The organism is Streptomyces sp. DI166 (genome assembly GCF_900091315.1).
GTDB lineage: Bacteria > Actinomycetota > Actinomycetes > Streptomycetales > Streptomycetaceae > Streptomyces > Streptomyces fuscus.
Map to the genome: position 1 here is coordinate 1 of NZ_FLSP01000005.1, position 115,343 is coordinate 115,343.

Consider the following 115,343-nt stretch of genomic DNA (forward strand, 5'->3'; position numbering starts at 1 on the left):
GGCCGTCGCCTGGCTGGTCGGCGGCGCGGCGGGAGTGGGTCTGCGCATCACCGCTGGCCCGCCGGTGTGGACCGGCGCGCCGCTGCTGGTGCTGGCGCTGCTGGCGACGGCCCTGTCGGCTCGCTCGCTCTGGGTCGCGGCCGTACGGCAGTGGCGGTCCGACGCCTGCCTGGCGGAGGCCGCCGAGGCCGTGGAACGGCTCGGTGACGTCCTCGACCAGGGCGTCCTGCAGCACTGGCTGCTGGCGGACGCCCGGGCCGGGGCGTCCGACCAGGCCAAGGCGCTGGCCCATCTGGTGCAGTCGGTCTGCGACACCCTGGCGGAGTTCGCCGAGCAGCTCGGCCGCCGGGCCCGCCCGGCCTGGGACTCCGCCCAGCGCGGCAGCGGCCGTACCGGGCCCTCCGGCGGGCGCGGCGGCAGTACGTTCGCCGTGGAGTACGTCGGCCAGGCCGGGGAGGCGCTGCGGACGACCCTCGCCGCAGACATCACCGATCTGGTGGCCGAGGTGCTCGCCCCGTACTGGGAGGTCGTGCTGCGCGATCCGTCCAGCGCCGCGGCGCTGCCCGTGGTCTCCCGCACCGACGAGCTGATGAACGAGTACCAGCGGCAGCCGGCGCAGATGGGCACCACCCCTCCGCCCCCGTTTGCGTCGGCGTCGGCCGACCGGCCCGATCCGGCCACCCTCGTCGGGGTGGACCTGCGCCGGATCGTCGACGTCCTGCTGCCCGACAGCCGCAACGAGGCGCTGCAGTTGTGCTCCCCCGACCAGCTGCGCATGCTCGACCGCGCACCGGGCGCCGCGCGCAGCTTCGGTTTCGTACCGCACGCCATGCAGGGGGCCTTCTGGAAGGCCGTGGTGAGTTCCTCGGGCGCGGACAAGGGCACCGGCGGCCGGGGTGACGGCGGCTCCGAGGCCCCGGGCAGCCCCCGCTGGGCGGCGCGGGGCAGCTCACCGGACGGAGCGGGGATGCCGGAGATCGTCTGGACCGCCTCGGGCCGGTTCGCCGGGCTGCTGCGTCTGGTGCCCCTGTCGACGGGGGCGGTACGGCCCGTGTGGCCGGGCCCGGACGTGGACGGTGCCCCCGCCGGGGACCACTCGTCCTTCCCGTCGGCCTCGCACGCGTCGGGCGAGACAGGGTGACGGGGAAGGACGCGGCACGATTGGTACGCGAGGAAGCCCGGAGCGTGACGGGATGAACGAGAGCCTGTCCTTCGTCGACTCCTCCGGTATGCCCGAACGGGTCCGGGTGCTCGACTACGGCGTCGACGAACAGCCCGCCCCCGCCTCCGGTTTCCGTACCCGGACCATCCGGCTGGAGGACGGGCGGCTGTTTCTGCAGCGGCGGCTGCTGCCCGCGTACACCACCCGCGCGGAGAGTGTGGACGCGCTGGAGGCCGAGATCCGTGCCGGACTCACCCTGGTCCGCACCTTCATGGAGGTCAGCTATCCGCCCGAGTTCACCCGGCTGGCCGGGTACGGCATCGAGGTGGAGCAGCCGTTCCTGCTGCTCGACCTCCCGCGCGACGGGCGGACCCTGGCCGAACGGGCCGGTGCTCTGATGCTGTCGGCCGAGCAGAAGAAGTTCGAGTCCAGTCTGTTCCGTGCCCTGCGGCTGCTGCAGTGGGCGGGGCTGGTGCACCGGTCGATCAGCCCGGCGACGGTGCGCTGGGACGGCTCCCGGGTGCAGCTGACCAGTTTCGGCAGCGCCGACCGGGAGGGCCGTCCGCGGCAGCGGATGGGGTCCCTGCCGTGGGCGCCGCCCGAGCAGCGCGAGGGAGTCGGCACGAACGACCACCGCGACGACATCTGGAGCGCCGGTCAGCTCGTGTACTTCGTCGCCCACGCCCGGGAACCGAGCGGCACCCGGATGCCACCAGTCGCCGGGCCCGTACGGGACGAACTGCTCAAGGACGTGTTCGCCGAACGGGCCGAGCAGCGGCCGGACGCGCGGACGATGCTGCGCCGCATCGCCGCCCCGGACCCCTGGGATGACCTCGGCCGCCCCTCGGACCCTCTGTCGACGGGACGGGCCCGGTTCGCCGAACTCCTCGCCGACAAGGGGCCGTCGGCGTGGCCGGTGGCACCGGCGGGGGTGTGGGGCGAACCGGAACAGCCGGACCACGCGGCGCCCGAGCCGGATGTCCGGCCGGACGAACGGGGCGGCCCGTACGAGCAGTTGGGCAGTGGCTGGCCACGGCGCCGGGGGCGATCCGGGCCGGGGCGCAGGGGATTCGGTGGCCGTAGGGCGGGAGAAGGCGGATAGTGGATCAGGACATCCCCCAAGGGCAGCCGCAGCAGCCGGTGCACTGTCCCAGTTGCCTCCAGGAACTGCATCTGGACGAACGGCAGTTGTTCCTCTCCGATCCCGAGACGAACAACATGGTGCCGTGGGACCCGGGTTCGGAGCCCAACCAGATGCGGCGCCAGGACCAGCTGAACCGCGCCTTCCTCAAGTGCCCCAACGACCAGCCGGACCGGCACTTCCTGCCGGTGCCGTACCTGATGTTCGGCAAGCCGATGACCATTGCCTTCGTCGGCCAGTCCGGCACCGGCAAGACCCATCTGCTGGCGGCGATCATGGCGGAGATCGGCCGGGGCGGCCTGGACTCCCTGGGGATCCGCTGCCGCTCGGTCAACACCTCCCAGCACCACGAGTTCCTGGCCCGTGCGGTCAACCAGCTGGAGGCGGGCCGGGTCCTGCCGGCCACCCGGCCCACGGACTTCGTGGAGTTCACCGACGCCCTGCTGATCACGGTCAACGGCCAGACCAGGCCGGTGGCCTTCTTCGACATCGCCGGGGAGTCGCTCCATCTGCCGGGCAAGGCCACCGAGTTCCTGCTCGGCGTGGACGCGCTGGTGTTCGTCGTCGACGCGCTCAGGGCGCTGCGGCTGAAGCAGCTGTCACTGGCCCGCGAGGTCGCCGGGGTGCAGCCGCACACGGCGGGCCTGGCCGACCCCACCTTCTCGGCCGTACTGGACCGGCTGCCGCGCGACGGCGGGCTGTGCGACGTACCGACGGTGATCGTGCTGAACAAGTGCGACGTGCTGCGCTTCGAACCGCCGATCGACCAGTGGCTGCGCGAGGACGGCCGCCCCAAGAGCGCCCCGGACCCGAATGAGGTGTACCGGGAGAGCCAGGACGTCTTCGCGTTTCTGACGCACCATCAGGCCACGCCTTGGCTGCGGCCTTTCATGGAGTGCCGCCGCTGCACCCTGCACTTCGTGTCGGCGACCGGCATGTCCCCGGCGGTGGCGCCCGCGGTCAACGGCGGCTCCCCGGCGTCCGGTTCCCCCACCGCCTTCGTCGGCGGGATCCGGCCCCGCCGGGTGCTGGGGCCGCTGCTGTCCGTGTTCCAGATGTGGGGTCTGCTGGACACACCGGTGTCCGCGCCGCGGCTGCGGGAGGTGTGACGACGTGACCGTCTCGAACGCCGGGATTCACCAGGTGGTGTGCGCCTACCAACCCGACAATCCCTCCCACAACAAGGGGTTCGGCCCGGTGGCGTCGTCCCTGGCCATGGCGCAGGAAGTGAGCCTCTTCCAGCTCGCGAGTGCCGTTCTGCGTCCTCCCGGCGACGCCGTCGGGAACTCGATCGCCTACGATCGGCTCTCCTCCCGGCAGGACGTCATCGTGCGGCGGGTCATGACGATCGACCACCTGCAGCGGGAGAACCTCCTCAGCCACGCCCTCGTCGCCGAGCCCGGCCGGTTCACCGCGGAATGGGCCTTGGGCCTGGAGGAGTCCGACTGGCCGCTCGGGGACGACTTCGCTCGTGTCGAACTGGGCCAGCGTCTTGACCGGCCCGACCCGACCGAGCTGGAACGCCGGTGCCGGGAGGGCGCGGACCGGCTCCGGGAGACCGGTCGAGGGTCGGCCCTCACCGAGGGGCTGTGCTATCTGACGACGTGGCTGCTGTCCCGTCCCAGGGGCAGGTTCTCCATCGACTCGTCCCTCGTCGCCGGGGCACCACGCGCCGCACTGCTCGCCCTCGTGGACATGCTCTCCCCGGTGCTGCCCGGCCGTTGGACGTTCTCCACCTTGGAATCCGTCGAATCCGATGCCTACCGCCTGATCGTGATGCCCAAGTGGCCCCTCCCCGGCAGTCGCGAGTACGGCCGACTGCGCCTCGGGGGCCGGCTCGCGCCCGACGGTCCGGCGCACGAAGCCGCGTCGCTGCTGGTGATGCGCTACCAGACCCATGGGTTGCCGGGGCTGGACCTCCTGCGCGCCCAGCCGGGCTGGGACGGGATGACCGCGGCAGGCCGTGCCGAGAGGCTGCGCGACCTCCTGGCCCGCCACGCCGGAACCGCACCCCACCGCGCACTGCCCGCGGGGCCGGCCCCGGATCCATCGGAGACGACGGAGGACACGCGCGAAACGCAAGAGACGCAAGAGACGCCGCAAGCAGCGGAAGAGGGCTCCGAGGAGCATGACGAACACCCCGCACCCGCCGAGCAGGAGAGGGACCCGGACTTCGAGCGTGCGGAAGAGCCGGACCCCGTGGAGCCACATCGCTCGGCGGCGCTCGATCCGCCACCGGCGGAATTCGTACTCTCCCCGAGCGGCGAGGATTTCTTCGCCGACGCGGACGCCGAGCGGCGCGACCGGGAGGCCGCAGCGCTCGTCGAGAGGCTGCTCCGGGCGCACAGCGACGAGGAGGGGATGGAACTGCTGCGAGAGGTGTCGAGCCGGGCCCCGCTGTGGAACGGGTCGCAGACTGTGATCGCGTGTCTTACCGCGATCCGCTACCGGCTCGGACTGCGCGGAACCGGGCGCCGCCCGGAGTTCCGGTACAACCCGCAGCACCTGTTCGACCTGCTGATCCGCCCCGCCCTGCGCCAGGAGAAGGCGGCTCGCGACTGGGCCTGGTTCGTCCGTCAGCAGCACACCGTCTTCTCCACCGACCCGCTGCGTTCGGTAATGCGGCAGATGCTCGACCAGGCGGAGCGTGGGGAACTCGACGTTCACCACTCCTTCTTCGACGTGCTGGGTCCCTGGGCCGCTCGCATCGCCCTGCGCCTGGGGCCTTTGACGAAGGTGCCTCCCCTTCCCGACAGACCGCCGGAGATCCCTCCTCGACCCAGGCCCGGGTTGCTGCGCGGCAGGCGGGACAGGAAGGCTCAACGGCCCCGTCATGCGGGGGGGCCGGCACCGGCGGAGTCGAAGGGGAACACCGATGACTTCGTGCTCCTCGGCAAGATTCTGGTCTTCTTCGTCTGCTTCGTGCTCGCGGTCGTGATCTCCGGCGCGTTGCTGGACGTCCTGCCCTGACCGTCCCGCCGAGCGGGCCGGTCAGGGCAGGCCGGTGGGGGCGGGCCGTTCCCGTAAGGCGTCAGAGCACCCCGATGCCGAAGGTCTCGTCCTCGGGGATGTGGGTCAGCAGCCGGATGCGCGGCACCCGCCACCCCCCGTCCCCCGGACGCGTGGCGAAGTTCTGCAGCCGCTCGGCGATCTGGTGTGCGGTTCGGCCGAAGGCGACGGCATGGTCGAGAGCCGCACGGCGCCAACTGCCGTCCGGATCGGAGTCGACGGGCCCGGCGGCGAGCACGGCCGGAACATAGCCGAGCAGGTGCAACTGGAAGGCGAACAGGTCACGCAATTGCGCGTCCGAGCCCTCCGAGGTGTCCTGCGGCAGCGCGTCCAGCACCACCAGGGGAGGCGGCTGCCTCCGTTCGGCGCACAGCATCCGTACGGCGCGGTCCACGTCCTCCGGGCGGATGGACCGGGCGCTGCCCGGCAGGCGCAGCGCCGCCCCCTGGTCGAACGGGCGCATCTCGCCGTGCAGGAGGAGCACGTCCACGGGCCTGTCGTCCGCGATGTCGAGGGGCTCCCGGGAGAGCAGGAAGTCCTCCGTCGCCCGCCACACCAGGGCACCACCGGTCTCGTCCGAACGGGGTGCCGAGGGCTCGGGACCAGGACCGGGCGGGCTGCCCACGGCGTTGCCCCGGACGTCCACCTCGATCTGGGTGACCGGGCGTTCCTCGGCCGCGGCCCGTACCGCCCGCCGCAGCCGGGCGGGTACTTCTCCGCGGGCCTCGCGTTGGTAGGCCGCCCACGCCCTGCGCCAGGACTCGTCCATCTTGCCGGTGGGCGGGTCCTGTCCCTCGTACCGGCCGAGCCGGCGCAGCGCGAACTGCAGGTTGCGGCAGCGGGCCTCCTCCAGCAGGGGGGTCTCCAGCAGTTCCGCCAGTGCGTCGGCCGGGACGCCGACATCGCCGCCGTCGCGGGCGGCGAGCAGGTGCCATACGGTGGGCACGTCGCTCTCCCTGGTGAGGCGGAGGAGTTCGGCGGCCTCCTCCACCGCCCTGCGCCGCTGACGGCCCCTGGTGTGCCTGCCCCGGGCGATCAGGTCGGCCGCGCGCAGCGTCAGCCGCTGCGAGGGTTCGTGGGCCTCCGCCACGGGCAGGGGGTCCGGCGTCACCTCCGCCGGCAGCAGGCGGTGCAGGCGCAGCCAGGTTGCGTGCACCTGCCGGTTGTCCTTGCCGAGCCGGGCGGCGGCGGTGCGCATCGCGGTGATCGCCTGGGGGCTGCCGCCGAGCAGGAGTGTGCGCAGTTCCGCCGTCCACAGGGCGTGCAGGCCGACCGCCCGGTCGGTCTCGCCGGGTTCGGTCCGGCGCTGGTGCAACAGTCGTTGGACAGCGGCGACGCGGGTCCTGTCCGTGAGCACGGGCTGCTCGGCGACGGTCGCGTACAGCCTCACCTGCTCCGCGAGCAGCATCAGACGCCGGTTCGTGCCGGGGACGGACCGCCCCGCCGTGGTGATGGTCGCGACGTGGTCCCTGATCTCGTGCACGGGGGCGCACACGAGCGCGTGTAGGCCGTAGCACAGCCATTCGGCCGCGGTGGGCGGGGTGCCGAGACGTCCTGGTGCGTCGCGCCGCGAGCGCAACTGGTCCGACCAGCGGCGCAGTACCTCCTCGGCCTCCTCGCGGCGGCCCCGGCGGTACAGCAGCGCGCACTCGGCGCCGTTCATGTACGAGCCGGCCGGACCGCGCGCATCCTCCCGCAGCGGCCGGGAGCGCGAGATCCACTGGTGCGCCCGTCCCAGGTCGCCGGCGGCGGACAGCGCCGTGGTGACGCGGAGCACCATCACCGACAGGCGCTGTTCGTCGTCGCAGGCCCGGCCCATGGCCATACCGGCGTTGGTCTCGGCCTGTTCGAGTTCGAGCATCTGGGCGCAGGCGCGGGCCAGCACCATCAAGGTCTCGAAGGCCAGCTCGGGCTCCATCTGTCCCGACACCGCGGGCAGGGTGACCTCGCGCAGTAGCTGCTCGGCCTCCTCCGCCTCGCCGACGAGCAGTTGTGACCTCGCCTGGAGCAGATCCGCCCGTAGCGCGTCCCGGCCGAAACCGGAACGGGTGGGCAGTTGAGCCGTCACCGGGAGCCCGGAGCGCAGCTCCGCCTCGGCCGCCATCAGACGCGTCCAGTCCTCCGCGGGGCCTGACGTCGTCTCCAGCCGACGCCGCCAGGCCCGTACCAGATCGGGCCGGTCCACCAGGTCCCAGTCCTGCATGGCGTAGCGGGCCACGAGCCCGGCCTGGGGGGCCTCGCGCGCGACGGCGGCTTCGAATACGTCGGTGAAGGCGCGGTCGGCCGCCGCATGGCTGTCGTGGGCGTGCTCCTTGGTGCGGCCGATCCTGACCCGGCAACTCGCCATCAGCAGCCGGGCGTCGGCGGTCCACAGGTGTTCCAGGGGGCCGACGGGACGGTCCGGGTCACGGTGCTGTGCACTGTCCAGCACGGCTTGAAGCAGGCCCTCGGCCTCATGCACCGGGGCCGGGCCCTCACGCAGTCCGGCGTGCAGTCGCAGGGCGGCGGTGATGATGTCCGCCCGTAGCTGGTCCGTGACAGGCCGCCGGTTCCCGTCGGTCATCCCGGCGCGGAGCCGCACCAGCTTCAGACAGCGCTCCACGTCGAACCAGCCGGGCCTGCCCCCGTACAGCACGGCGTGCAGTTCGCCGTAGGCGCGTTCCAACGCGATGTCGTACCAGAGCTGCAACGGCATCACGCGCGGATCGGGCCGGCCCCGGCGCCCGCGGTCGTTGTCGGGGCACTCCAGGTCGGCGCTGAGCAGCCGGTCGGCGAGATCGATCACGGTCGCGAAGTCGCCTCGCTGCCAGGCCAGTGTGACCTGGCGGTGCCAGGTCCGCGCGACCTCTTCGAGGAAGTCCTCACGGTCGTCCCGCCGGTCCACGGCGGAGTGCAGCTGGTGGTAGACCTGCTCGGCGACCCACCCCGCCGTCTCCTTGGGGCTTCCCGCCCGACGGGCGAGACCGGCACAGCTCCGGGACGCGGACCGGTGGAACTCGCGCCAGGCGGGCTCCTCCTCGGAGCGCAGCCGCCGGGCCAGTTCCCGTCGCACGTTGATGTGGACGTCGAGCCGGGTGTCCGTGGCCCTGATCCACGCCGAGCGCTTGGCGTAGCCGATCAGCTGGTCCCACAGGGTTCTGGGATCCTCCAGCCCGCCCTCCCCGGCCTGCTCGCTGTGCGCGGACAGCAGGGGCACCAGCACGTTCAGGAAGTACTCGTAGGTGGGATGGCGGGCGACCGCGCAGTACTTGAGGGCGTGGCGGGCGACCTTGTCGTTGATGTAGTTCAGCTCGCGGTCGACGACGAACAGATAGAGCGACTTGCCCTCCGTCGGCAGCTCGTCGTCCGGGGAGCTGGCGAACAGGGCCAGGACGAGCGGGTTGAAGCCCGGGGAGCCCTCGATGTCCTGCTCGCAGGCCTCGACTATCGCCTGTGCCCGCCCGTCGGCCACACCGCGCAGCTTGAGGTAGCTGCGCGCCTCGTCGGCGGTGAAGGGCTGGAGGGCGAGCGCCCGCCACGGTACGCCCGAGAAGGCCTTGCGGAAGACGTCCAGTTCGGTGACGTCCGCCCGGCCGGAGAGCACCACCCGCAGCCAGGGCACCTCGCGGACCAGCTTGCTCAACATCTCCAGCAGGGGCGCCAGTTCCTCTTCCGGGGCCTGGAGGAGTTCGTCGGTGGCGTCCAGACAGAACAGGATCGGGGCGTCCGGGGCGATGTCGTTCAGAGCGTCGGCGAAGTCCTGGACCAGGGAAGCGGGCAGGGCAACGCCGTTCCACCGCCGCAAGGGGGTGTTGCCCGGCGGTTCGAACTCGCGGTCCAGTTCCCGTCGGCGGTGCCGGTGCCGGTTGAGGAACAGGCGCATGCGTCGGCACCGGCCCTCCCGGTCGAGTACCTCCGCCTGCTCCAGGAACCGCTCGGCGGCCTTGACCAGCAGGAGTCCCGGTAAGCCGAGCAGGCGCTCGGACACCATGGGCTGCGCGTCGAGGACGGCGGAGAGTACCGGCGGGGACTGCTGGACACCGAACCGGGCGACCAGCCAGGCGAGTTGCGTGCTCTTTCCCATGCCACCACTTGCGTGCAGGTGGATGACACGGGGCGGCCCAGGAGGGATTCCGTCCGCACCGGGCTGCGGTGGTGGCGTGCCCAGGACCGCCGATTCCAGCAGGCCCTCCACCTCGCGGCGCGCGACGTAGTACCGGGTCTGTGCGAAGTACCCGTGCAGGCCTCGGCTCATCTCCAGTCGGTGTTCCGCCCGTTCACGGCGCTCCACCAGACCGGAGTGGAGCGCGTCCGCGGCGAAACTGCGCAGGTCGTCCGGCGCGACGGCCTGCGCGAGTTTGCGGCACACCTCGAAATCGGCGACGTTCTCGAACGCCGGATACCACTTGTCGAACACCTCGCCGGCTTCCCGGTGCCTGCCCGCGAGTACCAGGAGCCGCAGCCGCTCGACCATGGCGGTGTTTCCGTCGGCACCGGTCAGATGGGACGCCAGCCGGTCCGCCGTCTCGGTCATCGCGGCGGGCAGTCCCGCTTCCGTGGAGGACGCGCCGTCGTCCTTCCACCAGGCCGCCCAGGCGCCCTTGCGGATCATGCCGTTGAGCTGGTACCACCCGGTCTCGGCGGGATACGCGGCAAGGACCCGCCGCAGGTCCTCGAACGAGTACTCCAGCCCGTCGGTGGCGACGGCGAAGGCGGGCTCGCTCAGGCAAGTCATCAGGCTGCACCGCTTGAGCGCCTCGTAACGCACCGGTTTGCTGTCCCGCGAGTCGCGGAAGTGTCGGAACGCCGTCTCGTATTCGTCGTCCCCGGCGGCGGTCACCCGTCCAGTCCGTTCCATGCGCCCTCCCCCCTGATTCCCCGGTTCAGCCGATCCTGGCGAGCGCGGTGTCGCACACGTCCTGCAGGAGTTGCGGGCCGAAGTCTTCCCCAAGCGTGTCGAGTTTCTCTCGCACCAGTGCGCGCCACTCCGGCGAGTCATGCCAGTCGTAACCCATTCGTGTACCCAATTCCCGCAAGAGCGGCCCACCGTGGTGCGCCGGCCATCGCTGCAGCGTGATGTGATGACGTTCGGCGAAGAACCCCGCCAGCCGGTCCTCGGTCCGGTCGTGGTGGGGGTGTTTGGCGGTCGCCATGACGGTGATGGCGCCGTGGCTGTGCAGTGCGGCCTTGAACAGATGACTCACCAGGTACCTGGCCTCGTCGTCGCTCAGCTTGTCGCTCTCCACGAAGTGGTCGAGAGCCAGTACGAGGTGGGTGCCCGGCGGAGCGGCCTTGACGATCAGTTCGACCGCGGCCTCGACCAGTTCGTCCCGAATCGGACTGACCCCCATGTGAATGCCGCCGTCGCGCGGCTCGCGGGCGACCAGCTCCTCGACGGCGGCGAGTTCGCCGTCCAGGTCCCAGCCACCGTGGCGGCCGCTGTGCGTGCGTACGCTCTCGGCGATCCTGGCGACCGTGTCCAGCAGGAAGTCGTCGGGCTTGGGCATCTCGTCGGCCACCCTGAGGGGTTTGGTGCTGGGGCGGCTGGCGAAGTCCAGGTAGAGGGCGCGGGCGCCCGGCCGTTCCTCCCAGACGCGTAACGTCGACAGCAGGAACCAGGTGGTGCCGATCCTGTCGTCCGGCTCACCACCGGTCAGCACGATCAACTGCCGGACACCGGCGCCCTCCTCCAGTTGTTCCAGGGCCGTTCTGCGCTGCCCCACGCGGTCGGTGGCGCGCTCCAGGTTCCCGTACAGCGCGGGGAGCGACGGGCGCGCAGGCGCCGAAGGCTTCGGCAGTACGAGGTCGGGCCGGCAGTTGACCGTCAGGGCCGCGGAGCACTCGACCTTGGCCTCCGCCTCCGCGTCGGCCGACAGGTCGGCGGCGGTGGCGGACCGGACTGCCGCGTCGAGGCTCTCTCCGGCGATCAGCGCGCGGTAGAACGCGGTCAGCGACGCGCACAGATCATGGTGGGCGTCCGGTTCCGGTCCGGGCGTCAGGGACACCACGGCGCGGACCGGCATGACGGCGTCCGCTTGTGCAAAGGGTTGCAGCAGTTCGTGTGCCTCGACCTGGGCCCCGTCGCTGCTGGAGACCACCAGCCGGACGGAGGAGAGGTTGACACCGCCGGGCACCCCCTGGTCGAAGAGGGTACGCGCGGTGTCTCCCGCCAGATGGAGCACGTGCGGCTTGCTGGCCTTCACGGTCCGGGCGAGCGCACCGTGACTCACTGGGCCTGGGAGCACCTCGACCTCCCAACGATCGGCGTGCGCGTGCACCGCGGCATGAACCGCGACGTCCTCGTGCCACGGAGGATCGTCAACCGTTCCTCGTTCCAGGTGCGAATCCACCCCCACGACCAATACCCGTACCGGGAGATCCCCGAACGGCAGCCGCTCGTCCGGTTGGAACGCGCGGGGGCCGACAGCGGTGCGCACCACGCTGGGCGCCGTCCGGCCCTCCCCGAGCGCCGTCTGTCGCGCCATCCCCTCCCAGTCCAACCGGCGCAGCTCCGGTTCGTGGAGCCGCAGCACCAACAGTCCTGCCTCGTCCTCGACCAGTCCCCGCACCTGTTCCCACAAGGCCTGAGGACCACCCGGGTCGGTCAGCGCCAGTGGCGGTTCAATCTCCACCGGCGTCCTGTGTTCCACACCGCTCTCCCGGATCAACGCCGTCTCGACGGCATAGGCCGCCCCGGACGGCATTCCGGCAGCCTTGATCCTCAGGTGGACGACGTGCGTCATTCACCCACCCCCCATAGTTCGTGCACTGTGTCGGCGGAGCCTACGAATCCCCCCGCAGGTCCCCGAACCCCCGCTCCACCTCGCTGTCAGCGGCGAGTTTGCGCAGCAGGCCCCGTGGGTCCAGCGCCCCGGGCACCGGCGCCCCTCCTCTCCCCGAAAGGTCTTCCTGGACGCGTCCGCACAGCTCGTCCACGGTCGCCGGGAGCACCCCCCGCTCCGAACGGCTCCGCTGCCACCGCGCACGGTCCGAGTCACGCTCCGCCAGGATGTGCGCTCCGGTGAGCCGGCCCACCAGGGTCGCGTACATGTGGTGTGCGTGCGTACTGCGCAGCAAACTCTCGTGCTCGCAGGCGAGTTGGTCGTCGCCGATACGCCGGTGGCAGGCACCGATGTCCATCGGTGTGCCCTGGGCGTAGAGCAGTCTCAGTGCTTTCAGTTCGTAGTCCCTCGCTGTCTTCATGGCGCCGTGTCCCGCCAGGCGGCCGTTCGCCTCGGTCAGTTGGGTGGCCTGCTGCCGTTTGATGCGGGCGCGGGCCACATCGGTCATGGCTTGGACGATGACGTCCCCGGAGTGTTCGACCGCGCTGAGGCAGCCGACCAGTTCGCCGTCGCACTCCTCCAGCACGTGCCAGTTGCCGTTCTCCAGGCGTGGGTCCAGTCCGAGCAGACAGCCCTCCACGGCGTGCAGATGGCCCTCGATCGGGTCGGGGCCCACCAAGTCCAGGTACTGCCCCAGCCGTTCGTGGTCCGCCCGGGCCAGCTCCAGATGGCGGGCGCGGTCGGCGGAGCCCTTGGGCGCGGCGTCGGCGAGGAGGACGTGGGTGTCGCGTCTTATGGTGAACAGCTTGCGGCGGAGTATCTCCCCGCCGGCCCAGCGGTGGTGGACCGCGTCGCGGAAGCGGACATCGGCGAGTGTCTCGAAGGCGGTCTCCATGCGGTGCAGCGCGTCGGGCAGCTCGCCCCTGTCGACCATCACTCGCAGCAGTTCCACCTCGACCGCGTCGGCCACCAGGGGGGTCGTGCCGTCCGCGTCGCAGAACCGCAGGTAGTCCTCGGCCACTTCCCGGGCGTCGGTCAGTCTTCCGGTGTCCCTGAGTCCGCTGAGGATTCCGGCGCTCATGGCCATGGCCAGCGGCGAGTTGTCCACGACGGGGTCGCCCGGCCCCTTTCCGAGGAGGGCGGACAGGCCGGGTCGTCTGTTCTCGTCGATGGCCTTGAACACACTGCTGAGGCGTTGGGCCATCTTGAACTGGTCGGAGTTCTTGTCCCTTATGTCGACGGTCACTCTCTCCAGTTTGCGCAGGGTGTCGCCGAGGCCGTCGCGGCCCCGGCGCGAGCGGGTCATCCGGACGGCGACGAAGTGCAGCCATGTCTCCCAGTCACTGGCGCGCTCCAGATAGGGCATCGCCTCGGGTATGAGCCGGTGGGCGTCCGCCGTTCTGCCGTGCGTCCGGTGCCGCAGGGCCGTCTTGACCCGGCCGGCCGTGTGGCGGATCGCGATCCGGTCCACCTCGGCGCGGAGCGAGCCGTCCAGGTCGAGCCAGGCCGCCTGGACGCGCCGTACCGCCTCGGCGACCGCGGGATGCATCCGTATCCTCATGTGCGTGCCGTTCGCGGGCAGGTCGATCAGGCAGAGACCGGCCAAGGACTCCAGCAGGAAGCGGAGTTCGTCCTCCTCCCCACGCGTCGACGCAACCTTGTCCGTGCCGCGCTCCGGGTGCGGTGACGGGCCGGCGAAGCTCTTGCAGCGGATGCGCAGCCCCGCCCATACCTCCGCCAGCAGGCCCGGCGCGAAGACATCGTCCGGGTGCAGCACCCGGTGCCGGGGGCTGAGCAAGGACAGTGCGAAAAGCAGCAGTTGGCGTGCATCGGTGCGGGGAACGCAGTTCAGCGCCTCCGCGGTCCACTCCTCGATCAGCCGCCAGTCCTCCGGAATGGGCTCGGTGTGGTCCTGCCCCAACTGGTCGCCGTCCACGGTCGCGAGATGCTGCAACCGCCGGGTTCCGTCCGGCTCCGCCGCCACGCCGTCGGCGAAGCGCAGCAGTCCGGGGTGCCCGTCGGCGCGTGCGAGCACGTTGTGCACCAGCCTGCGCTGCTCCTCCCCGGCCATGTCGCGGGCGGCGGTGGTGATGATCCGCCCGAGGTGCGGAAGGCTCTGGGCGTGCAGGAACGCCTCGGCGGGTGCCAGGAGGGGGACCTGGATGTCCGGCAGCCGACGCTGGTCGAGGTGGAGCGGCAGCGGGCTGGTGATCAGCAGCCGGAAGCCGGGCGCGGGGCTCTGTGTCATCGCGTCGATCAAGCGTGCCCAGCGCGGATCGAGCCAGGGGCCGGGCGACTGGGGACCGTGGCCGTCGGTGTCCGCCGTCCTCGCATCCCGGGGGCTGCGCGCGATCAGGTGTCCCACGTCGCGCAGGAAGACCAGGAAGTACTCGGTGTCGCTGTTGGTCAGGCGTTCCTCGACGTCGTTGCAGAACCGCTCGAAGGCGGTGTCGTCGGCCAGGAAGTCGTCCAGTTGCTCCTGGGCCGGCACGGGCTCCCCGCGGATCTCGAACGCCTGGCGGATCGCGGACTGCTCCAGCAGCAGGGCGACGAAGCCACGCAGGGCACCCCATGGGGTGGGCTCCGCCGGTCTGCCCTTGAGCGGGTACCACACGACATGCCGGTAGCGGTGGGCGCCGTACTGGCTGATCAGCTCGCGTGCGCAGGCCTCCTTGCCGACGCCCGTCATGCCGTGCAGGACGGCGCCGTTGGCCTCGCCGCCGGTGAGCCGGGCGAAGATCTCGCTGGCCCGCCACATCGGGTCATGGTGGCCGATGAGGCTGGACGGCCGGTGACCCATGGTCGGCGGATCGGGCCTGAGGAGCGGCGGAGGCTCCACAACCAGACCGCAGGCGTCGGCGCCGTAGAGAACGGGTGCGGCGAGATCGAGTGTCTTCGGTGTCAGGCACTCCCTGAGTGCCGCGCCCACCGCCCGGGGCAGCGTCCAGCCCTGCGCGAGCAGGTTCTCGTACACCTTGGTGAGGAAGGCGACCGCGGCCTGGTCGCCGATCCGGTGCCGGAAGGCGAGCACGGGGCAGCCCAGGTGCCGGGCCAGTTCGACTGCGAGCCCGTCGCCGGTCGGGGCGGGTGTCGTCGTCGGGGATTCCGGCGTGCGGTGCGAGGGGATGCGGAACATCTCCAACTGGTCCGCGATGGAGGGGCTGCTGGCCGGTCTCGTGGTGATGACGGTGAGCCGAAGACGCTGGTCGTTGTCGCCGGTCGCCAGCATCCCCACCAGTTCGTCCGCGGTCAGGGGTGGCTTCGCGGTGGCGTCCCCTGTCTCGGAGGCCGACGACCATGCGCCGGGTGCTCCGCGGTCGGCCAGGTGCAGGATCATCTGCCAGCGGCCCGCGTCCCGCCGGTTGCCGGAGCGCTTGGCGCTCTGTACCTGCTCCTTCAGCTGATCGTGTGTCACGTGGTAGGAGAGCGTGCGTGTCGTGATGTCCAGGCCACCCCCGTCGGCGGCGATGTGGCGCACCTTGGCGAACACCTGTAACTGTTCGGCGTGCAGGTCCAGCGGTTCACCGGCCTTGGTGCGGTTGAAGACCCCCACGAGATGCAGCGGGAGGCCGGCCCCTGCCCGGCGGGCGCGGCCGTCCTGGGCCGGGTGTCCCGCCTCCACGTCGTGGACGAAGGTGAGTTCGCGTGCCGCGAGGGTGATGCCCTGCTCGTCCGCCGCGAGGAGCAGGGGGTAGCGGAGCACTTCGCGTTCCGGGCCGTCCGGGTTCAGCCGGATCAGCACGGTCGATGGGCGGTTCAGGGGCAGCCTGTCCCAGACCTCCTGGGTGAGCACCGAGGTGCGCAGCCACTGTCCCAGCCGACGCAGCTGGTTGGCCTCCCCGACCTCGTCCAGCCTGGTACGGCGGATGAATCCGTGCGGGTCCGTGAGGAAGCCGTAGGTGCCGGACTGACTGTCCGCGCTCGCTCCAGCGGCCGGATCGACCGGGAACTCACCGGGCGCCCCCGCCCCGTCCCCACTGCTGATCCGCCACCGCCAGCTCGGACCGCCCCTGCCCCTGCTGAAGTCCAGAATCTCCAGTAGGGCGTCGTAATCCCCCGACACGTTCTCAGTCCCCCTAAGAACCCCACGCATATGCCAGTGCAGAGCAGAGTAGACCCATGCCGCCGCACGCGCCCTGTATCGGCGGAGAATTTCCCTCCCTTTTGACGACGTTCTTTCGAAGACGATCGCAGGGCACAACCGATCGAATAAGAATGCGAATTCTTTTTATCAGTGTTCGCGGATCCAGTTCTCCAACTCCCGGACCGTCCCGGCATTGCTCTCCGCGTCCATCAGCAGGCCCGGCCGGCCGTGCGTACGGCGCAGCACCTTGTCCATCAGCACCCTGTTGCGCCGAGACCGCGCCAGCGCCCCGAGCCGGGGCAGGGTGTGGATGATCTGCGTCAGATCACGGACGTCCAGCGCCCGCAACTCCATGCGGGGCAGCGCGGCGGCGACGCCGGGCAACTCCGACCGGGAGGTCAGCAGAATTCTGCTCGGACCGTCCGCTCCGGCGAATTGCTCGATCAAGTCGGCAAAACGGGGTTCCAGGCCGATCGCGCGGTCTGCGGCGTCGAGCACGAGGAGGAGGCGGAGACGGTGCCTCATCGATTTGTCGATCAATTCCTTCCAATGCGGCAGCGGAGACGGGACGCCGATCCCGGGCATCTGAACGGTCAAATTCGTCAGCAGATCTTCGAAGGGGTCCGCCCCAGGCCGACCGGCGGCCTCGCGCGGGGTGGGCCTCGGATGCCAGAGGATGACGTCGAACGCCTCGCGGTGATCGTGCGCGAGCAGCGACGCGCAGGTGGTCGCCCCCATGCCCTCCGGCCCATGCACCACCGCGCCGGTCAGTCCGCTCCCCGGGGCGAGCGCCGCGCTCGCCGCGGTCATTTCCCGCAGCCGCCCGACGAACGAACGCGGCCGTTCCGGAAGCCCGCCGACGGCGCGTACGGGCACACCTCGCAGGGGACCACGCGTCATCGGGCGACCGGGCAACCGAAGGGTCCGGGCGGCGGCACCGAAGAGCATGGGGGTCGCCGCGGCGAACAGGGGTGTCCGGCGTTCGGCGAGCCGGGCATCGGTGACCGAGTCGACCACGGCGTTGTTCAGGGCCTGCGGGAGTTCGTGGCCGAGGCGCAGCAGGTACCTGTACATGCGTACGGCTACGGCGCGGGCGAAGTCAGTGCTGACCGGGAACCGCATGGCGACAACGGCGCAGCCGAGACGTTCGGCGACGGAGGCGGCGAGGGAGGTGAGGGCGGCGTCCTGCCCCGACGTGTCGCCGTTGTCCTCGTCGGCCACCCGGCTCCCCGACCAGCAGGCGGAGAGGAACAGCAGCCGGGTACGCCCCCGTGCCGGGGCCAGCAGGCGGAGAAGGTCGCGCGTGCCGACCTCGTCGGCCGTACCGTCGGCGTGTTCCAGGGCCAGGCTGCCCGGTAGGCCGTGCGCCACGACATGGATGACGTCCCAGCCGCCCGGCTCCCGCAGCATGCCGCTCAGAGTCCCGCGGCTCACCCCGAACTGCCTCGTGCGCAGTTCCATCGGGACGGAGCCCTCGCGTCCGCCGGCGGCCAGATCGAGCAACTCGGCGCGCAGGACGGTCCGGTGCGCGCCGAGGTCCACCGGTCGCTTGGTCCGCGGCAGGCTGAAGAGGGCGAGCACACGCAGGTGCGGCGGCGGGGGCGCCTCGTCGGCCCGCGAGGCATCCAGCCGCACACCCCGGACGAACACCACCTGGTGCAAGGACAGCGGAAGACCGTCGACAAGCCCCAACTCCCACGGAAACATTTCTAAGTCACGTAATTCATCGGGCAGTTGAAACTCCACTACCACCGGCGCCAGCACTTGGAGGCGGTGCGCGATCCCGCGCAGGCCGGTTCGGGTGATCCAGTCGGCACAGGCGCGGACCGTCTCCTCCAGGGCCGCGCTGTCGGCCCCCGTCCGGCGTAACTCAGCGATCCGGGCAGGCAACTCGTACAGCGGCGTCAGCTCACCCGACGTGGCCGGCCGCACCTCGAAGAATTCGGCGCCCAAGCCCTCCGGGGGCGTCAGTGACCAGACCCAGTAGTCCGGACGGCCGTTCGCCGGGGCGAGATGGTAGTGCCGGATGGCGAGCACGGCGGATCGTTTCATACCTGAACATGTTCCCTTTCATGCGAATCCGGTCTCTTTCAACTCACTTATGAATAAGTACCATTGATTCAGTGTCAATCCGCATACGTTAGGGCATCCGCTCTTCGGAGGCGGTACCGCAGTGGAGGGGGACCACGATGTCCGACAGCCGATACCAGAAGTACATCGAGCACGTCCGGGGCGATCTGGCCATGGAGCCCTCATGGCCGCCGTCCGCCGTGCGGGAACTCGGTGATGTGGGGGTCTTCCGGAAGGGGCACTTCGAACGCAAGGGCACGCTCAAGACGCTGTTCGGCCTGACCGTCAAACCCCGGCCGGTCCGGCGGAGCACCACGGTCTTCCACGGCGATTCCAAGGGCACGGTGCGCGTCCACCACAACTCGGCCATCGGCGCCGGGGCCGCGCTGGTCACCGCCGAGGGCTCGCTCGTCCTGGAGTTCGGCAAGGCGGACTCGGTGCTGTTCCACGCGACGGGATGCCGGACCAGGGAGATCGACGGGATCGAGGACGTCGAGCGGCTGATGATGGAACTGCACGACAGGGGCGAATGGCCGCGCCGGCAGGTCGTGATCACCGAGGTCACGCATGCCGAGCGAACCACCGCCGTCATGAGCAGCAAGCGCAATGACCGCATGGCGCTGCGCGCCGCGGCGGATCCCATGGTCACCGGCCTCGATCTGCTCACCGCGTCCGGTGGTCTGCAGTGGGCGGGCGGCTCGGCGGCCAGCCTCCAGGTCCTGTCGGAGGGCCGGCTCACGCCTCTCTACCGGGCACGCGGTGTGGTCCGGCATCTGTTCCGGGCCGACGAAGTCGGTTACCTGGACGACGGGGACGAGGGCGAGCCCGGGGGCGACGAGGCGGAGTGCTACGTGGACGAGGTGAGCTGTCTGGACTTCGACGACCTCGACGACCTTCCCTGAGCGGCGGGGCCCGGTCTCAGGCCTCAGGCGTTCTCGGGAAGCTCGTACGTGCCGTACTCCGGCTTCCCCGCGAGGTCGTACGACTGGATGGAGACGCCCTTGGAGGTGATGCTGCCCCAGGTGTGACGGAAGGCGGTCGGGGTGCTGCCCTCGGGGAAGAGCCGGAAGCCCGTGCCCACGACGACCGGGAAGCTCAGGATGTGCAGGGTGTCCAGCAGGCCGGTGCCCAGGAGGGAGTGGACCAGGGCGCCGCTGCCGTGAATCTGGAGCTCGCCGTCGGTACGGGCCTTGAGGGACCGGACCTCCTCGGTCAGGTCGCCGCCGAGGACCGTCGTGCCCGCCCACTCCGGGTCGGTGAGGGTGGTGGAGGCGACGTACTTCGGCTTGCTGTTCAGGGGACCGGCCACCGGGTCGTTCGGGTCGGTGACCTTCGGCCAGTAGGAGCTGAAGATGTCGTAGGTGCGGCGGCCGAGCAGGAACGCGCCGACGCGGCCGAAGACACCGGTGATGAACTCGCCGAAGTCGTCGTCGGCGTACGGGAAGCTCCAGCCGCCGTGCGCGAAGCCGTTGCGGGTGTCCTCCTCGCGGCCGCCGGGGGCCTGGTAGACGCCGTCGAGGGTGACGAAGATCGTGGAGACGAGCTTGCCCATGACGGGCCGTCCTTTCGGAGTGCGGTGCCGGTGATCTCCATCGTCACGTTGGTGTCCGTTGGCCGCCAGCGTGCGGGGGCGCCGGGCGCTGTGATGGACGCATGACTTCTTACGCAACTTCTGACGTGACTTCTGGCAGTGGAACTCTCGACGGCAAGGTCGCACTGGTGACCGGGGGCAGTCGGGGTATCGGTGCGGCGACCGCTGTGCGGCTGGCCCGGGCCGGGGCGGATGTGGCGGTGACCTACCTCAACGGCAAGGACGCGGCCGAGGACGTGGTGCGGGCGGTCACCGCGCTGGGGCGGCGGGCTGTCGCGCTGCGCGCGGACGCCGCGGACGCCGGGGAGGCGGTGGGGGCCGTCACTCGTACGGTGGAGGCGTTGGGCCGGCTGGATGTGCTGGTCAACAACGTGGGGGTGGGGGTGCTCGGGCCGCTCGCCTCGCTGTCGCCGGGGGATGTCGACCGGGTGCTCGCCGTGAATGTGCGGGGGGTGTTTCTGGCGTCTCAGGCGGCGGCCGCGGTGATGCCGGACGGGGGTGGGCGCATCGTCACCATCGGGTCGTGCATGACGCAGCGGGTGCCGGGGGGTGGGGGGACGCTGTACACCATGAGCAAGTCGGCGCTGGTCGGGCTGACGAAGGCGTTGGCTCGGGAGTTGGGGGGTCGGGGTATTACGGCGAATGTGGTGCATCCCGGGCCGATCGATACGGATATGAATCCGGCGGATGGGCCGTATGCGGCGGGGCAGGCGGCTGGGACTGCGTTGGGGCGGTTCGGGGCGGTGGGGGAGGTGGCGGAGACCGTGGTGCATTTGGCGGGGGCGGCGTATGTGACGGGGGCGGAGTTCTCGGTGGACGGGGGGCATGCGGCGTAGCCGTCCCCGTCCGTCGGGGGTTTCCTCGCCCCCGCCGCCCCTACCCGTCCCATCCTCCAGGGGCTCCGCCCCTTCGACCCCGGTGGCCTGTTTTTCGGCTGCGGGTGGGTGGGGGCTGGTCGCGCAGTTCCCCGCGCCCCTGAAATGCGGGGGCTGCGCCCCTCGCATTTCAGCCCGTCCGGCGTTTGAGGACGAGGCCCGGTTAGGGCCGACAGCGGGGGGCTAGGGGCGGTAGCCCCCAGGGGACGGTGGGGCCCCCTCTGGGGGAGGGTAGGGGCGGCGGGGGCGGGATCCCCCTGGGGGGTGGTTAGGCGCCGAGTTCCTGGTGGCGGGAGTCCAGGGACCTCGACCCCGCCTCCGTCAGTGAACCGAACAGGCGGAGGCGGGAGATGCCGCCGTCGGGGTAGATGTCCACCCGCGCGTGCGTGCCCACCGCCGGGGACGGCAGGAGGAAGCGGTGGTTCGTGTCGGGCTGGAGGCGGGTGCGGGGAAGGACCTCCCGCCAGTCCGAGGACTCGCCGTCCCTCACCGACACCGACGCCCACCCCGCGCTGTTCCCCTTCAGATACGCCGTGTCGATCTCGATCGCGCGGATCTGGGACTGCGAGACCAGCCGGTACTCGATCCAGTCGTTCCCCCGGTCCCGGCGCCGGCGCGTCTCCCAGCCGTCGTCCATCTTGCGGGACCGCCCGGGCTGGATGGTGTTGGTCGCCGGGGAGTAGAAGAGGTTGGAGGCGTCGAGCACGCTGCCGCCGTTCTCCAGCGCCACCACGTCGAAGGTGCCCAGCGCGGAGAGCCACGCGGGATCGGGCACGACCTCGCCGTAGACGCGCAGGCGCGCGATGCCGCCGTCGGGGTGCTGGTTGACGCGCAGGTGTGTGAAGCGCTGTTCGACGGCGACGGCGAAGCCGTTGGCGGCGTGGCCGCCGACCGGCGTCCGGGGCACGAGCGTCGTCCACTTCACGTCGTCCGACAGCAGCTCCTCCGGCGACGGCGACCCCGCCACCGACGTGGCCTCGACCGACACCGCCTGCGGGTAGTTGCCCCGGAAGTGCGCGGTGTCGACGACGATGCCCCGGATCACGCCCGGCGCGCCGAGGCGTACCAGCGCCCAGTCGTGGTCCTCGGGCGTCGGCCACGGGTGGTCGGCGGACGCGCCGCGCCGGCGCCGCGTCTCCCAGCCGTCCATGATCTTGCCCTTGTGCCCGAAGTGCTCGGGGTCGAACTCGGCCCGCTCCGGCACGAGCAGGTTCTCGCGCTGGGCGAAGAACTCGTCGTTGGCGGCGATGACTCCGGCCCCCAGCTGCCGGTCGGCGAGGTTGGCGTACTGGGTGAAGGGGAACTCGGCGGTGCGGTAGTCCGCGTAGGGGTCACCGCCCCCGTACGGGTTCGCGTCGCCGGTGAAACTCACAATCGCCGTCACTGCTCATGCCTTTCGGTGGTCTGGGCGGGGGTGGAAGGAGGCGCGCTCACTGCGGTCGGGCCAGCAGCGCCCCCCTCGGCTCGGTGAACGCCCCGTCCGCCACCACGCGTTCGCCCCTCAGCCAGGTGGACCGGACCACGCCGTACAGGGTCCTGCCCGCGTACGCCGTCACACGGTTGCGGTGCTGGAGGGCCGCCGGGTCCACGGTGAACGTCTCGTCGGGTGCGAGGACCGTGAAGTCGGCGTCGCGGCCCGCCTCGATGGCGCCCTTGCGGTCGGACAGGCCGACCAACTCGGCCGTGCGGGAGGACATCCAGCGCACCACGTCCTCCAGGGTGTGGCCGCGCCTGCGGGCCTCGGTCCAGACCGCGGAGAGGCTGAGCTGGAGGCCGGAGATACCGCCCCAGGCGGTGGCGAAGTCGTCGGTCTTCAGGTCGGCCGTGGACGGGGAGTGGTCGGTGACCACGCAGTCGATCGTGCCGTCGGCGAGGGCCTGCCAGAGCAGGTCCTGGTTGGCGGACTCGCGGATCGGCGGGCAGCACTTGAACTCGCTGGCCCCGTCGGGGACTTCCTCGGCCGTGAGGGTGAGGTAGTGCGGGCAGGTCTCGACCGTCACGCGCACTCCGTCCGCCTTGGCTGCCGCGATCAGCGGGAGCGCGTCGGAGGAGGACAGGTGCAGTACGTGCACGCGCGCGTCCAGCCGCTTGGCCTGCGCGATGAGTTGGGCGATCGCGGTGTCCTCGGCGTCACGCGGGCGCGAGGCGAGGAAGTCGGCGTACTTGGGTCCACCCTGCTGGGGCGCCGCCTCCAGGTGCCGCGGGTCCTCGGCGTGCACGATCAGCAGGCCGTCGAAGGAGGCGATCTCGGCCAGCGAGCGGGCGAGTTGGTCCTGGTCGAGGTGCGGGAACTCGTCCACGCCGGACGGGGAGAGGAACGCCTTGAAGCCGAAGACCCCGGCCTCGTGCAGCGGGCGCAGGTCCTTGACGTTGTCGGGCAGCGCGCCGCCCCAGAAGCCGACGTCGATGTGTGCCTTGTCGGCGGCCACCTGCTGCTTGATCCGCAGGTGCTCGACCGTGGTGGTCGGAGGGAGGGAGTTCAGCGGCATGTCGACGAGCGTGGTGATGCCACCGGCCGCCGCGGCGCGGGTGGCGGTCCAGAAGCCCTCCCACTCGGTGCGGCCGGGGTCGTTGACGTGGACGTGGGTGTCGACCAGGCCGGGCAGCAGGACGTCGTCGCCGAGGTCCTCGACGCGGCCGGCGGCGACGGGTGCGTCGTACGGCAGTACGGCGGTGATCTTCCCGGCGGTGACGGCGACCGCTGCGGGCCGGGTCCCCTCCGGGGTGACGACGCGCGTCGAGCGCAGCACCAGTTCTACGTCGGCCACCCGAACCCCTCTCTCCGCGCCTCTCCGAGCACGGAATTCAACGTTCTGTTGAAGGAGTCTTCACTCCCGCCCCGACGCCGTCAAGGGCACACTGCTGCTCTACGCCTTTTACGGCGACACTCTGGACGTTTCCACAAAGCGGAAATAGAATTCCAGTACGCAGAACGTAGCTATGCACAAGCGTGGAGTCAACTGCCTGCCGGGTAGGCTGCTGCCCTTCCCGCCAGTCCCGAAAGGAACGCGCCGTGCCGACGTCCAGCGCCAGCACCACCGACTCCGCCAAGTCCGCCAGCGGTGGCGTCCAGTCCCTTGAGCGCGCCTTCGACCTGCTGGAGCGGATGGCGGACGCCGGCGGCGAGGTGGGTCTGAGCGAGCTGTCCGCGAGCAGCGGGCTGCCGCTGCCGACCATCCACCGTCTGATGCGCACCCTGGTGGCCTGCGGGTACGTCCGTCAGCAGCCCAACCGGCGGTACGCGCTGGGCCCCCGCCTGATCCGGCTCGGCGAGTCCGCCTCCCGGCTGCTCGGCACCTGGGCGCGCCCCTACCTCGCCCGCCTGGTCGAGGAGACCGGCGAGACGGCGAACATGGCCCTGCTGGACGGCGACGAGATCGTCTACGTCGCCCAGGTGCCCTCCAAGCACTCGATGCGCATGTTCACCGAGGTGGGCCGGCGCGTCCTGCCGCACTCCACCGGCGTCGGCAAGGCCCTGCTGGCCAACACCCCGGACGCCGAGGTGCGTGCGCTCCTGACCCGTACGGGCATGCCGGCCGCGACGGAGAAGACGATCACCACCCCGGAGGGCTTCCTCGCGGCCCTGGAGGACGTACGCCGCGCCGGGTACGCCGTGGACGACAACGAGCAGGAGATCGGGGTCCGCTGCCTCGCGGTGTCGGTGCCGGACTCCCCCACCGCCGCCGCCATCTCCATCTCGGGCCCCGCGGGGCGCGTCACGGAGGAGGCCACCGAGCGGATCGTGCCGGTCCTCCAGCAGATCGCCCAGGAACTCTCCGAGGCCCTGACGACCGCCCAGAACCCCGCATGACCGGCTTAACGCGGTGGCCCGGCCGGTACACCGACCGGCACGGCTCGCAGGAGATCGTCTTCGAGTCGGACGGCCGCGAACTGATCCGTACGACGATCAGGGGCGTCCGCTTCGAGGGCGACGCCATGGACGGGCTCGGCGCGGTGGGCGGGGAGCCGCCCGAGCCGATGCTGGTACTGCGCGACGGGGACCTGTGGTCGTGTCTGCTGGAGTGGGAGCTGCCCCTGCCCGTGGATGTCGCCGGGCGGGGCGAGCGGACGGCGTCCCTGCACTGCGCCCTGAACCTCTGGTACCCCGAGGAGTCGGAGCATCTGACCCTCACCCTGCGCCTCGGCGGACACGAACTGAGCGCCACCCACCCCGACTTCGAGACCGCGCTGCGCGAGATCGCGGCCGCGCTGCCGGACGGCACCCGCCTCAGGGCGTGCGTCTCGTGCGCCTGGTCCGACTACCACCCGGCAGGCAACGGCATGATGGCGGGGCTGGCCTGCTTCCGCGATGTGAAGGACCTCTACCGGCGGTGCGACGGCAAACACGGGCGGCACGGCATCTTCACGTACTGGCCCCTGCGCACCGGGTTCGTCCAGGAGACCCACCTGTGCGACGAGTTCGAGCACCGCGCCCCGGACCACGGCTACCGCGGCGGGTTCCCCTGACCCCGCTGGTCCCCGAACAGTTCCACCGCGTTGCGTACGTCGCTCAGCCCCCGCGACAGAGCGCTCACCGAGCCGATCGCGCCCGCGATCAGCAGTAACGAGCGTTGCAGGCGCGGGATTTCGGGCGCTCCGGTGACCGTCATCGCGGCCAGGCTGGCGAGTTCGTCCTCCGCGATCGCCTTGTCCGGGAACTCGGCCGGGAGCGCGGCGAGTTGGCGGCGCAGCCGGGACACCGCGGTCCGCAGTTCCGCCACTCTCGGATCCTCACCGCTGCCGGTCACCGGCCTCTGCCCCAAGCTCCGCAACACCGCTCTCCCCCCGCGCACGCCGTTGTGCGCGTCCACGTAGTGGCCCGCCCGAGCGCCCCCTGGGCACCACCGAGCGCCCGTGGGACGCGGGTCAGTAAACGCCACCGGCGCGCGGCGCGCCACCGCGCGGACCGAAATTCAGCCCTCGGAAACCGGGCCTTGTTCGCGGTGTACCGGTATGCAGGAGACATGACGGACAACGAACAGCAGGTCGCCGGGCTGATCCTCGCCGCGGGCGGGGGCCGGCGTCTGGGCGGGCGCCCCAAAGCCCTGCTCGAACATCACGGACATCCACTCGTCGAACACGCGGTCGGAGTGCTGCGCGCGGCGGGTTGTACGCGGGTCCATGTGGTGCTGGGGGCGAGCGCCGCCGCCGTACGGGAGCGGGCGCGGCTCGACGACTGCGTACTGGTGGACAACCCGGAGTGGGAGCAGGGGATGGGGACCTCGCTGCGGGCGGGGCTCGGTTCGCTGGCCGGGACTGGGGTGCGGGCCGCGCTGGTGTCGCTCGTCGACCAGCCGGGGATCGGGGCGGAGGCGGTGGCCCGGGTGCTGGGCGCGTACGACGGGGAGTCGGCGCTGGTCTCGGCCGCCTACGACGGCGTACGGGGGCATCCGGTGCTGTTCGGGGCCGCGCACTGGGCGGGGATCGCCGAGACCGCGACCGGGGATCAAGGGGCGCGTGGGTACCTGAAGGAGCACGCGTCCGCGGTGCGGCTCGTGGAGTGCGGGGACGTGGCCCGGCCGTACGACATCGACACCGAGGCGGACCTGGTCCACCTTGAGTGAGCGGGGTGGCACTGGGCGACACCTTGCCTCGACCCGGAGAATCTCGACATCAACAAACCATTGAAGTTCCACGATAAGGAAACTACTATCCACTGCTCAGAAGCACCCGACCGCACAGAGGGCGCTCCTCGACCCCTGCGTGCCGCTGGCACCCGGTGCCACCGCTGAAGGAAGTGACAGCTCATGTCCGCACCAGCGCCGTCCCCGCTGGCCATCGTCGACGCCGAGCCCCTGCCCCGGCAGGAGGAGGTCCTCACCGACGCGGCCCTGGCCTTCGTGGCCGAGCTGCACCGTCGGTTCACGCCCCGCCGTGATGAACTCCTCGCCCGCCGGGCCGAGCGCCGCGCCGAGATCGCCCGCACCTCCGCCCTCGACTTCCTCCCCGAGACGGCCGCGATCCGCGCGGACGACTCCTGGCGCGTCGCCGAGTGCCCGCCCGCCCTCCTGGACCGCCGGGTCGAGATCACCGGCCCCACCGACCGCAAGATGACCATCAACGCCCTCAACTCGGGCGCCAGGGTCTGGCTCGCGGACTTCGAGGACGCCTCCGCACCGACCTGGGAGAACGTCGTCCTCGGTCAGCTCAACCTGATCGACGCCTACACCCGGAACATCGACTTCACCGACCCCAGGTCCGGCAAGTCCTACGCCCTGAAGGCCCCGGAGGAGCTGGCCACGGTCGTGATGCGCCCGCGCGGCTGGCACCTCAACGAGCGGCACATCGAGGTCGACGGCCAGAAGGTGCCCGGCGCCTTCGTCGACTTCGGGCTGTACTTCTTCCACAACGCCCAGCGCCTGCTGGACCTCGGCAAGGGCCCGTACTTCTACCTGCCGAAGACCGAGTCGCACCTGGAGGCCCGCCTCTGGAACGACGTGTTCGTCTTCGCGCAGGACTACGTCGGCATCCCGCAGGGCACCGTCCGCGCCACCGTCCTCATCGAGACCATCACGGCCGCGTACGAGATGGAGGAGATCCTCTACGAACTGCGCGACCACGCCTCCGGGTTGAACGCGGGCCGCTGGGACTACCTGTTCTCCATCGTCAAGAACTTCCGTGACGGCGGACCGAAGTTCGTGCTGCCGGACCGCAACGCGGTCACCATGACCGCCCCGTTCATGCGCGCGTACACCGAACTGCTCGTCCGCACCTGCCACAAGCGCGGCGCGCACGCCATCGGCGGTATGGCCGCGTTCATCCCGTCCCGCCGGGACGAGGAGGTCAACAAGGTCGCCTTCGAGAAGGTCAAGGCCGACAAGGACCGCGAGGCCAACGACGGTTTCGACGGCTCCTGGGTCGCCCACCCGGACCTGGTGCCGATCGCCATGGAGTCCTTCGACAAGGTGCTCGGTGACAAGCCCAACCAGAAGGACCGGCTGCGCGAGGACGTCCACGTCAAGGCCGAGGACCTGATCGCCGTCGACTCCCTCGACGCCAAGCCGACGTACGCGGGGCTGGTCAACGCCGTGCAGGTGGGCATCCGTTACATCGAGGCCTGGCTGCGCGGGCTGGGCGCGGTCGCCATCTTCAACCTGATGGAGGACGCGGCCACCGCCGAGATCTCCCGCTCGCAGATCTGGCAGTGGATCAACGCGGGCGTCGAGTTCGAGAACGGCGAGAAGGCCACCCCCGAGCTGGCCCGCAAGGTCGCCGCCGAGGAACTGGTGAACATCCGGGCCGAACTCGGCGACGAGGCCTTCGCGGCGGGCCACTGGCAGCAGGCGCACGACCTGCTGCTGGAGGTGGCGCTGGACGAGGACTACGCGGACTTCCTGACCCTGCCCGCGTACGAACAGCTCAAGGGCTGACGCGCCGCGCGTCAGGTCGCGGACTTCTCCGAGTGGCCCAGGGACTTCCCCGGGGCCACTCGGTCGCGTACGGCCTGCTTGACCGCCGTGGGCTCCGGGAACCCTTGCTCACGCCGGTCCCAGACCACCTCGTCGTCGACGCTGACGACGAAGACACCGCCGGTTCCCGGCTTCAGGGCCAGTTCGGACAGCTCCGTCTCGAAGGTGGTGAGCAGCTCCTGCGCCAGCCAGGCCGCGCGGGGCAGCCAGCGGCACTGGGTGCAGTACTCGATCCGGACCACATGACTCATCCCAGGTGCACCGACCAATCCTGTTCCGCCGTCGGCTTGCCGTGCAGGTCGGGGACCCGCTTGAGCCAGTCCGGACGGCCCTGCTGTGTGCGTGCCGCGCGACGGGCGTCCTCGGCGGCGATCTCCTCCCGGGTGGGGAAGTCGGAGGGCAGCCAGGACGCCGAGGCCCGCACGCGCGCGTGCAGATAGCCCACGTACGCCTCGCGGGCCTGCTCGGCGGTGGCGAAGCCGGGCTCGTCCAGCAGCCAGGCGTCCGGCACCTCGGCGGTGATCTCCCGCAGCAGTTCCTCGGTGACCTTCGGCGCCAGTTCGGCGTCGGCGGCGCGGGTGTCCGGGGCGGAGTGGCCGAGGGCGTGGTGGCGGAAGTCGTACGCCTTCGCGGGGTCGGAGGTGTCCCAGCGGTGGTGGAAGACCAGGGCGGCGCCGTGGTCGATCAGCCACAGGCGCGGGGGCGCGGTGCCGAAGGTCGGCCAGACCATCAGGTTGGAGCTGTGCACCGTGCGGTCGACGTTGACGGTGAGGGCGTCCAGCCACACGATCCGCCCCGCCTCCAGCGGATCGACGGTGAGGTGCCGGGCGATCTCCGGCGTGAAGTCCTTCGCGCCCGGCAGGTAGTCCATGCCGAGGTTGATCCCCGCGCTGGCGCTGTGCAGCTCCCGCACCTCCTGGTGCGGCTCGCCGTCCGCGATCGCCGGGTCGAAGTCCACGAGCACCAGTTCGGGGAAGCGCAGCCCGAGCGCCCGCGCCAGCTCCCCCACGATCACCTCGGCGACCAGCGCCTTGCGCCCCTGCGCCGAGCCCGTGAACTTCACGACGTAGGTCCCCAGGTCGTCCGCCTCGACGACCGCGGGCACGGAGCCGCCCGACCTCAGGGGGGTGACGTATCGGACGGCATTGACTTGGCGCAGCACACGGCCAGCCTAGATCAGCACAGCGGGTTGGGCAGTTGCTTATAGCGGGCGGACGCCCCGTCCGCCTCCGTCCAGCGCAGGAGGAGGTTGGTCTTGCCCGGGAGGGTGGGGGTGGTGAGGAGGGTGGGGATCTCGGGGAGGTCGTGGGCGGCGAGGGCCCGGCGCACGGCCGGCCAGGGGTTCAGCCCGGCGTGGCGTTCGGACAGGGCGGCGCCCACCTCCCAGAGGTGGTTGACCAGGAGGCAGTAGACCAGGCGCTCCCAGCCCGCCGCGCGGTCCACGTCGGTCAGGAGCTTCACGCCCTCGGCGTCGCGGAACAGGGCCTGGACGGGCAGGCCGGAGGCGTCGAAGGCGACCAGGGTGTTCTGGACATGGGCTTCGAGGACCACGCCGTGGTCCGCGAAGGCGGTGAGGACCGGGGGGACGACGGCAGCCAGATACGCCTCCCACCACGCCTCCGGGGTTTCGGTGCTGTCCAGAGGACTGCCCGGGAAACCCTCCGCCAGGGCGGCCGCGAGCAGCGGGGTCGCGCCGGGGCGGACGCGGTCGTGGAATCCGTCGCGGACCAGGACCGCCAGTTCCTCGAAGGCGAAGTCGGCGGTGCGGTAGCCGCGGTCGCTGAGCCAGGCGCCGGGGCCCGTGGCGAAGGCGCGGCACACGGCCTCGTCGGTGCGGCGCAGCTTCAGCAGGTCGTGACGCCACAGGCGGCGGATGTCGTTGGTGATGCGCACGTCCAGGCTGAACTTCAGGAACAGGTCCCGGTCGGAGGCGTAGACGGTGCGGATCGCGGCCGTGGGCCAGGCGTCGAAGCCCGTGGTGCCCAGGTGGATCAACCGGCCGTCGGTGAAGGCAGGGCGGAGGTCCAGCAGGTCGAGCTGCCAGGGGTGGGCGGGCAGCAGCCGGTAGCCGGGCGGGGCCGCGCCGAGGGCGTCCAGGGCGCCGGTGTCGCCCTCCTCCACCATCGCGTCCTCGCGCAGCCCGAGCAGCGCCAGCGGGAAGCGGGCGTACGCCTCGGGCGCGTACGGCAGCCAGGCGGCGGCCGGTGCGCCGCCGCGCGCCTTGGGCGCCGGGTGGTGCGGGTGCCCGGTCACCAGGGACTGCTCGGAGCGCAGGTACGGGTCGGCGGGCGGGGTCGCCGCGGCCCGGGCGGTGAGCAGCGCGGCGACCGCGTCCCGGCTGTCGACCATCTCGGCGGGCAGTTCGTGATTGTCCCGGCCGGTGTGGCGGCGCAGTTCCTCGGCGACGAGTTTCACCAGGTCGGCGTGGCGCACGGGGAGCCAGCGGTCACCCACCCGTACTTCGGGCGCGGCCGGGCGGCGCGCGCCGCGTACCCGCAGCAGTCTGCCGCTGGGCAGGCGGTGCGCGTACGGCTCCCCGGTCCCGGCGATCGGCTCGGCCACCTCCCGCAGCAGGCAGTTGAGCAGGGGCACCGCCGCGAGGGCGTCGGCGCGGTCCGCGACGTCGGCGCGCCGGGCGGCTGCGTCGGCGTCGGCGGGCGGGGGCATGAGTGTCACGCGCTTCACTCGTTCTCTACGGTCCGTTCGGGCGGTGAAGATCAGTATGTCTGCAAGTCACCGCCCGATCTGCCGCCCTACTCGTACCCGAGGAGCCCGCCTGTGCACCGTCCCCCCACCGCCGAGGCCGAGGTGGCGGCCGAGTTGGCCGACATCCGACCGGCCCTGGTCCCCCGTTACACGACCGAGCTTCCGGGCGCCCGCGCGGCCGTTCTGACCCGGCTGTGGCGGGCGCTGGCCCATGAGCCGCTGCCGTGGGTGACGGCCCGGGAGAGCAGCGGGGACGGCCTCGTCCTGCGCCTTTCCGACGGCCGCCGGCTCGCCGGGCCGAGTGCGGACCCGTACGCCACCGCCGCGTACGTCACCGAGGTGCGGCTGGAGGAGACGGGGTACGACGATCCGGCGCTGTTGATGACCGATCTGGGCGCAGCCCGGGGTACGCCCTTCGTGGGTGAACTCGCGCACAGCGTGGCCTCGTTGGCGCTGTCGAGGGCCGGTCGGCCGGGTCCCTCGAAAGAGTGGCCGGTGCACGACTGGGAGTGGGAGCAAAGGGTGGTCGACGGGCATCCGTACCACCCCAACTGCCGTTCCCGGCCCGGGTTCTCGGTGGCCGAGCAGCTCGCCTACGGTCCCGAGCACCGGCCGGTGGTGGAGCTGGGGCTGTGGCCGGTACCCGCGGAGGAGTGTCTGCTGTCCGGGGTCTGGCCGGACGAACTGCGCGATGGGGAGCACCTGTTGATCCCGGTGCATCCCTGGCAGGCGGCGCATGTGCTCAAGCGGCCCTGCGAGCGGTCGATCGCGGGCGCGCGTCCGCTGATGTCGCTGCGCACGCTGGCGCTGCCGGACGGGCCGCATGTGAAGACCGCGCTGAGCGCCCGGCTGACCTCGTCGGTGCGGGACATCTCCGGGTACTCCATCGCGCTGTCGGCGACCCTGTCCGCGTTCGCGGAGTCCTTGGCCGAACGGACCGACGGGCTGCTGCACTTCACCCGCACCCTGGGCGCGGCCACCGCCGACTCCCCCGATCTGGCCGCCGTGCTGCGCGAGTCGCCGCAGGAGTACGCGGGTGCGGGCGAGCGGGTGGTGCCGGTGGCCGCGCTCGCCACCACCGGACTCCCCGCCCGCGAAGGCTGGACGGCCGCGTTCGCCCGGCTCGCCCTGACGGTCGGGCTGCGGCTGCTGGAGCTGGGGGTGGCGCTGGAGGCGCACGGGCAGAACCTGCTGGTCGTGCTGGACGCCGACAGCGCCCCGGTGCGACTGGTCTACCGCGACCTCGCCGACGTCCGGATCAGCCCGGCCCGGCTGGCCCGGCACGGCATCGCCGTGCCCGAGCTGACCGGACGCATCGTCACCGACGACGTAACGACCCTGCGCCGCAAGCTGTTCGGCTCCCTGGTGGCGGGCGCCCTCGCGGGCACCGCCGGCTCGGCGGCGGCCCTCGGCGCGGCCCTGGAGCGTGCCGTACCGGATCTGCCGCGCACCGCCGATCTCGCGGCCCTGTGCGAAGAACCGCTGCCCACCAAGGCGTTGACGCTGATGCGGCTGTCGCCGCGGACGCCCGGGGACCAGTGGACGCTGCTGCCCAACCCCTTGAGATGAGGGGCCGTTTTGGAGCACGCCGCTCCGGATCAATAGGATCCGCCGATGATCACAAGAACACGGCTGGCGTCGGGGGCCTGTGCCCTCCTCGCCGCGCTGACGGCGGGGCTGGCGTTCCCGGCCGGGGCGGCGGCCGGCGAACCCACCGGCGAGGACGCGCCGAAGGTGAACCTCGTCCTCGACGTCAGCGGCTCGATGCGGGCCAAGGACATCGACGGCCAGTCCCGGATGGCCGCCGCGAAGCAGGCGTTCAACGAGGTGCTGGATGCCACCCCCGAGGAGGTGGAGCTGGGCATCCGTACGCTCGGCGCCAACTACCCGGGCGACAACCGCAAGACGGGCTGCAAGGACACCGCGCAGCTCTACCCGGTCGGCCCGCTGGACCGCACCGAGGCCAAGGCGGCGGTGGCGACGCTCACGCCCACCGGCTGGACCCCGATCGGCCCCGCGCTGCTGCAGGCCGCCGACGACCTCGACGGCGGCGACGGCTCCAAGCGCATCGTGCTGATCAGCGACGGCGAGGACACCTGCGCCCCGCTCGACCCATGCGAGGTGGCCAGGGAGATAGCCGCCAAGGGCATCGGGCTGACCATCGACACCCTCGGCCTGGTCCCGAACACCAAGCTGCGCCAGCAGCTCAGCTGTATCGCGGAGGCCACCGGCGGCACGTACACCTCGGTGGAGCACACCGACGAACTGCGCGACCGCGTCAACCAGTTGGTGGACCGCGCGGCCGACCCGGTGGTCACCCCGGTGCCCGCCGAGGGCGCGGACCGCTGCCCCGACGCCCCCACCCTGAAGTCCGGTCTGTACACCGACCGCGAGGAGTTCGGGAAGCAGCGCTGGTACCGGGTGGACGTGGAGCCCGGGCAGGAGCTGCGCGCCTCGGTGAGCGTGGGCGCGGACCGGGCGGTGAACCCCTCCTACGGGGTGCTGCTGCGGGCGGTGACGGTGCACGGGCGCGAGATCGTGCGCGGTGAGGCGGCGGGCAACGGCCGTACCGACACCGTCTCCACGGGCGTGCGCTACCCGAAGGCTGACCGCGAGGACGACCCGACCGAGACCGTGTGCCTCCAGGTCACGCACTCCTTCTCGGCGGCCTCCGGCGTGAAGACCACGCCGGGTCTGCCGCTGGAGCTGACCGTGGACGTGGTCGACGGCCCGTCCGACTCCGACGACGTGGCCTCCTTCGGCCTCGGGCGCGGCTGGTGGCTGCTGGGCGTGCTGATCCTGACCGGCTTCCTCGCCGGGCTCGTCTGGGGCTGGCTGTCGCGCTGGCGCGTCTCGGTCTGGAGGACCAACTGATGCGGATCACACGTACGCTGACCGCCGCCCTGCTGATGCTGGGCCTGGCCGCCGCCCCCGCGCTGGCGGAGGACGAGGAGCCGAAGGACGGCGCGCCCACCGAGGCGGGCACCTCCTTCCGTACGGCGACGGAGATCGAGCAGGGCCAGGACGCCACCGCGTCCGGGTCGGCGGGTGACTACCTGTACTGGTCCTTCCCGGCGGACACCGGTCAGCGGCCCACCGTGAAGGCGACGGTGAAACTGCCCGAGACGCATGCCGCGCAGACCTGGCAGGTCGATGTGTACGACGGGCTGCGGCGCCGCCAGTCCTGCCAGTACGGCGCGCAGACGCGCACCGCGGCGGCGGACGCCCCCTCGGTGGAAGTGGCCTGTGTGCTGCGCACGGTGCGGTCCTGGTCGGAGCCGTGGGCCAACGACCCGCTGCCCGGCACCTACTACATCCGCCTGACGGTGACGAACCTGTCCACCGGCGACCTGGGCCTGCCGGTGGACGCCTCGGTGCGGGTGGACTCCAAGGACATCGGCGGCGCGGCGGCCGTGGACGGTTCGCTGGGCGAGCCGCTGGTGCCGGGTGTGGCGGTGAAGTCCGAGGCGGAGGACGAGGATTCGGCGGTGCTGTCGAGCATCGACCCGGACGACGGCTGGTCCTCGGGCTGGTGGTCCGACCGCTGGGTGTGGACCGCGGTGGGCGGCCTCCTGGCGGCACTGGCGGGCATCGGCGGGTACGCGCTGACGCGTGGTTCTGGGCGGCCCACCAGGGCCTGACGCGCGGTTCCGGACAGCCCACCAGGGCCTGACGCCTTCTATGGATGGGCCCGTCGCACTCCGGTGCGGCGGGCCCATCGGCGTCTATCCCTCGCGCAGTGCCTTGGCGAGCGTGCCGTCGCCGGTCACGGTGATCCGGCCGTCGCGCACCGCGTCGGGCACGCTCAACTCGCCGCGCGCCACGGCCGTACAGGTGGCGGTGTCGAGGGCGAGCCTGGCGTCGGGTTCGGCCGGGGCGGGGCCGTCGCCGTACACCGGACCGTCCTCGGCGCCGGCGTACACATGGAACCGTCCCTCCTCCAGGGCGACTTCGACCAGCCCCTCCCCCTCCAGCTCCCTCAGCAGCGGCAGCGCGAACCAGTGGGCGCGCACCGCGTCCGTCGGCCTGCGCTCACCCAGCTCCGCGCGCCCCCACTCCCCCAGCGTCTGGAGGACGGGCAGCAACTGACGCCCGCGCGGGGTGAGTTCGTACACGTAGGCGGCGCCGGGCGGGGGCAGGCGGCGCCGGGTGGTCAGGCCGTCGCGTTCCATGTCCTTCAGCCGGGAGGCCAGTACGTCGGTGCTCACGCCGGGCAGGTCCGCGTGCAGGTCGGTGTAGCGGCGCGGTCCGGCCAGCAGTTCCCGGACGATCAGCAGGGTCCAGCGGTCGCCCACGACGTCGAGCGCGCGGGCAGCGGAACAGTACTGGTCGTAGCTTCGGCGTGGTGACATGGCACGCAGTCTAGACATGTCATTGGACTTTCCAAGCACCCACTTGGTAAAACCAAGCAACACCAGATCCTGGAGGGGCGCATGGAGTTCCGGCAGTCGAACAAGCTCAGCGATGTCTGCTACGAGATCCGCGGCCCGGTGATCGAACACGCCGACGCGCTGGAGAAGGCGGGCCACAGCGTGCTGCGCCTGAACACCGGCAACCCCGCGCTCTTCGGCTTCGAGGCGCCGGAGGAGATCCTCCAGGACATGATCCGGATGCTGCCCCAGGCACACGGCTACACCGACTCCAAGGGCGTCCTCTCCGCGCGCCGGGCCGTCGCCGGGCGCTACCAGAACCTGGGTCTTGAAGTGGACGTCGACGACGTCTTCCTCGGCAACGGCATCTCCGAGCTGATCTCCATGGCGGTGACCGCGCTGGTGGAGGACGGCGACGAAATCCTCATCCCGGCCCCCGACTTCCCCCTCTGGACGGCCGTCACCACGCTCGCGGGCGGCAAGCCCGTGCACTACCTCTGCGACGAACAGGCCGACTGGTACCCGGATCTGGACGACATGGCCGCGAAGATCACGGACCGCACCAAGGCCGTGGTCATCATCAACCCCAACAACCCCACCGGTGCGGTCTACCCCAAGGAGGTCATCGAGGGCATCCTCGACCTCGCCCGCCGCCACGGCCTGATGGTCTTCGCGGACGAGATCTACGACCAGATCCTCTACGACGACGCCGTCCACCACTCGGCCGCCGCCCTCGCCCCCGACCTGGTCGTGCTGACCTTCTGCGGCCTGTCCAAGACGTACCGGGTGGCGGGCTTCCGCTCGGGCTGGCTGGTCGTCACCGGGCCCAAGCAGCACGCCCGCAACTACCTGGAGGGCCTGACCATGCTGGCCTCCATGCGGCTGTGCGCCAACGCGCCCGCGCAGTACGCCATCCAGGCCGCGCTCGGCGGGCGGCAGTCCATCCAGGAGCTGACGGCTCCCGGTGGGCGGCTGCGTCAGCAGCGGGACGTGGCCTGGGAGAAGCTGAACGAGATCCCCGGGGTGTCGTGCGTGAAGCCCAAGGGCTCGCTGTACGCCTTCCCACGCCTCGACCCCAAGGTGCACAGGATCCACGACGACGAGAAGTTCGTGCTGGACCTGCTGCTGCGCGAGAAGATCCAGGTCGTCCAGGGCACCGGCTTCAACTGGCCCACCCCGGACCACTTCCGCATCCTCACCCTCCCGCACGCCGACGACCTGGAGGCCGCGATCGGCCGGATCGGACGCTTCCTGAGCGGGTACCGCCAGTAGCGGGTACCGCCAGTAGCGGGTACCGCCAGTAGCGGGTACCGCCAGTAGCGGATACCGGCGGTGGCGCGCGGGTAAATCGTCGGCCATGAGCGACCGCCCGCTGCTCCTCCTTGATGTCGACGGCCCCCTGAACCCCTTCCGGGCCGTCTTCGCCCGCCACCGCGGCTACGTCACCCGCAGGGTCCACCCACCGAGCTGGGCGACCCGCCAGCCCCCGGGCTCCCGGCGGCTGCGCCGGGGCCTGCGGGTGCGCCTGCACCCGGGCCACGGGGCACGGCTCCAGTCCCTGCCCTACGAACTGACCTGGGCGACCACCTGGATGCACGAGGCCAACGAGTACGTCGCCCCGGTGATCGGGCTCCCCGACGACCTGCCCGTCATCGAGTTCACGGACCTGTTCGTCCCGGACCCCGAGGGCCTGTACTGGAAGACCCGCCAGGTGGTGGCCTGGGCCGCGGGACGGCCGTTCGTCTGGGTGGACGACATGGTGACCGACCTGGACGTGCGGCACGTGGAGGAGTCCCACGCCGGTCCCGCCCTGCTGCTGCGGATAGACCCGCGCCGGGGGCTCGGGGAGCCGGAGTTCGCGCGGCTGGAGCAGTGGGCCCGCGAGCTGTCGTGACATCGTCCGCCGACACCTAGCCTGTGAGGCATGAGTGATCTTCTGCTGGTGCGGCACGGGGAGACCGAGTGGTCGCGGTCGGGGCGGCACACCGGGACGACGGACGTTCCGCTGACCGAGCACGGGCGGGAGGAGGCGCGGCGGCTGGTGCCGCTGATCCGCTCGCACCGGATCGGGGCGGCCTTCGTCAGCCCGCTGCAACGGGCCCGGGAGACCGCCGAGCTGATCGGGCTGACCTCGATGCGGATCGAGCCGGACCTGCGGGAGTGGGACTACGGCGCCTACGAGGGCGTCACCACGGTCGAGATCCAGCGTGAGCGGCCCGGCTGGTTCCTGTTCACGGACGGGGTCGCGCCGGGGCCGCCCGAGCACCCCGGGGAGAGCGTGGAGGAGGTCGGCAGGCGGGCGGACCGGGTGCTGGCCGAGGTGGACGCGGCGCACGCCAACACCGAGGGCGTGGTGGTGCTGGTGGCGCACGGGCACTTCCTGCGCGTCCTCACGGCACGGCGGCTGGGGCTGCCGCCCTCGGACGGGGCGCTGTTCCAGCTCGCCACCGGGACCGTGTGCCGGCTGAGCACCGAGCACGGGCGGCCGGTGATCGCGGGGTGGAATGTCAGACCCTCGCCGTAGCCTTCGAAACAGGCACGAGTGTCGCCGCACCGTGGGAGGGAGCACGCCGTGACCAGACCGCCGACCGCCGCGCAGCGGCGTGTGATCGACGCCGCCGACCCGGTCACCGGGCGGCTGAGCGGTACGGAGGCGCAGCTCGCGGCGCTGGTCAGACGCGGGCTCGCGTTCCGTCATCCGCGGCCGCCGCACGCCCACTTCCTGACTCCGGCAGGTCATCGCATACGGGAGTCGGCGGGCGAGGAGCCTCAGGCCGCGCCGGAGCCCGCCGCCGCGACGGCCGGGGTGTTCACGGCGCGCACCGGCGGCGAGGAGGAGCCGCCCCCGGCCGGTCCGGCCCGCCTGCGCGAGGTGCGCAGTGCCTGGGAGGGGCTGCTGGAGCTGCGCCGGATGACCAACGCGGACGGGGCCACGGACCGGCCGTGCGGCTGGGAGCGCTCGCATCTGGTGCAGGCGGCGGCGCTGGCCCTGGAGGCGGCCGGGCATCCGCCCGCCGGTCCGGACGGTGACGGCTACCGGGTGCGCGCGACCCCGCAGCCCGAGGCGGTGGCCGTGCACGGGCCGGGCGGGGAGGAGCTGCACGCCTGCGCGGTGACACTGGAGAAGGCGGGCTGGCAGGTCGGCGAGCACACCGAGCCCCGGTCCCGCGAGCGCTATCTGCTGGCCTCGCCCAGACGGATGTAGAGGCCACGTGTCAGGATCAGGCGTTCGAGAGACCCGAGCAGCAAGGCAGGGGAAAGGGAAGTCGTGACCGAGCCGTTTTCCGTTCCGGTGACCGTCCGTGGCTACGAGACGGACGTCCAGGGACACCTCAACCAGGCCGTGTACCTGCAGTACGCGGAGCACGCCCGCTGGTCCCTGCTGCACGCGGCCGGGATCACCCAGTCCGCGCTGCAGGCCAAGGGTGTCGGACCGGTCGCCCTGGAGACGACCGTCCGCTACCGGCGTGAGCTGCTCGCCGGGGACGAGACCGAGGTGACCTGCGCGTTCCTCTGGGGTGAGGGCAAGACCTTCCGCATCGAGCAGACCATCCGCAAGACCGACGGCACGGTGGCCGCCGAGATCACGGCGGTCGGCGGTCTGATGGACCTCACGGCCCGCAAACTGCTCGCCGACCCGCGCGCCTACTTCAAGGAACTGGCCGCCGAACCGGCCCTGTTCGGACTCTGAGCCACGCTCCGGCACCCCGAAAACCGTGTGCGGCCGGCCTCCTCGACCTGCGAGGCTGACCGCCCATGGCGCCACGACGTGTAAAACCCAGCCTGTACATCTCCGTGGACATCGAGGCCGACGGCCCGATCCCAGGGCCGTACTCCATGCTCAGCATCGGCGCGGCGGTCGCCGGGACGCAGGACGCGGACGGGTTCGTGGCGGCCGATCCCGAGGCGCGGACCTTCTACCGGGAACTGAGGCCCATCCGCGACGACTTCGTGCCGGAGGCGCTCGCGGTCAGCGGTCTCGACCGGGAGCGCCTCGGCACGGAGGGGTACGATCCGGCGCTCGCGATGGCGCAGTTCAGCCGGTGGGTGCGGGACGTGTCCGAGGGCGCGCAGCCCGTGATGTGCGGGTACCCGGCCTCGTACGACTGGACGTTTCTCTACTGGTACCTGATCCGGTTCGCCGGTTCGAGTCCCTTCGGGCACTCGGGGTGCCTGGACATGAAGACCCTCTACGCCACCAAGGCACACCTGCCGCTGCGGGCCGTCGCCAAGGGCACGATGCCGCGCGAGCTGCTGTCGCGGCGCCGGCACACGCATCACGCCCTGGACGACGCGATCGAGCAGGCGGAGCTGTTCGCGAACCTCATGGCGTGGCCGGGGCGGGGTGGGGAGAGCCGCTGAGCTCCTCCCCCGCCTCCATGGGGTGCGTCACGTCCTGCGCGTCGCGCTGCCTGCCCAGGTGGTTGAAGACCAGGTTCAGTACGACCGCCACCACACAGCCGGTGGAGATACCGGAGTCCAGGACGATCCGGGCGGTCTCCGGGAAGGCGTGGTAGAACTCCGGCGCGGAGATCGGGATGATGCCGATCGCGAGGGAGACGGCGACGATGAGGACGTTGTTGTCCTTCTCCAGTCCGGCGCGGACCAGGGTCTGGATGCCGCTGGCCGCGACCGAGCCGAACAGCACCACGCCCGCGCCGCCGAGCACCGGGCGCGGTACGACCGCGATCAGCGAGGCGGCCATCGGGCACAGGCCCATCAGCACCAGGAAGCCGCCGCCCGCGGCGACGACGTAGCGGCTGCGGATCCTCGTCATCGCGACCAGGCCGATGTTCTGGGCGAAGGCGCTGCACATGAAGCCGTTGAAGACGGGGCTGAGGGCCGAGCCCAGGGTGTCGGCGCGCAGTCCGGCCGCAATGGTCTTCTCGTCGGCGGGGCGGTCGACGATCTCGCCCAGGGCGAGCATGTCGGCGGTGGACTCCGTCATCGAGACCACCATCACCACGCACATGGAGACGATCGCGGCGATCTGGAACTGCGGGGCACCGAAGTGGAACGGTGTCGGGAAGCCGACCACAGCCGCGTCCGTGACCGGGCCGAAGTCGGTGACACCGAACGGGACGGCGATCAGGGTGCCGCCGACCAGGCCGAGCAGGACGGCGATCTGCTTGACGAACCCGCGGGTGAACCGGCGCAGCAGCAGGACCAGCAGCAGCGTCACCGCGGCCAGAGTCAGGTAGGTGCTCGAACCGTAGTCGTCCGCCGCGGGGTTGGGGCCCTGGGCCCAGCCGAAGGCGACCGGGAGCAGGGAGACACCGATCAGGGTGATGACCGTGCCGGTGACCACGGGCGGGAAGAAGCGGACCATCTTGCTGAAGAACGGGGCCGCTATGAAGCCCAGCAGTCCGGCGACGATGACCGCCCCGAAGATGATCGGCAGCGCGTCGGACTTGTCGTCCGTGGCGGCGACGACGGCGGTCATGGGGGCGACACCGGCGAAGGTGACGCCGTTGACGAAGGGGAGCCGGGCACCGATCTTCCAGATGCCGAGGGTCTGGAGGAAGGTCGCGAGGCCCGCCGTGAAGAGGCAGGCGCCGGTGAGGAAGGTCAGTTCGGTGCCGGAAAGGCCGATGGCCGCGCCGACGATCAGGGGTGGGGCGACGACGCCCGCGTACATGGCGGCCACGTGCTGCAGGCCGGTGGTCGCCATTCTCAGGGCGGGGAGTTTCTCGTCGACGGGGTGGGCGGACACGGGCGGCTCCTCCGGTCGGTTGACAGCACGTCGGCTCTGACGTGGGTTTCAAGGAGGTGGTGCGCGGTCGTGCGGGACCGGTACAGAGGGGACGGTGACCGTTCCGGGGCGCGCACGTCCATGCGCGCCCCGGACACGGCCGCCATGGACCCCGCTGGGGTCCACGGCCACCGGCCGAGAGCCGTCCCTCTCAGCCGGGGGTCTTCACCTGCTCATCCCTGCGCGGCGATCCGCGCCAGCCGCTGCGCCTGCTCCCGGGTGGAGCGGGCGACGGCGTCCTCGTCGACGGTGAGCAGCCGGTTGTCGGCCACGATCTGCCGGCCGTTCACGAAGGACGCGGTGACCGGGGCCGCCGCCCCGAAGACCAGCGCGGTGACCGGGTCGGCGATGGAGGCGTGGGCCAGGGTGTCCATCTTCCAGAGCACCAGGTCGGCGAGCTTGCCGGGCTCCAGCGAGCCGATCTCGGCGGCGCGGCCGAGGACCTGGGCGCCGCCGTGCGTACCGAGGCGCAGCGCCTGGCGGGCGTTGAGGGCGGCCTCGCGGTGGGCGCCGAGGCGGTTGATGAGCAGGGCGTTGCGCAGCTCGGTGTGGAGTTCGCCGGACTCGTTGGAGGCGGTGCCGTCCACACCGAGGCCGACCGGGACTCCGGCGGCGAGCATGTCGGGCACGCGGGCGATACCGGCGGCGAGGCGGGCGTTGGAGGAGGGGCAGTGGGCGACACCGGTCTTCGTACGGGCGAAGGCGGCGATGTCGGAGTCGTTCATGTGGACGCAGTGCGCCATCCACACGTCCTCACCGAGCCAGCCGGTGGACTCGAAGTAGTCGGTCGGGCCCATGCCGAACAGTTCGTGGCAGAACTTCTCCTCCTCCACGGTCTCCGAGCCGTGGGTGTGCAGCCGCACCCCGAGGCGGCGGGCCAACTCGGCTCCCTGCTTGAGCAGTTCGGTGGAGACGGAGAAGGGCGAGCAGGGGGCGACGGCGACCTGGGTCATGGCGTCGAAGGAGGCGTCGTGGTGCTCCTCGACGGTGGCCTCGGTGGCGGCGAGGGCGCCCTCCAGGGTCTCCACGGCGAAGTCCGGGGGCAGTCCGCCGTCCTTCTCGCTGCGGTCCATCGAGCCGCGGGCGAGGGTGAAGCGGACGCCCATTTCGCGGGCGGCGCGGATGATGGAGCCGGACAGGTCGCCGGAGCCGTGCGGGAAGACGTAGTGGTGGTCCATGGCGGTGGTGACGCCGCCGCGGGCCATCATGGCGAGCGAGCCCTGGGCCGCCGAGTAGGTCATCTCCTCGTCGATACGGGCCCAGGTCGGGTAGAGGGCGACCAGCCAGTTGAAGAGGTTGTGGTCGGTGGCCAGGCCCCGGGTGATCCACTGGTAGAAGTGGTGGTGGGTGTTGACCAGACCGGGGGTCACGAGATGGCCGGTGGCGTCGATGCGCCGTACGACGTTCTCCAGGCCCTCGGGTGCCCGGCCGGCGCCGAGCGACTCGATGCGGTTGCCGTTGATGACGACGTAACCGGAGGCGTATTCGGTGTCGTTGGCGTCGACGGTGGCGATCGCACAGTTCTCGATGACGATGCGCTGGTCTGCTGCCATGGTTCGTCCTTTGCGCTTTTGTGGAGAGGGCACGGCAGGACCCTGGAGATTTGAGTGCCGCGGCCGGGTTCCGTACGACCCGGCCGCGGGTGCCGAGATGGAGTTGAGGGCTACAACTGCCTACAGGTTGGTCAGATCCACCGGGATCCGCGCCTCGCAGCCGTCCCGCAGGACGGTGGCCTCGATCAGGCCGTAGGGGCGGTCGGCGGCGAAGTAGACCTCGTTGTCGTTCTTCAGCCCGAACGGCTCCAGGTCCACCAGGAAGTGGTGCTTGTTCGGGAGCGAGAAGCGGACCTCGTCGATCTCGCTGCGGTTGTTGATGATGCGCGCGCCCATCTGGTACAGCGTCTGCTGCAGGGAGAGCGAGTAGGTCTCGGCGAAGGCCTGGAGCATGTGCTTCTTCACCTGCTCGTAGGACTTCTCCCAGTTGGGCATCTTCTGCTCGTCGTCGGTCCAGTTGAACCGCCAGCGGCTCGCCACCTGGGTGGCGAGGATGCGGTCGTACGCCTCCTTGAGGGTGGTGTACTTGTCCTTGACGTAGCCCCAGAACTCGGAGTTGGTCGAGTTCATCACGACCAGGTCCTTCAGGCCCGAGATCACCTCCCAGTTCTCCCCGTCGAAGGTGATCTGGGTGAGGCGGGTCTCCTGGCCCTTGCGGACGAAGGAGTGCTTGACCTCGTCGGCGCCGATGAACCTGGAGTTGGCGTCGGAGGTCTCGATCCGCTCCCAGGCGTACTCCTCGATGCGGATACGGGCCCGGTGGATCGGCTCCTGGCTGGTGACGAAGTGGCGGGCGAGGTGGATGCCGAACTGCTCGGCCGACTCGATGCCGTACTCCTTGGCGAACGCGTACACCGTGTTCTTGGTGGTGTCGGTCGGCAGGACATGGGCGTTGGAGCCGGAGTAGTGGACCTCGTCCATGTCGCCGCTGAGGGCGACGGACACATTGAGGTCCTTGATGTGGTGGGTGGCGCCGTCCCGCGTGATCTTGACGACTCGGTTCTCGGCCTTGCCGTACTGGTTCTGTCCCAGAATGGTGGGCATCTAGCTAGCTCCCTCGGTATACGGAGTAGCCGAACGGGTTGAGCAGCAGCGGTACGTGGTAGTGCTCGCCCGGCACGACGGCGAACGTGATCGCCACCTCCGGGAAGAACACCGCGCTTCCGCTGTCCCGATTCGCGGGGGCGTCCTGCTGCGCATCGGCTTGCTTCTTCTCGAAGTACGGCTCCACCGCGAAGTCGAGCCGTACATGGGTGGTCCCCTCCGGCAGGGCGGGGAGGTCCTTGCACCGGCCGTCCGCGTCGGTCGCGGAGCCGCCGAGCGCCTGCCAGTCGGCGTCACGCCCGGCGCGGGCGGCCAACCGGACGGCGACGCCCTCGGCGGGGCGGCCGACGGAGGTGTCCAGAATGTGGGTGGACACGGAGGCGGTGGTGCTGGTGCTCATGGGGTCAGGCTTCCTCTTCGACGAGCCGGGCCAGGCGGATGCGATTGATCTTGCCCAGCTCGGTGCGGACGATCTCGCGTTCCTGCTCCGGCGCGTTGCCGATCCGTTCCTTGACCGCGTCGCGCATCTGCTCCCCGGTGCGCCCGGTGGCGCAGATGAGGAAGACATGGCCGAACTTCTCCTGGTAGGCCAGGTTGAGTTCGAGCATCTCGGCCTTGAGCTCCTCGGAGGCGCCGGCCATGCCGCGCTGCTCGCGGGCCGAGGTGGGGTCGCCGGGCTTGGGGCGGCCGATCGGCGGGTGGCCGGCCATCGCCTCCTGCAGGTCCGCCGCGGTCAGTTCGGCCATGGCGGCGTCGCTGGCGGCGTAGAGCTCCTCGGCGGAGGCGTACGGGCGGGCGGCGAGCAGCCGCTCGGCCCAGGTCCGGGAGGCGCACGCCTCGTGCAGTTCGGCGAGGGCCTCTTGCTGCTCCAGGGCGTTGAACCGGATCAGGCCCGGCGTGGATGTGGACGTCACGGGAGCCTCCGTGGCCTTGTGCTGAACGGGCTGCCGATAGCTAACGCCCTGCGCGACACCCCAGTCAACACTTTGTTGAAAATTCCGGGTGACAAAACCCGGCGGCCCCCGAGTGCGCCTCAGCCCTCCTTCTCCCGGTTCAGGTAGTTGTAGACGGTGAACCGGCTGACGCCGAGGGCACCGGCCACGGTCTCCACGCCGTGCCGTACGGAGAAGGCGCCGCGCGCCTCAAGTATCCGTACGACCTCCTGCTTGGCCTTGCGGTCGAGGTCGGCGAGGGGCTTGCCCTTCTTGCGCTCCATGGCGGCCAGGATGTGGTCCAGGGAGTCCGCGAGCTGCGGCAGCCGTACGGCGACCACGTCGGCGCCCTCCCAGGAGAGCACGACGTCGTCCGGGCCCGCCTCGTCCGGCGGGAGCATCTCCCCGCCCATGGCGTCGACCAGCGGTTTCACGGCCGTGATGAAGGGCTCGTCGTTCATCGCCCACCCTCCTCGTCGACCACGTTGACCTGGAGGGAGACACGGGTGGCGCCGGACTCCAGGGTCTGCCGCAGCAGCGCGTCCACGGCCGTGAGCACGGCGTCGGCGCTGCCCTCCGCCGTGTTCCCGAACGGGCCGACGTCCACCGCGTCCAGCTCGGCCGACTCGATCACCCGGCGGGCGACGACCGCGTGCGCGGGCGCCTCGTCGAGGTCGAAGGGCTCGGTCGTGAATTCCACTCTCAGTCGCACGCGCTCAACCTAACGCGCGCCACCCCATTACGCCGAGCCCTCTTGACAAGCCCGGACACCGGCCTGCAATCTTCCAGTACGCAGAAACTAACTTCCGCAATACGGAATCTCGACAACGGAAGGGAGCGCCGGCGATGGGATTCGCAGAGCAGCGCTTCAACGTCAACCTGTCGATCCTCTTCACGGAACTCCCGCTCCTGGAGCGCCCCGCGGCCGCCGCGGCGGCCGGCTTCACCGCGGTCGAGCTGTGGTGGCCCTGGATCGACACCCCCACCCCCGAGCGGTCCGAGCTGGACGCCCTGAGGAAGGCCGTCGAGGACGCCGGGGTCCAGCTCACGGGTCTGAACTTCTACGCCGGGCAGCTCCCCGGCCCCGACCGCGGCGCCCTGTCGCTGCCGGGCGAGGAGTCGGAGCGGTTCCGCGCGAACATCGACGTGGCCGCCGGCCTCGCCGAGTCGCTGGGCTGCAAGGCGCTCAACGCCCTGTACGGCAACCGCGTCGAGGGCGTGGACCCGGCCGAGCAGGACGCGCTGGCACTGGAGAACCTGGTCCTGGCCGCGCGCGCCGCCGACCGGATCGGCGCGGTCCTGCTGATCGAGGCGCTGAACAAGCCGGAGTCGCCGCTGTACCCGCTGGTCAGCGCGGCCGCCGCGGTGGGCATCGTGGACAAGGTCAACCAGGCCACCGGGCTGGACAACGCCCGCTTCCTGATGGACCTCTACCACCTGTCCATGAACGGCGAGGACCTCCCGGCGGTGATCGAGCAGTACGCGGCGAGGACCGGGCACGTCCAGATCGCCGACAACCCCGGCCGGGGCGCCCCGGGCACCGGTGCGCTGCCCCTCGAAGACCTCCTCGACCAGCTCGCGAAGGCGGGTTACGACGGCTGGGTCGGACTTGAGTACAAGCCGGGCGACCGCCCGAGCGCCGAGTCCTTCGACTGGCTGCGCCGCTGACCGCCCCTACCGAAAGGCACACACCCTCATGAGCAGCACCCTTCCCAAGATCGCCTGGATAGGTCTCGGGATCATGGGCTCCCCCATGTCCGAGAACCTGATCAAGGCGGGTTACGACGTCACCGGCTTCACGCTGGAGCAGGAGAAGCTGGACCGGCTGACCAGGGCCGGCGGCACGGCGGCGTCCTCGATCGCCGAGGCCGTCAAGGACGCCGACGTCGTCATCACCATGGTCCCCGCCTCCCCGCAGGTCGAGGCCATCGCCTACGGCCCCGACGGCATCCTCGCCCACGCCCGCCCCGGCGCGCTGCTGATCGACATGTCCTCGATCACCCCGCAGACCTCCGTCGACCTGGCCAAGGCCGCCAAGGACAAGGGCATCCGCGTGCTGGACGCCCCCGTGTCCGGCGGTGAGGCAGGGGCGATCGAGGCCGTACTGTCGATCATGGTCGGTGGTGAGCAGGCCGACTTCGACGAGGCGCTGCCCATCTTCGAGGCACTCGGCAAGACCATCGTGCTGTGCGGTCCGCACGGCTCCGGTCAGACCGTGAAGGCCGCCAACCAGCTCATCGTCGCCGTCAACATCCAGGCGTGCGCCGAGGCCGTGGTCTTCCTGGAGAAGTCCGGCGTGGACCTCAAGGCCGCGCTCGACGTGCTGAACGGCGGCCTCGCGGGCTCGACCGTGCTGACGCGCAAGAAGGACAACTTCCTCCAGCGCGACTTCAAGCCGGGCTTCCGGATCGACCTGCACCACAAGGACATGGGCATCGTGACCGACGCCGCCCGCAATGTCGGCGCCGCCCTGCCCGTCGGTGCCGTGGTCGCCCAGCTGGTCGCCTCGCTGCGCGCCCAGGGCGACGGCGGCCTGGACCACTCCGCGCTGCTGCGCGCGGTCGAGCGCCTCTCCGGCGCGCGGGTCTGACGGCCGCAACTCCCAGACCTCCGGGCGGCGTCGCCGCTGACATCTGTCCTGTCGCGCCCAGGCGGCGGCGCCGCCCGGAATCCACTTCAACAAACTGTTGACGTTCGGATTGCCCCAAACCTAGGCTCCATCAAGCGGAAAAGGTTTTCCGCTGACTCCCGCATGGAAGGTCCCCGATGTCGAAGCGCGTGCTCACGACCGAGTCCGGCGCCCCGGTCGCCGACAACCAGAACTCCGCCTCCGCCGGCGTCGGCGGTCCGCTCCTGCTCCAGGACCAGCACCTCCTGGAGAAGCTCGCCCGGTTCAACCGTGAGCGCATCCCGGAGCGCGTGGTGCACGCCCGCGGCAGCGGCGCCTACGGCCACTTCGAGGTCACCGACGACGTCACCGGCTTCACCCACGCCGACTTCCTCGACACCGTCGGCAAGCGCACCGAGGTGTTCGTGCGCTTCTCCACCGTGGCCGACAGCCTCGGCGGCGCGGACGCGGTCCGCGACCCGCGCGGCTTCGCCGTCAAGTTCTACACGGCGGAAGGCAATTACGACCTGGTCGGGAACAACACCCCGGTGTTCTTCATCAAGGACCCGATCAAGTTCCCCGACTTCATCCACTCGCAGAAGCGCGACCCCTTCACGGGCCGTCAGGAGCCGGACAACGTCTGGGACTTCTGGGCGCACGCCCCCGAGGCCACGCACCAAGTGACCTGGCTGATGGGCGACCGCGGCATCCCGGCCTCGTACCGGCACATGAACGGCTACGGCTCGCACACCTACCAGTGGACGAACGCCGAGGGCGAGGCCTTCTTCGTCAAGTACCACTTCAAGACCAACCAGGGCATCCGCTGCCTGAGCAGCGAGCAGGCCGCCGAGGTCGCGGGCCAGGACCCGGCCTCGCACCAGACAGACCTGCTCCAGGCCATCGAGCGCGGCGTGCACCCGTCCTGGACGCTGTACGTGCAGGTGATGCCGGCGGCCGAGGCGGCGGACTACCGCTTCAACCCCTTCGACCTGACCAAGGTGTGGCCGCACAAGGACTACCCGCTCCAGCGCGTGGGCCGGCTGGTGCTGGACCGCAACCCGGACAACGTCTTCGCCGAGGTCGAGCAGGCCGCGTTCTCCCCGAACAACTTCGTCCCCGGCATCGGCCCCTCCCCCGACAAGATGCTCCAGGGCCGCCTGTTCGCCTACGCCGACGCGCACCGCTACCGCCTGGGCGTCAACCACACCCAGCTCGCGGTGAACGCCCCGAGGGCGACCACCGCGCAGAACTACGGCCGGGACGGCTTCATGGCGTCCAACTCCCAGGGCCGCTACGCCAAGAACTACGAGCCGAACTCCTACGACGGCCCCGTCGAGACCGGCCGCCCGCTGTCCGCCCCGCTCGCCGTGTCCGGCTGGACCGGCACGCACGAGGCCCCGCAGCACACCAAGGACGACGACTTCTACCAGGCCGGTGAGCTGTACCGGCTGATGTCGGCCGAGGAGAGGTCGCGACTGGTCGCCAACATCGCCGGAAGCCTGTCCCAGGTCTCCCGCGACGACGTGATCGAGAAGAACCTGGCCCACTTCCACGCCGCCGACCCGGAGTACGGCAAGCGCGTGGAGGAGGCGGTCCGCGCCCTGCGCGAGGACTGAGAGGCTCCCTGACCGCGTCCGCAGCGGCCGTGAGACCCGGATGAGGGGTGGTCGAGCGGCGGACGGGCGCGGGGCAGGGTGAGGACCGCGGCGGCAGGCGAGCCAGTGCGGTGGTGAAGGACCGGGTACCGCTCTCGACCAGAGGGAGGGGTGCCTCCGGCTCCGTCGCCGCCGCCGCGGTCCCGAAACACCGAGCAGCGCCGGACACGGACGGTCCCGTGTCCGGCGCTGCTCCCTTTTCCGCCCGTGCCTTCCCGTGTCCCCGGGGTGCGCGCCGCCGCCGTGCGCAGGAGCCTGGAGACATGGCACAACCGACGCGGCATCCGCACATCGTGGTCCACTCCCCCGCCCTGGACGGCTCCCGCCGGGTCACCGCGGGGGACGAGACCCTGGGCGTCGCCACGCACGCCGACGACGTGGCCGAGTTCCTGCGACTGGCCGACCTGTACGTCACCGACGTCGCGGAGAGCGACCTGATCGAATGGCAGGGCGGCGGCCCCGACGACTGGCCGGGCCTCTCGGAGCACCACGAGTCCCCCGGCCCGTGACCCGCGTACACCGCCGTCCGTACTTCTTCTACGCAACCCTCAAATCAACCTCTGAACCCGCGCCCGGAGGCTTCAACTGCCCCCGGGCGCGGGCACATTCTCGTCATCGGAGGCCCGCCGGCACGGGGGCGGCGGGCCTCGGGAGCCCACCCGGTCAGGGGTGTCCGGGGCGGGCCGAGCACGACGGGGGCGACCCGAGATCCGCCGGACGGGGGTGTGCGGCGGGTCTCGGGCCGAACAGGGGCCGCGGCTGCGGGGCCGGGCCCCACGCACGACGAGGAGGGGCAGCTCACCCCCCGGATGAGCTGCCCCTGCGTGTCCCCGCGTGCTGTGCGCGGCCCCTCGGGATCAGGCCTTCAGCGCCCTGACCGCCGTCGGCGCGTGCGCCGGTTCCGTCGCCAGTTCCTCGAACTCCACGACATTGCTGATGTCGTTGGTCGTCGACATCGCGATGTTGGTGACGCGCTCCAGGATCGCCTCGACGACGACCGGCACCTGGAACTGCGCGGCGAGCTTCTTGGCCTCCTCGAAGGCGGCGCCGAGTTCGGCCGGGTCGGTCACCCGGATCGCCTTGCAGCCGAGGCCCTCGGCGACCTTGACGTGGTCCACGCCGTAGACGCCCAGCTCGGGCGAGTTGATGTTCTCGAACTCCAGCTTGACCTGGAAGTCGATGTCAAAGGCCCGCTGCGCCTGGCGGATCAGGCCGAGGTAGGAGTTGTTGACCAGGACATGGACGTACGGGATCTTGTGCTGGGCGCCGACCGCCAGCTCCTCGATCATGAACTGGAAGTCGTAGTCCCCGGACAGGGCGACGACCTGCGCCTCCGGGTCGGCCTTGGCGACGCCCAGCGCGGCCGGGACGGTCCAGCCGAGCGGGCCCGCCTGGCCGCAGTTGATCCAGTGCCGGGGCCGGTAGACGTGCAGCATCTGGGCGCCGGCGATCTGCGAGAGGCCGATGGTGGAAACGTACCGGGTCTCCGGGCCGAAGGCCTTGTTCATCTCCTCGTAGACGCGCTGCGGCTTGATGGGGATGTTGTCGAAGTGCGTACGGCGCTGGAGGGTTTCCTTGCGCTCCTGCGCCGACGCGGCCCAGGCGGAGCGGTCGGGGAGTTTCCCGGCCGCCTTCAGCTCCTTGGCCACCTCGACGAAGAGTTCCAGGGCCGCCTTGGCGTCGGAGGCGATGCCGTAGTCGGGGGCGAAGATCTTGCCGATCTGGGTGGGCTCGATGTCGACGTGGACGAACTTCCGGCCCGCCGTGTAGACGTCCAGCTTGCCGGTGTGGCGGTTGGCCCAGCGGTTGCCGATGCCGAGGACGAAGTCGGACTCCAGGAAGGTGGCGTTGCCGTAGCGGTGCGAGGTCTGCAGGCCCACCATGCCGGCGTTCAGCTCGTGGTCGTCGGGCAGCAGGCCCCAGCCCATCAGCGTCGGGACGACCGGAGTGCCGGTCAACTCGGCGAACTCGACGAGCAGTTCGGCGGCGTCGGCGTTGATGATGCCGCCGCCCGCGACGATCAGCGGGCGCTCGGCGGCGTTCAGCATGCCGATCGCCTTCTCGATCTGGGCGCGGGTCGCGGCGGGCTTGTAGGCCGGGAGCGGCTCGTAGGTCTCCGGGTCGAACTCGATCTCGGTGAGCTGGACGTCGATCGGCAGGTCGATCAGGACCGGGCCGGGGCGGCCGGAGCGCATCAGGTGGAAGGCCTGCTGGAAGACGCCGGGGACCTGCGCGGCCTCCAGGACGGTCACCGCCATCTTGGTGACCGGCTTGGCGATCGAGGCGATGTCGACGGCCTGGAAGTCCTCCTTGTGGATCACGGCGGTCGGCGCCTGGCCGGTGATGCACAGGATCGGGATGGAGTCGCCGGTCGCGGAGTACAGGCCGGTGATCATGTCGGTGCCGGCCGGGCCCGAGGTGCCGATGCACACGCCGATGTTGCCCGGGTGGGTGCGGGTGTAGCCCTCGGCCATGTGCGAGGCGCCCTCGACGTGCCGGGCGAGGGTGTGCTGGATGCCGCCGGACGCCTTGAGCGCGGCGTAGAAGGGGTTGATCGCCGCGCCGGGCACGCCGAACGCGTTGCTGACGCCCTCGCGCTTGAGGATCTCAACTGCCGCGCGGGCAGCGGTCATTCGAGCCATGTCGAGTACTCCTGCTTCGGCTGTCGGATTCGCACTCCCGTCGCGCCCCGTCGGTTGAGCTCTTCCGTATAGCGGAAATTAGTTTCTACTATTTGGAAGCAATGTAGGCGGCGGTACGAAGGCAGTCAAGAGACGGACAAGCGGGGGACGCCTGCGGAACCATGGGGGGCATGCCCGAGAGCGTGGCGGTGTGCTGCCCGGCCTGCGGACGTGAGCATCAGTACGCGGCGCCGTCGTATCCGTGCGCCTGCGGCGCCCCCGTCACCCCGCCGCTGGACCACCACGGGACACCGACGGCCGTGGTCCACCGGGCGTGGGCGGAGGAGTGGGTGACGGTGCCCTGCGCCGCCTGCGGACGGCGGGGCCAGTGGCCGTACCCGGAGCTGGGCTGCCCCTGCGGGACGGTGGTCCGTATCCCCGTGGCGGGCGCGCGGTCCGAACCGGGCGGGGCCGAGCCGCCGGCCTCCCCGTCCCGTCGCCGCCGCGTCTTCCAGCCGGTCACCATCCGCACGGCACGCGACGCGGTCACCGCGGCCGCCCTGTACCTGCGCTGGCTCGGCTACCGCGACATCCGCCGCGCCGACCAGCGTCCGCCCTCCGGCATCGGACTGGCCGCGCGCGGTCTGCTGGCCCAGGTGGACCCCACTGTCCGCCCGGCCGCGGTACGGGACGTGGAGTGCCTGTGGCTGACGGCCATGACGGAGTCGGCCGGCTGCGCCTACTTCTCCCTCGCCGGGTTCTCCCCGGAGGCCCGCGCCCGCGCCGACGCCCTGGGCGTCCCGCTCTTCGTCCTGGACCTCACGGGCACACCCCAGCCGGTCAACAGCCACGCGGACGCCCTGGACGCCACGGCGGACTGACCCCGGCCCACACACGGCCGCGCCGACCCCTCTCCACGGGGGTCGGCGCGGCCGGTGCTGTGTCAGCCGCCGGGGCTGGGTCGCGTCCGCAGAGTCGCGTCGTCCGTCCGGAGGGCGGGCCGAGCGGCGTCCGGGGCGTGCTCTCGGCGTGCCGGACGGCCACCCGCGTACAGCCAGTACGCGGGTGGCCGGCCGGTGGGGCGAGTGGGGTCCCCCTGGCTCGAAGAGCCAGGGGGAGCGTGCCGGGCGTCGGGCGGCAGGCGGGACGTCGCGGACTCGGCCTAGGGGTTGACGCAGCCGATCGTGCCCACCGGGAAGTCGTTGCCGGTGGACGTGGCCGTGAAGCCGAAGGTCACGCTGCCGTCGGCGGGGACCGTGGCGTTGTAGTCGGCGTTGCGGACCGTGACCGTGCCGTCCGTGCCCGGACTCAGCCTGCCGTTCCAGACGCTGCTGATCGTCGTGCCGGTGCCGGGCTGCCAGCGGACCGCCCAGCCGTTGAGGGGCGCGGTGCCGTGGTTCATCACCTCGACCGAGCCCTGGAAACCGCCGTTCCAGGAGCTGGTCACCGAGTACACGGCCATGCACTCCCCGGTGTGCGGGTCGGTCGGGTCCGGGGTGGGTGTCGGGTCCGTGTCGCCGCCGTCGTCGCCGATGCCGGTCACCTCGCCGTTGCCGCCGTCGAAGACGATGTCGGAGCAGGAGAAGAAGTTCTCCGGGCTGTCCGAACGCACCCACTGGATGAACATCACCGCGTTCCCGGAGCGGCCCGAGGGCAGCCGCAGGTCCCAGTAGTAGTGGCCGGACTCGCTGCCCACCGAACCGGACTGCGGCGGGTTGGTCACCGTCTGGATCAACTCCAGGTCGTCCCAGCCCAGTTCGGTGGAGGGCGAGTAGCCGGGCTTGGAGACATAGACCCGGAAGTCACCCGGGTGCGCGGCCCAGTTGCTGTACTTGACCCGGATCGTGGCACCCGAGGTCAGATGGGTGCGGGGCCAGTCGGAGCGGGCGGCGTTGTAGCCGGTGAAGTTGTACGGGGACTTGTCCCCCGCGCTGCACAGCTTGCCGTCGGGTACGTAACCGGCGCCCCGGCCCGCCGCGTTGGAGTCGAGCACGGCGAACCAGTTGTACAGCGCGGTCGCTCCGCTCTCCGCGAGCGCGGCCTTGCAGGCGGGGTTGCTCGGGTCGAGGGCGCCGTTCGTGGTCTTGGCGTCCAGATAGCAGAGGTAGGTCCGCGATCCGGGCATCATCGCCACGCCGTGCGCCTGGGCGCTGCCCTGCCCCAGCAGGGCCAGCCCCAGGCCGCCGAGCAGCGTGGCCAGGACCGCCGCCAAGGAGAGCAGGCGGTTTCTGCGTCGTGCCATGTGTCGTTCTCCTGTCGGTCGTCGAACTGTCCGCTGTGGAACCCCCGCCGGTCCGGGGCCGGCTGCGCGCCGGACCGGCGGAGGAGTGTGGGGGCGGGTGCCGTGCGAATCAGGCGACGGTGCAGGCGCTGCCGTTCAGGGTGAAGGCGGACGGCTCGGCGAAGGAGCCGCTGTAGGTGCCCTGGAAGCCGAAGTTCTGGCTGCCACCCGCGGCGATCTGCCCGTTGTGTGCGACGGGGCTCGCCACCACGGCACCGCTCGCGCCGGACAGGTTCGCGTTCCAGGAACCGGTGATCCGCTGACCGGAGGGCAGGGTGAAGCCGAGCTGCCAGCCGTCCACCGCGGTCGAACCGGTGTTGCGGATGGTGACGTTGGCGGTGAAGCCGCCCTGCCAGACGGTGGGCTCGTACGCCACCTCGCAGCCGCCCTGCGGGTTCGTGGGGCCGCCACCGCCGGTGTTCACCGTGGAGGAGAAGGAGTTCACGGCGAGCCCGGCACCGTTCTGCCACGGCTCGAACCCGGCCTGAATGCTGGTCAGGTACCAGTTGGGCTGGGCGAGTCCGCGCGCGACGGCCTGGTCGACGAAGTCCATGACGTCGAAGCTCCAGCTGCTGAGCGCGGACGGCGCGACGAAGGAGATCACGTCGTTGGAGCCGTTGGACCCGGTCCACACCTCCCAGCCGCGTCCGCCGACGTTGGCGCTGCCGACCTGCGAGCCGATCGGCTGGATCGGGCCGACCCGGTTGAACCAGATCATGATCTCGGTCCGGTTGACCCCGTCGGTGCGCGGAGTCGGGTCCAGCCAGATGTCGTACGAGGCGTTGAACACGGCGCCCGAGACGAAGCCGTAGGAGATGGAGCTGGGTGCGCTGGAGATGCCGCTGACCTGCGCGGGGAGGTTGGTGCCGGGTGAACAGTTGGTGTAGTGGCAGCCGTTGAAGACCGACGGGTACGACTTGGGGGCGCCGTTGGTGGGGACCGAGCCGTCGGCCTGGGTGAGCCGGAAGCCGCTGTCGGTGGCGGTGACGCACTGCTGGGCGCTGGTGCCCCAGCGGTTGTTCTGGACGACGTAGCGTCCCTGGATCACCGTCGAGCCGTACTGCTCGCAGATCAGGGTGTCGGCCTGGGCCGGGGGAACCGCGGCGACGAGCGCCGCGAGCGTGGCCAGGGCGGTGAGCAGGGCGCCGAGCAGCGCGCGGGCGGTGCGGAGGCGGTGCGGTGAGGATCGCATGCGGGGGCCTCTCTGCGGGAACCGGATTCGACAGGGGGAAGTACTGCTGGGACTTCGGGAGCGCTCCCACTTGCCCACGTATGGGAGCGCTCCCATCCCACCGGTTTCGGTGGCGACTGTAGGAGTGCCACATGTCCCTGACAACCCTGCGCGCGTCAATCCGTCGAAGGGATTTCGAAGGCGCAGGTCACGACTTGATCGTCAACGCCCTTATGGTGGAGGGGAGTTGGGAGCGCTCCCGATCTAGGACGGTCAAGACCCCCGCCTCAGGCCGACTCCCGCACCACCAACCGCGTCCGCAGCACCACATGGCGCCAGGCCACCTCCGGCTGCCCGGACCCGGTGAGTTCGTCCAGCAGCAACCGGACCATCGTGCGGCCGAGTTCCTCCAGCGGCTGGCGGACGGTGGTCAGCGGCGGGTCGGTGTGCTGGGCGAGCTGGAAGTCGTCGAAGCCGATGACCGCCACGTCCTCGGGCACCCGGCGCCCGGCGGCGCGCAGCACCGCCAGCGCCCCGGCGGCCATGGTGTCGGAGGCGGCGAACACCGCGTCCAACGCCGGGTGCCGCAGCAGGAGTTCGCTCGTCGCGCGCCGTCCGCTCGCCTCGGAGAAGTCCCCCTCGACGGTCAGCGACGGCTCGTCCGGCAGCCCCGCCTCGGCCAGTGCCTGCCGGTAGCCGCGCAGCCGGCACCGGGCGACGTACATGTCGAGCGGTCCGGTGATGGCGGCGATCGCGCGCCGGCCGCCGCGCACCAGGTGACCGACGGCCTCCCGGGCGCCGCCCGCGTTGTCCGCGTCCACGTAGGTGACCCGTTCGTCGCCGGAGCGGCGGCCCAGCAGCACGGTGGGCAGACCGGCGTCGGCGAGCATGTCCGGCAGCCGGTCGTCGGCGCGCACCGACATCAGCAGCACCCCGTCGACCCGGCCGCCGCGCGCGTACTCCACGAAACGCTGCCGCTCGGCGTCGGTGCGCACGAGCGTGAGCAGCAGTTGGACGTCGGTGTCGCTGAGGGCGTCGGAGACGGCGGTGACCGTCTCCGAGAAGAACGGCTCGCCGAACAGCCGCCAGTCCCGCTCGGTCATCACCAGCGCCACGGCGTCCGCGCGCCGTCCGGCGAGGGTGCGGGCCGCCAGGTTGGGCACGTAGCCGAGTTCGGCCACCGCCTTCCGCACGGCGCGGCGGGTCGACTCCTTCACGCCCGGCTCGTTGTTGATGACGCGGGAGACGGTGCCCCTGCCGACCCCGGCGAGCGCCGCCACCTGCTCCAGCGTGGGCGCCGGACCGGGCCGCCGTTTCGCCATGTTCACCCCCCAAGGGCGTCCGATCATACGGGGAGGTCCCGCCCCGTGTTTCCCCGGACCGGACGCCCTCGGCGGGTCAACCCCCGTACCGGGAACGCAGTTCCACCTTGCGCACCTTTCCGGACACCGTCATCGGGAAGGCGTCGAGGAGTTGGAGGCGGGTGGGGATCTTGTAGTGGGCGAGCCTGCCGTCGCAGAAGGCGCGCAGCTCCTCCAGGGTGAGCGGGTCGGCGCCGTCGCGCGGGATGACACAGGCGAGCACTTCCTCGCCGTACCGCTCGTGCGGGACGCCGACGACCTGGACGTCGGCGATCTTCGGGTGGGCGTAGAGGAACTCCTCGATCTCGCGCGGGTAGATGTTCTCGCCGCCCCGGATGATCATGTCCTTGATCCGGCCGACGATCTCGACGTACCCGTCCTCGCGCATCACCGCCAGGTCGCCGGTGTGCATCCAGCGGGCGGGGTCGACGGACTCGGCGGTCTTCTCCGGCTCGTCCCAGTAGCCGAGCATCACGCTGTACCCGCGTGTGCACAACTCCCCCGCCGTGCCGCGCGGTTGGGTGACGCCGGTGACCGGGTCGACGATCTTCACCTCGATGTGCGGCAGGACGCGGCCGACGGTGCCGGTGCGGTGTTCGAGGTCGTCGTCGCGCCGGGTCTGGGTGGAGACCGGCGAGGTCTCCGTCATGCCGTAGCAGATGGACACCTCGGCCATGTTCATCTCGCTGACCACCCGCTTCATCACCTCCACCGGGCAGGGTGAGCCCGCCATGATGCCGGTGCGCAGCGAGGAGAGGTCGTAGTCGGCGAAGCCGGGCAGGTTCAGCTCGGCGATGAACATGGTGGGCACGCCGTACAGCGAGGTGCAGCGCTCCTGCTGCACCGCCTCCAGGGTGGCCCGGGGTTCGAAGGACGGGGCGGGGATGACAATGCAGGCACCATGGGACGTAGCTGCCAGATTCCCCATGACCATGCCGAAACAGTGATAGAACGGGACAGGCAGACAGACCCGGTCCTGCTCGCTGTACGCGATCAACTCCCCCACGAAGTAACCGTTGTTGAGGATGTTGTGGTGGGAGAGCGTGGCGCCCTTGGGGAAGCCGGTGGTGCCCGAGGTGTACTGGATGTTGACCGGGTCGTCGCAGGACAGGTCGTCGGGCAGGGCGGCGGGGACGGCGCGGGCGCGCAGCGCGTCCCAGCTCGGGTCGCCGAAGAACACCGCCTCGCGCAGCGCGGGGCAGTTGGGGCGGACCTCGTCCACCATGGCCCGGTAGTCACTGGTCTTGTGCCCGAGCGAGGCGAACAGCAGGGAGATCCCGGCCTGTTTGAGCACGTACTCGACCTCGTGGGTGCGGTACGCCGGGTTGATGTTCACCATGATCGCGCCGATCCGCGCGGTGGCGTACTGCACGAGCACCCACTCGGCGCAGTTGACCGCCCAGATCCCGACCCGGTCGCCCTTGGAGACCCCGGACGCGAGCAGCGCGTACGCCAGCTCGTCCACGTCGGCCAGGAGCCGCGCGTACGTCCAGCGCCGTCCGGTGGGCACGTCGACGAGGGCTTCCCGGTCGGGCCAAGTGGCGGCAGTGCGGGCGAGGTTGTCCCCGATCGTGTCGCCGAGGAGTGGGGTGTCGCCGGTTCCGTGCGCGTACGACAGTGCGGTCACCGGAAGTCCTCCTCGCGGTACTCGGCGTCCGAGCCGGCCGCCGTGGCCTCACGCAGTTCGATCCGGCGGATCTTGCCGGAGACGGTCTTGGGCAGCGGCGCGAACTCCAGCCTGCGCACGCGCTTGTAGGGGGCGAGGACCTGCCGGGAGTGCTCGAAGAGCACCTTCGCGGTGTCCGGTCCGGGCTCCCAGCCCTCGGCGAGCACGATGTACGCCTTGGGCACGGCGAGCCGCAGCTCGTCCGGTGCGGGCACGACGGCCGCCTCGGCGACCGCCTCGTGCTCCAGCAGGGCGCTCTCCAGCTCGAAGGGGCTGATCTTGTAGTCGGAGGCCTTGAAGACGTCGTCGCTGCGGCCCACGTAGGTGAGGTAGCCGTCCTCGTCGCGGGAGGCGACGTCGCCGGTGCGGTAGTAGCCGCCCGCCATCGCCTCCGCCGTACGGTCGGCGTCGCCGTGGTAGCCGGTCATCAGGCCGACCGGGCGGGCCGACAGGTCGAGGGCGATCTCGCCCTCGGCGGCGCCGGGCGCGCCGCTGACCGGGTCCAGCAGTTCGACGCGGTAGCCGGGGCTGGGGCGGCCCATGGAGCCGGTCTTCAGCGGCTGGCCGGGGCTGTTGGAGACCTGGACGGCCGTCTCGGTCTGCCCGAAGCCGTCCCGGATGGTGACCCCCCAGGCCCGCCGTACCTGCTCGATGACCTCGGGGTTCAGCGGCTCGCCCGCCGCCACGGCCTCGCGCGGCGGGGTGCGCAGCGCGGACAGGTCGGCCTGGATGAGCATGCGCCACACGGTGGGCGGGGCGCAGAAGGTGGTGACGCCCGCCCGGTCCATCTCGGCCATGAGGCGGGCCGCGTCGAAGCGCGTGTAGTTGTGCAGGAAGACGGTGGCCTCGGCGTTCCACGGCGCGAACAGGTTCGACCAGGCGTGCTTGGCCCAGCCCGGGGAGGAGATGTTCAGGTGCACGTCGCCGGGCTTCAGACCGATCCAGTACATGGTGGCGAGATGGCCGACCGGGTACGACAGGTGGGTGTGCTCGACCAGCTTGGGGCGGGCGGTGGTGCCGGAGGTGAAGTAGAGCATCAGCGGGTCGTCGGAGCGGGTCGGCCCGTCCGGGGTGAAGCCGGAGGGCGCCGTGTAGGCGTCCTCGTACGGCAGCCAGCCCTCCCGGGCGCCGCCGACCGCGACGCGCGTGTAGTCGCCGGGCACCTCGTCGAACTTCCCGGTGTCCTCGGACCGCACGATCACCTGCCGCACGCGTCCGCGCTCCACCCGGTCGCGCAGATCGGCGGGCCCGAGCAGCGGGGTGGCCGGGATGACGACCGCGCGCAGCTTCATCGCGGCCAGCGCGGTCTCCCACAGCTCGATCTGGTTGCCGAGCATCACCAGGATCCGGTGCTCGGCCTCCACTCCCCGCTCGCGCAGCCAGTTGGCGACCCTGTCGGAGCGCTCCGACAGCTCGGCGAAGGACAGCCGCCGCTCGCTGCCGTCCTCCTCGACGATGTGCAGGGCCGTGCGGTCGTTGCCCTCCGCGATCACGTCGAACCAGTCCAGGGCCCAGTTGAAGCGCTCGGGCCGGGGCCACTGGAACCCGTCGTAGGCCGTGGCGTAGTCCTCGCGGTGCTCCAGCAGGAAGTCCCGTGCCCTGCGGAAGTCCTCGGTGGCCGTCATGTGTCCATACCTTTCTTCCTGGGTTCGTTCCGGTCATTCGTAAGATCGGGAAGCCCAGGGGTCCTGGGTGTGGCTGTCATGTGTCTGCCGTAGTCCTCCTTGGTCCCGGACCATTGCCCGGCGGCTCCCTGTCATCGTGTAATCCGTGATGCAGGTCTCACTACCCCCGAATGGGGGTGACGCCCCGGACGGGAAGGCAGGCAGGTGACGGCAGAGGGCGCCTCGACGGAGATCCGGGCCGCGCTGGCGCGGCTGCGGCGCACGACCGGGCTGCCGGTCGCGTTCGGCGGTCTGGTCGAGTACGCGCGCCCGCTCATGCTCATCAGCGAGCTCAACGGCACCGCCACGCGCTCCCTGAGCCGCCTCGCGGTCACCGCGGGTACCGGTCTCGGCGGGCGGGCGGTGGCCCTGGCCCGGCCGTGCGCGGTGACCGACTACTCCTCCTCCCGGCAGATCAGCCACGAGTACGACTCCGCCGTCGAGGCGGAGGGCCTGCGCTCGGTCCTGGCCGTGCCGGTGGTGGTACGGCGCCGGGTCCGGGGTGTCCTCTACGGCGCCCTGCGCACCGCCCAGCCGCTGGGCGACCGCACGCTGTCCGCCGCCGTGGCCGCGGCGCGGGACGTGGAGCAGGCGCTGGTGGTGCGGGAGGCGGCCCGGGAGCTGCTGGAGGCGGCGCGGCCGGATCCCTCGCCCGATCCCTCGCCGGGAGCGGCGGGGGGTGCCGCCTGGGAACAGGTGCGGGAGGCTCATGCGGCGCTGCGGGCGCTGGCGCCGCGGGTGTCCGATCCGGGGCTCCGGGACGAGCTGATGTCGGTGTGCGGGATGCTCACCGGGGAGGGCGCGTCCTCGCCCGTTTCCCTGGCGCCCCGGGAAGTGGACGTGCTGGCCTGTGTGGCCGCCGGGGCCACCAACGCGGTGGCTGCCGAGCGGCTGGGGGTGCGGGTGGAGACGGTGAAGGGGTACCTGCGGTCGGCCATGCGGAAGCTGGGGGCGCATACCCGGGGCGAGGCGGTGGTCGCTGCGCGGCGGGCGGGGGTGTTGCCCTAGGGGGCGCCCCCGGGGCTTGTTGGGCGGCTGCGGGCGCGTGGTGGCCGGTCGCGCAGTTCCCCGCGCCCCCAGGGGGAGTCGTCGTGCTCCGAATTGACATGCTCCGTGTCTGTAATTTGGCTCACTCGTCCGGCCCTCCGGAATTCAAAGAACCATTGCCTAATATTGGCCAGGACACGCCACACGGAGGGGAGCGGTGACCGTGCCACAGGACTTCAGGGAGCCTGCCAGATCCCGCTCCGACCTGGTCATCGGCAGGGACGAGCCGTTCGCCGCCGCGCGCGATCAGCTGTCCCGGGGCGGCAGTGTCCTGCTCCACGGGCCCGCCGGAATTGGAAAGTCCACCGTTCTGCGGGCATTGGCCGCCGAATACGGCACCGCGGTCCGGACCGTGTTGCGCTGCTCCGCCACCGAGTCCGAATCCCACCTTCCCTTCCTCGCCCTCGCCGACCTCCTCGGCCTGGTCCTGGACGAGGTCTGCGAGAAGCTGCCCGCCGCCCAGCGCACCGCCCTGGAGTCGGCGCTCACCGGTCGCGGCGAGTCCACGCTCCAGCGCGACGGCCTCGCCCTGCGCCTCGCCGTCCTCTCCGCCCTGCGCGCCCTCGCCGCCGAGGGCCCCGTCCTGATCGTCGCCGACGACCTGCAGTGGCTGGATCCGGCCAGTGCCGAACTCCTCGGCTTCGCCGCCCGCCGCCTCGGTGACACCCCGGTGCGGATGCTGTGCGCGGCCCGCACCGAGGACGAGGAGTACGACCGCCATCTGCGCGCCTCCCCGCCGGACACCCTCGCTCTCCGGCTCGGCCCGCTCTCCCGTACCCAGGTCGCCGACCTGCTCGACCACCGCGGCTACTCCGGTCTGCCCCGCACCACCGTCCGCGAGATCCACCGCACCAGCGGCGGCAACCCGCTCTTCGCCCTGGAACTCGGCCGCGCGCTCGCCGAGAACCCCACCCCGCCCCGGCCCGGCGAACCACTGCCGGTGCCGACCTCGCTGCGCGCGCTGGTCCTCAGCCGGCTGGAGATGCTCTCCCCCGACGCCCGCCACACCCTCCTCGTGGCCAGCGCCGGCGCCCGGCCCACGCTGGCCACGCTGAGCGCGGCGGGGCGCGCCGACGCCGAGGCGGAGACCGCGCACGCGGCAGCGCTCGGGCTGCTGGCCACCGACTCGGAGGGCCCGGCCGTACGGTTCGCGCATCCGCTGATCTCGGCCGCGCTGTACGCGGAGGCGTCCGCGCAGGAGCGTCGGGCCGCCCACGCCGCGCTGTCCAAGGCGGCCTCCGACCCCATCGAACGGGCCCGGCACCTGGCGCTCGCCACCACCGGCACCGATCCGGAGGTGGCCGCCTCACTGGCGGAGGCCGCCGCCCTGGCCCGGGACCGGGGCGCGCCCTCGGTCGCCGCCTCGCTGGGCAGGCTGGCCGCCCGGCACACCCCGGCCGAGGACGGCCCGCACGCGGTGCTGCTGCAGGCCGCCGAGGACGCCATCACCGCCGGTGAGCTGGACCTCGCCCGGGACATCGCCCGCGAGGTGCTGGCCGGGTCGACGGTGCCCGCCGAGCGGGTGCGGGCCTGGATCGTGGTGATCGAGACCGCGGGACACGCCATGTCCGAGGTGGACGCGGTCTTCCCGCAGGCCCTCGCCGACGCGGGCAACGACCCGAGGCTGCTGGCCCGCATCCACTACCAGCTGGGCTGGCGGGCGCTGCTGGTGGACGGCGACTTCGACCCGGCCCGCGAGGAGACGGCGTACTCCGCGCAGCTCGCCGCGCGCGGCGGCGACCGGTACACCGAGCTGATGGCGCTCGCCTTCCAGGCGCAGATCGAGACCCTGATGGGCCACCCGGACGCGCCCGAGACCATCAAGCGGGCGCTGCGCGAGCCGCAGGACCCGCGGGTGGCCTGGCACCACAACGGCGCCGGGTACGCGCGGTTCCGCTGGCTGATGATGAGCGACCAGCTCGCCGAGGCGCGGGCCACGGTGACCGGGCTGCTGCGCGAGGTACGGCGGCGCGGTTCGGTGGAGAGCGAGGTGCACTTCCTGCGCGGGCTCGCCGAGACCGAGCTGCGCACCGGGCACTGCGCCCGCGCCCTGGACCTGTCCCGGGAGAGCCTGCGGCTGGCCCGGGACACCGGGATCGGCGAGGTGGCCTCCGCCGTGCTCACCTCGTTCGCCGAGGCGGCGGGCGGTTCGCTGGACCGGGCGCTGGCGCTGGCCCGGGAGGCGCTGGACCACGCCGAGCAGGACGGCGACCAGATGTACGAGTCGCGTGCGCTGGCCGCGCTCGGGCACGCCCAGCTGGTGGCCGGTGACACGCCCGCCGCGGTGACCTCGCTGCGCCGGGTGCGCGAGCTGGAGCAGGGGCTCGGCATCACCGACCCGGCGCGCGGGCGCTGGCACGGCGATCTCGCCGAGGCACTGGTGCGGATCGGGGCGCTGGAGGAGGCGCAGGACGTCATCGACACGGCGCGGGCCCGTGCGCTGCGCCTGGGCCGGGAGTCGGTGCTGGCGGTACTGGACCGCGCCGAGGCGCTGGTGCGCGCGGCGCGGGGTGAACGGGAGCCCGCGCTGGACCGGTTGACATCGGTGCAGGACCGTTTGGCCAAGTTGGGCTACGGCCTGGAGGAGGCGCGCGCGGCGTTCGCGCTGGCGGCCCTGCGCACGCACCGGCCGGGGCCCACCTCGTACGACGAGGCGGCCCGGCTGTTCCGGCGGTGCCGGGCGCTGCCGTGGCTGGGCCAGGTCGAGGCGGCGGCCACCGCGCCCCCGGTCGAACCGGTGCGCGCCGAGGCCCCGGCCGCGACGCTGGACGCGCTGGACTCACTGGCCGCGATGGAGCGTCAGGTCGCGGCGCTGGTCATGGAGGGCGCCACCAACCGGGAGATAGCGGGGCGGCTGTTCATCAGCGTCAAGACGGTCGAGGCGACGCTGACCCGGGTCTACCGCAAGCTCGGGATCCGTTCGCGCGTCGACATCGTCAGACTGGCGGCGGGCCGTCCGGCCAACTGAGGCGCCGTCGGCCTACCGGCTGTCCCGCCAACTGAGGCGCCGTCGGCTCGGCGGGCCGGCTCACCGGCTGTTCGGCAAGCGCGGAACCGCGGATTCACCGGCACCGGGGGTTTGGCCGGGCCGACCGAGGGTTTTCCCTGCCCAACTCCCTTAGGGGGTTCCCCTCTTGGGAAGGGGTCCGGTCCGGTTCTAGCGTATGCCTCGTGCCGCTCGCCGGGCATACGGGGGTCGGTCCCGCGACCCCCGTGCAAGACCCCCCACCTCCCGTGCGACCCCCCACCGGCAATTCCCCAGGAGACTCATGTTCGGGCTCACCCGTGCCAGGAAGGCCGCGACCGTGCTCGCGGTCGGCGCAGCCGCCGCGGCCACCGCGCTGATCGGCCCCGCCCCCGCCGCCGTCGCGGCTCCTCAGCCCATCGTGGGCGGTTCGACGACCACGACCTCCGCGTACCCGTTCATGATGCAGATCACCGACTCCGGGCAGAACCAGTTCTGCGGCGGCACCCTCGTCTCCCCGACGAAGGTCGTCACCGCCGCGCACTGCATGGTCGGCGAGACCACCAGCACCGTCCGGGTCGTGGGCGGCCGCACCTACCGCAACGGCACCAACGGCACCGTCAGCCGGGTCAGCAGGATCTGGATCCACCCGAGCTACACCGACGCCACCAACGGCGACGACGTGGCCGTGCTGACCCTGTCGACGTCGATGCCGTACACCCCGGCGCCGTACGTCTCCTCGACCCAGACCGGCGTGTACGCGGCGGGCACCACCGCGCGGATCCTCGGCTGGGGCACCACCCGCTCGAACGGCAGCTCCTCCAACCAGCTGCGCACGGCGACGGTGCCGATCGTCTCCAGCTCCAGCTGTGCGAACTCCTACGGCTCGGACTACATCGCGTCCGACATGGTCTGCGCCGGATACACCTCCGGCGGCGTTGACACCTGCCAGGGCGACAGCGGCGGTCCCCTGCTTGTCGGGGGCGTCCTGGCAGGGATCACTTCCTGGGGAGAGGGCTGCGCGGCGGCCGGCCACCCGGGCGTCTACACCCGGCTGACCACGTTCTCCAGCCTGGTCACGGCGCAGGTCAACTCGTGACCTGAGAAGACTCCTGAGTATCCCTCAGGTGACAAACCCGGGGGCGTTGCGGGCCTCCACGAGCGGCCCGCAACGCCCCCGATCCATGTCCGCCGTCAGGGCAGCACCTTCCCGAACCGGATGTCGTACGACGTCTCGGGGTGCATGACCTTGAGCATGTACTCCCCCTCCGCGACGACCTCGGCGCGCTGGGCCCTGGTGAGGTCCTGGAACGGCTCGATGACCAGCGAGCCGTCGCTGATCAGCCAGACGCCCGCGAGGAAACCGTCGACGAGGAGCGGGCAGAAGACGGTGTTCACCTGCCAGGTGCGGCCCTTGTTCGCGGGCGGGACCACCCGGGTGCGGTCCGCGTGGGAGAGCAGCAGGTTGTCGAACTCTGGCAGGAAGCGGGGCGGCGCCGGGGTCCCGGGGTCCGGGCGCGGGGCGTCGGGGAGGTCGAAGAGCTCGACGCCGTTCTCGTCGCGGAAGGTGACCAGGTCGGGGCGCAGCCGCTCGAAGGCGGGGCGGGTCCGGGTGAGCCCGCACCAGGTCTGGAAGTCCTTCACCGAGGCCGGGCCGAAGGCGGCGAGGTAGCGCAGCACGGTGGCGTCGAGGTCCGCGGCGGGCTCGGCGTCCCGGCCCAGCCAGTGTTCGGCGGTGGTGAGGCGGACCTGGGCGCTCCTGCCCCACACCCCGCGCGGGGTGATCTGCACCAGCGGCAGCTTGCAGCGGGCGGCGATGGCGAGGGCCTGCGGATCGGCGTCCGGCCACTGGGGGCCCAGCGCCTCCCGCAGCTGCTTCATGGTGCGCGGCTCCTCCTCGACCAGGTCGCGGGCGAGGGCGGCGAGCCGGTCCAGGTCGACGCCGACGAGGCCCTTGCGGAAGATGCCGATCTCCCGGTCCCGGGCGGGCTGCACGAGGGGACGCAGCGCGAGGCTGTCGTCGGCGGTGTGCAGATGAATGGTGGACCGGACGGTGACGATCCGCACGGTCTCGCGCCGCTCCAGCGTCCCGGCCAGCTCCTCGGGCGTGAAGCCGTCGAGGCGGGCGGCGAGCGCGTAGTACGGCGGCTTGACCTCCTGCGCCTGCAGGCCGACCAGGTGCTCCACGGCCGCCCGCGCGGACATCGGGGTGCGGCGCAGCAGCAGTTGCCGGTCGAGGGTGGCGCGGTTGAGGGCGCGGGTGCCGAGAACGGGGCCTTGGGCGGTCGTCTTCGTCATGCTCCGCACGCTAGTACCGATTGCGGACAGATACGGTCCGCGATCGCGCCGCGCCCGGTCGCGCCCGGCCACCGAGGTGCCCGTATAGCCTGACGCGAGATCACCCGGGCATCGGCCGAGAGGCAGCACGATGGCGAAGAGCAACCGGAAGTCCGTCTGGCGCCGCGCCCTGACCGCCCCCGCCGGCATACCGCGCCCCGCGCGTCCCGACGACGGTCCCCCGCCCGCCGAGCCGGAACCGCCGAGCATCGTGCAGGCGGTGCTCTACCGGGACGGGGTGCGGGTCTCCTCCCCCGCCACGCTCGCCGAGACCTACCGCGCCCTGCGCGAACAGCCCTCCGGCATGGCCTGGATCGGCCTGGCCCGCCCTCCGGCCGCCGAACTGAAGTCGCTCGCCGCCGAGTTCGACCTGCATCCGCTGGCCGTCGAGGACGCGCTGGAGGCCCACCAGCGCCCGAAGCTGGAACGCTACGGCGACACCCTCTTCGTCGTCCTGCGGGCGGCCCGCTACCTGGACGCGCCCGAGCAGGTCGACTTCGCCGAGCTGCACGTGTTCGTCGGCCCCGACTTCGTGATCACGGTCCGGCACGGCGCGGCACCCGACCTGTCGGCGGTGCGCCGCCGGATGGAGGAGACACCGGAACTGCTGCGGCTGGGCCCGGAGGCGGTGCTGTACGCGATCCTCGACGCGGTGGTCGACGGCTACGCTCCGGTCGTCGAGGGCGTCCAGAACGACATCGACGAGATCGAGACGGAGGTCTTCAGCGGCGATCCGGAGGTGTCCCGCCGCATCTACGAACTCTCCCGCGAAATGGTCGAGTTCCAGCGCGCCACCCGCCCCCTGGTCGGCATGCTGCACGGCCTGATGGCGGGTTTCGCCAAGTACGGCACGGACGAGGAGCTCCAGCGCTACCTCCGCGACGTCGCCGACCATGTCACGCACACCAGTGAGCGCGTCGACTCCTTCCGCCAGGCCCTGACCGAGATCCTCACCGTCAACGCCACCCTGGTCACCCAGCAACAGAACGCGGAGATGCGGGCGTTGGCCGAGGCGGGCTTCGAACAGAACGAGGAGATCAAGCGCATCTCCTCGTGGGCGGCGATCCTGTTCGCGCCCACCCTGGTCGGCACGATCTACGGCATGAACTTCGAGCACATACCGGAACTGCGCTGGCTGTTCGGCTACCCCTTCGCCCTGCTCCTGATGGGGGTGGTGTGCACCGGCCTGTACGCGGTCTTCAAGCGGCGCGACTGGCTGTGAACCCCGGGCAGGGCTCAGCTCACGGCCTTGGAGACCAGTTCCGCGATCCGGGTCTCGTCGGCCGGGGTGAGGCGGGCGAGGGCGAAGTAGGTGGGCCACATGTTTCCCTCGTCGAGGGCCGCGGTGTCGCTGAAACCGAGCATCGCGTAGCGGGAGTTGAACTTCTGCGCGCTCTGGAAGAAGCAGACGACCTTGCCGTTCCTGGCGTAGGCCGGCATGCCGTACCAGAGCTTCGGGGCCAGTTCGGGGGCGGTGGAGGTGACGACGGCGTGGACGCGCTCGGCCAGCTCCCGGTCCGACTCGCCCATCTCGCCGATCTTCTCCAGTACGGCCGCCCGGTCCTGGGCCTCCTTCTCGGCGCGCGAGGTGCGGCGGGAGGAGGCCTTCACTTCCTTGGCGCGCTCCTTCATCGCGGCGCGCTCCTGCGCGGTCCACTCCTGGGTGTCGCTGTCGCGGTCCGCGGTCTGCCGGGTGCTGGTCATGACGGGTTCCTTCCGTTGCTGTCGTTCGCGGGGACGCTCTGGCGCGTGATGGCGCCGAGCCGGTTGAGCAGGTTGGTGGTGCCGATCAGCAGGATCAGCGCGGCGAGCCTGCGCTCGTCGTAGTAGGTGGCCGCCCGGTCCCAGGTGCGGTCGTCGACCGCGTCGGGCCGGTCGGCGAGCCGGGTGGCGGTCTCGGCCAGTTCCAGGGCCGCCCGTTCCGCCGGGGTGAACCAGGCGGTGTCCCGCCAGGCGGCGAGGGCGTGCAGGCGTTCGTCGCTGACGCCGGCCGCGCGGGCCGCCGTGACCCCGGCGTGGACATCGGATCCGCAGCCGTTGATCTGGCTGATCCGCAGCCGTACCAGGGCCAGCGTCCGCGGGTCCGGGCCGGCTGAGTGCACGGCGCGGAGGATCTCCGTCAGGGGCCGGGCCGTGTCCGGCAGGACATCGGCGGGGTTCCGCATACGGGGCCGCATCGTTCTCTCCCTTCTCTTCCGGTCCGGTTCTCGGTGCCCCGTTTCCGTCGGGGTGTGGCTCCATCACAGCCCGGCCCGGACGTACCGACCATGCGCGTGGGACGGCGTGGGACAGCGGAACGGCCCTTGACCTGCGTGGACCGGGGCGGAAAGACTTCTGCGGCGATGGGACGGACGGCGCTTCTGTCCCGGGATGAACAGTGCTTCCGCCCGGGGGACGGACCGTGCTTCCGCGCCCCGGGGGACGGACAGTGCTTCCGCGCCCCGGGGGAAGGACAGTGCTTCCGCCCGGGGGACGGCAACGACGGGGGAACAGTCATGAACGCATCCACGAACGATCCGCAGGAAGAACTGGCGGCCCGGCTGCGGATGCTCCAGGAGCTGTCCGGGCTCGGCGTCCGCGCGCTCGCCCGGGAGGCGGGGCTCAGCTCCTCGTCCCTGTCCCGGTACCTCAACGGGCAGACCGTGCCGCCGTGGCCGGCCGTGGTCGCCCTGTGCCGGCTGGTCAAGCGCGACCCGCGCCCGCTGCGGCCCCTGTGGGAGCGGATCTCCAGCCCGCTGCCCGCGCCCCCGAAGAGCAGCCGCCAGGCCCGCCCGCGCCCCCGCAACGACCTGCCGCGCGACGTGCCCGACTTCACCGGCCGTGCGGAGGAGCTGGCCGCGGTGTTCGCCGCCGTCGACAGCCACCGCGCGGTCTCCGTGGACGGGATGGCGGGCGTCGGCAAGACCTCCCTCGCCGTGCACGCCGCGCACCGCCTGGCCGACGGCTTCCCCGACGGACAGCTCTACGTCGACCTGCACGGCTTCACCGAGGGCCGCCTCCCGCTCGACCCCGACTCGGCGCTGCGGATGCTGCTCGGCGCGCTGGACGTCCCGTCCGAGCGGGTCCCGCAGGAGGGGCTGGAGCAACTGGCCGCCTGTTGGCGCGCGGAGCTGGCGGACCGTCGGGTCGTGGTGGTCCTCGACAACGCCGCCGACGCGGACCAGGTACGGCCGCTGCTGCCCGGCGCCGGGGACTCCGTCGCCCTGATCACCAGCCGCAACCGGCTGTTCGGCCTGGACGAGGTGCCGCCGGTCTCCCTGGACGTGCTCGGCCCCGAGGAGGGCGCGCAGTTGCTGGCGCGGGCGAGCGGGGAGAGCGGCGGCCCCGAGGGCAGGCTGGCCCGTGACCCGGAGTCGGCGGCCGAGGTGCTTCGGCTGTGCGGGCGGTTGCCGCTGGCGCTGCGGCTGGCAGGGGCCCGGCTGCGGCACCGGCCGGGCTGGACCGTGGGCATCCTGGCCGAGCGGCTCGCCGAGGGGACGGGCGAGTTCGACACCGCGTTCGCGATGTCGGTGCGTCAACTGGACCGCCCGCACGCCCGTTTGTTCCGGCTGCTGGGCCTGCTGCCCGGGGAGTCCTTCGACGAGTACGTGGCGGCGGCACTGGCGGACGTGCCGGTGCGCACGGCGCGGGCCATGCTGGAGGACCTGGTCGACGCCCACCTCGTACAGCAGCCGTCGGCGGGCCGCTACCGGCTGCACGATCTGGTGCACCAGCACGCGCGCCGCGCCTCGGCCGAGGAGGACCCGGCGGCCGAGCGGGAACGGGCCCTGGTGCGGGTGCTGGACTTCTACGTCCACACGGCGGCCGCCGCCGACGCCGCGATGCCGTTCGTGTCACCGGACCGCGCGGTCGCGGTGGGGCCCGCCCCGGCCGAACTCCCCCGATTCGCCGACAAAAACGCCGCCTTCGGCTGGCTCACCACGGAGTACGGCAACCTCGTCGCGGTGTTCGAGACCGCCGCGGCGATCGGCGCGGACGCTCATGTCTGCGAACTGCCGCGCTACTTGAGGTCGTACTTCGCGCGCCGGTGCGGCACGACCCACCTCAACGCCCTCTTCGAGCGGGCGCTTGCCGCCGCGGAACGGCTGGGCGAGCCGCTGCGGCTGGCGGAGGCGTACAGCGATCTGGGTTTCGCCCGCTACAACGCGGGCCGTACGGCGGAGGCGGCCGAGGCGTACGCGGCGGCCCGGCTCCGCCTCAAGGAGGCGGGGGACGGCCGTGCCGAGGCGGAACTGACGTTGCGCCGGGGCTATTTGAGCTGGGACGCGGGACACGTCGAGGAGCCGCTTGAGCTGTTCCGGCTCGCGGGGAAGCTGTACACCGACGCGGGCTGTCCCGAGGGCGCCGCGCACGCGGCCGCCGCCGAGTCCTGGGCACTGCTGCAACTGGGGCAGTCCGAGGAGGCGGCGCGGCTGGCCCGCGAGGTGCTGGAGGTTCCGCACGCCGACGCCGCGTGGCCGCCCGCGCTGACCGCGCGGATCGTACTCGGGGTGGCGCTGTCCCGGGAGACCCCCGAGGCGGCCTCGGACCACCTCCGGCAGGCGCTGTCGCTGGCCCGGGAGGACGGCCATCTGCACAACCAGGCGTGGTGTCTGAACTGCCGGGGTGTGGCACTGCGGCACATGGGCCGGTACGAGGAGGCGCTTGCCAGCCACCGTGAGGCCTTCGAGCTGCTGGACGAGCTGTTCGAGGAGCACTGGAAGATCCACTTCCTCAACGGCTACGCCGAGACCTGCCGGCTGGCCGGGCTGCCCGACGAGGCGCTGGGACTGCACCGGCAGGCCCTCGAACTGGGCCCGAGGCTCGGCAACCGGCACGAGGAGGCCGAGGCACACGAGGGCATCGCACGCGTACTGGACGGAACGGACCCGGAGCGGGCGGCTGAACACCGGGCGGCGGCACGGGTGGTGAGGGAGTCGCTGACAGCGGTGTGACCAGCGTCATTGCCGCCATCAGGGCATGATCAACCCACTATACATAGCGTGTATACACGCTATGTATAGTCGCCGCATGCCTCTTGCGACCAAGAAGATGAAGAAAACGGGGACCGCGTTCCTCGCGGCCGCGCTCCTGTGCACCGTGACGGCGCTCACGGGGTGCACGCGGCTGGAGACGACCTCCCCGGCCTCGGTGCGCGAGGACGCCTCGGCCGACGTCCAGGCCCGGGTCGGGACCGTCGACTGCCGCCAGGCCAAGTGCATAGCGCTGACCTTCGACGCGGGGCCGAGCGAGAACTCGCCCCGGCTGCTGGACATACTCAAGGAGGAACAGGTCCCGGCGACCTTCTTCCTCCTCGGCAAGCGGCACATCGAGAAGTACCCGGAGCTGGTGAAGCGGATGGCCGACGAGGGCCACGAACTGGCCAGCCACACCTGGGACCACAAGATCCTCACCGATCTCGGCGAGGACGAGATACGCGAGGAACTGGAGCGCCCGAACAAGGAGATAGAGCGCCTGACCGGGCACCGCCCCACACTGATGCGCCCGCCGCAGGGCCGCACGAACGACACCGTGCACGACGTCTGCCGCGAGCTGGGGATGTCCGAGGTGCTGTGGAGCGTCACGGCGAAGGACTACAAGACCACCGACTCCGAGCTGATCAAGGAGCGCGTGCTGGAGCAGTCGGACCGGGACGGCATCATCCTGCTGCACGACATCTACCGCGGCACGGTCCCCGCGGTCCCCGGCATCATCAAGGCCCTGAAGAAGCAGGGCTACACCTTCGTGACGGTGCCGCAACTGCTCGCGCCGGGCAAGGCGGAGCCCGGCGAGGTGTACCGCTAGCGCCGACGCGTCCGCGCGCCGTATACGGCCAAGCCGTTGAACTGGCCGGATTCCATAGGATCGGTGAGTGGTCTACTTTCAGTTCGCGCGTACGGTCCCGCTGCCCCTCGACGAGGCCTGGCGCCGCCTCACCGACTGGCCCCGCCACGGACAGGTCGTCCCCCTGACCCGGGTCACCGTCGAGCCATCCGGCCCGACCCGGCAGGGCACGGTCGTCCTCGCGCGCACCGGCCTGGGCCCGCTGGCCTTCGACGACCGCATGCAGATCACCACCTGGCACCCGCCCACCGAGGACACCCCCGGCCTGTGCCGCCTGGAGAAACGCGGCCGGGTCGTCCTGGGCTGGGCCGAGATCGAGGTCCGCCACGGCCCCGGCGGCCGCGCCCGAGTCCTGTGGCGCGAGGACCTACGGCTCCGCTTCCTCCCGGGCCTGTTCGACGCACCGGTCCGAACGACGGCGCAGTTGGTCTTCGGACGGGCAGTGAACCGGTTGCTGCGGATGCCCTGAGACCGGGCTGCCACACTGGGGCGCCCGTCGCTCAGGCCACCGAACCGATCCGGCCCGCCGGGGCCGGCGCCGGTTCGTGATGGATCGGGGTGTGGGCGCCGGTCAGGGAGACGCCTGTGCCGCCGCGGCGGTTGGCGACGATTTCCGAGGCGATGGACAGGGCCGTCTCCTCGGGGGTGCGGGCGCCCAGGTCGAGGCCGATCGGGGAGCGCAGGCGGGCCAGTTCCAGGTCGGTGACGCCCACCTCGCGCAGGCGCTTGTTGCGGTCCAGGTGGGTGCGGCGGGAGCCCATCGCGCCGACGTAGGCGACCGGCAGGCGCAGGGCCAGCTTCAGCAGCGGGACGTCGAACTTGGCGTCGTGGGTGAGGACGCACAGGACGGTGCGGGCGTCGACCTCGGTGCGCTCCAGGTAGCGGTGCGGCCAGTCGACGACGATCTCGTCGGCCTCCGGGAAGCGGGACTTGGTCGCGAAGACGGGGCGCGCGTCGCACACCGTCACGTGGTAGCCGAGGAACTTGCCGATCCGTACCAGCGCCGAGGCGAAGTCGATCGCCCCGAAGACGATCATCCGGGGCGGCGGCACGGACGACTCCACCAGCACCGTGAGCGGTGCTCCGCAGCGAGAGCCCTGCTCTCCGATCTCCAGGGTGCCGGTCCGGCCGGCGTCCAGGAAGGCGCCCGCCTCGGCGGCCACCGTGCGGTCCAGTTCGGGGTGGGCGCCGAAGCCGCCCACATAGCCAGTGGGCTCGGGGCCGATCAGCATGGCCCGGCCCAGGAGTTCCGTGGGGCCCGAGACTATGCGTGCCAGTGCTGCCGGGCGGCCGGAAGCTGCGGCTTCCAGCGCCGCCGTGATCACCGGGCGGGCCGGATCGGTGGCCCGTACCGGGGTGATGAGGATGTCGATGATGCCGCCGCAGGTCAGGCCGACCGCGAAGGCGTCCTCGTCGCTGTAGCCGAACCGCTCAAGGACGGTTTCGCCGTCCGCGAGGGCCTGTTGGCACAGTTCGTACACCGCGCCCTCCACACAACCGCCGGAGACCGAGCCGATCGCCGTGCCGTCGGTGTCGACCGCGAGCGCGGCGCCGGGCTGGCGGGGCGCGCTGCCGCCGACCGCGACCACGGTCGCCACGGCGAAGTCACGGCCCTGCTCGACCCACCGGTGCAGCTCCTCGGCGATGTCCAGCATGTCTCGGTCTCCTTACGGCAGTTGAGGGAGGACGCAGCCTTCGGCGGCTAGTGCACGCCCATCCAGCTCTCGATCGGGTTGAGGGCGAAGAACACCAGGAAGATCGCGGTCAGGGCCCACATGAAGGCCCCGATCTCCCGGAACCTGCCCTGCGCGGTCTTGATGGCGACGTACGAGATGACGCCGGCCGCGACGCCCGCGGTGATGGAGTAGGTGAACGGCATGATGACGACGGTCAGGAAGACCGGGATCGCGGTGGCGCGGTCGCCCCAGTCCACGTGCCGGGCGTTCATCATCATCATGGCGCCGATGACCACCAGGGCCGCCGCGGCCACCTCGCCGGGCACGATCGCCGTCAGCGGGGTGAAGAACAGGCAGGCCGCGAAGAACAGGCCCGTCACCACCGAGGACAGTCCCGTACGGGCGCCCTCGCCGACACCGGTGGCCGACTCGACGAACACGGTCTGGCCGGAGGCACCGGCGACTCCGCCGACGGCCCCGCCCGCGCCGTCGATGAAGAGCGCCTTGGACAGGCCCGGCATCCGGCCCTTGTCGTCGGCGAGCTTGGCCTCGGTGCCGACGCCGATGATGGTGGCCATCGCGTCGAAGAACCCGGCGAGCACCAGCGTGAACACGATCATGCCGACCGTCATCGCGCCGACCTCGCCCCAGCCGCCGAACTCGACGTCGCCGAAGAGCGAGAAGTCCGGCATCGAGACCGCGCTGCCGTGCAGTTCCGGAGCGCCGCTCGCCCACTGCTTGGGGTCGATGACGTTCATCGCGTTCAGCGCGACGGCGAGCACGGTGCCGCCGACGATGCCGATCAGGATGGCGCCCGGCACTCCGCGGGCCTGGAGCATGAAGATGGCCAGCAGGGTCGCCGCGAACAGCAGCACCGGCCAGCCGGCCAGTTCGCCCGCCGGGCCGAGGGTGACCGGGGTCGCCTCGCCCTGGTGCACGAACCCGGCCTTGTAGAAGCCGATCAGGGCGACGAACAGGCCGATGCCCATGGTGATGGCGTGCTTGAGCGCCAGCGGGATGGCGTTCATGATCATCTCGCGCAGGCCGGTGACGACCAGCAGCATGATGACCACGCCGTACATCACGCACATGCCCATGGCCTGCGGCCAGGTCATCTGCGGGGCGACCTGCGAGGCGAGCACACCGGAGACGGACAGGCCGGCGGCCAGGGCGAGCGGCACCTTGCCGAAGAAGCCCATCAGCAGCGTGGAGAGGGCCGCCGCGAACGCCGTCGCGGTGATCAGTGCCTGCTGTCCGAGGGTGCCCCCGGCCACGTCCTTGCCGGACAGGATCAGGGGGTTGAGCAGGAGGATGTACGCCATCGCCATGAAGGTCGTGACGCCACCGCGGACTTCTCTCGCGACGGTGGATCCCCGGTGGGAGATGTGGAAGTACCGGTCGAGCCAGCCCCGTCCGGCCGGGACGCGGGTTCCTTCTCCCGCGTCTTCGGCGACGGTCTGCGGCTCTGTGGACTGCTGGGTCATGTGGGCCTACTCCCAAGGTTCATAGGGGCACCCGCGGTTGCTCTCGGCGGTTGGTGCGGGATTTGGGAAGGTGCCCGACCCGGGGGACGGCCCGAGACGAACGTGGAACTTGCGTCACCCTGGGCCGGGATGGCCGCTCGGTGAGGTGTTGCCCGGCGCCGGGCGTGGCCGTGGAGTGTGCTGTTGCCCGGCGCCGGGGTGCCGTTGCGCCCACCCGTGCCGCCCTGCGGCTCGGGTGCCCGCAACCGCGCGGACGTTACGCGGTGCCCGTGAGGTGTTCCGGGCGTACCGGGGTCCGGTTGAGCTCCAGGCCCGTCGCGTTGCGGATTGCCGCGAGGACGGCCGGGGTCGAGGAGAGGGTGGGGGCCTCGCCGATGCCGCGCAGCCCGTACGGGGCGTGGTCGTCGGCGAGTTCGAGCACGTCGACGGGGATGATCGGCGTGTCGAGGATCGTGGGGAGCAGATAGTCCGTGAAGGACGGGTTGCGGACCTTCGCGGTCTTGGGGTCGACGACGATCTCCTCCATCACCGCGACGCCCATGCCCTGGAGCGTGCCGCCCTGGATCTGGCCGAGGACGGAGAGCGGGTTGAGGGCCTTGCCGACGTCCTGGGCGCAGGCCAGCTCGATGACCTTGACCAGGCCCAGCTCGGTGTCCACCTCCACGACCGCGCGGTGCGCGGCGAAGGAGTACTGGACATGGCCGTTGCCCTGGCCGGTGCGCAGGTCGAAGGGCTCGGTCGGCCGGTGCCGCCACTCCTCCTCGACCTCCACGGCCTCGCCCTCCAGGACGTCCGCGAGGTCGGCGAGGACCTCGCCGCCGTCGGTGACGACCTTGCCGCCCTCCAGCAGGAGTTCGGCGGTGGCCCAGGCGGGGTGGTAGGAGCCGAACTTGCGGCGCCCGATCTCCAGGACCTTCTCGCGGACGAGTTCGCAGGCGTTCTTCACGGCGCCGCCGGTGACGTACGTCTGACGGGAGGCGGAGGTGGAGCCGGCGCTGCCGACCTGGGTGTCGGCCGGGTGGATGGTCACCTGGGTGACGCCCAGTTCGGTGCGGGCGATCTGCGCGTGGACGGTGACGCCGCCCTGGCCGACCTCCGCCATCGCGGTGTGCACGGTGGCGACGGGCTCGCCGCCGATGACCTCCATGCGCACCTTGGCGGTGGAGTAGTCGTCGAAGCCCTCGGAGAAGCCGACGTTCTTGATGCCGACGGCGTAGCCGATGCCGCGGACGACGCCCTCGCCGTGGGTGGTGTTGGACAGACCGCCCGGCAGCTGCCGTACGTCGGCGCCCTCGCTGGACTCCCACTGGCGCTCCGGCGGCAGCGGCATCGCCTTGACGCGGCGCAGCAGTTCGGCGACCGGCGCCGGGGAGTCGACGGGCTGCCCGGTCGGCATGATGGTGCCCTGTTCCATGGCGTTGAGCTGCCGGAACTCCACCGGGTCCATGCCCAGCTTCTTGGCCAGCTTGTCCATCTGCGCCTCGTAGGCGAAGCACGCCTGGACCGCGCCGAAGCCGCGCATGGCGCCGCAGGGCGGGTTGTTGGTGTAGAGGGCGACGGCCTCGATGTCGACGTCGTCGATGACGTACGGGCCGACGGAGAGCGAGGAGGCGTTGCCGACGACGGCCGGGGAGGCGGAGGCGTAGGCGCCGCCGTCCAGGACGATCCGGCACTTCATGTGCGTGATCTTCCCGTCCTTGGTGGCGCCGTGCTCGTAGTACAGCTTCGCCGGGTGGCGGTGGACGTGGCCGAAGAAGGACTCGAACCGGTTGTAGACGATCTTGACGGGCTTGCCGGTGCGCATCGCCAGCAGGCAGGCGTGGATCTGCATCGACAGGTCCTCGCGGCCGCCGAAGGCGCCGCCGACGCCCGCCAGGGTCATGCGCACCTTCTCCTCGGGCAGGCCGAGGACGGGCGCGATCTGGCGCAGGTCGGAGTGGAGCCACTGGGTGGCGATGTAGAGGTGGACGCCGCCGTCCTCCTCGGGCACCGCGAGTCCGGACTCGGGGCCGAGGAAGGCCTGGTCCTGCATGCCGAAGGTGTACTCGCCCTGGACGATGACGTCGGCCCGCTTGCGCGCCTCCTCCACGTTGCCGCGGATGATCGGCTGGCGGTGGACGATGTTGGGGTGCGGGACGTGGCCGATGTGGTGGTCGTCGCGGTTCTCGTGGACCAGGATCGCGTCGGGGGCGGTCGCGGACTTCTCGTCGGTGATGACGGGCAGTTCGCGGTAGTCGACCTTGATCTTGGCGGCGGCGCGGCGCGCGGTCTCCGGGTGGTCGGCGGCGACGATGGCGACCGGTTCGCCGTGGTGGCGTACCTTGCCGTGCGCGAGGACCGGGGTGTCCTGGATCTCCAGGCCGTAGTTCTTCACGTCGGTCGGCAGGTCGTCGTAGGTCATGACGGCGTAGACGCCGGGCATGGCCAGGGCCTCGCTGGTGTCGATGGACACGATCTCGGCGTGGGCGACCGTGGAGCGCAGGATCTGGCCCCAGAGCATGTCCTCGTGCCACATGTCGGAGGAGTACGCGAACTCTCCGGTGACCTTGAGGGTGCCGTCGGGGCGGAGCGTGGACTCGCCGATACCGCCCTTGGTGCGGTAGCCCTGGGTGAGCTTGGTGGGAGCGCCGTTGGTGGGCATCGGGGTCAGACCGCCTCTCCCTGCCGGGCGGCCGCGAGGCGGACCGCGTCCATGATCTTCTCGTAGCCGGTGCAGCGGCACAGGTTGCCCGAGAGGGCCTCGCGGATGTCCGCGTCGCTGGGGTTGGGGTTGCGCTCCAGCATCTCGTCGGCGGCGACCAGCAGTCCGGGGGTGCAGAAGCCGCACTGGACGGCGCCGGCGTCGATGAACGCCTGCTGGATCGGGGAGAGTTCGGTGCCCTCGCCGGTCTGCGAGTCCTGGCCCCTGGCCTGCCAGCGCTGGGCCTCGTCGACCGAGGTGCCGCAGGCGCCGGAGGCGCAGCCGCCGTGCTCGGCGCGCTGCTTGGCGTAGTCGGCGAGGCCTTCGACGGTGACGACCTCGCGGCCCTCGACCTGTCCGGCGGCGACCAGACAGGCGCACACCGGCACACCGTCCAGGCGGACCGTGCAGGAGCCGCACTCGCCCTGCTCGCAGGCGTTCTTCGAGCCGGGCAGACCGAGCCGCTCGCGCAGCACGTACAGCAGGGACTCGCCCTCCCACACGTCGTCGGCTTCCTGCGGACGTCCGTTGACAGTGAAGTTGACGCGCATCAGGCGACTCCCTCCGTGCGGGCGGCGGTGCCGCGGTACGACTCCCAGGTCCAGGTCAGCGTGCGGCGGGCCATGACGCCGACCGCGTGGCGCCGGTAGCTAGCGGTGCCCCGGACGTCGTCGATCGGGTTGCAGGCACCGGAGCACAGCTCGGCGAACTGCTTGGCGACCGAGGGGGTGATGATCTTGCCGTTGTCCCAGAAGCCGCCCTCCTCCAGCGCGGCGTTCAGGAATTCCTCGGCGGCCTTGGCCCGAATGGGGGTCGGCGCGGCCGAGCCGATGCCGGTGCGCACGGTCCGCGTCCCGGGGTGCAGGGCGAGGCCGAAGGCGCACACCGCGATGACCATGGCGTTGCGGGTGCCGACCTTCGAGTACTGCTGAGGGCCGTCGGCCTTGTTGATGTGGACGGCGCGGATCAGCTCGTCGGGCGCGAGCGCGTTGCGCTTCACGCCGGTGTAGAACTCGTCGATCGGGATACGGCGGCTGCCGCGCACCGACTCGACCTCGACCTCGGCGCCGGCCGCCAGCAGGGCGGGGTGGGCGTCGCCGGCCGGGGAGGCGGTGCCGAGGTTGCCGCCGACGCCGCCGCGGTTGCGGATCTGCGGGGAGGCGACCGTGTGCGAGGCGAGGGCGAGCCCCGGCAGTTCGGTGCGCAGGTGCTCCATGATCTGCGTGTACGGAACGGAGGCGCCGAGCCGCACACTCTCCTCGCCGACCTCCCATTCGTAGAGGTCTCCGACACGGTTCAGGTCGAGGAGGTACTCGGGCCGGCGGTGGTCGAAGTTGATCTCGACCATCACATCGGTGCCACCCGCAATCGGCACAGCGGTGGGGTGCTCGGCCTTCGCGGCGAGCGCCTCCTCCCAGCTGGCGGGGCGAAGGAAGTCCATGACCGGCTCTCTTCTTCGTCTCGTGGGTCGTACAGATTGAGCCAATCCGTGTGCGGCGGGCGCGGCTCGTTCATGTGCTGTTTACGCGGAGTGAGGTCAGTACACAGCGCTGTGCTCCGCGGGGGTCAGTCACGGAAACCATGAAGGAGTTGGCTGGCCAGGTCGGTCATCTTGTAGATTCGTATGAACGGAGGGCCTCAGTAACCTCCTGGTTTTGCTGTGGAAACGTGCGACGCACACCACGTGACCTGGGACACAGCCGAAACGCGCCCCTCGGGGCGGCGAGCCCTGCTCACCGGCCCGCCGGACGGGCCGGGGCGTCACCCATACCTGGATCCATCGTAGATTTCGAGACAAGGAACGGCGGCGACGAGAATGCGGCTGCGCGCACTGCTGGACACCGACGCGCTGGGCCTGAAGCTGCTCGGCGGCGAGGAGGAGCTGGACCGCACCGTCCGGGGCGTGATGACCACGGACCTGCGCGACCCCAGCCGCTATCTGGCGGGCGGCGAGCTGGTGCTGACGGGCCTGGCCTGGCGCCGGGACGCCGCGGACTCCGAGCCGTTCGTACGGATCCTGGCGCAGGCCGGGGTGGCCGCCCTCGCCGCCGGTGAGGCCGAGCTGGGGCCGGTTCCCGAGGATCTGGTGGCGGCCTGCGCCAAGCACCGGCTGCCGCTGTTCGCGGTGCACGAGTCGGTCGCCTTCGCCACCATCACCGAGCATGTCGTCCGGCAGGTCTCCGGCGAGCGCGCCGGGGACCTCGCGGCGGTCGTGGACCGGCACCGCCGGATGATGACCTCGGGCCCGGCGGGCGGCGGCCCGGACGTGGTGCTGGACCTGCTGGGCTCGGACCTGGACCTGCGGGCCTGGGTGCTCTCCCCCACCGGCCGGCTGATCGCGGGGCCGAAGGTGGGCGGCCCGGCACTCGGGGCCGACCTGTGCGCCAAGCTCGCCGCCGAGCACCTGGCGGCGGCCCGCACCGGACGGCGCGGCCCGCACCGGGTGACGCTCGGCGCGACGCCGTACTCCCTGTTCCCGATCCGCAGCACCGGGCGCGCCCCGCAGGCCTCGCGGGACGTGCGCGAGACGGTGCTGTCGGACTGGCTGCTGGCCGTGGAGGCGGACGCCGGGGACTGGCCCGAGGAGCGGCTGGACCTGCTCCAGGGCGTCACCCAGCTGATCGCGGTGGAGCGGGACCGCCGGGACGCCGCCCGCACGGTGCGGCGCAGACTCGCCCAGGAGGTGCTGGAGCTGGTCCAGACGGGCGCGGCGCCCGCCGAGATCGCCGCACGGCTCAGGGTCGCCGCGCCGGTGCTGCTGCCGGGTCTCGGCGCTGCCCCGCACTGGCAGGTCGTGGTGGCCAGGGTCGAGTGGGAGGGCGGCGAGGTGGAGGGCGGTCCGGTCGCCCAGTCGCTGCTGGAGGAGATCCTCGTCGACCCGCTGACCACCGGCCCGGAGCCCTCGGACCGGATCGCCGTCGCGCACACCGGGGACGAGGCGATCGCGCTGGTGCCCCTGCCGGCGGTGTCCGCCGAGCACGACGGCTCGGAGGAGGGAATCCTCGCCGACCTGCTGCTGGAGTCCGTACGGGACCCCCTGTCGGCCGGGCTCGACGACGACGGCCGGGTCACGCTCGGCGTCAGCGCCGCCGTCCACTCCGCGGAGGGGCTGCGCGGGGCGCTGGAGGAGGCGCGGCACGCCCGCCGGGTCGCCGCCGCCCGCCCCGGACGGGTCTGCGCGGCCGGGCACCAGGAGCTGGCCTCGCACGTGCTGCTGCTGCCGTTCGTCCCCGACGACGTGCGGCGCGCCTTCACCGCGCGGCTGCTGGACCCGCTGCGCGACTACGACCGGCGCCACCGGGCGGAGTTGATCCCGACGCTGGAGGCGTTCCTGGACTGCGACGGCTCCTGGACGCGCTGCGCGACCCGGCTGCACCTGCACGTCAACACACTGCGCTACCGGGTCGGGCGAATCGAGCAGTTGACAAGCCGGGACCTGTCCCGACTTGAGGACAAGCTGGATTTCTTCCTGGCGCTGCGCATGAGTTGAGGTCGTGGCGGTCGCCCCGGACCGTCGCGGCGGCGGTCCCGGACCGGGGCCAAGATCCCACGACTTTGTGAAATCTTTCACCTACCCTCTTGGCCCGCACGGTCCGCAGATGCTGAAATGCGGCCACCACCAAAGCTCAATGGCGTGCTCGGGGAGGGCAACGTGGCGCATACCGCCATGTCTGGTAACGGAACGACCGCCGGTGACGATCCACTCCAGACCGCGGTATGGCGGCTGCGCTCGCGCGGATGCTGGGACGACGCGGCCGCCCTGCTGCGGCCCGACACCCCGGCGGCGGCCCTGCAACGGGCCGCTCTGCTGGTGGAACGGTGCCTGTACACCGAGCAGGGCTGGCAGGACGCGGAGGACGCGCTGCGTACCGCGGAGGCCACCGCGCACACCGACGAGGAGCGCGGGGCGGCCGCTTGTGAACGGGGGCAACTTGCCTACGCCTCCACGCTGCACACGGTCCGCGACCGGGCCGACGAGGCGCGGGCGGCGCTGGGCCGGGCGGCGGCGCTGATCCCTCCGGGGGCGCCGGGACGGGCGCTGCTGGACTACCGGCGGGGCCTGCTGGCGGAGAACGTCGCACGCTCGCCCCAGGCGGCACGCGCGGCCTACCGCCGCGCACACGCGGCGGCGACGGCGCACGCCGACCCGCTGCTGCTCTCCTTCACCTGGCGGCACCTGGCCGGACTGGCGCTGCGGGAGGGCGAGTTGGCGGAGGCCCGGCACGGCTTCGCCGAATCCCTGCGGATCCGCGAGGAGTTGGGCTACCTGGTGGGCACGGCTCCGGCGCTGGCCTCGCTGGCCGACACCGAGCCGGAACCGGAGGCGTCCCGGCTGCGCGAGGAGGCCCGCCGGCTGTTCCGCCTGCTGGGCGGCGTACCGACGTGGCTGGCCCGCCATCTGTCGACGCCGGGGACACCGACGCCGGGGGCGGCCACGGCCTGAGCGGGGCGGGGGCTTCCCCGGTGCCGCCCGGCACCGGTCAGGACGCCCCCGCGAAGTGCTCCCCCACCAGCACCCGCACCGCGTCCAGGTCGCGGGCGGCCAGGGCGTCCAGCAGGGTCGTGTGCTGGGACGCGTCGGCGAGGAGTTCAGCCCGGACCAGGGCCGGGGGTGTGCCGTAGAGCGGCCACTGGGAGCGGCGGTGCAAGTCCTCGGCCACGTGGACCAGTTGTTCGTTGCCGGAGAGGGAGAGGATCGCGGCGTGGAAGACGCGGTCGGTCTCGGCGTAGGTCGCGCGGCAGCCGACCGCCGCCGCGCGTACCGTCGCCTCCGCCAGGGGGCGCAGGTCCGCCCAGCGCTCCGGGGCCACCGTGCGGGCCAGGCGCAGGATGACCGGGGTCTCGATCAGGGACCGCACCTCGGCCAGTTCGGCCAGCTCGCGGGCGCCGCGCTTCACGACCCGGAAGCCGCGGTTGGGCACGACCTCCACCGCGCCCTCCAGGGCCAGTTGCTGCATCGCCTCCCGGACCGGGGTGGCGGAGACGCCGAAGCGGTCGCCGAGGGCGGGGGCCGAGTAGACCTGACCCGGGGTCAGCTCGCCGGTCACCAGGGCCGTGCGCAGGGCGTCGAGGATCTGGCCGCGCACCGAGGAGCGCTGCACGGCGGCCCGGGGCCGCGGGATGGGGGTCTCGCTGTGGGTGTGCTCGCCGCGTACCCGGTCCGGGGCGTCGGCGGCGTGCCGGTCCGGGACCCGGGCGGCATCCCTCGACCGGGGCACTCCGGGGTTCTCGGCGGCCCGCGCCGCGGCGGAGCCCTGCGCAGCCTGATTCACGGGCTCCTCCTCCGGACGTTTCGGTACTTGGGGTCATTACGGCGGGTTGTTACTCGTCCGTCAAGCACCATAAGCGCACGGGGCGTCAGTTCAAATCCCGGCGATCTTGGGTAAGGTAAGGCTTACCTCAAACGACCTCGACTCGGGAGTCCCGGATGCCTGTGCCCCGTTCGGCCACATCGGACGCGTACTCACGGCTCACCGAGGTCCTCCCGTCACTCGGAGTCACCGAGCTGGGCCCCGCGGACCCCATGCCCACCGGCTCCGGCTGGATCCACACCGCCGACCTCGCCGCCGGAGTCGCCCTCGACTCCTTCCTGGCCTGGGACGACGCCCAGATACTGCGTGACTACGAGCAGCACGCCCGCCCGGACGTCACCGCCACCTTCGGCCTGCACCGGTACGCCTGGCCCGTCTGCCTGCTGATCACCCTCCCCTGGTTCCTGCACCGCCGCGTCCCGCGTCTGCCCGTGACGCATGTCTCCTACAACCGCACGGCCCCCGACTACGCCATGGGTCACCTCGCGGTCCGCCCCACCGCCGGTTTCGTCTGTCTGCCGGACGACCCCGCCGCCGCCCTGCCGGGCGCCCGGGTGGTCCCCGACGAGGAGGCCCTGCGCGCCGAGGTCCGCGCGGCCGTGGCCGAACACCTCGAACCCGTGCTCGACGGATTCGGCCCGCGCATGCGCCGCCGCGGCCGCGCCCTGTGGGGCATGGCGACCGACGAGATCGTCGAGAGCCTGTGGTACGTCGCCGGCCTGTTCGGCGAGCACGAGCGCGAGCGCGCCACCCGCGAACTGGAACTCCTGCTGCCCGGCTCGACCAAGCCGTACGCCGGCTCCGCCGCCTTCCGCGTGCTGACCGGCCCGAACGGCGAGTCGCTGCCCACCCGGGACCGGGTGAGCTGCTGCATGTTCTACACCCTGCGCCCCGAGGACACCTGCGCCGGCTGCCCCCGCACCTGTGCCTCCGACCGCGTCAGCAAGCTTCTGGCGACGGCGAGTTGAGCCCCCGCGCGCGGTCATGAGCACCCCGCGCGCCCCGTAAGATCGAGACCCCTGGACCGCGCGCCCGGTTACGGGGGTTTCACAATTTTCTCACTCGTTGCGGGAACTTTCCGTGGAACCACCCGTACGGGTAGTCTTATTCGAACTCAACTCCCGCCCCTCAAGCGGCAGTTCGAGCAGAAAGCCGTCCTGGGTATCCCCCTCGCACTTCCTTGGCGGCCTCTTGCCCCGAAACCCCCTGAGGGCCGCTGGGATTGGGCCACTATGGCGGGCGTTACGCCCTATCCCAATGCAAGGGACCCCTAGATGAGACTGACCGACATATCGCTGAACTGGCTGCTTCCGGGCGCCGTACTGCTCCTGGGCACGCTGGCGGCGGTGGCGGTGCTCGCGCGCGGAAAGCGCTCCTCGGGGAAGGACACGAGTGCCGACGACTCGTGGGAGCGCAGCGAGGAGCGACGCAGGCGCAAGGAGGCCATATACGGCACCGTCTCCTACGTGCTCCTGTTCTGCTGCGCCGCGGTGGCCGCGGCACTCTCCTTCCACGGCCTGGTCGGCTTCGGCGAGCAGAACCTCGGCCTCACCAACGGCTGGCAGTACCTGGTCCCGTTCGGCCTGGACGGTGCCGCGATGTTCTGCTCCGTGCTCGCGGTGCGCGAGGCGAGCCACGGCGACGCGGCGCTCGGCTCCCGGATACTCGTGTGGACCTTCGCGTTCGCCGCGGCCTGGTTCAACTGGGTGCACGCGCCGCGCGGTGTCGGGCACGACGGCGCCCCGCACTTCTTCGCCGGCATGTCCCTGTCGGCGGCGGTGCTCTTCGACCGCGCGCTGAAGCAGACCCGCCGGGCCGCCCTGCGCGAGCAGGGCCTGGTGCCCAGGCCGCTGCCGCAGATCCGTATCGTCCGCTGGCTGCGGGCCCCGCGCGAGACCTACAAGGCATGGTCCCTGATGCTCCTGGAGGGCGTGCGCAGCCTCGACGAGGCCGTCGAGGAGGTCCGCGAGGACAAGGTCAAGAAGGAGGAGCAGCGCAGGCTGCGCCGGGAGGCGGAGCGCGTGGAGCGCGCCCAGCTGCGGGCCATCAGCCGCGGCCACCGCGGCTTCGTGGGCCGCGGCGGCGGACGGGAGGTCGAGGTGGAGGTAGCGGTCGAGCGCGGCTCGGACCGGGCCGCCGCGGAGCCTGCCATATCGGCGCCGGAACAGCTGCCCGTCCGTACCCGTCCCTCGCTTCAGCCCGTGCGCAAAGGGTCTGAGTCCGTGACCGTCGACCTCACCGCGGAGGACGACACAATGGCCCTGCCGCGCCTTGACTCCCTGGAGCGCAAGCTCAAGGACCTGGAGCAGCAGTTCGGCTGAAAACCGCTCCTCCGGAACCGGTTGCGGGAGGGGCCGGGGCACGTGCCCCGGCCCCCTCCCGTCGTTACGCGGCCTCCGCGTCCAGCTCGAACCACACGGACTTGCCCACCCCGTGCGGCCGTACCCCCCAGGCGTCCGCCAGCGACTCCACCAGCACCAGACCCCTGCCGTGCGTACCGTCATCGGCGTCCGGTACGCGCAGCCTCGGCCGGCGTGCCACGAAGTCCCGCACCTCCACCCGCAGCGCGCTCGGGCTCACGGTCGCGGTCAGCACCGCTTCCCGGTCGGTGTGGACGAGCGCGTTGGTGACGAGTTCGCTGGTCAGCAGCTCCGCTATCGCCGAGCGTCCGGGCCTGCCCCAGTCGTGCAGCAGCTCCCTGAGCTCCTTGCGGGCCTCGGGCACCGCACTGAGGTCGGCGCGCCCGAGTCTGCGCCTGAGCCCGCAGGTCGCCGCCGGTCGCCCGGCTCCGTCCGCCCGTTCCTCCGTGTCCGCCGAGAAGGCCCCGATCGCGCTGGGACCGCCCCCTCGTGCCTGCCTCTTCATGACCCCCGCCCGCGTGCCGATGTCCGTTCCCCTCCTCGAACACGTTCACGGGATCCATGCCCGTTCGGGCACGCGGCAGTCATGTCGAATCATCAACTACCGGGCGTTCGGCCACGAGATCAGGCCGCGTCCCTCCCGCCCCCGTGGCGGAAGGGACGCGGCCGACGCCCCCCGGCGGTGCTGGTCAGTAGAGCTTGTTGACCGCCCTCTTGGTGGTCTTCTTGAACGCGGCGAGCGGGGCGTCGGACAGGTCGCCCATCTGCGACCAGTGCACGACGGTCACCGTGCGGCCGTCCCGGCCGACGGAGAGCAGCTCGACGTCGTTGGCGCCCCAGGAGGTCTCGATGTGCATGCCGTGCACACGGGCGCCCTCCTCCACGGACAGCGAGCCGTACGACTTGTACGTCGCCTCCAGGTCCGGCTGGGCGTCGGCGCGCTTGGCGCACTTCTTGTACGCCTTGTTGAGGCTGTCCGCCAGCGCCTTCGCCTTGGCCTTGGTGCCGACCACGACCGTCAGCTGGCGGGCGGTGGTGTCCAGGTCGGTGCGGAAGGCGCGGTAGCTCATGTCGTAGGCGAGCAGCGGCTCCTCCAGGCAGTACCGCAGCTCGTCCGGCATACCGGGCTTGACCTTGTCGGCGGTCCAGCCGGAGGGGTGCGGCGGGAGTTCGGAGGCGGCCAGGAAGCGGGGCGCGCTGCCCACCCGCGGTGAGGCTCCGGCCGGTACGGTGAGGGCCGCGCCGGCGGCGACGGCGGCGACGGTGACTGCGGCTACGGCGCCTGCTCGGGTGCGCTTGTGCATGGGTGTCCCCCGTGAGTGATGTGTGGGTGCGAGATGTCGTCACCGCGCCGCGGGCTGGTCGGTCCGGCGGCCGTCGGTGCGACACCAAGAGCATCGGTGGCCCTCGCAACCGGACGCAAGCGGGGATGGCACTTCTCCGGCGGTGGAACCATCCCATGCCGTCTGACGTGCAGGTATATGAGGTGCCTGGGATGCCGTCCCGGGCCGGACGACACGGGGGAATGGTGTCGGGACAGGACGAGGTCGCCGAGTTCGCCGGTCTGCTGCGGCAGTTCAAGGAGCGGACCGACCGCAGTTACGGCTCGCTGGCGCGCCGGCTCGGGATGAACACCTCCACGCTGCACCGCTACTGCGCCGGGGACGCGGTCCCCCAGGACTTCGCCCCGGTGGAACGCTTCGCCGCGCTGTGCGGGGCGTCGGCGGAGGAGCGGATGGAACTCCACCGACTGTGGCTGCTGGCGGTCGCGGCCAGACAGCGGCCAAAGGGGGCGGCGGAATCCAAGGAAGAGGCGGAGGAGCCTGCGGCCCCCGAGGAAGCCGCCGCGACGGAGACGGAGACGGAGACGGAGACACCTCCGGAAGTCGAGGACGCCACCCCGCCCCCAACCGCACAGGCCCCCGCCTCCCGGCCCCCGCCCCTGGTACCGCCGCCGCAGGGCCACCGTCGTCGCCGCCGTGGTCGCCGTCCTGCTCGCCACCCTGGGCACGCTCGCCGCCCTGGACACCGACCGGGGCGGGCGCGGGGCCGACGGACGGCGTACCGGGGCCGGACCGGGCACCTCGGCGCCCGCCGACCCGCGGGGCACCTCCCCCGCCCCCACGACCACCTCGCCGTCGCCCTCCACGTCCAAGTCCCATTCCAAGTCCGAGGACGGCTCGACGAAACCGTCGTCCCCGCAGGACGGGCCGACCACGGGCGCGCAGTCCACGCAGAAGGGCAAGCCCGTCGGCGGGCTCCCGCTGACCTGGAGCGCCGATTCCCACGTCTGGGCGGAGGGCTGCGGGCACGACTACGTCATCAACCGTCCCCCGGCGCAGGTGGCGCCGCCCCCGCCGGCGCAGGACGCCCGTACCTGGGCCGGTGCGCAGGGCGCGGTGCACGGGCGGGAGACCATCGTGCGGGTCACGGTGCAGGGCCGGACGTCCACGGCCGTGGTGCTGGAGGCGCTGCGGGTCCGGGTGGTCGGCCGCACGGCCCCGCTCAAGGGCAACGCGTACGCCATGAACCAGGGCTGCGGTGGCGCGCTGACCCCGCGCTTCTTCGCGGTCGACCTGGACAAGGACCGGCCGATCGCCCGCCCGATGGCCGGCAGCGACGCGGGCACGCCCATCCCGGCGATGCGCCTGCCCTACCGAGTCTCCGCCGAGGACCCGGAGGTCCTGCTGGTCACCGCCCGCACCGCGGGCTGCGCCTGCGACTGGTACCTGGAGCTGGACTGGTCCTCCCAGGGCCGCACCGGCACGATCCGCATCGACGACGACGGCCGCCCGTTCCGCACGACCGCCATCAAGGGCCTGCCCCGGTACATGTACGACACCGAGGCCCGCGAGTGGGGGCCGTACGCCTGACCGTCAGGGCCTCGGGACGTTGCGGAGGTTGGAGCGGGCCATCTGGAGCATGCGGCCGACTCCGCCGTCCAGGACGATCTTCGAGGCGGACAGGGCGAAGCCGGTGACCATCTCGGCACTGATCTTCGGCGGGATGGACAGGGCGTTGGGGTCGGTGACGATGTCGACGAGCGCCGGGCCCTTGTGCTTGAAGGCGGCCTTCAGGGCGCCCGCGAGCTGCTTGGGCTTCTCCACGCGGATGCCGTGGGCGCCGCAGGCGCGGGCCACGGCCGCGAAGTCGGGGTTCTTGTTGGCGGTGCCGTAGGAGGGCAGTCCGGCGACCAGCATCTCCAGCTCGACCATGCCGAGCGAGGAGTTGTTGAAGAGGATCACCTTCACCGGCAGGTCGTACTGGACCAGGGTGAGGAAGTCGCCCATCAGCATGGCGAATCCGCCGTCACCGGACATCGACACGACCTGGCGGCCGCGGTCGGTGAACTGGGCGCCGATCGCCATGGGCAGCGCGTTCGCCATGGATCCGTGGGAGAAGGAACCGATCACCCGGCGGCGGCCGTTGGGGGTGATGTACCGGGCGGCCCAGACGTTGCACATGCCGGTGTCGACGGTGAAGACGGCGTCGTCGTCGGCGAGTTCGTCCAGTACGGAGGCGACGTACTCGGGGTGGATCGGGACGTGCTTCTCGACCTTCCTGGTGTACGCCTTGACCACGCCCTCCAGCGCGTCCGCGTGTTTCTTCAGCATCTTGTCCAGGAAGCGCCTGCTGCTCTTCGTCCGCACGCGCGGGATGACACAGCGCAGGGTCTCGCGGACGTCGCCCCAGACCGCGAGGTCCAGCTTGGAGCGGCGGCCGAGGTGTTCGGGCCGGACGTCGACCTGGGCGATCCTGACGTCGTCGGGCAGGAAGGCGTTGTACGGGAAGTCCGTGCCGAGCAGGATCAGCAGATCGCACTCGTGGGTGGCCTCGTAGGCGGCGCCGTACCCGAGCAGCCCGCTCATCCCCACATCGAACGGATTGTCGAACTGAATCCATTCCTTGCCCCGCAGGGCATGGCCGACCGGCGACTTGATCTTCTCCGCCAGCTGCATGACCTCGGCGTGCGCGCCCTTGGTGCCGCTGCCGCAGAAGAGGGTGACCTTCTCGGCGGCGTCGATCATCTCCACCAGCCGGTCGATCTCGGCGTCGCCGGGGCGGACCGTGGGCCGGGTGGTGACCAGGGCGGTCTCGACGGGCTTGGCGGGGGCGGGCTGGTCGGCGATGTCCCCGGGCAGGGAGACGACACTGACGCCGGAGCGGCCGATCGCGTGCTGGATGGCGGTCTGCAGCAGGCGCGGCATCTGCTGCGGATGGGAGATCATCTCGCAGTAGTGACTGCACTCCTGGAACAGCCGGTCCGGGTGGGTCTCCTGGAAGTAGCCCAGGCCGATCTCGCTGGACGGGATGTGCGAGGCGAGGGCGAGGACGGGCGCCATGGACCGGTGGGCGTCGTAGAGGCCGTTGATGAGGTGCAGGTTGCCGGGGCCGCAGGAGCCCGCGCAGGCCGTCAGCTTCCCGGTGATCTGCGCCTCCGCGCCGGCCGCGAAGGCGGCGGTCTCCTCGTGCCGGACGTGCACCCATTCGATGCCACGGTGGCGGCGCACGGCGTCCACGACGGGGTTGAGGCTGTCGCCGACGACCCCGTACAGGCGTTCCACCCCGGCGCGGGCGAGGATGTCGACGAACTGTTCCGCGACGTTCTGCTTGGCCATGACTGCCGGGTGCCCCTTCGGTCGCCTTCGATCCCTCTGGGTTCCATTGGAGGCACAGCGGCGCGGTGTTCGCTCGGTCAGCTCTCCCAGACGGCGGCAGCCGTACGGTCGTCGGCGTAGCCCTTGACCCGGACCTGGACGTCGGCCAGGAAGGCGGCCAGGCCGGGCGGGGCGGGGTCCGACCAGCGGTCGGTGAGGTGGGCGGCGAGGTCCGGCTCGCCGCGCAGGGGTTCGGCGAGCCCGCTGGTGCACATCAGCAGCGTGTCACCCGGCCGGGCTACCGAGGCCCGGAACCGGAAGGGCTCCCGCGGCGGCTCGGGGGCCGGTTCGTACGGGCTCGGCGGCTTGGGGATGCCCAGGTCCATGGTGAGCCGGTCGCCCTCGGGGGTCTCGGCGGGCAGCGAGCCGAAGCCGACGACCGCGTCCCCGGTGGCGTCGACGACCCGCGGCTCGATGTCCTGCCACTCGCCGTCCCGGAGCCGGAACAGGCCGCCCGCGCCGACGCCGAAGAAGACCCGGATACGGCAGTCGGGGTCGGCGGGCAGCAGCAGGCAGCGCAGGGTGGCCGCGTACTCCTCCGGGTCGACGCCCTGTTCGGAGGCGCTGGCACGGAGTTTGCCGAGGCTGCGGTCGGTGAGCCGGTGCAGGCCCGACTTCAGGTCGCCGCGGCGGGCGGCGCGGATGTCCTCGGCGAGCCGGGCGTGGCTGCGGCCGACGGCCCTGCCGATCCACTGGCAGGCCTCGGCGGCGGCGCGGTGGGCGCCGGGGGTGGCGCGGGCGCCGGTGGCCATGGCGACGAGGAGCAGTGCGCTGTCGCCGGTGCCGAAGCGGGCGGTGAGCAGGGAGTCGCGGCGGGGTTCGCCCCGGAAGCGGGCGGAGTCGCCGCGGAGGGAGGCGGCGCGCAGGGTGCAGGCGCCGTAGCGGGCGCCGTCCAGGACGGTGTCGGCGACGAGGTCGTCCAGGTCCTCGGGGTCGGCGGGCGGCAGGGCGGTGGGTTCGGCGTCGTAGGTGGGCGGGCCGGAGCCGACGTAGTCGACGGTGGCGGGCACCGGGGGCGCGGCGGGGCGGTCGTCCGGCGGCGGGGCGGAGGGCTGCTCGGTGTGCAGGGGCGGCTTGCCGAAGCGGACGGGCGGCTCCTCGAAACGCGTCGGCGCTTGCTCGGCCGGGGCCGGTGGGGAGGTCTGGCGGGGTGTGGGGATGCGCGGTTCGAGGTCCGGAACGGTTCTGCCCAGCGTGCCGGACGCGGACACGAACCGGTCGTCCACCGAGTCCGGGGCCGCGGTGGGCCCGGTGTCCTGGGTGGAGTCGTCGTACAGCTGTGTCCACCAGTCGTCCTCGCGGCCGGTGGACCTACCCCCCTGCTGGCTCATGCCCCTAATTGTCCACCGGGCGGGCCGGATGAAAACGGGGCAAGCCGAAATCGGGTGAGGGTGCGAACAGCGTTGCGATTATGGCGGGATGGGAGTCGCCGGACGGCCCTACCCCCCACAGGAGGACCGTCCGGCGACGACTTGGCGACCGGTCAGCGCACGTCGTAGGCGCGGTGCACGGTCTGGGTGACGGAGGCGCCCTTGGCGTCCGTCAGTTCGGCCTTCAGCGTGACCTGCTTCCCGCTCGCGCCTTCGTGGTCCACGAGCGCCTCCCACGCGCCGTCGCGCCGGACGGTGCGCGCCTCGGTCCAGGTCTCGCCCTCGTCGTACGAGTAGGAGAGCCGTACCTCGGTCAACTCACCGGGGTGGTAGCCCGCGTGGCCGGTCGCGGAGAGGGTGATGCGCTGCCCGTCCGCGGCGGGGAGCGTCTTCAGCCCGTCCTCGGCGAGGCCGTAGCGGGGGAAGAGCAGCGGGATGCCCTGCGAGTACGTGTCCTCGTCACGCGCGGAGCGGAAGGACCAGGTGGTCGTGGTGGCCGTGGACCGGTTCCACGCCCGTGCGGGCTGGCCGAACTTGGTGGTGCTCAGGGTCAGTTCGTAAGCGGACTCCTCGGGCGGGACCTCGAACACCCCGAACGGGTACGGGCTTTCGCCGAGGATCTCCCCGTTCCGCTTGAGCACCATGGAGCCGATGTCACCGAAGCTGCCCTGGATGCCCTGGTGTTGACCGTCGCCCCACATGGCGGGCGCGACGCCGATCAGGTCGCCCTGGCGTTCACCGGCGAGCGCCTGGCGGCCCTGCTCGTCGAGCGGGGCGACCGGTGTGACGACCCCGCCGTACCACTCCTCGGTGCCGTGCTCGCCCTTCTTGTACGTGCGCGCCGGGTCGGTGAGGAACTCGCCCCACGGGAAGCTGCTGGAGACGTCCTGCCGCCAGGCGGTGCCGCCGGTGGAGTGGTACTCGGTGCGGGTGAAGGGCGCGGGCACGGTCTCGATCTGGCCGAAGGCGGCGGACAGTCCGCCCGGCCGGGTCGCCGACTCCAGGTCGACGTGGTCGGTTCCGGTGCCCGCCATCGAGCGGTACGTCGCCCGGGTCGACGCCAGGTGCGCGTCCCGCACCCGGTAGGCACGGTCCGACCGGATCTGGCCCGTCTCGGGGAAGGCGAGGTTGTAGACGTACGGGCTCTTGGCGGTGGCCTTCCAGCGCAGGGTCACGTCACCCGCCGCGAGCAGGGCGGTGGCCTCGTCGGCCGGTACGGCGAGCACGGGCAGCGGTCCGCCGGCGAAGCCGAACAGCGGGTACCAGGTGCCCGGCGCGTCCCGGTACACCAGCAGCGCGACGGCTCCCGCGGCCTCGGCGCGCGCGGCGACCGTCCCGACGCCCTCGCCGTCCGGCAGGCGCACCAGCGCGACCTTGCCCTTGACTCCCGAAAGCTCCTCCTCCGTACCGGACTTGGCGTCGAAGAGAGCGGCCCTGCCGGTGCCGTCGAGGTTGGCCGAGCCGAGGTGGCCGGTGGTCGGGTGGAGCTTCTCGCCGCCCACGACGGCGAGTTCGGAGATCTGCGGGGCCGAGGCCCGCCAGAAGCTGGTGAACTCGAAGTCCCCGTCGCGGGCTTCGCCGCTGACGGAGGCGTAGTAGCCGCCGATGGTCCGGTTGCCCGAGACGGTGCCCGCGTGCAGCCAGGTGCCGTCCCAGCTGCGAGCGAACCCGAGGGTGGCGCCGCGGACTTCGGACGGTCGGTCGGTGCGCATGCTCAGCCGGTGCGCCTTGCGGGCGTCGAGGACGACGGTCGTGTCGTCGCGGATCTCCAGCTGGGAACGGGCGAGATAGGTGAGGGAGTCCACCGCCGTCCCCCCGTCCCGCGGGGTGGTGACGAAGGAGGAGAGGAAGTAGCTGCCGGGGCGGACGGCGTACGTCTGGTCCGTGGCGCCCTCGTTGAAGCGGCGCTCCCCGCTCGCGTCGTCGGTGCCGATCAGGTCGACCGAGGAGGCGCCGGAGGCGGGCTCACCGAGCCGGTCGAGAAGCTTGACCCGCAGGGTGACCGTCTCGGGCTGCACGTACAGCGCGAACGGCGTGGAGACGGAGACGCCGTCCGCCGTGGCGAGAACGCGGCCGGTGATGTCGCCGTACTGGGCTCGGGTGAGGGCGGCCGTGGGGTCGACGGTCAGCGGGACCTCGGCGGTACCGCCCGCCGGGACGGTGACCGTGCGGTCGGTGAGGCGCGCGACCGGCGAGCGGACGGCGGAGCCGTCGTTGCCGGTGACGCCGGTGACCGACAGCTTCAACCGCACCGGCTTGTCGGTGGTGTTGGTGTACGGCACCGCCACCTCGGTACGGTCGCCGCGGTGCTGCGGCCAGTCGAAGGCGCCGCCCTGCACCGCGGGCGCGCCGAGCACCGTCTGCCCGAGTGCGGCCCGTACGTCCAGGCGTCCGCCGCCGGTCTCGCGCACATCGCCCGGGATGCCGGTGTCGGCGGAGGAGACCAGGGCCGCCTTGAGCTGCCGGGCGTTCCAGTTTGGGTGCCGTTGCCGGAGGATGGCGGCGGCGCCCGCGACGTGCGGGGTCGCCATGGACGTACCGCTCAGCGCCTGGTAGGCGTACACGCCCCGGCCGCCCGCCCTGGCGGCCGAGATGCCGACTCCGGGGGCGGTGATCTCGGGCTTGAGGGTGTGCGCGCCGTAGACCGGGCCGCGGCTGGAGAAGGCGGCGGTGGAGTCGTCGCGGTCGACGGCGCCGACGGTGAGCACGCCGGGGGCGCAACCGGGCGAGGAGACCGTGTTGTTGCCGGGCCCGGTGTTGCCCGCGGCGATGACGAACAGGGTGTGCTCGCTGGTGCGGGCCAGCTCCTCGGCGGCCTGGGCCATCGGGTCGGAGCAGTCGGTGCGGGCGGGGTTGCCGAGGCTCATGGAGACGACGTCGGCGCCTTCGTCGACCGCCCACTGCATCCCGGCGATGATCCAGGAGGTCTCGCCGTAGCCGTAGTCGTTGAGGACCTTGCCGTTGAGCAGGTCCGCGCCCGGTGCGACGCCCTTGTTCCTGCCGCCGCTCGCGGCGCCGGTGCCGCCGACGGTGGAGGTGGTGTGGGTGCCGTGGCCGTCGCGGTCATCCGCGTCCGCGGAGTCGGTGAAGTTCTTCGAGGCGGCGATCCGGCCCCTGAGGTCGGGGTGTTCGGCGTCGGCGCCGGTGTCCAGGACGGCGACCTTGGTGCCCGTGCCGTCGTAACCGGCCGCCCACGCCTGCGGGGCGTTGACCTGGCCGGTCGAACGGTCCAGCGCGGCCTCGACCTTGGCGTCGAGCCACAGCTTCTCCAGCGGGCCGCGGGTCTTGGTGACCTCGTTCCAGAATCCGGCGGCCCGGTCCTTGTCCGCCTCCAGGGCGACGCCGTCGATGGCGTCGAGGACGAGCCCGCGTTCGGCGCCGCGCGGCGCGGAGCGCGGGACGGCGCCGGAGCCGTAGACGGCGATCAGCGGGAGGGTGTCGCGGTGGGCGTCGTCGTAGCCCTGGCGCACCAGGCCCGTGACGTTGAACAGTTCCTCGTCGACCCGGCCCGAGGCGAGCGCGGCGACGGCGCTCTCGGGGTAGACGTACAGGTCGTCGCCGGATCTGCGGGTCTGCACGAGCGGGGTCCGGCCGTCGTCGCCGGGCAGGGCCACGGCCCCGTCACCCGTGACCAGGACCCGGTCCCCGGTGACGAGGGTGACGACGGAACCGGCGTCGGCGGCGGCCCGGCTGCCGGTGGGCGCCGTCGGCCTGTCGTCGGCCGCTTGCGCGGGTACGGCTGTCGTGACGGCCAGGACGGCGGCGGTCGCCGCTCCGAGGGCCGTCCTCGGTATCGCTCTCCCCAAGGTCGCCTTCTTCCGGTGCTGCCGTATGCCCGGCGAGTGCGTGGAACGCGCAGGCCGAAGCGGCCCAATGCGGGCATGACGGGCGGTGGTTGATGCTGCGGTGGCGTCACCTTGGCAGAGCGGCGGGCGGTACGGCGATGATGTGCCGAGGCGGTTTTGCGCCGTGGCCGTTTCCCGCCAGGGGACCGTCGGCCGTTCCCCGCCGTGGAACCGTCGTGGCCGTTCCCCGCCATGGACCGACTGGGAGAGTGATGCTGGCAGCGATAGGGCTGGACGAGAGGCACGAGTCGGCGTACCGGGCGCTGGTGTCGGTGGGCGCGGCCGATGTCGCCGATCTCGCGCGGCGGCTGACGCTCGGCGAGCGGGAGACCGAGCGTGCCCTGCGGCTGCTGGAGCGGCAGGGACTGGCCGCGCAGTCCTCGGCCCGGCCCGGTCGCTGGGTCGCCGCACCGCCCGGGGTGGCGCTCGGGGCGCTGCTCACCCAGCAGCGGCACGAGCTGGAGAAGGCCGAGCTGGCGGCGGCGCTGCTCGCGGAGGAGTACCGGGCGGGGGCCGCCGAGGCCGCGGTGCACGATCTGGTGGAGGTGGTGACCGGCGCGGACGCGGTCGCCCGGCGGTTCCTGCAGATCCAGCTCGGGGCGGCGCAGGAGGTGTGCGCGCTGGTGACCGGCGATCCGGTGGTGGTGTCCGGGACGGAGAACGACGCCGAGGAGCGGGCCGCCGACCGCGGGGTTCGCTACCGGGTGGTCGTGGAGCGCTCGGTGTTCGACCTGCCGCAGGGCATCACCGAGCTGTCGGCGGCGCTGGGCCGGGACGAGCAGGTGCGGGTGGTGGACCAGGTGCCGACGAAGCTGGTGATCGCCGACGGGACGCTGGCGCTGGTGCCGCTGACCGCGCCCGCGACGGAGCCGGCCGCGCTGGTGGTGCACGCGAGCGGCCTGCTGGAACTGCTCTCCGGCCTGTTCGAGTCGGTGTGGCGGGACGCGCTGCCGCTCAGGCTCGGCGAGTCCGGGGTGACCGAGGAGGAACCGGACGGCCCGGACGCCACCGATCTGGAGGTGCTCTCGCTGCTGCTGGCGGGGCTGACCGACGCGAGCGTGGCGAAGCAACTGGATCTGGGCCTGCGGACCGTGCAGCGGCGCGTGAAGCGGCTCATGGAGCTGACCGGGGTGACCACCCGGCTCCAGCTCGGCTGGCACGCCTACGAGCGGGGCTGGGTGGCCCGTAACCGCTGACCTGCGGGGATCCCGGGACTCCTGCACTCTGGTCAGATGGGAGTGTGGGATCTCCTGCTGGTCGGCATGGTCATCCTGCTCGGCCTGTGCGGAGTGCTCGTACCCGGCGTACCGGGCTCGTGGCTGGTGTGGGCCGCGGTGATGTGGTGGGCGCTGAAGGATCCCCGCCCGGAGGCCTGGCTGCTGCTGGTCTCGGCCACGGCCGCCCTGTTCCTCTCCCAGGTCGTCCGCTGGGTGCTGCCACCGCGCCGCCTGCGCGAGAGCGGCGCCTCCCGCCGCATGGGCGCGTACGCCGGGGCGGGGGCGGTCCTCGGCTTCTTCCTGATCCCCGTGATCGGCGCGATCCCCGGTTTCATGGCCGGCATCTACCTGGAGGAACGCCACCGCCTGGGCCGCCACGCGGAGGCCATGGCCGCCCTGCGCACAGCCATGCGCTCGGGCGGCTCCAGCGTCCTGGCGGAGTTCTTCACCTGCCTGCTGATCGCGGCGGCGTGGGTGGGGGTGGTGGTGTGGGGGTAGGGCCGGGGTCCTGGGGCCTTTCGTTTGGATCAGCCTGGCTCTGATCGACGGTCCGTCGTGACTGAGCCGAGCGGGGTCTGGTGCGTGCAGCTGCAAGGCGGAGGAGGGAGTCGACGCGGAGCGTCGGCGACCGACGACAACGCGGCTGGGGGTCCCCCCTCTGGGGGAGTGCGTGCCAGACCCCGCGACGCCGGGATGATCCAAACGACAGGCCCTAGGGCGGTGTGCCGATGTGCGGGGCGCGGGGGCCGTGCTTGGCCGGCGGCATGACCGGATTCAGCGAGGCGGAACCGGCGTACCTGCGGACGCAGCGGATCGGCGGCAGCTGCGCCTCGCCGCGGATGTCGGCCCCGCGCACCTTCCACGGCCGTACGCTCACCACGTCGTCCACGACCAGACCGGCCCGCACGAGCTGGGTACGCACTTCAGCCAGGAGGTGATCCGGATCCGTCCGCGCCGGATCCACAGCTGGGGGCTCGAAGGCTAGAGCGCGTGTTCGAGGGTCAGCAGGGTCGTTTTGCGGGTGAGGCCGCCCGCGTAGCCCGTCAGGGTGCCGTTCGCGCCGATGACCCGGTGGCAGGGGCGGAGGATCAGGAGGGGGTTGGCGCCGATGGCGCCGCCCACCGCGCGTACGGCTGCCCGGGGAGCGCCGATGCGGGCCGCGACAGCGCCGTAGGTGGTGGTGACGCCGTAGGGCACGGCGTCGAGGGCGGACCAGACCCTGCGGCGGAATTCGGTGCCCTCGGGCTGGAGGGGGAGGTCGAATTCCTTCAGGTCGCCGGCGAAGTAGGCGGACAGTTGCTCGGCGGCGGTACGGAAGGCCGCCGGGTCGTGGCGCCAGGTCTCCTCGACGACCGGGGCGTTCCTCTGGTCGGGGACCGAGAGGGAGGTCAGGGCTCCGGTGCTCGCGTCCGCCGTGAGCAGGAGCGGGCCGAGGGGGCTGTCCAGGCTCGTCCAGAGCGTGGTCATCAGCGGTTCTCCAACTCTCCTGCGGCGCGCAGGTGCAGTAGGGCGTAGGAGCGCCAGGGGCGCCAGGTGTCGGGGACGGCCGCTCCGGGCGGGGCGACGTCCGGGTCGCCGAGGGCACGGGTGCGCACCACGGCCACGGTACGGGCGTGAAGGCCGGGCAGGGCGAGCAGTGCCGCCTCCGCGTCGTCCCGGTCGGCGCCCGGGTCCAGGCGTACCGTGCCGTCGGCGAGGGCGGCGCACAGGGCGCCCAGGGGGCCGTGCCGCTCCGCCTCGGCGATCACGGCCGGTTCCGGGAAGAGGTGGGTGAGGCTGCCGCAGGGCGCGTCCAGCGCCTTTCCGCACGCCCGGACCAGCCGCTCGGCCTCGGCGGACCCCACCAGCGCCCGTACGGCGAGTTCCTCGGGGTCGGCGGCGCCGGGCGACCTCAGCCCCGGCCGGGCGGCGACCAGCGGGGCGAGCCGTGGGTCGGTGCCGAGCCGTTCGTCGACGGCGTAGGGGTCGGCGTCCAGGTCGAACAGGCGGCGCAGGCGCTGGACGGCGGTGGTGAGGTCGCGGGGGTCGGTGAGGTGGAGCCGGGCGTCCAGCCAGCCGCCGGGGTGGGTGCCCCCGCCGGTGCCGCCGGGCTGTTCGTCGACGGCGACGATGCCGTTGCCGTGCGGCAGGCGCAGGGTGCGCCGGTAGGTGCGGCGGCCCGGCTCACCGCTGACGTCCTCCACGCCGGGCACCGCCTCGGCCTGGAGCAGGTCGAAGACGGCACCGGACTGGTAGGGACCGCGATGGGCGAGCCGGAGCGGGATGCCCGCGGTCGGGGCGGCGGCCCTGCGGGCGGAGCGGCCTGCCGCGCGGCGCAGCTCGCTGGGGGTGCGGGCGTAGACGGCCCGGACGGTGTCGTTGAACTGCCGGACGCTGGCGAAGCCGGCCGCGAAGGCGATCTCGGTGATCGGCAGGTCGGTGGTCTGGAGCAGCACGCGCGCGGTGTGCGCCCGCTGGGCGCGGGCCAGCGCGACGGGCCCGGCGCCCAGCTCGCCGGTGAGCTGCCGCTGCACCTGACGGGGGCTGTAGCCGAGGCGTGCGGCGAGCCCGGCCACGCCCTCGCGGTCGACGACGCCGTCGCCGATGAGCCGCATGGCCCGGCCGACGACGTCCGCGCGGACGTTCCAGTCGGCCGAGCCGGGCGCGGCGTCCGGTCGGCACCGCCGGCAGGCCCGGAACCCGGAGCCCTGCGCGGCGGCGGCCGTCGCGAAGAAGCGCACGTTGCGGCGCTTGGGGGTGACGGCGGGGCAGCTGGGCCGGCAGTAGATGCCGGTGGTCTCGACGGCGAAGTAGAACACGCCGTCGAACCGGGCGTCCCGGCTGCGCACCGCCTCGTACCTGGTGTCCTCGTCCATCACACGGTCCAGTCTCGGTCAGTTCCGGGACCGGCGCTGGCGGGATTCGGACACCGCGCCGGCGCCCCGCGGGCCGTCACCGCCAGCCGTTGCGCTTGGCCTCCATGGCCGCCCTCCCCTCGGCGCCCCGGCGCTTCCAGTCCCGCCGGATCTCCGCGCGCAACCGGGCGTCCGTCTTGGCGACGATGCGCTGGTTCTCCCGGATCAGCTTGCGGTAGCTCTCCAGCCGTCGCACCGGCAGCTCCCCGGAGTCGATCGCGGCGAGCACCGCGCACCCCGGCTCGCTGGTGTGGGCGCAGTCGTGGAACCGGCACCGCCCGGCCAGCTCCTCGATCTCGGCGAAGACCTGCCCGACCCCGCTCTCCGCGTCGAACAGCCCGACGCCGCGCAGTCCCGGGGTGTCGATGAGCACCCCGCCCGCGGGCATGACCAGCAGGTTCCGGGTGGTCGTGGTGTGCCGCCCCTTGCCGTCCACGTCCCGGATGGCCTGCACGTCCATGACGTCCTCACCGAGCAGCGCGTTGGCGAGGGTGGACTTGCCCGCGCCGGACTGGCCGAGCAGCACGGACGTACCGCCGCCGATGACGGAGGTGAGCACGTCGAGCCCCTCGTCGAGGTGGGCGCTGACGGTCAGCACCGGCACGCCGGGCGCGGTCGTCTCGACGTCCTGCACCAGGTGCGCGAGCGTCACCGGGTCCGGCACCAGGTCCGCCTTGGTCAGCACGACCACGGGCTGCGCCCCGGACTCCCAGGCCAGGGCCAGGAACCGTTCGATGCGCCCGAGGTCGAGCTCGACGGCGAGGGACACGGCGACGACCGCGTGGTCGACGTTGGCGGCGAGGATCTGCCCCTCGGACCGCTGGGAGGAGGTGGAGCGCACGAAGGCGGTACGGCGCGGCAGATACGCGCGTACGTAGCGGGGGTTGCCGCCGGGTTCGACGGCGACCCAGTCCCCGGTGCACACGACCCGCATCGGGTCGTTCGGGGTGACGAAGGCGGTGTCGGCGCGCAGCGGTCCGTCGGCGGTGACGACGTCGCACTGCCCGCGGTCGACCCGTACGACCCGGCCGGGCAGCAGCCCTTCGGCCTCGTACGGGGTGAACGCGTCGGCCCAGTCGGCGTCCCAGCCGTAAGGAGCCAGCGCGGAGGAGACAGAGGTGGAAGTCAACGAGGTGACCCTTCACAAAGGTCGGGCCCCGGCGAGGTTCGGTGGGTTCAGCCGGTGGCCGCGGAGGTGGACGTGATGGATTCCTGGATGCGGGCAGCGCCCGTCGCAATGACAGCCATCGGTCGACACCTCCTTCGCACGCTCGTTGTTTCACGCATCGCTGTGATGCGCCGCCACTGTAGCCGGGGGGCGGGTCGGCGCGTCAACAGGTTTTCCCGGCCCGGCCGCTCAGACCGCGCGGCACTCCTCGCCGTTCAGCTCGAAGTCGTACGCGGGGCGGTTGCCGCCCTGCCACGAGCCGATGAAACCGAAGGTCACGGAGCCGTCCGCGGGCACCGCCCTGTTGTAGGAGGCGGCGGAGGCGGTGACCCGGGAGCCCTCCTGGACGAAGGTGGCGTCCCACATCTGGCCGATGTGCTGGCCGTCGTGGAAGGACCAGGCGAGCTGCCAGGTGTCCAGGGGCCGTTCGGTGGTGACGGTGAGGGTGGCCTGGAAGCCGTCGGGCCACTGGTTGTCCAGGCCGTAGTGGACCTTGCAGGTGGGCGGTGCCTCGGTCGTCGGCCGGGCGGTGGTGGAGGACTTGCCCTGGGGCTCGGGGTCGGTGTCCCGCGCGCTCTTCCCGGCGGGCTCGGTGGCGTCCGCGGAGGGCGTCGGGGAGGTCTTCGCGGAGTCGCCCGGGACGGTGCTGTCGTCCGCGGAGGGCTCGAAGGAGGCGCCGGGGTTGTCCGCGACCGGCTGGCGGTCCGCGAGGTCCCCCGTGGCGCGGTTCTCCGGGCCGGTTCCCGAGCCGCCGAACGGCATCATCGACACCCCGAGGGCGAGCAGGGAGACCAGGGCCGCCGCGACGAGCAGCCCGCCGCGCACCGCCTTCGCCCTCTGCGCGCCCGGATCGGCGTGGTCGTGGTCGGCACCGGGTGCGTCGGGGCGTCCGGCGCCCAGCCGGACCTCGGCGGCCCGGCGGCGGCGCTCCAGGTAGGCGAGTCCGCCCCAGCCGATGACGCCGCCGACCAGGGCGGCGGGCAGGCCCAGGCCGTGCAGGCGCAGACAGGCGGCGGCCTCGGAGCAGTCCTGGCAGGTGGCCAGGTGCCGGGAGAGGTCGTCCGGGGTCTCGGCGATCGGGGAGCGGGTCACCGCGTCGAGGAGGCGGACGTAGCCGCGGCACTCGGGTTCCTTCGGCGCGTCCAGGTGGTTGCGGTGACAGCGGTCCCGGAACAGGCCGCGCACCTGGGCGAGTTCGTCGGCGACGGTGTCCGGGTCCAGGCCGAGCCGACGGGCGGCGACGGCCAGCGGCAGCGCCTCCACCTCGGCCAGCCACAGCAGTTCGGCGTCCGGCTGCTGCATGTCGCGCAGGGCGCGCAGGGCGAGCGGGCGGGTCTGCGGGGGGCCGGCGTAGCGGGCGGCCTTCTCCGAGTTGAGCCACAGCCGCAGTTCGGGGTCGAGCCGGTTGCCGCGCCCGGTGACCTCCCAGTCGGCCGCCGTGGTGCGAACGGCGGTCAACAGCAGGGGTATCCGGGGCAGCCGGGGTGAGCGGCGGCCGGTGTGGCGGGTGCCGTACGCCTCGGCGGCACGGATCTCCCGCATACCGGCCGAGAACGCCTCCGCGGCCAGTTCGTTGGCGGCGGTGGAACCGGCCGTGCACAGGTCGGCGTACGAGAGCACCGCGTCCCAGCACTCGGAGAACAGCGCGGCCTCGGCGGCGTCCTGGGGGGTCGGCAGGTCGGGCATGAGTCTCCTGCATCCACGAGCGAGGTCAACTCGCCATATTGGCAGTGGAGTTGGGGGGAACCTCGCGGCAGGGCACGAGCTTTTCACGTCTTCGACACAACTGACAAGCGCGCTATTCAAATGACACAGGCGCCCGTTCGCCGTCCCAACTCCGAGGAATGGTACGGATCCCGGGCGCCTCTTGTTCAACGTCCGTCACACGGCGTTGATCATCCGTCACACGGCGGTCGGCTCCGCGGCGGGCAGACTGTCCATGAAGGAGCTGACCGAGAAGACGGCACGGCCGGGTCCGGGCGGGCCGTAGCCGGGGGGCGAGGAGAGCCCGAAGTCCTCCATGGTCTGCCGGTACGCCTGGAGCAGCCGGATGTGGTACTCCAGCGGGGCGCCCTGCGGGTTGGCCTTGCCGAGCGGGGTCGTCGGCTCCGGGCACCAGGTGGTGAAGCGGGGCGTGATGCCGTGCGACATGAAGAAGCGCAGGCCCTCCGTGGTGGAGTCGATCGCCTCGTCGACGGTCTTGAAGCCGAACGGCTCGGCCATCTCCACGCCCGCCACGAAGTTCGGGATCACATTGCGGGCGCCGAACACCTCCGCCGAGTCCAGGATGCGCCGGTGCCACTCGTCCCGGCCGACGTAGCGCTCCTTGCCCGGGCAGTACATCTTGAACAGGTACTCGTCCCACACCTCGTAGTTGGGGTGGTAGATCTGCACGCCGTAGTCCTTGAACCGCTGTACGTCGTCACGCGGCAGCGCCTGGGCGACGACCTTGCCGATCCAGCGCCCGGGGAAGTGCTCCTCGATGGCCTTGGCGTACCGCCCGTAGAAGTCGGCCTCGTCCCGGCCGCCGACCTGGGAGGTGATCGCGCCGCCGGTGAGGGTGTACGCGGTGGACGCCTTGGCGGTGTCGTAGCGGTCGATGATCTCCAGGGCTTCGAGGACCTCGTCGACGTCCTTGACCCCGGTGTACGGCCGCCCGGCCGCCTTGTGCTGGCGCCAGTTGTGGTTGATGTCGCAGTACTGGCACTCCTCCTTGGCGCCGAAGTACTGGCAGACCCGGAAGACGGTCAGGTAGATCAGATAGCCCCACTGGATGGTCGGGGCGACCTCCATCACGGACTTCCCGTTGGAGAGCTTGTGCCGGTAGTACTCCGGCATCGGCGGCACCCCGACGTCGGAGATCCGCTTGCCGTCGAGGTACAGCCCGAGCATCCCGTCCTCGTCCGCGGCCACGCGGTACGGCGACGCCGGATTGACCCGCACCGACACCACGGTCCGCCGCAGGTCGTACGGGCCGCCGGTGAGGATGATCTCCTCCGGCGGCCGGCGCAGCGCCGCCTCGCCCAGCTCGGGCAGGGTGCCGTGGTCGAAGGAGAAGATGAAGTACGACTTCGGCTTGACCTCGCCGGACTCGTTGTCGCTCAGCGCGGACGGGTCGAAGGCGACACCGCCGCGGAGCAGGTCCTCCTTGAAGACGGCTTCCCGCGGCACATGCGGAAACCGCTCCATCAGATCCTCGACCAGCGCGGTACGGCTGCCCATCCCGTGTCTCCTCCCGGCTCAGGCGTTCGACTCCTCACGGTATGCCCCTGCGCGCCCGTCCGACGTACCGGGTCCCCCCGCGCCGCCCGCCACGGATGAGAGGGTCTGCTGATGAAGCACTCTTTCGGGAGGGACTGAGGATGACGGACACGGTCACCAACTGGGCCGGCAACATCACCTACGCCGCCAAGGAACTGCACCGCCCGCAGTCGCTGGACGCGCTGCGGGCGCTGGTGACCGGGAGCCAACGGGTGCGGGTGCTGGGCAGCGGGCACTCCTTCAACGAGATCGCCGAGCCGGGGGCCGAGGGCGTGCTGGTGTCGCTGGCCGACCTGCCCGCCCCGATCGACGTGGACACCGCCGCGCGCACCGTGCGGGTCGGCGGCGGGGTGCGGTACGCCGAGCTGGCCCGGGTCGTGCACGCGCACGGGCTGGCCCTGCCGAACATGGCCTCGCTGCCGCACATCTCGGTGGCCGGGTCCGTCGCCACCGGGACGCACGGTTCGGGGGTGGGCAACGGTTCGCTGGCCGCGCCCGTGCGGGAGGTGGAGCTGGTCACCGCGGACGGGTCGACCGTGCGCATCGGGAGGGAGGACGCCCGGTTCGGCGGGGCGGTGACCTCGCTGGGCGCGCTCGGTGTCGTCACCGCGCTCACCCTGGACCTGGAGCCCGCCTACGAGGTGGAGCAGTACGTCTTCACGGGGCTGCCGCTGGAGCGTCTGGAGTTCGAGACGGTCGCGCGGGCCGCGTACAGCGTGAGCCTCTTCACGGACTGGTCCGAGCCGGGCTTCGGACAGGTGTGGCTCAAGCGGCGCACCGACCGGCCGCTGCCCGACTTCCCGTGGGCGGCGCCCGCGACGGAGAAGATGCACCCCGTGCCGGGCATGCCCGCGGTCAACTGCACCGAGCAGTTCGGCGTGCCCGGACCCTGGCACGAGCGGCTGCCGCACTTCCGGGCCGAGTTCACCCCGAGCAGCGGCGAGGAGCTCCAGTCCGAGTACCTGCTCCCCCGCCCGTACGCCATGGACGCCCTGCGCGCGCTGGACGCGATCCGGACGACGGTCGCGCCCGTGCTGCAGACCTGCGAGGTGCGCACGGTGGCCGCCGACGAGCAGTGGCTCAGCCCGTCGTACGGCCGTGAGACGGTGGCCCTGCACTTCACCTGGGTCGCGGACACGGCGGCCGTGCTGCCGGTGGTGCGGCGGGTGGAGGAGGCGCTGGAGGGGCTGGACGCCCGGCCGCACTGGGGGAAGGTCTTCACGATGCCCGGCGAGGTGCTGCGGTCGCGGTATCCGCGCCTCGACGACTTCCGGGAGCTGACGCGGTCGCTGGACCCGGAGGGCACCTTCGCCAACGCCTTCGTGCGCGACTTTCTCCACCCCCTTTCCTAACCCCTTGTCGAAAGTCCCGCGCAGGCCATAGCCTTGCGCCCGCGCCGGTGCCGCCCTGGGCCCGGCCCGCGAGAAGGGACGGGGGACGACCTCATGAAGCGCACCTCACGTGACATTCGCACCGCGAACCGCTACGAGGTGCTGCGCCAGATCATCGCCGCGTCGCCCACCTCACGGCAGGAGCTGGCGGCCGCCACGGGGCTGAGCCTCGCCACGGTCGCCACGCTCGTCGGGGAACTGCTCGACCTGCGGATGATCACCGAGGTCGGCTTCGAGGACTCCGCGGGCGGGCGCCCGCGCGGGCTGGTCGCCGTCAACGCGTCGGGGGGCGCGTTGATCGGCGTCGACATCGCGGAGACCTACGTCCACGTAGAACTGTTCGACCTCGCGCTGAACGTGCTGGCCCGCGCCGAGGAGGACGTGCGGCCCGGCGAGAGTCTGCCCGAGCAGGTGGTCGCCCATGTCGCCTCGGCGGTCGGCTCGGTCGTCGCGCAGGCCGGCGTGGAGGGCTCGCGGGTGCTCGGCGTCGGGGTGAGCGTGCCGGGGCAGGTGGACCGCGCCACCGGCACCTCCGAGTACGCGCCCAACTGGGACTGGCACGAGGTGCCCCTGCTCGACCTGCTCACCGAGCACATCGCCTACCCGCTGTACCTGGACAACCCGCTGCGCGCCTCGGCCGTCGCCGAGTTGTGGTTCGGGGCCGCGCGCGGACGCGGCGACGCCGTGGTGGTCAACCTCGGCACCGGCGTGGGCGCCGGGCTGGTCCTCGGCGGCGCGCTGCACCGGGGCGTGAGCAACAGCGCGGGCGAGTGGGGCCACACCACGATCGTGCTGGACGGGCGGCTGTGCCGGTGCGGCAAGAACGGCTGTGTGGAGGCCTACGTCGGCGCCTCCGGGATCATGCTGACGCTGCGCGAGCTGAGCGCGGACAGCGCGCTGCTGCACCCCGAGGACCAGACGGCGACCATCGCCGCGCTGGCCCGGGGCGTCGAGGCGGGCGACCCGGTGGCGCTGAAGGCGCTCCGGGACACCGTGCGCTACCTCGGCGCCGGTATCGCCGACCTGGTCAATCTGTTCAACCCCGAAGTGGTCGTGCTCAGCAGCTGGGTGGCGACCGCGCTCGGCGAGCCGCTGGTCGCCCAGGTGCGCGAGGCCGTAGCTCGGCACGCGCTGCCCCGGCCGATGGCCGCCACCGAGATCGTCCTCTCCCCGATCCCCACCGATCCGGTGTGCCTGGGCGCGGCCACGTTCGCGCTGGAAGGGGCCCTGCGGTCCGTCGGGCAGAGGCAGCACAAGAGGAGCCGTACCGCACCACCTTCATGACGACGGAAGGGATGCATGTGACTCACCCCCGCAGACCGGCGCTCCTGACGGCCGTGGCCGCACTGGCCGTCGCCGGCCCCCTCATCTGCGTTCCCCCCGCTTCGGCCGCTCCCCCCATGGCGGCCGAGGTGTCCCCGCACGCGGCACAGACCATCGACAACATCGGCGCGTCCGGCGCCTGGTGGGTCAACGACCTGACGAACTTCGACCCGAAGGTGCAGGCCAGGGTCGGCAAGCTGCTCTTCTCGAAGGAGGGCCTGGACCTCAGCGCGTACCGGTACAACATCGGCGGCGGCGGAACGGCGGTGACCACGCCGTCCCGGGCCCCGGAGGACTTCCTCTCCGACGAGGGAGGCTACGACTGGAGCCGGGACAAGGGCGGCCGTACCTTCCTCTCCTACGCCGCGAAGTACGGCGTGGAGGACCTGATCGCCTTCGTCAACAGCGCCCCGGCCGAGTGGAAGACCAACGGGCAGAGCTGCGGCGGCTACTTGAAGGCGGAGCACGAGCAGGACTTCGCCCGCTACATCGCCGATGTCACCGACCACTTCGCGCGCAAGGGGCAGCGCTTCGACTACATCAGCCCCTTCAACGAGCCCACCAACAGCTTCGACTCCTGCGGCCAGGAGGGCATGCTCGTCGATGTCTCCCAGCGCGACGACATCGTCCGCGCCCTCGGCGCCGAGCAGCGGGCGCGCGGGCAGCGCACCGGGATCATCGCCGACGAGTCCACCAGCACGGTGAAGTTCAACGACGAGCTGCCGCGCTGGATAGCGGAGCCGGGCACGGCCCAGTACGTGGACCGGCTCGCGCACCACACCTACGACAACCCCTCCGACGCCAACCGCGCGAAGGTCTACGAGACCGCGAAGAAGGCCGGCATCGCCTCCTGGTCGACGGAGATCTGCTGCTTCGGCAAGGGCGGCACCGGCTGGGCGCAGGAGTACGACCCGGGCATCGACGGCGGGCTGAACCTCTCCCGTATCGTCCACAAGGACTTCGCCGTCGCCCATGACTCCGCGTTCCACTGGTGGGTGGCCCTGTCGGAGATGATCGGCACCGACCCGTACGAGAAGAACGACGCGGGCTGGAACGACGGCCTGATCTACTACGACCCCGACTACGCGACCAACGGCAACCAGACCCTGTACTTCACCAAGCGGTACTACGCGCTCGGCCAGTACAGCAGGTTCGTCCGGCCGGGTTCGGCCCTCCACAACGTGACCGGGGTGCCGGACGGGGTCGAGGTCAGCGCCTACGACCACAAGGGCAAGTGGGTCGTGGTGGTCAACAACCACAACACCAGCGCCAGTTCGCTCGACCTGCACTTCAACAGCGGGACACCGGTACGGGCCACGCAGGCCGTGCGGACCTCGGCGACCGAGAACTGGGCGCGGGTCGCCAAGCCGTCCGTCAAGCGCGGCACGCTCTCCGCCGCGCTGCCCGCCCGGTCCGTCACGACGTACGTGCTCGATCAGAAGGGCAGGGGCGGTTCGGCCCTCACCGGGGCCTGGCAGGGCGCGCAGTCCGGGAAGTGCCTCGCGCCCGACGTGACGATCCGGGCCTGTACGGGCGCCGCCGAGCAGGAGTGGTCGTACGACGCCAGGGGCGCGCTGAGGAGCGCCGACGGCTATCTGACGGCCGGGAGTTCGGGGCTGGCCGTCAGTCCCGGCTTCACCGGGGACGCCTCGCAGCGGTGGCTGCTGAACGGCAACGGACAGATCGTCAGCGAGGCCTCGGGCCAGTGTCTGGACGTGGCCGGACAGGCCACGGCGGACGGCAGCAGGGTGGGTCTGTGGACCTGTAACGGCGGGGCCAACCAGAGCTGGTCCCGGCAGTAACGCCGCACGCCCGAAAGGGGGTTGCGGGTCGCTGGTGCGGCGGCCCGCGACCCCGTATGTCCGTGATTCCGAACAACACACAACGCTTCGAACAGACTTCGTCCAACCCCTTGCCGAAGCCTTAGCCGAAGGTTAACGTCCCGCACCGCAAGCGCAGCCGCACGAGAGACAAGGACGTCAGATGTCGGCAATGAGGAACACCAACTGGGACCGCCGCACCGTTCTGCGCGCCGCCATGGGCCTGGCCGCCGCCGGCGGTCTCGCCGCGTGCGGCAGCAACAACGGCCGCGGCGGCGGCTCGGGTTCGGGCACCAGCCTGACTCAGTACTTCCACGCCTACGGCGAGGCGGGCACCGAGCAGGCGGTCAAGCGGTACGCGAAGGCGTACGACAAGGCGGACGTGTCCACGCAGTGGATCACCGGCTCCAACTTCGAGAGCAAGCTGTTCTCCGCGCTGCTCACCGACAACGCGCCCGACGTCTTCGAGTTCCACCCGCAGATACAGCTCGTCAAGAGCGGCCAGGTGGCCGATCTCACCGACATCATCGAACCCGTCAAGGACGACTTCAACCAGGCCGACATCGCCTCGCACACCATCGACGGCAAGATCTGGGGCGTCCGCATGATCGACGACCCGCAGTTCTTCTACTACCGCAAGTCCATGCTGGAGGACGCCGGCATCGAACCCCCCACCACGCTGGACGAGTTGGTGGAGGCCGCCGCCAAGCTCACCACCAGCAAGGTCAAGGGCGTCTTCCTCGGCAACTCCGTCACCCCGGTGATGAACCCGCTGATCTGGTCCACCGGCGCGGACACCCTGGACGACAAGAACCAGATCGCCTACCACACCGACGCGGTCGCCGACGGCCTCGGCAAGCTGCGCACCATGTTCAAGGAGGGCCACCTCCTGCTGGACGCGCCCGCCGACTGGTGGGACCCCTCCGCGATCACCCAGGGCCTGGTCGCCATCCAGTGGTGCGGCATGTGGGCGATGCCGGTCATCGAGAAGGCGCTCGGCGACGACGTCGGCATCATCCCGTTCCCGGCCTCCGGTCCGGGCGGCAAGCAGGCGGTCACCAACGGCGGCTGGTCGATGTTCGTCAACGCCAAGTCCAAGCACCTGGACGAGGCGAAGGAGTACGTCAAGTGGCTGTGGATCGACCAGAAGGAGTACCAGGAGGACTGGGCGCTGTCCTACGGCTTCCACATCCCGCCGCGCACCTCGCTCGCCGAGTCCGCCGACAAGCTCAAGACGGGCCTGGCCGCGGAGGGCGTGAAGCTCTTCAACGAGTTCGGCCACTTCGACAACCCGGCCTGGACCCAGGCCATGATCGTCGCCCTGGAGGGCGTCGTCGCCGACGCCGTACGCAAGGGCGGCAGCGCCGAGGCGGCCCTCGACAAGGCCGACAGGACGGTCAACCGCGAGCTGAAGAAGCTGTTCGGATAGGCCGGCGGAAGAGAACACCACGCCATGTCGACGACCACCGCGCGCGGTGTCGCCAAGAGCCCCGCCGCCGAAGGGACCCCACCGGTCCCCCGGCGGCGCGGGGTCCGCGGCCGCACCCTCAACTTCTGGCTGTTCACCGGCCCGTTCCTGACCGGGCTCGTGATCTTCGTCTATGTGCCGATCGGCTGGAGCGCGTACCTGTCCTTCTTCGACGCGCGCTACACCGTCACCCCGAGTGAGTTCATCGGCTTCGACAACTACACGTACATGCTGACCAACGACAAGTTCGTCGAGTCGCTGGTCACCTTCACCGTCTTCGCCGCCCTCGTCGTCCCCGTCACCTGGGCGCTCTCGCTGGGCCTGGCGCTGCTGGTGAACCGGATCCGGTTCATGCAGGCGTTCTTCCGGTCGGTGTTCTTCCTGCCGACCGCGGTCAGCTTCGTGGCCGCCTCGCTGATCTGGAAGATGTCCGTCTTCAGCGGCGTCCGCTTCGGCCTCGCCAACACCGTGCTCGGCTGGTTCGGCGTGGAGAACATCGCCTGGCTCGCCGACCCCAACCCGCCCTGGTACTGGCTGGTCATCGTCACCGTACGGCTGTGGCTCCAGTCCGGCTTCTACATGATCCTGTTCCTGGCGGCCCTGCAGAACATCCCGCCGGAGCTGTACGAGGCCGCCGCCATCGACGGCGCCAAACCCGGCTGGCAGACCTTCCGTTACGTCACCCTGCCCCAACTGCGGGCCACGTCCACCGCCGTGATCCTGCTGCTGCTCGTCGCCGCCTACCAGGCCTTCGACGAGTTCTTCAACCTGCTCGCCAAGACCACCTGGGGCAGGCCGCCCCTGGTCGAGCTGTACTACACGGCGCTCGGCGAGAACCAGGACTACGGCGCGGGCAGCGCGGGGGCCATGATCCTCACCCTGCTGATCTGCGTCGTCACCCTGCTCCAGGGCAGGCTCATGGGCTTCGGACGAGGGGAGGAGACCAAGTGAGGACCCGCCGCACCACCACCGGCAGCACCGGCCTGTACCTCGCCACCGGCATCGCCGCCTTCCTCTTCCTCGTCCCCTTCTATCTGATCGTCCGCAACGCCCTGTCCACGGACGCCGAGATCACCGGCGAGAACTGGAAGTTCTTCCCCACCGACATCCAATGGGGCAACTTCACCGAGCTGTTCGACGATCCGACCGTCCCCTTCGGGCAGTCCCTGTGGAACTCCGCGGTCGTCGGCGTCCTGCACACCCTCGGCACCCTGCTGGTGTGCTCGCTCGCCGGGTACGGCCTGGCCCGCATCCCGTACCGGCACGCCAACAAGATCTTCTACGCCGTCCTGGTGACGCTGATGGTGCCGACCGCCGTCACCTTCGTGCCCAGCTTTGTGCTGGTCTCCTCGCTGGGCTGGGTCTCCACCCTGCGCGGACTGGTCATACCGGGGCTGTTCAGCGGTTTCACCTGCTTCCTGTTCCGGCAGTACTTCCTGGGGTTCCCCCGGGAGCTGGAGGAGGCGGCACGGGTGGACGGGCTCGGTTACTGGGGCGCGTACTGGCGGATCGTGGTGCCCAACTCGCTGAACTTCTTCGCGGCCATCGCCACCATCACCTTCATCAGCGGCTGGAACGCCTTCCTGTGGCCCCTGGTCATCGGCCAGGACCAGCAGGCGTGGACGGTGCAGGTGGCGCTCTCCTCGTACATGACCAACCAGACCGTCAACTTCCATCTGATCTTCATGGCCACCGCCGTGTCCATCCTGCCCCTGGTGTTCGTGTTCCTGTTCCTCCAGCGCTGGCTGGTGCAGGGCGTCGCGCAGACCGGCATCAAGGGCTGACCTAGGAGTCCGATGAGTTTCCGCACCACCGCCGACCACGTCGAGGACGTCTCCCCGGGCCGCGGGGCCCTGCCGCCCCGCGCCTGGTACGCCGGCTCCGACGCCCGCTCCCTCTCCCTGAACGGCAGTTGGCGCTTCCGCCTGACGCCCACCGCCGACGCCGAGGACGACTCCTTCGCCGAGCCGGGCCACGACACCGGGGACTGGGCCGAGGTCACCGTCCCCGGCCACTGGGTGCTCCAGGGCCACGGCTCCCCCGTCTACACCAACCACCTGTACCCCTTCCCGGTGGACCCGCCGCACGTCCCGACCGAGAACCCGACCGGCGACCACGTACGCCACTTCGACCTCCCCGAGGACTGGCCGGCGGACCAGGAGGCGACGATCCGCTTCGACGGCGTCGAGTCCTGCGCCAAGGTGTGGCTGAACGGCACCCTGCTCGGCGACTTCAAGGGCTCGCGGCTGCCGCACGAGTTCGCGGTCGGGCACCTGCTCAAGCCGCGCGGCAATGTCCTGGCGGTCCGGGTCCACCAGTGGTCGGCAGGCTCCTACCTGGAGGACCAGGACCAGTGGTGGCTGCCCGGCATCTTCCGTGACGTCACCCTGCTGCACCGCCCGCCGGGCGCGGTCGGCGACTTCTTCGTGCACGCCTCCTACGACCACGTCACGGGCGAGGGCACCCTGCGGGTCGACTCCGAGGTCGCGGGCCGGGTGACCGTGCCGGAGCTGGGCCTCGACCTCGCGACCGGCGAGTCGGCGACGGTCCCGGTCGAGCCGTGGACGGCGGAGACCCCGCGCCTGTACGACGGCGTCCTCGCCACCGAGGGCGAGCGGGTGCCGCTGCGGATCGGCTTCCGCACGGTCGTGCTGGCGGACGGGCTGATCAAGGTCAACGGGCGGGCGGTGCTGTTCAAGGGCGTCAACCGGCACGAATGGCACCCGGAGCGGGGCCGCGCGCTGGACCCGGCGACCATGCGGGAGGACGTGCTGCTGATGAAGCGGCACAACCTCAACGCGGTCCGCACCTCCCACTACCCGCCGCACCCGGCCTTCCTCGACCTGTGCGACGAGCTGGGCCTGTGGGTGATCGACGAGTGCGACCTGGAGACCCACGGCTTCACCGAGCAGGGCTGGCGCGACAACCCCGTCGACGACGACCGCTGGACCCCGGCGCTGCTGGACCGCGCGGCCCGGATGGTCGAACGGGACAAGAACCACCCCTCGGTGGTGCTGTGGTCGCTGGGCAACGAGGCAGGCACCGGACGCGGTCTGACCGCGATGGCGGAGTGGATCCGCGGGCGTGACCCCGAGCGGCTGGTGCACTACGAGGGCGACATCGACTGCCGTGACACGGACGTGTACTCGCGGATGTACGCCTTCCACGAGGAGGTCGAGCGCATCGGACGCGGCCTGGACGGCGGTACCCGCAAGAGGCGCCGACTCCCCTTCATCCTCTGCGAGTACGCGCACGCCATGGGCAACGGTCCCGGCGGACTCGCCGACTACCAGGAGCTGTTCGAGCGGTACGACCGTCTGCAGGGCGGCTTCGTCTGGGAGTGGATCGACCACGGCATCCGCCACCCCGAGCTGGGCTTCGCCTACGGCGGCGACTTCGGCGAGGAGCTGCACGACGGCAACTTCGTCTGCGACGGGCTGCTGTTCCCCGACCGGACCCCGTCACCGGGGCTCGTGGAGTACAAGAAGGTCATCGAGCCGGTCCGCTTCCGGGGCGACGGCGCCGACGGCACCGTGACCCTGGTCAACCGCTACGACTTCGCCGATCTGTCGGAACTCTCGCTGGAGTGGGCGTACCAGGTGGACGGCGAGAGCGTCGGCTCCGGGACGCTTCCGGTGCCGCCGCTGGCACCGGGCGCCTCGGCGGACGTGAAGCTGCCCGAGCCGCCCGCCGACGGCCGCAGTGGCGAGGCGTGCTGGACGGTACGGGCGGTGCTGGCCGAGGACACCGCCTGGGCGGAGCGGGGGCACGAGGTGGCGTGGGTGCAGCTTCCGGTGACGGAGCGGGTGAAGCCCGCGGCGGTGGCGGGCGCGGCACCTGTGCCGGACGGGCGGACGATCCGCCTCGGGCCCGGCGTCTTCGACGCCCGCACCGGCGCGCTGCTGCGCATCGGCGGCGTCGAGGTGGACGCGCCCCGGCTGGACGTGTGGCGGGCACCCACCGACAACGACGACGGCGCCGAGTGGCAGACGGACATCCGGTACGGGCTGCTGTGGCGGAAGTTCGGCCTGCACCGTATGCGGCACCGGCTGGACGCCGTGGAGACGGGCGCCGACGCGCTGACAGTACGCACCCGGGTGGCGCCCGCCGCCTGGGAGTTCGGCCTGCACACGGAGTACCGGTGGACCGCCGACGGCGACCGGCTGCGGCTGACGGTGTCGGTGACCCCCGACGGCAACTGGACCGTGCCGCTCCCCCGGCTCGGCATCCGGTTCGCACTCCCCGCGGCGGACGCGGTGAGCTGGTTCGGGGGCGGCCCGGGTGAGGCGTACCCCGACACCGGGTCGGCGTCCCGCCTGGGCCGCTGGCAGGCCACGGTGGACGCCCTGCAGACCCCGTACGTCCGCCCGCAGGAGAACGGCGCCCGCGCCGACGTCCGCTGGGTGGAACTGGGCGGACTGCGCATCGAGGGCGAGCCGGAGTTCTGGTTCAGCGCCCGCCGCTGGACCACCGAACAGCTCGACTCCGCCCGCCACTTGAGCGACCTCACCCCCGGCGACCGGGTGTGGGTCAACCTCGACCACGGCCAGCACGGCATCGGCTCCCAGTCCTGCGGGCCCGGCCCGCTGCCGCGGTACTTCCTGCGGGCCGAACCGGCGGAGTTCTCCTTCGTGTTCTCGCAGAGCACCGCACCGTAGTGACCCCGGGGCGGCACCCCCGGGTGCCGCCCCCCGACACCGAGAGAGGCACCCCCCACCATGAGACGGCTCCTCGGCACCCTCACCGCCGCCGCGCTGGCCCTCACCGGCCTCGCCGCCACTCCGGCGGCGGCAGCATCCGACTCCGGCTCGTTCAACGTGCTCACCTACAACATCGCGGGCCTGCCCCTCGGCCTCGGTGACAGCGACCCGGAGACGAACACCCCGCTGATCGGCCGGCGGCTCGGCCCGTACGACATCGTCAATGTGCAGGAGGACTTCAACTACCACGCCTCCCTGTACGCCAACGACACCCACCCGTACCGCACACCGACCAGCGGCGGTGCGGGCTTCGGCGACGGTCTCAACACGCTGTCCGACTTCGTCTTCGAGGACTTCCAGCGAGTCCGCTGGAGCGACTGCACCGGCACCAACTGCCTCACCCCCAAGGGCTTCTCGCTCGCCCGGGTGCGGCTCGCCGAGGGCGTGTTCGTCGACCTGTACAACGTGCACACCAACGCCGACACCGACGACGCGGCCCTCGCCGCCCGCCGCGCCAACATCGAGCAGCTGTCGGCCTTCGTCCGGGCCAACTCGGCCGGGAACGCGGTGATCGTCATGGGCGACACCAACACCCGGTACACCCGCGAGGGCGACAACATCCGTACCCTGCTCGCCGAGAACGGTCTGCGCGACCCGTGGGTCGACCTGGTCAGGGGCGGTGCGGCACCCGCGCCGGGCAGCGAGCCGCTGGTCTGCGACGCCGAGGCGCCGACCGACGACTGCGAGGTCGTCGACAAGGTCCTCTACCGGGGCAGCGGCCTGGTCTCCCTCGACGCCACCCGCTACGCCAACGAGTGGGCGTCCTTCCTGCGCTCCGACGGAGAGCACCTCTCGGACCACTTCCCGCACACCGTCGGCTTCTCCTACACCCTCAACCCGTCCCTGCGGGCCAGTGACTTCTTCGGCGGCCCGCACGGCACCGCCTTCAACGACGCGGACGACCTCCCGGCCACCCCGGCTCCGCGCACCCTCACCCTGCGCGGCGGCTCCCGCCTGGACGCCGTGTCGCTCACCCACGACGGCGGTACGACGCTCGC

General features: G+C 71.6%; 90 protein-coding genes and 2 pseudogenes (1 of these 92 running past the window's edge). 47 read left to right on the top strand and 45 right to left on the bottom strand.

Annotated elements, in window-relative coordinates:
- From GA0115233_RS40865 to GA0115233_RS03835, 4 genes are all read left to right on the top strand, one after another.
- Positions 1 to 1,141 (top strand): hypothetical protein (locus tag GA0115233_RS40865; RefSeq protein ID WP_218063396.1); only part of this gene is annotated, 1,141 nt, incomplete at its 5' end.
- 52 nt (positions 1,142 to 1,193) lie between these two features.
- On the top strand, positions 1,194 to 2,264 hold the full coding sequence (locus tag GA0115233_RS03825; RefSeq protein WP_093718625.1) for a hypothetical protein: 1,071 nt from the start codon (positions 1,194 to 1,196) through the stop codon (positions 2,262 to 2,264).
- The gene (locus tag GA0115233_RS03830; protein ID WP_093718626.1) at positions 2,264 to 3,412 is read left to right on the top strand and encodes an ATP-binding protein; all 1,149 of its coding nucleotides are present in this window, start codon (positions 2,264 to 2,266) and stop codon (positions 3,410 to 3,412) included. The genes GA0115233_RS03825 and GA0115233_RS03830 overlap by 1 nt, the downstream gene beginning before the upstream one ends.
- 4 nt (positions 3,413 to 3,416) lie before the next feature.
- Positions 3,417 to 5,273: a hypothetical protein gene (locus GA0115233_RS03835; RefSeq protein WP_093718627.1), complete on the top strand. Its 1,857-nt coding sequence runs from the start codon at positions 3,417 to 3,419 to the stop codon at positions 5,271 to 5,273.
- A 61-nt stretch (positions 5,274 to 5,334) separates the two neighbouring features.
- Here the strand turns inward: GA0115233_RS03835 and GA0115233_RS03840 are convergent, their stop codons facing one another.
- The 4 genes from GA0115233_RS03840 to GA0115233_RS03855 all read right to left on the bottom strand — a co-directional run bounded on the left by GA0115233_RS03840 (position 5,335) and on the right by GA0115233_RS03855 (position 18,209).
- Complete coding sequence (locus tag GA0115233_RS03840; protein ID WP_141689473.1) at positions 5,335 to 10,149, bottom strand: hypothetical protein; 4,815 nt, start codon at positions 10,147 to 10,149, stop codon at positions 5,335 to 5,337.
- A gap of 25 nt (positions 10,150 to 10,174) precedes the next feature.
- Positions 10,175 to 12,034, bottom strand: a complete 1,860-nt coding sequence (locus tag GA0115233_RS03845; protein WP_093718629.1) for a hypothetical protein — start codon at positions 12,032 to 12,034, stop codon at positions 10,175 to 10,177.
- Between the two features lie 40 nt (positions 12,035 to 12,074).
- A complete protein-coding gene (locus tag GA0115233_RS03850; RefSeq protein ID WP_093718630.1) occupies positions 12,075 to 16,136 on the bottom strand; it encodes a hypothetical protein in 4,062 nt (1,353 codons plus the stop codon).
- Positions 16,137 to 16,304: 168 nt separating this feature from the next.
- Positions 16,305 to 18,209, bottom strand: a complete 1,905-nt coding sequence (locus GA0115233_RS03855) for a CHAT domain-containing protein (protein ID WP_093718631.1) — start codon at positions 18,207 to 18,209, stop codon at positions 16,305 to 16,307.
- A gap of 137 nt (positions 18,210 to 18,346) precedes the next feature.
- Between GA0115233_RS03855 and GA0115233_RS03860 the strand changes: the two genes are divergently transcribed.
- Positions 18,347 to 19,129 carry a hypothetical protein gene (locus GA0115233_RS03860; protein WP_093718632.1) on the top strand — a complete coding sequence of 261 codons (783 nt, stop codon included), beginning with the start codon at positions 18,347 to 18,349 and terminating at the stop codon, positions 19,127 to 19,129.
- 23 nt (positions 19,130 to 19,152) lie between these two features.
- Here the strand turns inward: GA0115233_RS03860 and GA0115233_RS03865 are convergent, their stop codons facing one another.
- Positions 19,153 to 19,779, bottom strand: a complete 627-nt coding sequence (locus tag GA0115233_RS03865; protein WP_093718633.1) for a dihydrofolate reductase family protein — start codon at positions 19,777 to 19,779, stop codon at positions 19,153 to 19,155.
- A gap of 101 nt (positions 19,780 to 19,880) precedes the next feature.
- Here GA0115233_RS03865 and GA0115233_RS03870 point away from each other — a divergent pair, with 101 nt between their 5' ends.
- The gene (locus tag GA0115233_RS03870) at positions 19,881 to 20,654 is read left to right on the top strand and encodes an SDR family oxidoreductase (protein ID WP_176711635.1); all 774 of its coding nucleotides are present in this window, start codon (positions 19,881 to 19,883) and stop codon (positions 20,652 to 20,654) included.
- A 307-nt stretch (positions 20,655 to 20,961) separates the two neighbouring features.
- On the opposite strand, the gene alc is transcribed toward GA0115233_RS03870, so the two are convergent.
- Both alc and allB read right to left on the bottom strand, forming a co-directional pair.
- A complete protein-coding gene (gene alc / locus GA0115233_RS03875; RefSeq protein ID WP_093718635.1) occupies positions 20,962 to 22,077 on the bottom strand; it encodes an allantoicase in 1,116 nt (371 codons plus the stop codon).
- Positions 22,078 to 22,123: 46 nt separating this feature from the next.
- The gene (gene allB, locus GA0115233_RS03880) at positions 22,124 to 23,461 is read right to left on the bottom strand and encodes an allantoinase AllB (RefSeq protein ID WP_093718636.1); all 1,338 of its coding nucleotides are present in this window, start codon (positions 23,459 to 23,461) and stop codon (positions 22,124 to 22,126) included.
- Between the two features lie 245 nt (positions 23,462 to 23,706).
- Here allB and GA0115233_RS03885 point away from each other — a divergent pair, with 245 nt between their 5' ends.
- Both GA0115233_RS03885 and GA0115233_RS03890 read left to right on the top strand, forming a co-directional pair.
- The gene (locus GA0115233_RS03885; protein WP_093718637.1) at positions 23,707 to 24,504 is read left to right on the top strand and encodes an IclR family transcriptional regulator; all 798 of its coding nucleotides are present in this window, start codon (positions 23,707 to 23,709) and stop codon (positions 24,502 to 24,504) included.
- On the top strand, positions 24,501 to 25,160 hold the full coding sequence (locus GA0115233_RS03890; RefSeq protein ID WP_093718638.1) for a DUF6304 family protein: 660 nt from the start codon (positions 24,501 to 24,503) through the stop codon (positions 25,158 to 25,160). Before GA0115233_RS03885 ends, GA0115233_RS03890 begins: the two co-directional genes overlap by 4 nt.
- Here GA0115233_RS03890 and GA0115233_RS03895 read toward each other — a convergent pair.
- Positions 25,139 to 25,468 carry a DUF5955 family protein gene (locus tag GA0115233_RS03895; protein ID WP_093718639.1) on the bottom strand — a complete coding sequence of 110 codons (330 nt, stop codon included), beginning with the start codon at positions 25,466 to 25,468 and terminating at the stop codon, positions 25,139 to 25,141. The two genes, GA0115233_RS03890 and GA0115233_RS03895, sit on opposite strands and share 22 nt — an antisense overlap.
- A gap of 189 nt (positions 25,469 to 25,657) precedes the next feature.
- On the opposite strand from GA0115233_RS03895, the gene GA0115233_RS03900 reads away from it, so the two are divergent.
- Both GA0115233_RS03900 and aceB read left to right on the top strand, forming a co-directional pair.
- A complete protein-coding gene (locus GA0115233_RS03900) occupies positions 25,658 to 26,257 on the top strand; it encodes a nucleotidyltransferase family protein (protein ID WP_093718640.1) in 600 nt (199 codons plus the stop codon).
- Between the two features lie 183 nt (positions 26,258 to 26,440).
- The gene (gene aceB / locus GA0115233_RS03905; RefSeq protein WP_093718641.1) at positions 26,441 to 28,063 is read left to right on the top strand and encodes a malate synthase A; all 1,623 of its coding nucleotides are present in this window, start codon (positions 26,441 to 26,443) and stop codon (positions 28,061 to 28,063) included.
- Between the two features lie 11 nt (positions 28,064 to 28,074).
- Here the strand turns inward: aceB and GA0115233_RS03910 are convergent, their stop codons facing one another.
- Genes GA0115233_RS03910 through GA0115233_RS03920 form a run of 3 tightly spaced genes read right to left on the bottom strand, consistent with a single transcriptional unit; the run spans position 28,075 to position 30,769 of the window.
- The gene (locus GA0115233_RS03910) at positions 28,075 to 28,353 is read right to left on the bottom strand and encodes a SelT/SelW/SelH family protein (protein ID WP_093718642.1); all 279 of its coding nucleotides are present in this window, start codon (positions 28,351 to 28,353) and stop codon (positions 28,075 to 28,077) included.
- Positions 28,350 to 29,264 carry a HipA family kinase gene (locus tag GA0115233_RS03915; RefSeq protein WP_093718643.1) on the bottom strand — a complete coding sequence of 305 codons (915 nt, stop codon included), beginning with the start codon at positions 29,262 to 29,264 and terminating at the stop codon, positions 28,350 to 28,352. Before GA0115233_RS03915 ends, GA0115233_RS03910 begins: the two co-directional genes overlap by 4 nt.
- A gap of 14 nt (positions 29,265 to 29,278) precedes the next feature.
- The gene (locus tag GA0115233_RS03920) at positions 29,279 to 30,769 is read right to left on the bottom strand and encodes an IucA/IucC family protein (RefSeq protein WP_176711640.1); all 1,491 of its coding nucleotides are present in this window, start codon (positions 30,767 to 30,769) and stop codon (positions 29,279 to 29,281) included.
- A gap of 111 nt (positions 30,770 to 30,880) precedes the next feature.
- Between GA0115233_RS03920 and GA0115233_RS03925 the strand changes: the two genes are divergently transcribed.
- Genes GA0115233_RS03925 through GA0115233_RS03935 form a run of 3 tightly spaced genes read left to right on the top strand, consistent with a single transcriptional unit; the run spans position 30,881 to position 34,449 of the window.
- Positions 30,881 to 32,377: an IucA/IucC family protein gene (locus GA0115233_RS03925; RefSeq protein WP_093718645.1), complete on the top strand. Its 1,497-nt coding sequence runs from the start codon at positions 30,881 to 30,883 to the stop codon at positions 32,375 to 32,377.
- A 45-nt stretch (positions 32,378 to 32,422) separates the two neighbouring features.
- Positions 32,423 to 33,682, top strand: a complete 1,260-nt coding sequence (locus GA0115233_RS03930) for a VWA domain-containing protein (protein WP_093718646.1) — start codon at positions 32,423 to 32,425, stop codon at positions 33,680 to 33,682.
- On the top strand, positions 33,682 to 34,449 hold the full coding sequence (locus tag GA0115233_RS03935) for a hypothetical protein (RefSeq protein WP_093718647.1): 768 nt from the start codon (positions 33,682 to 33,684) through the stop codon (positions 34,447 to 34,449). Before GA0115233_RS03930 ends, GA0115233_RS03935 begins: the two co-directional genes overlap by 1 nt.
- Before the next feature lie 84 nt (positions 34,450 to 34,533).
- Here GA0115233_RS03935 and GA0115233_RS03940 read toward each other — a convergent pair whose 3' ends face one another.
- A complete protein-coding gene (locus GA0115233_RS03940; protein ID WP_093718648.1) occupies positions 34,534 to 35,160 on the bottom strand; it encodes a winged helix-turn-helix transcriptional regulator in 627 nt (208 codons plus the stop codon).
- A gap of 81 nt (positions 35,161 to 35,241) precedes the next feature.
- On the opposite strand from GA0115233_RS03940, the gene GA0115233_RS03945 reads away from it, so the two are divergent.
- The 6 genes from GA0115233_RS03945 to GA0115233_RS03970 all read left to right on the top strand — a co-directional run bounded on the left by GA0115233_RS03945 (position 35,242) and on the right by GA0115233_RS03970 (position 39,540).
- Complete coding sequence (locus GA0115233_RS03945) at positions 35,242 to 36,450, top strand: pyridoxal phosphate-dependent aminotransferase (protein ID WP_093718649.1); 1,209 nt, start codon at positions 35,242 to 35,244, stop codon at positions 36,448 to 36,450.
- Positions 36,451 to 36,535: 85 nt separating this feature from the next.
- A complete protein-coding gene (locus tag GA0115233_RS03950) occupies positions 36,536 to 37,072 on the top strand; it encodes an HAD domain-containing protein (RefSeq protein ID WP_093718650.1) in 537 nt (178 codons plus the stop codon).
- Positions 37,073 to 37,102: 30 nt separating this feature from the next.
- Positions 37,103 to 37,702: a histidine phosphatase family protein gene (locus GA0115233_RS03955; RefSeq protein WP_093718651.1), complete on the top strand. Its 600-nt coding sequence runs from the start codon at positions 37,103 to 37,105 to the stop codon at positions 37,700 to 37,702.
- 48 nt (positions 37,703 to 37,750) lie between these two features.
- Entirely contained in the window at positions 37,751 to 38,383 is a 633-nt protein-coding gene (locus GA0115233_RS03960; RefSeq protein ID WP_093718652.1) for a hypothetical protein, read from the top strand.
- Between the two features lie 63 nt (positions 38,384 to 38,446).
- Positions 38,447 to 38,869: an acyl-CoA thioesterase gene (locus GA0115233_RS03965; protein ID WP_093718653.1), complete on the top strand. Its 423-nt coding sequence runs from the start codon at positions 38,447 to 38,449 to the stop codon at positions 38,867 to 38,869.
- A 65-nt stretch (positions 38,870 to 38,934) separates the two neighbouring features.
- Positions 38,935 to 39,540 carry a 3'-5' exonuclease gene (locus GA0115233_RS03970; RefSeq protein ID WP_093718654.1) on the top strand — a complete coding sequence of 202 codons (606 nt, stop codon included), beginning with the start codon at positions 38,935 to 38,937 and terminating at the stop codon, positions 39,538 to 39,540.
- Here GA0115233_RS03970 and GA0115233_RS03975 read toward each other — a convergent pair.
- From GA0115233_RS03975 to GA0115233_RS04005, 7 genes are all read right to left on the bottom strand, one after another.
- Positions 39,503 to 40,891 carry a nucleobase:cation symporter-2 family protein gene (locus tag GA0115233_RS03975; protein WP_093718655.1) on the bottom strand — a complete coding sequence of 463 codons (1,389 nt, stop codon included), beginning with the start codon at positions 40,889 to 40,891 and terminating at the stop codon, positions 39,503 to 39,505. The genes GA0115233_RS03970 and GA0115233_RS03975 overlap by 38 nt on opposite strands.
- 212 nt (positions 40,892 to 41,103) lie before the next feature.
- Positions 41,104 to 42,483, bottom strand: coding sequence for an 8-oxoguanine deaminase (locus GA0115233_RS03980; protein ID WP_093718656.1), 1,380 nt, complete (start codon positions 42,481 to 42,483; stop codon positions 41,104 to 41,106).
- 120 nt (positions 42,484 to 42,603) lie between these two features.
- Positions 42,604 to 43,527 carry a factor-independent urate hydroxylase gene (pucL, locus tag GA0115233_RS03985; protein WP_093718657.1) on the bottom strand — a complete coding sequence of 308 codons (924 nt, stop codon included), beginning with the start codon at positions 43,525 to 43,527 and terminating at the stop codon, positions 42,604 to 42,606.
- Between the two features lie 4 nt (positions 43,528 to 43,531).
- Positions 43,532 to 43,927: a hydroxyisourate hydrolase gene (uraH, locus tag GA0115233_RS03990; protein WP_093718658.1), complete on the bottom strand. Its 396-nt coding sequence runs from the start codon at positions 43,925 to 43,927 to the stop codon at positions 43,532 to 43,534.
- A gap of 4 nt (positions 43,928 to 43,931) precedes the next feature.
- The gene (uraD, locus tag GA0115233_RS03995; protein WP_093718659.1) at positions 43,932 to 44,441 is read right to left on the bottom strand and encodes a 2-oxo-4-hydroxy-4-carboxy-5-ureidoimidazoline decarboxylase; all 510 of its coding nucleotides are present in this window, start codon (positions 44,439 to 44,441) and stop codon (positions 43,932 to 43,934) included.
- Between the two features lie 119 nt (positions 44,442 to 44,560).
- A complete protein-coding gene (locus GA0115233_RS04000; RefSeq protein ID WP_093718660.1) occupies positions 44,561 to 44,920 on the bottom strand; it encodes a helix-turn-helix domain-containing protein in 360 nt (119 codons plus the stop codon).
- Positions 44,917 to 45,171: a thiamine-binding protein gene (locus GA0115233_RS04005; RefSeq protein WP_093718661.1), complete on the bottom strand. Its 255-nt coding sequence runs from the start codon at positions 45,169 to 45,171 to the stop codon at positions 44,917 to 44,919. Before GA0115233_RS04005 ends, GA0115233_RS04000 begins: the two co-directional genes overlap by 4 nt.
- A gap of 134 nt (positions 45,172 to 45,305) precedes the next feature.
- Here GA0115233_RS04005 and GA0115233_RS04010 point away from each other — a divergent pair, with 134 nt between their 5' ends.
- The 4 genes from GA0115233_RS04010 (at position 45,306) to GA0115233_RS04025 (ending at position 49,231) form a co-directional block, all read left to right on the top strand.
- Positions 45,306 to 46,127 (top strand): TIM barrel protein, encoded by an 822-nt coding sequence (locus tag GA0115233_RS04010; protein WP_093718662.1) that lies wholly within the window; start codon positions 45,306 to 45,308, stop codon positions 46,125 to 46,127.
- Between the two features lie 28 nt (positions 46,128 to 46,155).
- Positions 46,156 to 47,049 (top strand): 2-hydroxy-3-oxopropionate reductase, encoded by an 894-nt coding sequence (locus GA0115233_RS04015; protein WP_093718663.1) that lies wholly within the window; start codon positions 46,156 to 46,158, stop codon positions 47,047 to 47,049.
- 176 nt (positions 47,050 to 47,225) lie between these two features.
- Complete coding sequence (locus GA0115233_RS04020; protein WP_093718664.1) at positions 47,226 to 48,683, top strand: catalase; 1,458 nt, start codon at positions 47,226 to 47,228, stop codon at positions 48,681 to 48,683.
- Between the two features lie 302 nt (positions 48,684 to 48,985).
- On the top strand, positions 48,986 to 49,231 hold the full coding sequence (locus GA0115233_RS04025; protein ID WP_093718665.1) for a hypothetical protein: 246 nt from the start codon (positions 48,986 to 48,988) through the stop codon (positions 49,229 to 49,231).
- Between the two features lie 348 nt (positions 49,232 to 49,579).
- On the opposite strand, the gene gcl is transcribed toward GA0115233_RS04025, so the two are convergent.
- Positions 49,580 to 51,364: a glyoxylate carboligase gene (gene gcl / locus GA0115233_RS04030; RefSeq protein WP_093718666.1), complete on the bottom strand. Its 1,785-nt coding sequence runs from the start codon at positions 51,362 to 51,364 to the stop codon at positions 49,580 to 49,582.
- A 161-nt stretch (positions 51,365 to 51,525) separates the two neighbouring features.
- On the opposite strand from gcl, the gene GA0115233_RS04035 reads away from it, so the two are divergent.
- Positions 51,526 to 52,224 carry a hypothetical protein gene (locus GA0115233_RS04035; RefSeq protein WP_093718667.1) on the top strand — a complete coding sequence of 233 codons (699 nt, stop codon included), beginning with the start codon at positions 51,526 to 51,528 and terminating at the stop codon, positions 52,222 to 52,224.
- Positions 52,225 to 52,505: 281 nt separating this feature from the next.
- Here GA0115233_RS04035 and GA0115233_RS04040 read toward each other — a convergent pair whose 3' ends face one another.
- The 5 genes from GA0115233_RS04040 to GA0115233_RS04060 all read right to left on the bottom strand — a co-directional run bounded on the left by GA0115233_RS04040 (position 52,506) and on the right by GA0115233_RS04060 (position 59,447).
- A complete protein-coding gene (locus GA0115233_RS04040) occupies positions 52,506 to 53,585 on the bottom strand; it encodes a lytic polysaccharide monooxygenase auxiliary activity family 9 protein (protein ID WP_093718668.1) in 1,080 nt (359 codons plus the stop codon).
- Positions 53,586 to 53,694: 109 nt separating this feature from the next.
- Positions 53,695 to 54,816, bottom strand: coding sequence for a GH12 family glycosyl hydrolase domain-containing protein (locus GA0115233_RS04045; RefSeq protein ID WP_093718669.1), 1,122 nt, complete (start codon positions 54,814 to 54,816; stop codon positions 53,695 to 53,697).
- Between the two features lie 266 nt (positions 54,817 to 55,082).
- On the bottom strand, positions 55,083 to 56,117 hold the full coding sequence (locus GA0115233_RS04050; RefSeq protein WP_093718749.1) for a LacI family DNA-binding transcriptional regulator: 1,035 nt from the start codon (positions 56,115 to 56,117) through the stop codon (positions 55,083 to 55,085).
- 76 nt (positions 56,118 to 56,193) lie between these two features.
- On the bottom strand, positions 56,194 to 57,783 hold the full coding sequence (locus GA0115233_RS04055) for an AMP-binding protein (RefSeq protein WP_093718670.1): 1,590 nt from the start codon (positions 57,781 to 57,783) through the stop codon (positions 56,194 to 56,196).
- Positions 57,780 to 59,447 (bottom strand): AMP-binding protein, encoded by a 1,668-nt coding sequence (locus tag GA0115233_RS04060; protein WP_093718671.1) that lies wholly within the window; start codon positions 59,445 to 59,447, stop codon positions 57,780 to 57,782. The genes GA0115233_RS04055 and GA0115233_RS04060 overlap by 4 nt, the downstream gene beginning before the upstream one ends.
- A 204-nt stretch (positions 59,448 to 59,651) precedes the next feature.
- Here GA0115233_RS04060 and GA0115233_RS04065 point away from each other — a divergent pair, with 204 nt between their 5' ends.
- The 3 genes from GA0115233_RS04065 to GA0115233_RS04075 all read left to right on the top strand — a co-directional run bounded on the left by GA0115233_RS04065 (position 59,652) and on the right by GA0115233_RS04075 (position 64,597).
- Positions 59,652 to 60,494 (top strand): helix-turn-helix transcriptional regulator, encoded by an 843-nt coding sequence (locus GA0115233_RS04065; protein ID WP_093718672.1) that lies wholly within the window; start codon positions 59,652 to 59,654, stop codon positions 60,492 to 60,494.
- A 196-nt stretch (positions 60,495 to 60,690) separates the two neighbouring features.
- A complete protein-coding gene (locus GA0115233_RS04070) occupies positions 60,691 to 63,501 on the top strand; it encodes an ATP-binding protein (RefSeq protein ID WP_093718673.1) in 2,811 nt (936 codons plus the stop codon).
- Between the two features lie 301 nt (positions 63,502 to 63,802).
- On the top strand, positions 63,803 to 64,597 hold the full coding sequence (locus GA0115233_RS04075; protein ID WP_093718674.1) for a S1 family peptidase: 795 nt from the start codon (positions 63,803 to 63,805) through the stop codon (positions 64,595 to 64,597).
- A gap of 95 nt (positions 64,598 to 64,692) precedes the next feature.
- Here GA0115233_RS04075 and GA0115233_RS04080 read toward each other — a convergent pair whose 3' ends face one another.
- Complete coding sequence (locus GA0115233_RS04080) at positions 64,693 to 65,796, bottom strand: winged helix DNA-binding domain-containing protein (protein WP_093718675.1); 1,104 nt, start codon at positions 65,794 to 65,796, stop codon at positions 64,693 to 64,695.
- A gap of 130 nt (positions 65,797 to 65,926) precedes the next feature.
- On the opposite strand from GA0115233_RS04080, the gene GA0115233_RS04085 reads away from it, so the two are divergent.
- The gene (locus GA0115233_RS04085; protein WP_093718676.1) at positions 65,927 to 67,057 is read left to right on the top strand and encodes a magnesium and cobalt transport protein CorA; all 1,131 of its coding nucleotides are present in this window, start codon (positions 65,927 to 65,929) and stop codon (positions 67,055 to 67,057) included.
- 14 nt (positions 67,058 to 67,071) lie between these two features.
- Here GA0115233_RS04085 and GA0115233_RS04090 read toward each other — a convergent pair whose 3' ends face one another.
- Positions 67,072 to 67,539, bottom strand: coding sequence for an iron chaperone (locus GA0115233_RS04090; RefSeq protein WP_093718677.1), 468 nt, complete (start codon positions 67,537 to 67,539; stop codon positions 67,072 to 67,074).
- Entirely contained in the window at positions 67,536 to 68,012 is a 477-nt protein-coding gene (locus tag GA0115233_RS04095) for a carboxymuconolactone decarboxylase family protein (RefSeq protein WP_093718678.1), read from the bottom strand. Before GA0115233_RS04095 ends, GA0115233_RS04090 begins: the two co-directional genes overlap by 4 nt.
- 318 nt (positions 68,013 to 68,330) lie before the next feature.
- On the opposite strand from GA0115233_RS04095, the gene GA0115233_RS04100 reads away from it, so the two are divergent.
- From GA0115233_RS04100 to GA0115233_RS04110, 3 genes are all read left to right on the top strand, one after another.
- Positions 68,331 to 70,769: an ATP-binding protein gene (locus GA0115233_RS04100; protein WP_093718679.1), complete on the top strand. Its 2,439-nt coding sequence runs from the start codon at positions 68,331 to 68,333 to the stop codon at positions 70,767 to 70,769.
- A gap of 97 nt (positions 70,770 to 70,866) precedes the next feature.
- Positions 70,867 to 71,619 carry a polysaccharide deacetylase family protein gene (locus GA0115233_RS04105; protein WP_255310041.1) on the top strand — a complete coding sequence of 251 codons (753 nt, stop codon included), beginning with the start codon at positions 70,867 to 70,869 and terminating at the stop codon, positions 71,617 to 71,619.
- Between the two features lie 67 nt (positions 71,620 to 71,686).
- Positions 71,687 to 72,127, top strand: coding sequence for an Immediate-early protein 2 (locus GA0115233_RS04110; RefSeq protein WP_093718681.1), 441 nt, complete (start codon positions 71,687 to 71,689; stop codon positions 72,125 to 72,127).
- Between the two features lie 31 nt (positions 72,128 to 72,158).
- On the opposite strand, the gene GA0115233_RS04115 is transcribed toward GA0115233_RS04110, so the two are convergent.
- The 5 genes from GA0115233_RS04115 to GA0115233_RS04135 form a co-directional block, all read right to left on the bottom strand.
- Positions 72,159 to 73,313 (bottom strand): XdhC family protein, encoded by a 1,155-nt coding sequence (locus GA0115233_RS04115; RefSeq protein ID WP_093718682.1) that lies wholly within the window; start codon positions 73,311 to 73,313, stop codon positions 72,159 to 72,161.
- 47 nt (positions 73,314 to 73,360) lie between these two features.
- On the bottom strand, positions 73,361 to 74,818 hold the full coding sequence (locus GA0115233_RS04120; protein ID WP_093718683.1) for an NCS2 family permease: 1,458 nt from the start codon (positions 74,816 to 74,818) through the stop codon (positions 73,361 to 73,363).
- 256 nt (positions 74,819 to 75,074) lie between these two features.
- Positions 75,075 to 77,459, bottom strand: coding sequence for a xanthine dehydrogenase family protein molybdopterin-binding subunit (locus tag GA0115233_RS04125; RefSeq protein ID WP_093718684.1), 2,385 nt, complete (start codon positions 77,457 to 77,459; stop codon positions 75,075 to 75,077).
- A 5-nt stretch (positions 77,460 to 77,464) separates the two neighbouring features.
- Positions 77,465 to 78,049, bottom strand: coding sequence for a (2Fe-2S)-binding protein (locus tag GA0115233_RS04130; protein ID WP_093718685.1), 585 nt, complete (start codon positions 78,047 to 78,049; stop codon positions 77,465 to 77,467).
- Complete coding sequence (locus GA0115233_RS04135) at positions 78,049 to 78,939, bottom strand: FAD binding domain-containing protein (protein WP_093718686.1); 891 nt, start codon at positions 78,937 to 78,939, stop codon at positions 78,049 to 78,051. The genes GA0115233_RS04130 and GA0115233_RS04135 overlap by 1 nt, the downstream gene beginning before the upstream one ends.
- Before the next feature lie 375 nt (positions 78,940 to 79,314).
- Here GA0115233_RS04135 and GA0115233_RS04140 point away from each other — a divergent pair, with 375 nt between their 5' ends.
- Both GA0115233_RS04140 and GA0115233_RS04145 read left to right on the top strand, forming a co-directional pair.
- Positions 79,315 to 80,988, top strand: a complete 1,674-nt coding sequence (locus GA0115233_RS04140) for a PucR family transcriptional regulator (RefSeq protein WP_093718687.1) — start codon at positions 79,315 to 79,317, stop codon at positions 80,986 to 80,988.
- 177 nt (positions 80,989 to 81,165) lie between these two features.
- Positions 81,166 to 81,942, top strand: coding sequence for a hypothetical protein (locus GA0115233_RS04145; protein ID WP_093718750.1), 777 nt, complete (start codon positions 81,166 to 81,168; stop codon positions 81,940 to 81,942).
- A gap of 37 nt (positions 81,943 to 81,979) precedes the next feature.
- On the opposite strand, the gene GA0115233_RS04150 is transcribed toward GA0115233_RS04145, so the two are convergent.
- Positions 81,980 to 82,771 carry a GntR family transcriptional regulator gene (locus GA0115233_RS04150; RefSeq protein WP_093718688.1) on the bottom strand — a complete coding sequence of 264 codons (792 nt, stop codon included), beginning with the start codon at positions 82,769 to 82,771 and terminating at the stop codon, positions 81,980 to 81,982.
- 155 nt (positions 82,772 to 82,926) lie between these two features.
- Here GA0115233_RS04150 and GA0115233_RS04155 point away from each other — a divergent pair, with 155 nt between their 5' ends.
- Entirely contained in the window at positions 82,927 to 83,778 is an 852-nt protein-coding gene (locus tag GA0115233_RS04155; protein ID WP_093718689.1) for a (2Fe-2S)-binding protein, read from the top strand.
- 306 nt (positions 83,779 to 84,084) lie between these two features.
- Entirely contained in the window at positions 84,085 to 85,131 is a 1,047-nt protein-coding gene (locus tag GA0115233_RS04160) for a DUF2637 domain-containing protein (protein ID WP_093718690.1), read from the top strand.
- A gap of 64 nt (positions 85,132 to 85,195) precedes the next feature.
- Here GA0115233_RS04160 and GA0115233_RS04165 read toward each other — a convergent pair whose 3' ends face one another.
- Complete coding sequence (locus GA0115233_RS04165; protein WP_093718691.1) at positions 85,196 to 85,675, bottom strand: ATP-binding protein; 480 nt, start codon at positions 85,673 to 85,675, stop codon at positions 85,196 to 85,198.
- A 184-nt stretch (positions 85,676 to 85,859) separates the two neighbouring features.
- Positions 85,860 to 86,474: a hypothetical protein gene (locus tag GA0115233_RS04170; RefSeq protein ID WP_093718692.1), complete on the bottom strand. Its 615-nt coding sequence runs from the start codon at positions 86,472 to 86,474 to the stop codon at positions 85,860 to 85,862.
- Between the two features lie 221 nt (positions 86,475 to 86,695).
- Between GA0115233_RS04170 and GA0115233_RS04175 the strand changes: the two are divergent.
- A pseudogene (locus tag GA0115233_RS04175) lies at positions 86,696 to 88,043 on the top strand (helix-turn-helix domain-containing protein).
- 3 nt (positions 88,044 to 88,046) lie between these two features.
- On the opposite strand, the gene GA0115233_RS04180 reads toward GA0115233_RS04175, so the two are convergent.
- The 3 genes from GA0115233_RS04180 to GA0115233_RS04190 all read right to left on the bottom strand — a co-directional run bounded on the left by GA0115233_RS04180 (position 88,047) and on the right by GA0115233_RS04190 (position 95,004).
- Complete coding sequence (locus GA0115233_RS04180; RefSeq protein WP_093718693.1) at positions 88,047 to 89,789, bottom strand: pyruvate dehydrogenase; 1,743 nt, start codon at positions 89,787 to 89,789, stop codon at positions 88,047 to 88,049.
- A gap of 77 nt (positions 89,790 to 89,866) precedes the next feature.
- Complete coding sequence (locus GA0115233_RS04185) at positions 89,867 to 91,159, bottom strand: PP2C family serine/threonine-protein phosphatase (RefSeq protein WP_093718694.1); 1,293 nt, start codon at positions 91,157 to 91,159, stop codon at positions 89,867 to 89,869.
- A gap of 152 nt (positions 91,160 to 91,311) precedes the next feature.
- Positions 91,312 to 95,004: a S8 family serine peptidase gene (locus tag GA0115233_RS04190; RefSeq protein ID WP_093718695.1), complete on the bottom strand. Its 3,693-nt coding sequence runs from the start codon at positions 95,002 to 95,004 to the stop codon at positions 91,312 to 91,314.
- A gap of 251 nt (positions 95,005 to 95,255) precedes the next feature.
- On the opposite strand from GA0115233_RS04190, the gene GA0115233_RS04195 reads away from it, so the two are divergent.
- The gene (locus GA0115233_RS04195; RefSeq protein WP_093718696.1) at positions 95,256 to 96,239 is read left to right on the top strand and encodes a helix-turn-helix transcriptional regulator; all 984 of its coding nucleotides are present in this window, start codon (positions 95,256 to 95,258) and stop codon (positions 96,237 to 96,239) included.
- A 36-nt stretch (positions 96,240 to 96,275) separates the two neighbouring features.
- Positions 96,276 to 96,758, top strand: coding sequence for a DUF456 domain-containing protein (locus tag GA0115233_RS04200; RefSeq protein ID WP_093718697.1), 483 nt, complete (start codon positions 96,276 to 96,278; stop codon positions 96,756 to 96,758).
- Between the two features lie 214 nt (positions 96,759 to 96,972).
- Here GA0115233_RS04200 and GA0115233_RS41590 read toward each other — a convergent pair whose 3' ends face one another.
- Positions 96,973 to 97,182, bottom strand: a complete 210-nt coding sequence (locus tag GA0115233_RS41590; protein WP_176711637.1) for a hypothetical protein — start codon at positions 97,180 to 97,182, stop codon at positions 96,973 to 96,975.
- Here GA0115233_RS41590 and GA0115233_RS41595 point away from each other — a divergent pair.
- Positions 97,159 to 97,245 (top strand): annotated as a pseudogene (locus GA0115233_RS41595) (PPOX class F420-dependent oxidoreductase); the annotation flags it as partial. The gene GA0115233_RS41590 and the pseudogene GA0115233_RS41595 sit on opposite strands and share 24 nt — an antisense overlap.
- On the opposite strand, the gene GA0115233_RS04210 reads toward GA0115233_RS41595, so the two are convergent.
- The 5 genes from GA0115233_RS04210 to GA0115233_RS04230 form a co-directional block, all read right to left on the bottom strand.
- On the bottom strand, positions 97,242 to 97,727 hold the full coding sequence (locus GA0115233_RS04210) for a methylated-DNA--[protein]-cysteine S-methyltransferase (RefSeq protein WP_093718698.1): 486 nt from the start codon (positions 97,725 to 97,727) through the stop codon (positions 97,242 to 97,244). The pseudogene GA0115233_RS41595 and the gene GA0115233_RS04210 overlap by 4 nt on opposite strands.
- Complete coding sequence (locus GA0115233_RS04215; protein ID WP_093718699.1) at positions 97,727 to 99,115, bottom strand: DNA-3-methyladenine glycosylase 2 family protein; 1,389 nt, start codon at positions 99,113 to 99,115, stop codon at positions 97,727 to 97,729. Before GA0115233_RS04215 ends, GA0115233_RS04210 begins: the two co-directional genes overlap by 1 nt.
- Positions 99,116 to 99,191: 76 nt before the next feature.
- Positions 99,192 to 100,283 carry a ribosome small subunit-dependent GTPase A gene (gene rsgA / locus GA0115233_RS04220; protein WP_093718700.1) on the bottom strand — a complete coding sequence of 364 codons (1,092 nt, stop codon included), beginning with the start codon at positions 100,281 to 100,283 and terminating at the stop codon, positions 99,192 to 99,194.
- A 228-nt stretch (positions 100,284 to 100,511) separates the two neighbouring features.
- A complete protein-coding gene (locus GA0115233_RS04225) occupies positions 100,512 to 102,008 on the bottom strand; it encodes a cellulose binding domain-containing protein (protein ID WP_093718701.1) in 1,497 nt (498 codons plus the stop codon).
- A 216-nt stretch (positions 102,009 to 102,224) separates the two neighbouring features.
- Entirely contained in the window at positions 102,225 to 103,544 is a 1,320-nt protein-coding gene (locus tag GA0115233_RS04230; protein ID WP_093718702.1) for a radical SAM protein, read from the bottom strand.
- 140 nt (positions 103,545 to 103,684) lie between these two features.
- On the opposite strand from GA0115233_RS04230, the gene GA0115233_RS04235 reads away from it, so the two are divergent.
- From GA0115233_RS04235 to GA0115233_RS04270, 8 genes are all read left to right on the top strand, one after another.
- Complete coding sequence (locus GA0115233_RS04235; RefSeq protein ID WP_093718703.1) at positions 103,685 to 104,935, top strand: D-arabinono-1,4-lactone oxidase; 1,251 nt, start codon at positions 103,685 to 103,687, stop codon at positions 104,933 to 104,935.
- Between the two features lie 93 nt (positions 104,936 to 105,028).
- Complete coding sequence (locus tag GA0115233_RS04240; protein ID WP_093718704.1) at positions 105,029 to 106,258, top strand: ROK family transcriptional regulator; 1,230 nt, start codon at positions 105,029 to 105,031, stop codon at positions 106,256 to 106,258.
- Positions 106,259 to 106,269: 11 nt separating this feature from the next.
- Complete coding sequence (locus tag GA0115233_RS04245) at positions 106,270 to 108,099, top strand: glycoside hydrolase (RefSeq protein ID WP_093718705.1); 1,830 nt, start codon at positions 106,270 to 106,272, stop codon at positions 108,097 to 108,099.
- 181 nt (positions 108,100 to 108,280) lie between these two features.
- Positions 108,281 to 109,546, top strand: a complete 1,266-nt coding sequence (locus GA0115233_RS04250; RefSeq protein WP_093718706.1) for an ABC transporter substrate-binding protein — start codon at positions 108,281 to 108,283, stop codon at positions 109,544 to 109,546.
- A 24-nt stretch (positions 109,547 to 109,570) separates the two neighbouring features.
- A complete protein-coding gene (locus tag GA0115233_RS04255; protein ID WP_093718707.1) occupies positions 109,571 to 110,536 on the top strand; it encodes a carbohydrate ABC transporter permease in 966 nt (321 codons plus the stop codon).
- Positions 110,533 to 111,369, top strand: a complete 837-nt coding sequence (locus tag GA0115233_RS04260; RefSeq protein ID WP_093718708.1) for a carbohydrate ABC transporter permease — start codon at positions 110,533 to 110,535, stop codon at positions 111,367 to 111,369. The genes GA0115233_RS04255 and GA0115233_RS04260 overlap by 4 nt, the downstream gene beginning before the upstream one ends.
- Before the next feature lie 12 nt (positions 111,370 to 111,381).
- Positions 111,382 to 114,243 carry a glycoside hydrolase family 2 TIM barrel-domain containing protein gene (locus tag GA0115233_RS04265; protein WP_093718709.1) on the top strand — a complete coding sequence of 954 codons (2,862 nt, stop codon included), beginning with the start codon at positions 111,382 to 111,384 and terminating at the stop codon, positions 114,241 to 114,243.
- Positions 114,244 to 114,303: 60 nt separating this feature from the next.
- A protein-coding gene (locus tag GA0115233_RS04270) for a jacalin-like lectin (RefSeq protein ID WP_093718710.1) crosses the window boundary here: on the top strand, positions 114,304 to 115,343 show its 5' portion. It continues 274 nt past the right edge of the window; 1,040 of the gene's 1,314 nt are visible here — the first part of the coding sequence; its start codon is at positions 114,304 to 114,306; the stop codon falls past the right edge of the window.

Coding starts and splice junctions, on each gene's coding strand:
- GA0115233_RS03825 (WP_093718625.1), top strand. CDS start 1,194: ATGAACGAGAGCCTGTCCTTCGTCGACTCCTCCGGTATGCCCGAACGG.
- GA0115233_RS03840 (WP_141689473.1), bottom strand. CDS start 10,149: ATGGAACGGACTGGACGGGTGACCGCCGCCGGGGACGACGAATACGAG.
- GA0115233_RS03845 (WP_093718629.1), bottom strand. CDS start 12,034: ATGACGCACGTCGTCCACCTGAGGATCAAGGCTGCCGGAATGCCGTCC.
- GA0115233_RS03855 (WP_093718631.1), bottom strand. CDS start 18,209: ATGAAACGATCCGCCGTGCTCGCCATCCGGCACTACCATCTCGCCCCG.
- GA0115233_RS03860 (WP_093718632.1), top strand. CDS start 18,347: ATGTCCGACAGCCGATACCAGAAGTACATCGAGCACGTCCGGGGCGAT.
- GA0115233_RS03865 (WP_093718633.1), bottom strand. CDS start 19,779: ATGGGCAAGCTCGTCTCCACGATCTTCGTCACCCTCGACGGCGTCTAC.
- GA0115233_RS03870 (WP_176711635.1), top strand. CDS start 19,881: ATGACTTCTTACGCAACTTCTGACGTGACTTCTGGCAGTGGAACTCTC.
- GA0115233_RS03890 (WP_093718638.1), top strand. CDS start 24,501: ATGACCGGCTTAACGCGGTGGCCCGGCCGGTACACCGACCGGCACGGC.
- GA0115233_RS03900 (WP_093718640.1), top strand. CDS start 25,658: ATGACGGACAACGAACAGCAGGTCGCCGGGCTGATCCTCGCCGCGGGC.
- aceB (WP_093718641.1), top strand. CDS start 26,441: ATGTCCGCACCAGCGCCGTCCCCGCTGGCCATCGTCGACGCCGAGCCC.
- GA0115233_RS03910 (WP_093718642.1), bottom strand. CDS start 28,353: ATGAGTCATGTGGTCCGGATCGAGTACTGCACCCAGTGCCGCTGGCTG.
- GA0115233_RS03920 (WP_176711640.1), bottom strand. CDS start 30,769: ATGCCCCCGCCCGCCGACGCCGACGCAGCCGCCCGGCGCGCCGACGTC.
- GA0115233_RS03930 (WP_093718646.1), top strand. CDS start 32,423: ATGATCACAAGAACACGGCTGGCGTCGGGGGCCTGTGCCCTCCTCGCC.
- GA0115233_RS03935 (WP_093718647.1), top strand. CDS start 33,682: ATGCGGATCACACGTACGCTGACCGCCGCCCTGCTGATGCTGGGCCTG.
- GA0115233_RS03940 (WP_093718648.1), bottom strand. CDS start 35,160: ATGTCACCACGCCGAAGCTACGACCAGTACTGTTCCGCTGCCCGCGCG.
- GA0115233_RS03945 (WP_093718649.1), top strand. CDS start 35,242: ATGGAGTTCCGGCAGTCGAACAAGCTCAGCGATGTCTGCTACGAGATC.
- GA0115233_RS03950 (WP_093718650.1), top strand. CDS start 36,536: ATGAGCGACCGCCCGCTGCTCCTCCTTGATGTCGACGGCCCCCTGAAC.
- GA0115233_RS03955 (WP_093718651.1), top strand. CDS start 37,103: ATGAGTGATCTTCTGCTGGTGCGGCACGGGGAGACCGAGTGGTCGCGG.
- GA0115233_RS03970 (WP_093718654.1), top strand. CDS start 38,935: ATGGCGCCACGACGTGTAAAACCCAGCCTGTACATCTCCGTGGACATC.
- GA0115233_RS03980 (WP_093718656.1), bottom strand. CDS start 42,483: ATGGCAGCAGACCAGCGCATCGTCATCGAGAACTGTGCGATCGCCACC.
- pucL (WP_093718657.1), bottom strand. CDS start 43,527: ATGCCCACCATTCTGGGACAGAACCAGTACGGCAAGGCCGAGAACCGA.
- uraH (WP_093718658.1), bottom strand. CDS start 43,927: ATGAGCACCAGCACCACCGCCTCCGTGTCCACCCACATTCTGGACACC.
- GA0115233_RS04000 (WP_093718660.1), bottom strand. CDS start 44,920: ATGAACGACGAGCCCTTCATCACGGCCGTGAAACCGCTGGTCGACGCC.
- GA0115233_RS04010 (WP_093718662.1), top strand. CDS start 45,306: ATGGGATTCGCAGAGCAGCGCTTCAACGTCAACCTGTCGATCCTCTTC.
- GA0115233_RS04015 (WP_093718663.1), top strand. CDS start 46,156: ATGAGCAGCACCCTTCCCAAGATCGCCTGGATAGGTCTCGGGATCATG.
- GA0115233_RS04020 (WP_093718664.1), top strand. CDS start 47,226: ATGTCGAAGCGCGTGCTCACGACCGAGTCCGGCGCCCCGGTCGCCGAC.
- GA0115233_RS04025 (WP_093718665.1), top strand. CDS start 48,986: ATGGCACAACCGACGCGGCATCCGCACATCGTGGTCCACTCCCCCGCC.
- gcl (WP_093718666.1), bottom strand. CDS start 51,364: ATGGCTCGAATGACCGCTGCCCGCGCGGCAGTTGAGATCCTCAAGCGC.
- GA0115233_RS04035 (WP_093718667.1), top strand. CDS start 51,526: ATGGGGGGCATGCCCGAGAGCGTGGCGGTGTGCTGCCCGGCCTGCGGA.
- GA0115233_RS04040 (WP_093718668.1), bottom strand. CDS start 53,585: ATGGCACGACGCAGAAACCGCCTGCTCTCCTTGGCGGCGGTCCTGGCC.
- GA0115233_RS04045 (WP_093718669.1), bottom strand. CDS start 54,816: ATGCGATCCTCACCGCACCGCCTCCGCACCGCCCGCGCGCTGCTCGGC.
- GA0115233_RS04050 (WP_093718749.1), bottom strand. CDS start 56,117: ATGGCGAAACGGCGGCCCGGTCCGGCGCCCACGCTGGAGCAGGTGGCG.
- GA0115233_RS04060 (WP_093718671.1), bottom strand. CDS start 59,447: ATGACGGCCACCGAGGACTTCCGCAGGGCACGGGACTTCCTGCTGGAG.
- GA0115233_RS04075 (WP_093718674.1), top strand. CDS start 63,803: ATGTTCGGGCTCACCCGTGCCAGGAAGGCCGCGACCGTGCTCGCGGTC.
- GA0115233_RS04080 (WP_093718675.1), bottom strand. CDS start 65,796: ATGACGAAGACGACCGCCCAAGGCCCCGTTCTCGGCACCCGCGCCCTC.
- GA0115233_RS04085 (WP_093718676.1), top strand. CDS start 65,927: ATGGCGAAGAGCAACCGGAAGTCCGTCTGGCGCCGCGCCCTGACCGCC.
- GA0115233_RS04090 (WP_093718677.1), bottom strand. CDS start 67,539: ATGACCAGCACCCGGCAGACCGCGGACCGCGACAGCGACACCCAGGAG.
- GA0115233_RS04095 (WP_093718678.1), bottom strand. CDS start 68,012: ATGCGGCCCCGTATGCGGAACCCCGCCGATGTCCTGCCGGACACGGCC.
- GA0115233_RS04100 (WP_093718679.1), top strand. CDS start 68,331: ATGAACGCATCCACGAACGATCCGCAGGAAGAACTGGCGGCCCGGCTG.
- GA0115233_RS04105 (WP_255310041.1), top strand. CDS start 70,867: ATGAAGAAAACGGGGACCGCGTTCCTCGCGGCCGCGCTCCTGTGCACC.
- GA0115233_RS04115 (WP_093718682.1), bottom strand. CDS start 73,313: ATGCTGGACATCGCCGAGGAGCTGCACCGGTGGGTCGAGCAGGGCCGT.
- GA0115233_RS04120 (WP_093718683.1), bottom strand. CDS start 74,818: ATGACCCAGCAGTCCACAGAGCCGCAGACCGTCGCCGAAGACGCGGGA.
- GA0115233_RS04125 (WP_093718684.1), bottom strand. CDS start 77,459: ATGCCCACCAACGGCGCTCCCACCAAGCTCACCCAGGGCTACCGCACC.
- GA0115233_RS04130 (WP_093718685.1), bottom strand. CDS start 78,049: ATGCGCGTCAACTTCACTGTCAACGGACGTCCGCAGGAAGCCGACGAC.
- GA0115233_RS04135 (WP_093718686.1), bottom strand. CDS start 78,939: ATGGACTTCCTTCGCCCCGCCAGCTGGGAGGAGGCGCTCGCCGCGAAG.
- GA0115233_RS04140 (WP_093718687.1), top strand. CDS start 79,315: ATGCGGCTGCGCGCACTGCTGGACACCGACGCGCTGGGCCTGAAGCTG.
- GA0115233_RS04145 (WP_093718750.1), top strand. CDS start 81,166: ATGTCTGGTAACGGAACGACCGCCGGTGACGATCCACTCCAGACCGCG.
- GA0115233_RS04155 (WP_093718689.1), top strand. CDS start 82,927: ATGCCTGTGCCCCGTTCGGCCACATCGGACGCGTACTCACGGCTCACC.
- GA0115233_RS04160 (WP_093718690.1), top strand. CDS start 84,085: ATGAGACTGACCGACATATCGCTGAACTGGCTGCTTCCGGGCGCCGTA.
- GA0115233_RS04165 (WP_093718691.1), bottom strand. CDS start 85,675: ATGAAGAGGCAGGCACGAGGGGGCGGTCCCAGCGCGATCGGGGCCTTC.
- GA0115233_RS04170 (WP_093718692.1), bottom strand. CDS start 86,474: ATGCACAAGCGCACCCGAGCAGGCGCCGTAGCCGCAGTCACCGTCGCC.
- GA0115233_RS04180 (WP_093718693.1), bottom strand. CDS start 89,789: ATGGCCAAGCAGAACGTCGCGGAACAGTTCGTCGACATCCTCGCCCGC.
- GA0115233_RS04185 (WP_093718694.1), bottom strand. CDS start 91,159: ATGAGCCAGCAGGGGGGTAGGTCCACCGGCCGCGAGGACGACTGGTGG.
- GA0115233_RS04195 (WP_093718696.1), top strand. CDS start 95,256: ATGCTGGCAGCGATAGGGCTGGACGAGAGGCACGAGTCGGCGTACCGG.
- GA0115233_RS04200 (WP_093718697.1), top strand. CDS start 96,276: ATGGGAGTGTGGGATCTCCTGCTGGTCGGCATGGTCATCCTGCTCGGC.
- GA0115233_RS04210 (WP_093718698.1), bottom strand. CDS start 97,727: ATGACCACGCTCTGGACGAGCCTGGACAGCCCCCTCGGCCCGCTCCTG.
- GA0115233_RS04215 (WP_093718699.1), bottom strand. CDS start 99,115: ATGGACGAGGACACCAGGTACGAGGCGGTGCGCAGCCGGGACGCCCGG.
- GA0115233_RS04225 (WP_093718701.1), bottom strand. CDS start 102,008: ATGCCCGACCTGCCGACCCCCCAGGACGCCGCCGAGGCCGCGCTGTTC.
- GA0115233_RS04230 (WP_093718702.1), bottom strand. CDS start 103,544: ATGGGCAGCCGTACCGCGCTGGTCGAGGATCTGATGGAGCGGTTTCCG.
- GA0115233_RS04235 (WP_093718703.1), top strand. CDS start 103,685: ATGACGGACACGGTCACCAACTGGGCCGGCAACATCACCTACGCCGCC.
- GA0115233_RS04240 (WP_093718704.1), top strand. CDS start 105,029: ATGAAGCGCACCTCACGTGACATTCGCACCGCGAACCGCTACGAGGTG.
- GA0115233_RS04245 (WP_093718705.1), top strand. CDS start 106,270: ATGCATGTGACTCACCCCCGCAGACCGGCGCTCCTGACGGCCGTGGCC.
- GA0115233_RS04250 (WP_093718706.1), top strand. CDS start 108,281: ATGTCGGCAATGAGGAACACCAACTGGGACCGCCGCACCGTTCTGCGC.
- GA0115233_RS04255 (WP_093718707.1), top strand. CDS start 109,571: ATGTCGACGACCACCGCGCGCGGTGTCGCCAAGAGCCCCGCCGCCGAA.
- GA0115233_RS04265 (WP_093718709.1), top strand. CDS start 111,382: ATGAGTTTCCGCACCACCGCCGACCACGTCGAGGACGTCTCCCCGGGC.